Raw genomic sequence first — 107,888 nt, 5'->3', positions numbered from 1 at the left:
CTCAATCACCTGACGCTCCCGCACGTCCAACCGCCTACCCGGCATCACTACCTCCAGTCACCACACAAAGATCATGTGCAACAACCGGTTGAGGCCAAGGCGCTCGTCGTACGGATCCCATGCACAAAGTGGAGTCGACGCCAGCAAAGCGGCGCCGCCGGCGCGGTCAGGGGCGCGGAGTGTTCTTCGGCGCGCACGCCCAAGTCCCCGGCCCGCCGGTGAGCACCTCGTCCCCGAGTTGCACGGTCAACTCACCGGCCGGCACGTAGAACCCTTCGGCGTGCGTGGGATGCAGGTGCAGCGGCGGCCCGGACGATGATGCCGCGGTCGAACGTCACGCCGATTCAGGCACCCGATCGGTACAGCAGCCACGCATCGGCCATCCGCTGCGACTGGCCGGGCGTGAACTCGGTGTAGCAGGAGTCGTACGAGTAGTCCATGTAGTTGTGGATCGGGTCGAGGCCGGGTGCCTTACAAGTGTCCTTGCCGGCCGGGCAACCGCTGGTCGGCGTCTTCTCCGCCGGAGTGTCGTCGACGAAGTCGCCCTTCGCGTTGCACCCACCGAAGAACGTGTGCTCGAGGTTCAGCCAGTGCCCGACCTCGTGGGTGGACGTCTCGCCCTGGTCGAAGCGGCCCGCGTACGTGGTCGACGTACCGAGGAAGGACTCCCAGTCGATCACCACGCCGTCGAGGTACGCCTGGCCCGGCTTGGTGACGATGTCCGGCAGGTAGGCCCAGCCGAGGTAGTCGCCCGCTGTCGTCGAGTACAGGTTCAGGTCGCCCGGCCCACCGGTGTGCAGTGCCTGCTTCATGCTGTGCTCGTTGGTGCCGCCCGGGTTCGCGTAGAACCAGGCTGCATTGTCGGTGTGCGTCACGCCGGCCAGCTTGAAGCTGAAGCCGGTCTGGTCGCCGCCCTCACCACCGGCGTACGTGTTGTTCAGTACGTCGATCTGGGCCGCGATCTGCGCCGACGTGAGCGAGCCGATCGAACCGTCCGTGACCACGTGGAAGTACACCGGCACGGTCGCCCTGAACCCCGGCTTCGCCTGACCCTTCGCCGAGGCCGGGAGATCCTGCGCGACCTGCCCGAGATCCGGTTCGCGCGGTCCACCTCGCGCCTGCACGACGCTGTCCTCCGAGACGCACGGACCTACCCACTCGTTCCCCGGCGGCGCCGCCTGACTCTGTGCGCCGGTCAGTCCCGCACACACCAGCACAAAAACGCCGGTAACCCCAGCCGCCCTGCTCCACCTCATGACTGCCCCCTGCCATGACTCGACTCCCAGGCAGTACGACTCTAAGCAGGCCGACAGTGCGACGGAAGGGCCTACTCGTCCTGCTCGTCGGCGCCGGGGCGTTCGGCCCAGGGGGTTTCCTTGGCGGGGCGAACGACGATCAGCTTGTCGCCGGCGGCCAGCACCGAGACGTTGGAATCGTAGTACCGGTGCACCTTGCCGTCGCGCACGACCGAGACCACCCGGTCCGGCACCGCGGACGGGGGCTTGCCGACCTCGCGGCCGAGCACCGGGCGTTCGGCGACCTCGAGGCCCTCGCCGTACGTGAGCAGGTCCTCCATCACCTCGCCCAGGTTCGGACTGACCGCGGACAAGCCGAGCAACCGGCCGACCGCCTCGGACGAAGTGACGACCGCATCGGCCCCGCTCTGCCGCAGTAGCGGGACGTTGTCCTCCTCGCGGACCGCGACCACGATGTGCGCGGTCGGGTTCAACTGCCGGACGGCCAGTGTGACCAGGACCGCCGCATCGTCACGGTCGGTCGTCACGATCACCTCGCGTGCCGTCATCACCTCGGCCCGGCGCAGGACGTTCCGGTTCGTCGCGTCGCCGTGGAATGCGGCCATCTGGTCGTTGCCGGCGTCGCCGATCGCCTGCGCCCGCGGGTCGATCACCACGATGCTGTCGCGCTTCACCCCGTTGCTGATCAGCGTCTGGACGGCGGACCGGCCTTTGGTGCCGTAGCCGACGACGACGGTGTGATCCTTCATGCGCTTCCTCCATCGGGTGTCGCGCATGACGCGGCGACCCTCGTTGGCCAGGACTTCCAGTGTCGTGCCGACCAGCACCACCAGGAACCCGATCCGCAGTGGCGTGACGATGAACGCGTTCACGAGCCGCGCGCTCGGGGTCACCGGCGTGATGTCGCCGTACCCGGTGGTGGTGAGGGTGACGGTCGCGTAGTAGATCGCGTCGATCAGCCCGACGTCACCGTCGTAGTTGTCCTTGTAGCCGTCACGGTCGACCACCACGATCAGCACCATCACCGTCAGCAGACCCAGCGCGACCAGGAATCGGCTGAACAGCTGAAAGAGCGGCGAGCGCGTGCTCGCGGGCAGATTGACCAGCAGCCCGTGCGGGTTGCGACCAGTGGGAAGGGGTGGCACGACTCCGACGATATTGCACCGGCGGCCGATCCACCGCATGCGACAGGCTCTGGTCGGACAGCGCGACAGTGACCATCAGATTGTCGCTGTCCTGGACCACTCTGGTCCGCATCCGCAGACCTTCGATCGTGCGGAGCATCGCGACGTTCTCCGGTTGCACTACACAGACCGCGCGGTCCGCGCCGAGGTTGCGTGCCGCACCGATCACCCTGCGGAGCAGTTGCGCGCCGAGACCACGTCCCTGCCATCCGTCCTCGACCAGTACGGCGACTTCCATCGTCGTACGCCCGAGCTCCTCCCAGGGCGCGGCGGTCGCCATCCCGATGACGGCATCGTCGACAATCGCCACGATCGAGACGCCGCCGGCCGGTGCGGACAGGTGGCGGGCGGTGCGGGCGGTCAACTTCGGCATTGGTACGTGGTAGCGCCGGGTGCGGCTCTCGAACGAGCACCGCTCATGCATCGCGACGACCGCCTCAGCGTCGTCGACGGTCGCCGTACGCAGCTCAGGTTCGCCGCTGCCTGGTCGGGGACCTTCGGTCTCCTGCAGGCGCTCGGCCAGCCGACCGGCGATCTCGACCAGGACATCAGCCCGCGCCCACTCTGCCGGCGTGTACTCGTCGAACCCTTGCAGGTTGCCCAACTCGTCATCCACCGACACCGGGTCATCAATCAACCGCAGCACGGCACGCAGGTACCGCGTCGGCCCATCACTCAGTACGTCGGCCTGACACGGCCGAACCGTCGTACTTCGACAACCCGCCTCAGCCGCCAGCGCCGTCAACGCCTCCGCCGTCCACCCAACGCCCGTCGAAACCACCAACTCATCAACAGCCCCACCCTCAGCCGTGAACACCTCGAGACTCAGGATGTTGATCTCATCCGCCCCACACCGCGCAGCGAGCTCAGCCAACGCACCTGGCCGATCGGCAAGTTCAGTCCTGATCTTCCAAAGCATGCAGACGCCTCCCTCGTAGACGTCCCACCCTCCACCCCCTCTGTTGCCCCACCGAGTCCCCCGCGTTACACCCACATCAACCTTCCTCGACGCAGCCCGTCGCCTGCTGGGCGATGTGCAGATCGACAGGTAGTGCACCCGCGATACGCCGTACACAGAACGAGCGCACGCTCAGGTGCACCACACATCCGCCGCCACTACCTGTCCATCTGCGCGCCGCCTGCGCATACGAGCAGCACACAGCGCGGCCTCGAACACCATGCGGAGACTGCCGACAGGTCCTGCGGTGTGCAAGGTCCTCAGGATCCTGTGCACCGCTGCGGCCAACGGCCCACGGGGTGGCTGAGGGGCGCCGGGGGGAAGGGTCAGCGGCGGCGGAGGTGTGGGAGGTGGGGGGTGAACTTGGGTTTGCGGGCGGCCAGGAGGGCGGCGGGTTCGCGTTTGTCGAGGTCGGCGTGGCGGAGGAGGTCGGGGTAGGTGTTCTGCGGGACGGCCGGGTACGTCGTGACGATGGCATCACCGGAGAACACGAAGAAGATCGCCTGCCCCTCGCGAATCACCTTCAGCAGCGACCCGTCCCGCACCGTCAGCGCGTGCTCGATCGCCTTCTTCCGCGCGGACCGCTTCGCCAGCGCCGCCTGCATCGCCTGCTGAGCCGGCTCCCGCCCATGCCGGAACGCCTCAACCGCCAACGGCCCATACCGCACGCCGTACTTGACCAGGTTCTTGGCCAGCTTCCCCTGCCCACCCTTAGCACCTGCCATACCCTCGACTGTAGCGACCCCTCAGACCCCCACTCCCGAGTTCGTGAGCCGCGAACCTCAACGACCGCCGTCCCTCCAGCAAATACTCAACCCTCGCGGTCAGGGGTGACCGATGACGGGAAAGAGGGCCCCGACCTCGTCCAGCGCCTCGATGATCTTGGGTAAGTCCGACTGGTCGAGATCGTCGATCTGGAACAGAAGCTCGTTCGCCCTGCCGAGCCTGTCGCGTGCCTTCCCAGTGACTTCCACGGCCCCGGACGACGTCACGGAGACGACGAGGTGCAGCCACTCCTCCATTGAGTCGAGCACCGCTGCACCGGTGAGGGATTGATGGAGAACGCCGAGTTGGTCGCGAAAGGTGGTCAGCTCCTCGGCTCGCAAGGAAGCAGGAACGGTCCCATCGAATGGACCGATCACGAGATCGATCGAGCTCATCAGCCAGTTGCCGTCCCAGTAGTCATCTGCACGTGCGTGAAGCCGACCTAGGACCCGAATGGCACAGTGATCGCCGGCTTCGCGGCCGATGAGGACGCGCGGTTGCAAGTCATCGCGCACGCCTCAGGCCTCCACTCCGAATTCGCGGGCGGCTGCGGTGATTGTCCCGAGCTCGCCATCGTCAGCAGGGTGTGCAGGTCATCGCTGTCCGTCCGTGGCCGATTGGTGTAGCCGGCGATCGTCAGGAAGTAGCTGCCGTTGAGTCGCGGCCACCGCACCTCCACGTTCGACCCCGCGAACCGCTGCGCGAACTCCTGCAGCTCCGGAAGAAACTCCGCCTCCCGATCCAGTTCCTCGTCGTCATCGAAGCTGAACCACAGCCGGAACCACCCCTGCACCTCATACACCCGGATCACCGTACGTGACGCACGTCGCCCACCGCGGCGGGCCGGGTGGGTGTGCGGGGGTGGGCGGGGTCGGGGATCATGGGGGCGTGGCCAGTTCTGATCCGCGTCGTCCAATCATGCCGGGGAACAAGTTGTTCGAGTCGTTGCCGGGGGCTGCTGATCCGGCCACGGTGACTGAGGTGGCGCATCGGACGGCTGAGTTACTGGTGCGGGGTGTGCGGGACTCGGAGGACGCGGAGGTGCATGCCCGCGTGGTGAAACTGGCGGACGACTACGGGCTGGATGAGCTGGCCGAGCTGTGGTCGGATGCGCCGTCGGACTCGTTGCCGGGTGCGCTGTGGCGGTTGTACCTGCTGCGGTCGTGGGTGCACTCCAACGCTGAAGAGGTGTCGTACGAGTTCGCCGCCGGGCGGAAGTACGCCGAGGTGCACGCGGTGGTGGCAGGTGTCGCCGAGCCGCCGGGGCCGACCGAGGTGCGGGACATGGTCGACGCCGTACTGCGGGGTGTCGCGACCGGTGATTTCGCGACCACGCTGGACCGGGCGGCCGCGTTCGCGCGGATCGTGGCGACCGGGCGGGCGCACCTTGCCGACGACGGGCATGACCGGGTGCTGTCGGCCTCGAAGCTGGTCGAGACTGCGGACCAACTGCAGACCGCGGCCCGCGCCGAACGCGCCGGCCAACTCTGGTAACCGCACGCCGCGCAACCCGCAGCAACGCGCCGGCCAACTCTGGTAATCACCCCCCTCGGCAACCCATCGCAACGCGCCAGAACCAGGCTGTGGTTGCACAGTTGAGGTTCGGGTGGTATGGCGTCTTGAAGCCCGAGATGTCAACGGGACAAGGGGTTTGGCACCCGTTACACTGTTCGAGGTGTCGGGCCGGTGCAAGCCCCGGGTCCCAAAATAAGCCGCTGCGAGCGGCCACGCGCCGTGAGGCGCTTCCCGGTCCGATGCCACAAACTTCGCTACAGATGGAACGCCCCCGAGTCAAGGCAACGACCCGGGGGCGTTCCGCCGTTTCTAGCGGATTCCGTAGAAATGGTTCAGCGTCTGCGTGACCGACGTGCCGTTGGAGTCGGTCAGCTCGACCTTGAGCGTGACGAAGTCGGTCGCCTTCAGGTTGTTGACCAGGGCCACTGCCTTGCTCCCGAGGTTCACCACCGGGACCTGGACCCACGTCGCATCATCGTCGTACGACGCCGACACCTGAGCCGAGGTGAACCGTCCGGCCTTGTACCAGTACCCCGACTCCGCCGTGATCGTGATCGGGAAGATCGGCAGCTTAGGAGCCCGGTCGTTCAGGTCGACCGCCATGTCGTAGTCCGGGAACAGCAGCGGCAACGGCTTGCCGGCGTCAGCCGACGAGCTCTTCCACTTCCACCGGGTCTGGACGGTCGACGGCGACTCCCACTTGTAGTCGCCCCGCTGCCACCGGTTCAGGTCGTACACGAGCTCGAGGTTCGTCGCAGCAGCCGGCACGTCCCAGACGCCCTGACCGTAGAACCCGTACTTACCCAGCGACACCCCGTCCGCCAGCAGTTCCGTCCCGCCGAGATCCAGGAAGCCCTGTTGCGAGAAGTGACCCGGCTGCGTGTCCGCCCAGCTCGGGAAGTTGCTCCAGATCGTGTTCCCGTCGCGGGCCGCCGGCGCGTACTTCTGCCCGGTCGTCTGATCGGTCACCATGCTCGGCCGCAGCCCTGCCTTGTACCAACTCTCGCTGTGCCGGGTCCCCGGCCTGTACGCCGTCGCCGTCGACGTCATGAGCGTCGCGAACGGCCACGACATCGCATCCGCATGCCCCACCATCTGCGTCACCTTGGTGTCCGGGTCGGCGGTCACCAGATGCTGCACCTTTGTCGGCGCCGCCACAGTTCCCCGGGTCCCGGTCGGGATCAGGTTGATGCTCCACGGTCGCCACACGTCGGTGTACTCGGAGTAGCTGTACGGCTTCCCCGGCGTGTAGTACGTCGCATCGATCGTGGCCAGATCGCGATCGCGGAGCCGATGCTCCGGCTTCCCCTTGACCTGCTGCTCATGGGTGAACGCCAGGCTGTACAGGTACGGCGACTTGGCGCCGGCCGGTGATCCGTACTGCCACCCCTCGATCACCTCGAAGGTGCCCCGGCGCGCCTCCGGCGTCGTCCCGAGGTAGATCGCCGAGACCTGCGGGCCGAAGCTGCGGCTCGACGCGAGGATCCAGTTGTCGATCACCCGCCCGTACGTCAGGCTGCCGCCGCGGCGCTCGCTCGGGCGTTGCGTCGTCACCTTGGCCTCAGCGGCGGTCCGTACGTCGTATGTGATCGTGGTGTTCTCGGTCAGCGTGATCTCGGGGTCGCCGAGGAAGGCGTACGAGTCGACGAATCCGTCCGCGCCGTCGTGGGCGATCGTTGCGGCGAGCGAGTACGTGCCGGCCCGCAGGTGGAGCGTGCGGTCCGCGCCGTCGAACCCAACCCGCTGCGCCGCGATGCTGTCCAGGTCGAACACGTCCAGCGAACTGATCGACGAGGCGGGCTTCCCGTCGCGGTCGATCAGCTTGAAGGTGACGTCGACGTACTGCGGCTCGAGGTAGAACCCGAACGGCGTCACCACGGTCCGACCATCGTTGCCGGTAGCAACCACGCGGACGCTGATCGCGCCGTACAGCCCGTAGTCCAGAGCGGCTGCCGGGTCAACAGTCACCGGGAGGTCGGCAGTTCCACCGGCCGGCACCGTCAGCGACGTGGCATCGAAGTGGATCAGGGAGTCCGGCAACGGCTTTCCGTTGTTGCCGCGGGCATCGGTTGCAAACGTCAGCGTCACCGGCGAGGTCCCGCTGTTGCGATAAGTGAACTGCTTTGTGACCTTCTGCGCCGCAGTGTGCGGCCAGGCGAAGGTCCCGAGGTCGACCGTGCTCGGCCCAGTCACAGTCGAAGCGACCGCCCGAGCGACGTCGAGCTCCCCCGCGCCCTGCTCATAGATCCCGACCTTGCTCTCCGAGCGGACCGAGTTCTGCAAGGCAGCCTTCAAATCCTGACCGTTCCAGTCCGGATGCTGCTGCTTCAGGATCGCCGCGGCACCGGCCACGTGCGGCGTCGCCATCGACGTACCGCTCATGTCGACGTACGCCTGGTCGCCGCGTCCACCGGCCCGCGCCGCGGTGATGTCCACGCCCGGTCCCGCGATGTCGGGTTTGACCGCGTGGTTGCTCAGCACCGGTCCGCGGCTGGAGAAGTCGGCCGTGGTCTGGGTCAGGTCGGTCGCCGCGACCGTCATCGCCGACGCTGCGCATCCCGGGCTGGTGATGGCCTCGGCCGGTCCACCGAGGTTGCCGGCTGCAATCACGAACAGTACGCCGGACTCCGCGCTGATCCGGTCGACCGCGGCCGCCATCGGATCGGTGCAGTCGACCGGCTCCGACGTACCGATGCTCATGCTGATCACATCGGCGCCCTCGGCAACGGCCCACTCCATCCCGGCGATGATCCAGGACAGCTCGCCGCTGCCGAAGTCGTTCAGGACCTTGCCCGACAGAAGTTGCGTGCCCGGGGCAACACCCTTGTTCTTGCCGTTGGACGCCACGCCGCGACCGGCCACGGTCGACGAGGTGTGGGTGCCGTGACCGTCGTGGTCGGCGACGTCCGGGCTGTCGGTGAAGTTCTGCTGCGCCTTGACCGCGCCGACCAGGTCCGGGTGCTCCGCGTCGACGCCTGAGTCGAGCACGGCCACCGTCGTACCGGTGCCGTCGTACCCGGCCGCCCAGGCCTGCGGGGCGCCGACGTACGGGACGCTCTGGTCGAGGGTCTTGCGCACCTTCGCGTCGAGCCAGAGCTTCTGGACGTCCCGGCCGGTCGAGAGGGACTGCCAGGTGTCGTGAGCCTGTGTCTTGTCGGTCCGCAGCGCGGCGGCACCGACCGACGGCAGGGTGCGCGTGCGGGTGGACCCGGCCGGGACCGCCTGCTGAGCGGCCCGTGCCGTCGGCTTGTATGTCGCGATGACCGGGATCTGGTTGGTGGACGCGTCGTCGTACCCCTGCCGGATCAGGCCGCTGACGTTGAAAAGTGCCTGGTCGACCTTGCCGCTGTTCACCAGTCGGGCGGCGCTGTCGGGTACGACGTACAGGTCCTTGCCTACTGTGCGCGTCTCGTAGCCGGCATGAGAGGCGTCGGCGGGGACGAACCGGACGTTGCTGCGTCCGGAGCCGGCCGGGGACAACTGCACCTTGTCCCCCGTGATCAGGGTGACGACCTTGGCGGCGTCGACCTGCACCGGCAGGCTCGGCCGGGCAGTGGGACTAGACGGACTGGGCGGGGTGGCGGTGGCGGCGGGTACCGCGCCGGCCGCGAGCAACGCGATGGCCGCGGCACCGGTCAGAAAGCGACGGGCTGGGGTTTTACGCGCCAGGAAGCGGAAAAACATGGGGAGGACACCCTTCGGGACGGATTGTCGCCGGTCAGTCCATCGCAAAACCGCCAGCGAAGGAGGTGGCTGTGCTGGCAAGATTGCGACAATTCAGGTACCCGCCAGGGTCCAGCCGCCACATCGCCGTCTGCTGGGAGGCATCGTGCTCGACGTGCTCGGACTGGATGACTCCGAAGAATTCGCCTATCGGGCCCTCGTCGAGGTCCCGTCGTACGACGCTGTCGAGCTGGCGAGCCGGCTCACCTGCCACCCGGTCGAAGCGGCGCGGGCGCTGGCGTCGTTGGAGACACTCGGCCTGGCCGCGCGGTCGAGCAGCGGCACGGATCGGTACGTCGCCTCGCCGCCCTCGGTCGCGCTCGCGGCACTCGCGGTCCAGCGCGAGGAGGAGTTGCGGCGGGCGCAACGCGAGATCGAGTCGCTGGCCGAGGTCTACCGGGGCACGGACACAGAGCGGTCGATCAGCGATGTCGTGGACGTCGTACGCGGTGCCAACGCGGTCGGCCAGCGGTTCGCCCAGCTGCAGATGTCGGCGCGGGAAGAAGTCCTCGGGTTCGTGAAGGCGGACATCGCCGTGGTTCCGCCCGAGGACAACAAGGAGGAGGACGCCGCCGTCACCCGTGGGGTCCGCTACCGCGTGATGATCGAGCGGAGCGCGTTCGACCGCCCGGGGTTCTTCGCCGCCGCGTCCGACTCGCTGAACGCCGGTGAAGAGGTTCGCGTCGTCCAGGAACTGCCGCTTCGGTTGCTGATTGTGGATCGTCGCATCGCGCTCGTGCCCCTACTGTCCGGACCGGGCGGCGCCATCGGTGCGCTGATTGTGCACAGCAGCGGCATGCTCGACGCCTTGCTCGCCCTCTTCGACCGAGTCTGGCGCGACGGGCTGCCACTGGTGCTCGGCACGAACGGCATGGTCGAGGGCTCGTCGGACGGTCTCCCGGAGCTCGACGCCAAGATCCTCGGCCTGCTCCTGGCCGGCCTGACCGACCAGGCGGTGGCCAACCAGCTCAACCTGTCCATGCGCACGGTCCAGCGCCGGGTGCGTGCCCTGATGGACCTGGTTTCGGCCGACACCCGCCTCCAGCTCGGCTTCCACGCCGCCCGGCGGGGCTGGATCTGACCGCCGGAAGAGGGCAGACTCGGGACCGGGGACCGATTCGATCGGCTGGGGGCCGCTGATCCGTCGGGAGGGGCGATGATCGGCACGGAGGGGACAGCAGCACGCACGAACACCGGGGTTGTGCACGCCGAGGACGTCGTCCGCGTGTACGGCGAAGGCGACACGGAGGTCCGTGCCCTGCGCGGCGTGGGCGTGCAGATCGATCCAGGACAGCTGACTGCGGTGATGGGGCCGTCCGGCTCGGGCAAGTCCACGCTGATGCACATCCTGGCCGGGCTGGACCGGCCGACCTCCGGCTCGGTGCAGATCGACGGGATCGAGATCACGACCCTCGGTGACGACGCGCTGACCAAGCTGCGCCGTCAGCACATCGGCTTCATCTTCCAGTTCTTCAACCTGCTGCCGATGCTCAGTGCCCGCGACAACATCGTGCTGCCGCTGACGATCGCCGGCACGAAGCCGGATCCGCAGTACTTCGAGGATCTGGTCGAGCGGGTCGGACTCGCCGACCGCCTCGAGCACCGGCCGGCCGAACTGTCCGGCGGCCAGCAGCAGCGGGTCGCGATCGCGCGGGCCCTGGTGTCACGGCCGACGGTCGTGTTCGCCGACGAGCCGACCGGCAACCTGGACTCGCGGACCAGCGGCGAGATCCTGGCGCTGATGCGCGGCTCGGTCGACGAATACGGCCAGACCACGGTCATGGTCACGCACGACGCCCGGGCGGCCGCGATGGCCGACCGGGTCCTGTATCTGGCCGACGGCGAGATCGTGAAGGAGACCGGTCGATCCAGCCAGCACGAGATCCTGCAGATCATCGACACGCTGGACCTGCAGTGATCCGGTTCGCGGTCCAGGGGTTGCTGGCCCGCAAGCTCCGCTCGGCGCTGACCGCGATCGGCGTCGTGCTCGGCGTCGCGCTGATCTCGGGAACGTACGTGCTGACCGATTCGATCACGTCCGCGTTCGACTCGATCTTCACCGAGAACTACAAGAACACGGATGCCGCGATCACCGGGAAGACGGCGTTCGAGGCGGAGGAGGACGGGACCGTCACCGCACCGCCGTTCGACGCCGGTCTGCTCACGCAGGTCCGGGAACTGCCGGAGGTCGGGGCGGCCGGCGGCTCGGTGGCCGGCGAGGCGCAACTCATCGGCAAGGACGGCAAGGCGATCGTCTTCGGCGGCGCGCCGAACCTCGCCTTCAGCGTGGATCCCGCGCTGCCGCAGTTCAACTCGCTGACCCTCGTCTCCGGCTCCTGGCCCGCGCCGGGCGAGGTCGTGATCGACACGCACAGCGCACAGGAGAAGGGATTCGCGGCCGGCGACTCGATCGGCGTACAGGCGCGTGGGCCGGCCGAACAGATGCGGATCGCCGGGCTGGTCGAGTTCGGCGCGGTGTCGTCGATCGGCGGCGCGACGCTGGCCGGGTTCGAGCTCGGCACCGCGCAGCGTCTGTTCGACAAGTCCGGCAAGCTGGACCAGATCCTGATCGCGAAGAAGGACGGAACCACCGAGCAGCAACTGCTCGACGCGGTGCGGCCCATCCTGCCCGAGGCGACGCAGGTCCGGTCCGCCGAGGACCAGGCCGCCGAGGACGCGGCCGGGACCAGCGGCTTCCTCAGCTTCCTGCAGACCTTCCTGCTGGTGTTCGGCGGGATCGCGTTGTTCGTCGGCTCGTTCGTGATCGCCAACTCCCTGTCGATCACGATCGCCCAACGGACCCGCGAGTTCGCCACCCTGCGCACTCTCGGCGCCTCGCGTCGCCAGATCCTCGGCACCGTCGTCCTGGAAGCGCTGGTGACCGGACTCGTCTCGGCGGTGGTCGGGCTGTTCCTCGGGCTCGCGATCGCGACCGGGCTGTTCAGGCTGTTCGACGCGGTCGGTTTCACGCTGCCGAACAACGGCCTGGTCTTCCGGACCCGGACGATCATCGTCGCGCTGGTGGTCGGCGTACTGGTCACCGTTCTGGCCAGCCTTCGACCTGCTTGGCGGGCGACCCGGGTGCCTCCGATCGCCGCGGTCCGGGAGGGCGCAACGCTCGCGCCCGGCCGGTTGCATCGCTTCCGCCCACTGGGAGCGGCCCTGCTCGCCGTGGCTGGGATCGCTCTCGTGTTGGTCGGATTGTTCGTCGACGGATTGTCGACCAGCACACTGCTGTCGTTGCTCGGTGCCGGCGTACTGCTGCTGTTCATCGGCATCGCCCTGTTCTCCGCCCGACTCGTCCGGCCGCTCGCCGCCGTGTCCGATCCCGTCGCCCGCTGGGCGGTCGTCGTACTGACCGCGATCGCCTGGCCGTTCTTCTTGTTCCCGCTCTGGGTGGTACGACGGCTCCGAGGGCGGCCCGCCGAGTTCCCGCGAGTACTCCCTGACGGACCCGCGGTCGCGATCGGCGGCCAGAACAGCCGGCGCGATCCGCACCGGACGGCGTCGACCGCCGCCGCGCTGATGATCGGACTCGCACTGGTGACACTGGTTGCCACCCTGGGGGCGGGCATCATCAAGCCGTTCGAGCAGGCCGTGGACGGGATCTTCAGCGCCGACTACGCCATCACCGCGCAGAACAACTTCAGTCCGTTGCCACCGACGGTCGCGGCCGCGGTGGCCGAGGTACCGGGCGTCGAGTCCCAGACCAGCGTGCGCGGCGGTCAGGCAAAGGCGTTCGACAAGACGATCACCATCACCGCCGTCGATGCCGAGGCGCCTGGCCTGCTCACGTTCGACTGGCGGTCCGGTTCGCAGGCGTCGCTCGGCGAGCTCGGTGCCGACGGCGCGATCGTCGATGCCGAGTACGCCGACAACCACGCGCTCTCGCAGGGCTCACGCTTCGCGATGGAGACGGCGACCGGGAAGATCCTGCAACTCCAGGTCCGTGGCGTCTTCCGGCCGCCGGCCGGCGGATCGCCGTTCGGCAACGTGACGATCTCGACCGAGACGTTCGACTCGACCACGTCGCAACCGCTCAACATCTACACGTTCGTCAACATGCGCGGCGGTGTGACCGCGGAGAACACGGCAGCCCTGGACAGCGCGCTGAGCACCTTCCCGAACGCCAAGGCGATGACGCGGGAGGCGTTCAAGAAGGCGCAGACCGACAACGTGAAGAGCATCCTGAACGTGCTGTACGTCCTGCTCGCGCTCTCGGTCCTGGTGAGTCTGTTCGGCATCGTCAACACCTTGGTACTGACCGTCTTCGAGCGGACGCGGGAGCTCGGCATGTTGCGCGCGATCGGGCTGACGCGCTTGCAGGTGAAGCGGATGATCCGGCAGGAGAGCGTGATCACCGCCCTGATCGGCGCGGTGATCGGGATCGTGCTGGGTCTCGTTCTCGCGTCGCTGCTGGCATCCCGGCTGGACGAGATCACCTTCACGATTCCGACCGGTCAACTCGTGATCTTCGCAATCGTGTCGGTGGTGGTCGGCATCTTCGCCGCCATCTGGCCGGCGCGGCGCGCGGCCCGCCTGAACCCACTCGAAGCGCTCCAGTACGAGTAGCCGTACTCACGAGCGCGCTCCGTAGTCGGGCGGCGACACGCGGCGGTCACCCGTCGGCCTTTTCTCGGCTACCTTCACGAAGGGACAGGTATCCCTGCGGCAGCCAGCCTCGGGGACGTCCGCCCACCCCTCCGGAAGGAAACCCCTCATGCGCCGCCTCCCCCGCGCGCTGCTTCCGCTTGCCCTCGCTGCCGGTCTGGTCGCCCAGGGACTGGTCGCCGTACCGGCCTCCGCCCACCGTGGCGACTTCGACGTCCAGGCTCACCGCGGCGGGCTCGGACTCACCGTGGAGAGCACCATCGCGTCCTTCTCGCACGGTCTCGAACTCGGCGTCAGCACGCTCGAGCTCGACGTCCAGATCACCCAGGACGGGTACGCCGTGGTCACCCACGACCGCAAGGTCACCGGGTCCAAGTGCCGCGACACCGCGCCGTACACGCCGAACGACGCGGAGTACCCGTACGTCGGCAAGTTCATCAACACGCTGACGCTGAAGCAGGTCAAGCAACTCGACTGCGGTTCGCTGCCGCAGGCCGGCTTCCCCGGTCAGCAGCCCGATCCGGGCGCCCGGATGCCCGAACTGCGCGACATCTTCGCGCTCGTGCACCGCTACCACGCGAACGACGTGAAGCTGAACATCGAGACCAAGGTCGAGGCGGGTGCACCGTCCGAGACCGCGCCGCGCGAGCAGTTCGTCCAGGTCGTCGCGCGCGAGGTCCGCAAGGCGAAGATCGGCCGGCAGGTGACGATCCAGAGCTTCGACTGGGGCTCGCTGATGCGGATGCGCCAGGTCGCGCCGGAGCTGCCGCTGGTCGCGCTGACCAACTTCGACTTCCTGCAGGTCGGTCAGCCGGGCAAGTCGCCGTGGCTGGGCGGCCTGGACATCGACGACTTCGGTGGCGACCTGGTCAAGGCGACGAAATCGTTCGGCGCGTCAGCCATCTCGCCGGTGCACGGCTTCCCGCAGGACGGCAAGGTCACCGACCCGGATTACCGGCCGTACGTCACCGCGGACATGGTGAAGTCGGCGCACAAGGCCGGGATGAAGGTGATCCCGTGGACCGTCGACGACCCGCCGACCATGCAGTCGCTGATCGACGACGGTGTCGACGGGATCATCACCGACTACCCCGACCGGCTGCGTTCCGTCGTCCAGGAGAACGGCTTCAGGCTTCCCAAGGCGTACGACGCTCCGGCGTTCCGTGCACTGCCGTCGGCGCATGCGCACAACGACTACGACCACCGGCGTCCGCTGCAGGATGCACTGGATCGTGGGTTCAACAGCGTCGAGGCGGACGTATGGCTGGTCGACGGTGAGTTGCGGGTCGCGCACGACCTGGATGACGTCGTACCTGGTCGCACGCTGGAGAGCCTGTATCTGAAGCCGTTGGCCGATCGGGTGTGGGAGAACCACGGGCAGGTGTACAAGCATGGCCGAGACTTCCAGTTGCTCATCGACATCAAGAGCGACGGGCCGTCGACGTACGCCGCGGTGGACGAGGCGCTGCAGAAGTTTCGCGGCATCAGCACGGTGTTCATCAACGGGCGCGTACTCAAGGGCGCGGTGACCTCGGTGATCAGTGGCAACCGGCCGCTCGACGTACTGAAGGCACAGAAGGTCCGGTACGCCGGGTACGACGGCCGGCTCGGCGACCTGCAATCGGGGATGCCCGCTTGGCTGATGCCGCTGGTGAGTGACAACTGGTCGAACGTGTTCACCTGGAAGGGCGTCGGTCCGATGCCGGCCGACGAGCAGGTCAAGCTGCACGACATCGTGGTGACCGCTCACCACGCCGGCTACCGGGTGCGCTTCTGGGAGACGCCGGACGTGCCGGGCGCGGCCCGCGAAGCAGTCTGGACAGAGCTCAAGGCCGCCGGCGTCGACCACATCAACACCGACGACCTCCACGGCCTCGAGGACTTCCTGAGGCACTAGGCCGGAGAACTCCCGGTAGAGCGATGCTCTACCGGGAGTCGCCCGTCAGTAAAGAGCGCGCAGTCCCAGCACGTCCCCCTTGCCGAGGGTCCTTTCCTTGGTGTCACAGGTGCCTGACGACGTGTACATGGTCAGATTCGTGTGGCCGGAACCGACGTGCCCCAGACCGAAGACGTGACCGGCCTCGTGCGTTCCGACCTCGCGGACGTCGTACTGCGACGTGCAGGTGCTCGGGCTGTCCGTGAAGTTGTAGTCGGTCGTGTTGTAGCGCACGTCGGCTTCCACGGTGAGGTTGGTGGCCTGGCCGGAGGGCTGGTACCACCAGCAGGTGGCCGCCAGGACGCCGGTCGACAGGTTGCCCGCATCCCAGGTGCTCTCGCCATCCCGTTCCGTACAGGTGGTGCTGGACGAGATGTCGGACTCGTACGTCGTTGTTCCCATGTACTGGCTGAGGGCGCTCACCTGGTCGGTGTACCCGCAGTCGTTGTAGCTGCCGGTGATGTTGTTGATGACATCGGCGAAGGCCGCCTGCGCCTTCGACTGGGACAACGCTCCCGGCATTCCACCGTCACCGATGTACCACTTGTATTTCGTGCCGAACCATTCCGTGCCGGTCAGCGAATAGGCGCCGTCACTGCAGGCCGACGGAGACGCCGTGATGCCGGCGCCGTCGGCGTTGTGCTCGGTGAATTGTGGGTACGAAATCCGGCCGTCGTCGGAGACCGAGACCTGGAAGACCTGCTCGGCTCCCGTCGCGGAAACGGCCGCGACCCCCACTCCGTGCCCGGGAGCCGGGATCTCCACGCCTGCGTTGCCGACCCGCAGGACACGCCCCGTGGCCTGACAGTCGACGACGGAGGTCCCGGCCGGAAGATCCGCACGCGTCAGCGTCCCCAGACTCGGGACCGAACACGTCGATGCCTGCGCCGTGGTGCCGATCGGCAGCACGGCGGCGGACAACAGAACAGCCGGAAGGAGTACCCTCACGGCTCCTCGAAAACTCATCATTGATGTCCCCTTCAGCGGAAAATGACCACCGGACCGTACTTCGGCAACAGGTCGCCAACAACGGAATTTCCGCCGGATCAGGGGCTGAATCTGCTCTCGGCATAACGACATACTGCAGGGATTGTGAAAGCGTGATGTCAATTCTTCGAAGCCGGAGTGATCTCGGTGACGTCTGTGACATCGCCGCCGGCGCGGAAGGCCTGCCGTTGCTTCACGGCGCCGTTGCCGTCGGTCAGGATTCGCTGGATGCCGTCGGTCACCAGGTCGAGCGCGCCGAGCTCTTGTAAGGCCGGCTCCACGTGCCGCCGCAATCGCCCAACCACCTCCGCCATCGGCAGCGACTCGGCGGTGCGAACATCCAAACCTTTGCCAGTCATCCCGTCGCGTGCGGCCAGCCAGTACGCCGCCCGCAGTACCTCCGGCTCCAGCGTCGGACCGTTCGTGCCGTCGTCCAAGGCAGTCATCACCAGCGCACGAATGAGGGTGGCCAGCAGCACGGTCTCATCGATAGTCAGCGGTACGTCGCTGACCCGAACCTCCACCGTCGGCAGATGCGAGGACGGCCGGATATCCCAATAGACCATCCGCTCGTCGATCAGTGTGCCCGCCGCCAGATGCATTGCCACCAAGGCGTCGTAGTGCTCGACCGACTCCAGGTACGGCGGCGGACCGGCGCACGGCCACCGAGTCGTCATCAACCACCGCCAGCTCGCGAAGCCGGTGTCCTGGCCGAGATAGATCGGTGAGTTCGTGGTGAGAGCGAGAAGCACCGGCAGCCACGGCCGCAGGTGATTGCTGACCCGGACCGCTGTCTCCTTGCCGGATACGTCGACATGGACGTGACAACCGCACACGCCCTGCTCGCGCGCCAGCAGACCCCACTGCCCGGCCAACTCCTCATACCGCGGTTTCCGGGTGATCGACTGGGCCGCCTGTCCATGCGGAGGTACGGCGATCGCCAGCAGCCGGGCGCCCTCAGCTGCGGCCGCGTCGGCCAGCTTCGAACGCATGTCGGACAAGTGCGCACGCAACTCGGTCGACGTCTCGCAGACCGGCGTGTTGATCTCGACCATGGCCCGGGTCAGCTCGAGCTCGACATCGAGATCCTGCACGCCCGCCACGACGGCCTTGCTGCGAGGGAGCGGATGACCGGTGGCGGACACGAGCAGTAACTCTTCCTCCACCCCGAAGAACGGTAGCCTCACCCTCGGCCGGTACCCGACGGCAAACCGGTTAGGCTCTGCGGCGTGACTCTGCCGACCATCATCGCCACACGCTACGTGTTGCCGTTGCGCGAGGGCGGTTCGCTGCCCGGCGTTGTCGAAGGCAACGATCTCGGCACGTACGTGATCAAGTTCCACGGCGCCGGCCAGGGCCCGAAGGCACTGGTCGCGGAGATCATCGTCGGCGACTGTTCCGCCGCCTCGGCCTGCGCGTGCCGGAGCTCAAGCTGATCCAGCTCGACCCGGCAATCGGCAAGTCCGAGCCGGACTTCGAGATCCAGGAACTTCTGATCCGCAGCGCCGGGCTGAACCTGGCCGTCGACTTCCTGCCCGGCTCCTTCGGGTACGACGGTTCGGCCGGCAACCCCGGCGACCAGGCGATGGCCAGGATCCTGTGGCTGGACGCGTTCGTCGCCAACGTGGACCGGTCCTGGCGGAACACGAACCTGCTGGTCTGGCACAAGAACCTCTGGCTGATCGACCACGGCGCCGCGTTGTACTTCCACCACTCCTGGATGCCGGCCGAGAAGTTCGCGACCCTCCCGTATGACGCCTCCGACCACGTGTTCTCGGTCGCGACGCCCGACGTACCAGGGGTGGACGCGGAACTGGCGAGTGCAATCACGCCGGAGTTGCTGACCGAGGTGATCGGGCTGGTGCCGGACGAGTGGCTGGAGGACGGCGATCGGGAGCGGTACCTCGATTACCTGACCGCACGGCTGGACGAGCGGTCCGCCTGGATTCCGGGTGGTGCGCGATGAGCGAACTCGTGCCTTTCGACTACGTCATTCTGCGGGCGGCGCCGCGGATCCAGCGTGGTGAGTTCATCAATGTGGGTGCGGTGCTTTACTGCCGGGGGTTGGACTTCCTGGGCGCCGCGTGGGATGTCGATCCGGATCGGCTGAAGGCGCTCGATCCGGCCGTCGACGTGGACGTGGTGTGTGCGTCGCTCGAGCACATCCGGGCGATCTGCGCCGGCGATCCTGCCGTCGGTCCGGCCGCGTCGACCGGGATCGGCGAGCGCTTCCGGTGGCTTGCGGCGCCCCGCAGTACCGTCGTACACCCCGGTCCGATCCACAGCGGGCTCACCAACGATCCCGCCGCGGATCTGGACCGGTTGCTCGACTCCTTCGTGCGTTAGCCGAGGGCTTTGGAGACCACCTCGCGGGCCTGCTCGAAGACCAGCTCGAGGTGGTCGGCGCCCTTGAAGGACTCGCCGTAGATCTTGTAGAGGTCCTCGGTCCCGGACGGCCGGGCCGCGAACCACGCGGACTCGGTGGTCACCTTCAGCCCACCGATCGCGGCGCCGTTGCCGGGAGCACTCGTCATCCGGTCCAGGATCGGCTCACCGGCCAGCTCCGTCGCGGTGACCGCGTCCGCGGACAGGGCCGACAGCTTGGCCTTCTGCTCGCGCGTAGCCGGAGCGTCCACCCGCGAGTACGCCGAGGCGCCGAACCGCTCGACCAGCTTCGCGTGGGCCTGCGACGGCGTCTCTCCGGTGACCGCGGTGATCTCGCTGGCCAGCAATGCGAGCAGGATGCCGTCCTTGTCGGTGGTCCACACCGTGCCGTCGAAGCGCAGGAAGCTCGCGCCCGCCGATTCCTCGCCACCGAAACCGACCGAGCCGTCGATCAGTCCCGGCACGAACCACTTGAAGCCGACCGGGACCTCCCACAGCCGGCGGCCCAGGTCGGCGACCACACGGTCGATCAGCGACGACGACACGAGGGTCTTGCCGACCGCGACGTCCGTACCCCACTGGCGGTTGGCGAACAGGTACGAGATCGCGACGGCGAGGTAGTGGTTCGGGTTCATCAGTCCGGCGTCCGGGGTGACGATGCCGTGCCGGTCCGCGTCCGCGTCGTTCCCGGTCGCCACGTCGTACCGGTCCCGCTGGGCAACCAGCGAGGCCATCGCGTACGGCGAGGAGCAGTCCATCCGGATCTTGCCGTCGTGGTCCAGCGTCATGAACGACCAGGCCGGGTCGACCCGCGGGTTCACCACGGTCAGGTCGAGGCCGTGCCGTTCAGCGATCGCTGCCCAATAGTCCACACTCGCGCCACCGAGCGGGTCGGCGCCGATCTTCACCCCGGCCGTGCGGATCGCGTCCAGGTTCAGCACCGAGGGCAGGTCGTCGACGTAGTGGCCGACATAGTCGTACTCCCCCGCCTGCGACCTGGCCTGGTCGAAGGGCGTACGTCGTACCTCGCGGTTGCCGCCGGCGATCAACTCATTCGCCCGGGCCGCGATCCAACCGGTCGCGTCCGAGTCCGCCGGGCCGCCGTGCGGTGGGTTGTACTTGATCCCGCCGTCCCGCGGCGGGTTGTGCGACGGCGTGATGACGATGCCGTCCGCACCGGCCCCGGCACCGCGGTTGAGCCGCAGGATCGCGTGCGACACCGCGGGCGTCGGCGTGAGTCGGTCCGAACTGTCGACGAGCGTCTGTACGTCGTTGCCCGCGAGCACCTCGAGCACGGTCCGCCACGCCGGCTCCGACAGGCCGTGGCTGTCCCGGCCGACCAGGAGCGGCCCTGCTGTCCCCTCACCGGCCCGGTACTCGCAGATCGCCTGCGTGATGGCCAGGATGTGCGCCTCGTTGAAGGCACCGTCCAAGCTCGAGCCACGGTGGCCCGAGGTCCCGAAGACGACCTTCTGGGCGGGGTTGTCCACATCCGGCGTGATCTCGTCGTACGCCGTCAGCATCGCCTCGACATCGACGAGGTCCTCGGGCTGAGCTGGCTGGCCTGCGCGTGGGTGCATGACCTCATGCAACAAGCCCGCGCCCCGGAGCACAACTCCGGCAGCCCGTGTCTCAGCTGACGTACGGCGTGAGCAGCTGATCGACCGGCGCGTAGTCGTCGGTGAGCACCGGCGCGTTGCCGACGAATCCGGTCAGGTCCTGCTGCACCTGCATCGCCGGCTCGACCTTGGCCGCGATCGCCGCCAGCTCGATCGGCCGGTCCGAAGCGACCAGCACGAAGTTGCCGCCGCTCTGCCCGGCGAGCTCGTCCTTGCGCGCGACCACCGCGACCTGCGGTAACTCGGCAGCGACCGTCGCGATCTCCGCCTTCAGGAATGCGGCCTCGCCGAAGTCGATCACATTGATCAGATACACCCCGTCCGGACGCAGCACCCGGCGTACGTCGGCGATCAGCTCTCGCGTCGTCAGGTGCCATGGCACCGACAGACCACTGAACGCGTCCATGATCACCAGGTCGCGGCTGTCCGTCGCCTCGTCGCGCACGCCGAGCCGGCCGTCGCGGACGACGACCTCGAGATCCGGTCCGGTCCGCACACCCATTTCTTTCTTGTCGAGCTCGACGACCGCGGAGTCGATCTCGTAGACCTTGTTGTGGGTGCCCGGCCGGGTCGCGGTCAGGTACCGCGGCATGGTGAGACCGCCGCCGCCGACGTGCAGGACGTCGAGCGACTTGGTGGCCGGCCAGCTGCCGTCGATCGCGGCCGCGAAGTTCTTGATGTACTCGAACTCCAGATGCGTCGGGTCGTCCAGGTCGACGTACGAGTGCCGCAGCTGGTCCAGGTACAGCGTCCGCCCGCCCTCTCGATTCGGATCCGCCACCACGCGAGCACAGTGGTACGCCGTCTCCACCTCACACGGCCGCGGCGCGACGATCGTCAGCGTGGCACCGATCAGCGCCAGCGCCACCGGCTTCACAGCCGCCTGACGACCTCGCAGTACGACGGTCAGCGCGCCTCCGGCGACGACCAGCAGACCGCCAAGGGTGAGCACGATCGTGCTGATCGGAGTCTTCGCCACGAACACGAACCCGGTCAGCACCGTGCCCGCGATCCCGCCGACAGTCGCGTACGCCGACAGACGGCCGACCACCGTGCCGGTCTCGGCCAGCGACTCCAGCCGCAACTTGGTCACCATCGGCGTCACCGCCGCCAGCAGCGACGCCGGCACGAACAGTGCGATCGCCAGCACGAGGAACACCAGGTCGGTTCCACCGCCGCGCAACGCCTCACCGGTCCAGCGCACGACCGGAAGGACCAGCATCACCAGCGCACCGGCGAAGATCATCAGCGGACCGAGCGTCCGGACCGGCGGGACCGCGTCCGCGAAGCGACCACCCAGCGCGGCACCGGTCGCGATCGCTGCGAGCGCGACGCCGATGACCGCCGTGTTCGTCTCCAGCGTCAGCCCGATGTACGGCGCCACGAGCCGCAAGGAGACGAGCTCCAGCACCATGACGGCGCCCGAACTCCCGAACGCCAACGCAATGGCCAGTCGCGGCCCGACCCCACCCTTCACCATCGCGTCACCCTATCCGGCGAAGTTGTCGATCCGGAGCGCGTTCGTTCGTCATCATGAGCAAAGGAGGTAGTGATGGACTCGACGACCAGCGCAGAGCTGTACCGCGCGACCCGGGAACGGGTGACCGCTGCCGTCCGTGATCTCGACGCGACCGACCTGGACCGCATGGTGCCGGCCTGCCCGGAGTGGACCGTGCACAACCTGGTGTCCCACCTCGCCGGCGTGGCCGCCGATTTCGCCGCGGGCAACGTCGAGGGTGCGCCTCGGCCGCCCTGGACCGCGGTGCAAGTGGACGCACGACGTTCGATGCCGATCGACGCCATCCTCGACGAGTGGGCCGAGAGCGGGCCGGCGCTTGAGCGGGTGATCCTCGACGAGACGACCTCGAATCCGCTCGTGTGCAACCCGTGGGTCGACTCCGGGACGCACGAGGCCGACCTGCACGGAGCGCTCGGGACCGGGCAGCGACCACCGTCGGAGCTGTGGATCGGCACGCTGGAGTGGCTGCTGTCGGATCCACCGTCGGAGGGCGTGCAGGGGTCGCTCTCGATCGTCACACCGGATGGGACCTATCAGCTCGGGTCGGGCGATCCCGCCGCTGAGGCGCGGACTTCGTCGTACGAGCTGTTCCGGGCGGTCTTCGGCCGTCGGAGCGACGCCCAGGTCCGGTTGTGGGCATGGTCGTCGCCTGAGCACGCCGACCTGTGGAGCCCGGAGATCCCGCACCTGCAGCAAACCGACGTGGCGCTGACGGACTAGGTCTCGTCCAGCCGGGCGATCAGGATCTTCGGCGCGATCTGGCGATAGGCGTTCTCGACGATGTCCTCGAGGTGCCCCCAGTCGATCGTTTCGACGTCCAGGTACACGCCGAGCCAGCCGCGGTGACCGACGTACGGCGGCCGGTAGAAGTGCTCCGGATCCTCCTCGACCAGCGACTGCTGGACGCCGGGCGGCGCCGCGCACCAGAAGCCAACCCGATCGTCGTGGTGCTGGTTGGCGTACATGACGAACACCTTCTTGTCCCGGACGAACCAGGTCGGTTCGCCGTGACTCGGCCGCTCGGTCACCTCCGGTAGTGCGAGGCAGAGCGCCCGTACCCGCTCCAGGACGTCCATCCACACGTTCCTTTCACCGTCGTGGGCCCGGCACCACGACACCGGCTTCGTAGGCGTACACCACTACCTGTGCACGATCCCGCAGGTCCAGCTTGGTCAGGATGTTGCTCACATGCGACTTCACCGTCTGTTCGGCCAGCACCAGCTTGTCCGCAATCTGCCGGTTGGTCAGTCCGCGCGCGACAAGCCGCAGTACGTCGGTCTCCCGCGGCGTGAGGTGGACCGGGGTGATCGGGACGACCGGCTGGACCTTGGCGAAATCCTCCACCAGGCGGCGAGTGACGGACGGAGCCAGCAGCGCGTCGCCGGCCGCGACCACGCGGACTGCCGCGGCCAGCTCATCGGGCGATGAGTGCTTGAGGAGAAAGCCGCTCGCACCGGCTCGGAGCGCGGCGTACACGTAGTCATCGAGGTCGAAGGTCGTCAGCATGATGATGCGCGGCGGCTGGCCCGGTGTCGCATCCGCGAGGATCCGGCGGGTGGCGGCCAGTCCGTCGAGCACGGGCATCCTGACGTCCATCAGGATCACGTCCGGCTCGAGGGACTTGGTCAGCTCGATCGCCTCGGCGCCGTCACCGGCCTGCCCGACGACCTCGAGATCCGGCTGGGCGGCCAGCAACGCGCTGAACCCGGCGCGCACGACCTCCTGGTCATCGACCACCAGCACCTTGATCGCCACTCGCCACCACCTCCCCGACCGGTAAGGCCACCTCGACCAGATAACCGCCTTCGGGGGTCGCACCGGTGCTCACGACACCGTCGACCAGCGCGACCCGCTCCCGCATCCCGACCAGTCCGTGCCCGCTCCCGGGCGTCGCCTCAGCCGTTCCGGGACTGTTCCAGACTCTGATGGCCAGGTCGCCGCCTGACCGCCGTACTTTCACCCTGATCGCGGCCTCCGGCGCATGGCGTACGGCGTTGCTCAGCGCCTCCTGGATCACCCGGTACGCCGTCAGCTCGACGGCCGGATCGAGTCCGTCAGGGATCGCGGACTCGAGTTGGACGTCAGCACCTGCTCGCCGGGTGCTGGCGACGAGCTCGTCCAGCTGTTCCAGTCCGGGCTGCGGTCCGAGTTCGCCGATGGGTGGTTGCTCCAGCGGCTGGTCTCGGAGCAACCGGAGTACGCGACGCATCTCGGTCAACGAGGAGCGCGCGTCCTCAGCGATGGCCGCGAACTCCTGCTGTACGTCGTCCGGCAGATCCTGCAACCGGTGTGGCGCGCTGTCGGCGCGCACGACCACGACGGACAGGTGGTGGGCGACGACATCGTGCAGTTCGCGTGCGATCCGGGCTCGCTCCTGCAGCCGCGCCCGCTCTGCGCGCTCGGCCTTGCTGATGCCTTCCTGCTCGACCAGACGGCGGCTGGTCTCCGCGCGTGAGCGGAGGAGGTCGGCAACCACGACGGCAATCGCCGTCAGCACGGCTGCGGTCAGCAGCCCGGGCCAGCGAGCGCGGTCCGGCGACAGCAGCGCGGCAACCACACCAACGACCTGGCCGACCGCCCACCAGCCAACCAGCTCTCGACGCCCGATGGCGCGCGCACCGGTGATCGCGAGGACGAACGAGTAACCGAACACCGCGGTCACCGCCCACGGCCAAGGCTCGTCCGCGCTGACCGGTGTGGTCACGGCGGCCGTGATCGCCGTGACCAGCAGGGACACGACCAGCCCGGCCCGCGGCTGCGGCCACGCCAGCGCAAGTCCAAGCCCACGCGCCAGACTGAGCGCCAGCACAGCTCCGAGAGGTACGTCGTAGTGCTGGCCGAGGTCCATCACCGTGAGCACCACCAGTGCGGCGACACCGAAACCCGCTACCCAGGCCCAGCGTCCACGCGGCCAGGGGCCGAGGACCTGCTGCTCACCGGTCACGATCGGACTCTTTCACAGTTGCTCGATCCAGGCCCAGAAGAACAGCAGCCCGCCGGCGCACACGGTGATAGTTGCCGGAAGCACCCACCGGCCGGTGCGCAGGCCGTAGAGCCGCCGGATCAACGTCAGGTGCAGCATCGCGATCCCGTGGAGCACGAACGGCAGCGCGAGGATGATCGGCACGGCGACCGCCGCATGCACAGCCCAGGCCCCGGCCTTCGTCGGGCCACCCCAGGTGCCTGGTCCGAACGGCCCGTCCTCCACGAACCCGTAGAACGGGCCTCTGACGACCGACATCACCCAGAGCAGGCCGAGGAACCAGCCGAGCAGACCCAGGACCGAACTCATGAACCCGTGCCCAAAGATCGAGACAGTCCCCGGCCGCCGTTCTTGCTGCTGGAGCCTGGCCAGCTTCGACCATCGGCCGTACGCCTTGTCCTTCTCCCCCATCACCGCGTCGGCCATGGTCAGCACGCCGGTCGGCACGAGCAGAGCGTCGTACCCGATCGAGCGCAGCAGCCGGCGAGATCGGTGCCCGGATAGCGGTCTGTTTGCGGGCAGCCCGCCGGTGGTCTGTGTGTCCGTCATCGTCGCTCCCTCGGTCTCAGGTCCTGAGATCGAGGCTAGGAATCAGCGGTCGCCGGCACATCCGGCCAGGGAGCCAACTCGCATCCAGTACCGCGGTAGGGGCACCGTGTGATCCAGGTCACAGTGACCACGGTCCGTGCGGCGGCGTTACACGGTCAGTGCCGAACGGCGTCAACGACTTCAGTACACATCCTGAGCGTCCGATGGTGCGAGCGGCCACGCCGCGCCCGACTGGAGGTTCGGACACCATGCGCATTCGGAACCTGGCGGTGACCGCCACGCTGATCCCGGTTCTGCTGCTCGCCGGCTGTGGCACCGACAGCAGCGCCGACGTCGCCGCCTCGGCATCCGGCGCCAAGAAGGCGTCCAAGCACGGGCTGACCGAGGAGGGCCTGGCCGGACAGGTCGCGGGAGCCGGCGACCCGGTGGTGAACGCCTACTACGACTACCGCTCGGCGCTGGACCAGATGATGCGCAGCGGCGGCCGCACGATCACCCAGCTCCAGCCGGTGATGACACCGAAGGTCTTCCAGGCGATCAGCGCGCAGGCCAGGTACTTCCGGACGAAGAAGCTGCACAACACCGGCACCACCAAGGTGCTGTGGGCGAAGCGCACGCTCGCAGCGAACGGCGTCATCATCTCCGCCTGCTACGACACCACCGCGGCGCGCACCGTCGACGCCAAGGGCCGCTCGGTCATTCCTGCCAAGACGCCCACGCGCTGGCTCGACCAGATGCGCGTCCAGCAACTCGAAGGCCGCTGGGTCGTGGACGGCGGCACCACCACTCCCAACGCCTGCTGACTCATACCCCGGGCCTCCCGGGCACCGTCTCCGTTCGCTGCCACCCGGCACACCTCGCGACCGGAGCGCAGCAGCGCGGAGAGGCACCCTCTCCGCGCTGCTGCGTTGTCAGCTACGGGTGGCGGACCATCTGTTGCAGCAGACCCTCCACGGCACCCTTGAGGTCGGCGTCATGTTCAGGACCGGACCACACGACCACGCAGCCCTTGTCCCCGAGCTTCGCGGCGATCAACTCGCGCGCCGGCGTCGGATCTCCCTGATTCAGTACGACGACCAGCCGCCGACCATCGCGCTGCAATCGGTCCAGCAACGGCGGCAACGTCGACCCGCGGAACAAGCCGGGGTCGCTCTTCACCTTGGTCTCCACCATCACGCCGCGGCCGCGCACCACCAGCAGGAAGTCGGCCCGGTCCCGGGTGAACTCGCGATCGTGATAGATCCGCGCCTTCGGCCACAACCGTTGCAGCGCCTCGTCGACCTCCGCGTCGTAGCGCGCTGCCAGCCGGCTCACCCGTGAGCTCGTCCCGCGCGGCCGGAACGACTCCGGCGTACGGCGACCGGCCCGCCGCCGCCCGAACAGCGGCAGCAACCACCGCTTCCATCGCGTGTCGATCATCGGCGGACCCCTCGACCCAGGGCGTGTCTCCCAGTCCCACGCCGTAGCGAGCAGGTGCTCGGCGGAGTGCCTCGGTGAGCTGGAGCGGAGGGTTCGATGTGGTTCCATCGTGCCCTTCGCTCCAGCTCAGCGAGGTGGCCGCCGAGTGCCGCGCAGTAGGCGTGGGATTGGGAGACACGCCCTCGCCGGCACTCACCTCCAGTCTCCCCACCGGCCGGCCGGACCCAACCGCGCCCGCCCCGATCGTGACCGCACCTCAACACAGCGGAGATCCCGCGGAGGGGTGTCGCGGGACCTCTGCTGTTCTCGTGCTGTGCGCGGTCAGGTGTTCTTGATCGCCGAGACCTCGATCTCCAGCGTGACCTTCTCGCTGACCAGCACGCCGCCACCCTCGAGCGCCGCGTTCCAGCTGACGCCGAAGTCCTTGCGGTTGATCACGACCGAGCCCTCCAGGCCGACCCGCTCGTTGCCCATCGGGTCGGTCGCCGAGCCGGTGAACTCGAACGCGATCTCGACCGGCTTGCTCACCCCACGGATCGACAGGTCGCCGGCGACCGTGAACGTCTCGTCCCCGGTCTGCTTGATCGAGGTCGACACGAACGTGATCTCCGGGTGCTCGTCCATGTTGAGGAAGTCGTTGCTGCGCAGGTGTTCGTCGCGCTGGCTGTTGCGCGTGTCGATGCTCTTGGCCTGGATCGTCACCCGCCCGGACGAGTTCGCCGGGTTGTCTCCGTCGAGGTGCGCCGAGCCCTCGAATTCGTTGAACGACCCCCGTACTTTCGTCACCATCGCGTGCCGGGCGACGAACCCGATCCGCGAGTGCGCCGTGTCGAACGTGTAGTCGCCGGTCAGTGCGGCGTACTGGTTGGCCATCGAGGCTCCTCCAGAGAACTAATTGAAGTTTGCACAGTCCACTTTTCACCTAATGCGCCCAGATGTCTACCCTCAGTTCGAGGCGTGTCCGGGCCCGGCAGAGAATTGGTCGTCAGTCGAGGAGGGATGGGTCTTGGCCCACTGGAAGGTGCACTTCAGGTCGGGTCCGAGCGACGTCTTCCGCGCGCTCAGTACGCCGGCGGGCCGGTCGCGGTTCTGGGCGGTGGAGGCCGGCGAGGCGGACGGGGTGATCCGGTTCGTCCTGCCCGACGGGCGCACCGACGACGGGCGGGTCGAGGAGGCGGTCCAGGACCGGTTCTACCGACTGCGGTACTTCGGCAGCACCTGGACATTCACGCTGGTTCCGGACGAGTCCGGCGGCACCGACCTGACGCTCAGCTGCGGCGACGCCCAGGATGGCAGTGACCACGTCTCGCTGCTGCTCCGGCTCAAGGCGTCGGTCGATTTCGGCGTCGATCTGCGCAACCACGACGACGGCCGGACCGCGGCGTACGTCGACAGCTGACCGTTGCCGCCAGCAACCGTATGGGTAGATATTCGGTTGCGGGATCAGGGGCCGGGCGGGTCTCATGGCAGGTCGAAGGATCGGAGAACTGTGATGGAACCGCTCAGCGTCGAGGAGATCAGACGCTCGTTCGTCAACTCGACCAAGAGCCTGGTCAAGGCGATGAGGCCGCCGCCCGGCTTCACCGCGCTCCCCTGGGAGTCGCTGGACTTCCTGGGCTGGCGCGACCCGAAGGCGCCGAACCGCGGCTATCTGGTGGTACGGCGCGACGGCGGCGTGACCGGGATCGCGGTGAACACCCAAGCGACTGGCAAGCCGCGGCGCGGCACCGGCCTGTGCGACCTGTGCAACACCGCGCACCACGTGACCGACGTGGCGCTGTTCGCCGCGCGGCGGGCGGGTACGGCGGGCCGGGAGGGCAACACGGTCGGGACGTACATCTGCGCGGATCTGGCCTGCTCGCTGTACGTCCGCGGTCTGCGCGAAGTCGACGTACCGCAGGGCGAAACCGCGTCACCGGAGGTCCGGGCGGAGCGGCTTGCCACGCGGCTTGAAACTTTCGTAAATCGAGTGCTCGTCTGAGCTTCCCCAGCGGGTCCGGCCCACTACGCTTGTGTCGGGTAGACCGGCCCGCGGGCGAAAGGGAGAGCGAGTCGCGATGACTGAGTTCAGAATCACGCACGAGATCCACGAGGTTCACCCGGACATCCGCGAGAAGCTCACCCAGACAACGATCGAGGCGATCAACGAGTCGAGTTCGCGCTCCGCCGAGGACGCCGCGCTGGTGCTGCGCCACAAGCTCGGCGAGATCGGCGTTCACATGAGTGAGGACGCCTGCCTGGCCGCGATCGAACGCATCCGCTCCGGCAAGCAACTCCGCTTCGAAGTCGAGCGCGAAACCGCCGAAGCCGAGGACTGACCTCGCGGCCGCTCCTGGCACTGTCGAATCAGTTGGTGCCTGGAGTCAGGTCGTCCGAGGTCAGCAGAGCGTGCAGCGTCAGCCCGGCCTCGGTGAGTGGGGCCGGGGTCGTCGGGTTGCGGTTGATGACGCAGAGGGCATCGGTGATCTCGGCGCCCAGCGCGCGGAGGTCATGCGTGGACAGCACGATCTGACCACCGGTCGTGACAACGTCCTCGACGATCGTCACCCGCTTGCCGGCGGTCTCGGCGCCCTCGGCCAGCCGTCGGGTCCCGTACGCCTTGGCCTCCTTCCGCACGAACGCACACGGCAGCCCGGTGTGCCGGCCGAGCGCCGTGACCACCGGAATGCCACCCATCTCGAGCCCGGCCAGCACCTCGGTCCCCGCCGGCACGAGCGGCACCATCGCCTCGGCCACCGCATCCAGCAGCACCGGATCAGCCTCGAACCTGTACTTGTCGAAGTACTCCCCCGTGACCTGCCCCGACCGCAGCACGAACTCCCCGGTCAGATGAGCAGTCGCGTAGATCCGCCGGCCCAGCTCGCTCGATTCCACGCCGGAACCCTAACCCGCATCCGCCGGTCGCTGCCGGTCAGCCGGCCCGGCGCTGGGGCTCGGGCGGGATGAGCCGGCGGAAGTCCTCGGTGGAGATGATCGGGATGTTGAGGTCGCGAGCAGCCCGGGCCTTCACCGACAGGCTGTCCACGTCCGCTGCCACGACGAACGTCGTATCGGGCCGGACGAACTCCTGCGGCAAGAAGCCGGCCGCGACCGCGCGGTCCCACCAGACCTCCCGCGGCTCGACCATGTCGCCGGTGAACACCAGCGTGCTCCCCAGGGGAAACCCGTTCGCCCCAGGACGAGGAGGTACGACGTACCGCCCGGCGCTGGCTCGTAGGAGCGCGTCGTCCACGTCGGATGCCCGATGCCCGAGCATCACGGCCACCCGGTCCAGGTCGCTGCGCTGCTCCGGCGTGATCTGACCGCCGTCCCACGATGCCCCCGCGAGCGCGGAGACGTAGTACCGATGGAGTTCGTCGACCTGGGATCGGGTCAGACCGAGGTCCGTCGCGGCCTGGACGAGTTGGTCGGCGTCGGCCGCGGTGATCTCGCGGTTGGCGAGGATCATGTCGAGCAGCGCCAGATACGAGTCGGCCTGCGGCGGCTCGGGGACGCGGGGCAACTGATCGACGAGTCGACTCATCCACCCGTGCCGTCCACCGGCGTGCACTGGCCGCACGGTCGGCGGGACGTCGGAGCCAGGCAACGCCGGCCACCGCAGTCCACGGATCTCCTCGTACGCCCATTGCCACGGCGGCGGCGCCGGAAACGACTGCAGGTATTGGCCGAACAGCTCCGCCGTCGCCCGCGTGTCCGCCAGCGCCGAGTGCCATCCCTCGATCGAGATCCCGGCCGCCGCACAACACGCGCCGAGCGTCCGCTTCGCGCCCGGATACAGATACCCGGCCAGCGCCATCGTGCACATCGACCGCTCGGTGATCAGCGGCACCGCGAATCCCAGCCGCGCAAACTCGGCCCGCAGGAAGCCCAGATCGAACTCAACGTTGTGCCCGACAACCATCCGACCCGCAAGCAACTGGCCGAGCTGACGCGCGATGTCCCCGAACTCCGGCGCGGCCAGCACGTCGGCGGTCAGGATCCCGTGAATGTGTTGCGGTCCGAGATCGCGCTGCGGATTCAGCAACGTCACCCACTCGTGCTCGACCCGGCCGCGCGCATCCAGCAGCACCACGGCGATCTCGATCACCCGATGCCGATGACTCGGCAGCAAGCCGGTCGTCTCGGTGTCGATGACGGCGTACATCCGTGGGGCCCTCCTCCGGCTCGGTTACCGACCCAGAACAACCCAATCACACGCCACGGACAGTTTCGGCCGCATCACTCCGCCGGGATGTCGACCGCGATCTCGTCCCCGAGCCGCGCACCCTGCGCCAGCTCGAGCTCGTCGCCACTCCAGAACCGTCCCGGGTCGTACCAGTTCGCCGGCAGCCCGCGCAGCAATCCCATCTCCTCGTACGTCACTGCGACTACCTCAGCGCAGTACGCCGACTCGAGCTCCAACTCCCGCGACCCGCGGCGGAACGCGGGCACCCGCCCACGGACCCATCGGGATGCCAGCCGCGCCGTCGACGGGAACGGCGTACCGTCCAATCGCGCGACAGTCCGCAGTACGGCGTCCTCCATCGACCGCGTGACGGGATGGTCGAGCTGCCGCATCCACGCCTGCTGACCGTACTTGCGCACCCATACGAGTACGGCGTCCCGCAGGTCGTGCAACTGCACTCCGCGATGGTGGGTCCCGCTCCACATGTCCGGCAGCGAACGGCCCAGTTCGGCGTGCCACATCAGCGGCGGCAGGTCCTCGATCACGATCGCCATGCCGACGTGGTTCACCGGGCTGTTGGTGGTCAGCTGGATGGCGCGATCAGCCGTGCTCGCACCGCGGAACAGCCAAATGTCACCTGTTCGTGTCAGTTCCGTAGCGTCATCCAGTGAAATCCGGCTCTCCACGCAGCTAGGTTAGTCCGCATGAAGGTATGGAAGGTGGTAGGACTTGCGGGGCTCGTCGGCGTGGCAGCGACGGGCGTGGTGATCGCGCGGGGCGAGCGGAAGCGCCGCGCCTACACGCCGGAAGAGGTGCGCGACCGCCTCAAGACCCGGGTCAAGGAAGCAGCCAACGCCTGAACCATCGGCCGGGTGTGAGAAGTTCGCCGTAACTCGGTGGTACGGCGGAAACTTTCTCACGCCCGGCCGAAGTCGTTGTTCACCGCAACAACCGCTAAAGGTTGTGCAGGGCAACCTTTTCCAGCCGGCCGGCGGTGATCGTCGCGGTCTGGTAGGTGCAGTACGGCTGCGAGCGCCGATCCGTCGGCGATCCGGGGTTGAGCAAGCGCAGACCGCCCGGGCTGGTCGTGTCCCACGGGATGTGGCTGTGCCCGAACACCAGCAGGTCCACGCCCGGGTACGCCTTCTCGCAGCGCTCCTCGCGGCCCTTGGCCGATCCGGTCTCGTGCACGACCGCGACCGACAGCCCGTCGAGCGTCACCCGCGCAACCTCGGGGAGCCGCGCTCGCAGCTCCGGCCCGTCGTTGTTGCCCCAGCACCCGATCAGTCGCTCGGCACGACTCTCCAACTCGTCCAGCAGGGCGACGTTCACCCAGTCGCCGGCGTGGATGACCACGTCGGCACTCTCAACCGCGTCCCAGACCGGCGCGGGCAGCTTCTTGGCCCGCATCGGCAGATGAGTGTCCGAGATCAGCACCAAGCGCATGCGCCCACTCTCTACTCCGGCAGCGACTCGATCAACTCCTGCTCCTTGGCCGGGCTGAGCCCAGCACGACGCTCGCGATCCAGCCCCAGCTCACGCTCGAAGGCCAGCACGTCGGTGAGGAACTCGCGTCGCGACCGATGTGTCAGCCCAGCGTTGAGCGCCGCTTCACCGCTCCGGCTCGACCACCCTTCATACCCGGGCTCTACGATCCACATCGCCAGCGAGTCCGGCCCCATGTACTGCTCGACCTTCTGCTCCACCAGCCAGTCCCGCGGCGCGAGCACGACCGGTCCGGTATGACCACCGACCTCACGCACCAGCTCGATCCACTCCCCGAAGGGCACGATCGGGCCGCGGACATCGAACGTCCCGGTCCGGCCCTCCGTCGCACAGTCCAGCAACCACGACGCCAGGTCGCGGACGTCGATGACCGAGGTCGCGAGGTCAGGCGTGTCCGGCACCAGCATCGGCTCCTCCGGCGCACGAGCCGCACGCGCCGGCCAGGCACCGGCCCGGTCGCTCTTGTCCCCCGGCCCACCGATGAGTCCGGCCCGGGCGATCACCAACCGGTCCCCGACCGTCTCGACCGACGCCAGTTCGCAGGCGACCTTCGCTTCGCCGTACAGCTCCCGGCCTGGCGTGTCCTCCCCCGTCGGCTGCCGCAGTACGGCCGACTCGTCGGCGCCTGGCGTGTCGTACTTCTCGTACGCGTTGACCGACGAGACGTACGTCCAATGCTTCGTCCGCGCCCCGAACGCCGCCAACGCACCACGGACGAACCTGGGCTGCCACGACACCTCGAAGACCGCGTCCCACTCTTGATCGGGCACAGCGTCGTACGCGTCCGGGCTGCTGCGGTCGGCGGCGATCAGCGTCGCGCCATCGGCGACCTCACCACTCTCCCCGCGTGCCAGACAGGTGACCGCGTGCCCGCGCGCCACCGCCTGCGTCGCGATCTCACGACCCAGCCAGGCAGTCCCACCGAGAATCAGAATCTCCACGCGGACAAGCCAATCAGGCGCCGCCGACAAATCCCACTTCCTCTGCCGAGGGCAGAAGCGAACCCTTCGTGATCCGTCGCGGGCGTCAGGTCACCGTAAGCCGTGACCTCTTGCGGAGCAGACGATCCAGGCGCAGTGTCGGCCTTGAAGGCACCTGGGGTGGGTGCCCAGGGCAAGGGGGAGACATGGCAGGGTTCGTACAGATCATCGAGTACCGGACGTCGAAACCGGACGAGGTCGCGGCACTCAACGAGCAGTACCGCAAGGAACGCGAAGCACAGGGTGACGGCCCCGCCCCCACGCGTGGCATCACCTGCGCCGACCGGGACGACCCCGGGCGCTACTTCGCGATCGTCGAGTTCGCCTCGTACGAGGAGGCGATGGAGAACTCCGGCCGCGCCGACACCGGCGACTACGCGGCCAAGATGATGGAGCTGTGCGACGGGCCGGCCACGTTCTACAACCTCGACGTGGCCCAGTCCTTCGAGATGAGCTGACCTCCGGGGGGGACTCAGCCCCAGCCGTATCGCGAGTCCGGCTGGGTCCCAGGGAATGGGTGGCCGGTGCCGAAGGGAGGCTCGGCACCGGCCCGCCCGTTTCAGACCGGGTCCGCGGCGCCGGACCCGGTCCGGCTCATCGGAACACCCGGTACGACGACCCACCGGCCGGCGGGGCACCGCCGTGCGCACCGAGGTCGCGGTCGCTGTGCAGCGGGTCGGGGTCCTGTGGCTCGGGGGCGGAGTGCAGATCCGGCCACGGTCGGGGCGGGAGAGTCTCGCGGGGTGGCAGCTTCAGGTCAGGATCGGGGCCTTGCTCGGGGTCGATCCACTCGACCACGGTGGCCCCGCCGTGGCCGTGGATGGCGACGACGGACTCGATGCCGTCCCACACGGTCGTGGTCGGATAGTCGCCGTACCAGCGCAGCGCCACGGCGCCGTCGGTGAACTGGACACCTTCGGCGACGGGGCCGGTGCCACTGACACCGGAGACGTCGTGATGGCGGATCAGCCGGAAGCGACGGGTCGTCATTTCGGGGCTACCTCCCAGAGCCGTTCGCCCGGCAGCACGCGGCCCGGGCCTTGATCGGTGTCGGGGATCGGTTCGCTGGTCACGCGCAGTCCGGCGAACCGGCGCGACATGGCTTCGGCGTAGCGTTCGGCCAGTTCGGCCTCCGCCCGGTAGTCCGCGACGACGTGGTCCCCGAACCACACTCGTACGCGGCAACGTTGCGGTACTGGATCGCCGGCGGACATCTCAACGCACCCGGCGCGTCGGACGAACCACTGCGGTGCTTCCCACCAGCGCCATCGATCTGCGGTTCACATCGATCACTTCCACTTCCCTGTGGGGATGGCTTCACAGGTAGTGACGTCCCCACCAACCCTTCATGACGCAACTTCCCAAGAACTTTTCAAACCCCACCCGCCGCCCACCCGGTCGACCGCCACCCCTACCCAACAACCCACGCCCGCCACACCGCGTCGTCGGGCGGATCCGGGGTGATCTAGCCACTCGGCAACCTCCTCCGGCAGACCAGAGGTCGCCACAAACAGACAGTCCACAGCGGACATCAGCTCACGACCCAGTCCCGCCAGGTCTCGATGTCTGGAGCGTCGAGGGTTGTGCCGGGCGGGAATGTCTGGACTCCGGCACCGGGGAGGTACGCCGCGGCCAGGTGAGACATGTTGTGGCTCAGAACGATCGCCACATCGGGCTGTCCGGCAGCCACCTCGTCGAAGACCGCGCGTGCTTCCGCCACCTGCGCCTCCTCGTCCTTCGCGCCCACAAGACGAACCTCCACCGCCGCCGTGTAGCGGTCGATCGCCGACACATCCTCGGGCTCAGGATCCACGGAACCGTACGCGTTCGGCTCGACGACGAAGACGACCGCCCCCTCGGCGGTCCGCGCACCCGCGGAGAACAGGTACTCGTCAGCTTTCAGGGCAGGATCCTCGAGACTCCGCAATCGGAGCACAGTCGACAGCCAGGCAACCGTGCTCTCGAGTGATCCACTCGAGGCGAGAAAGATGTCGTCAGTCGTAGACATCACTGCTCCTTCGTGAAGGTGACCAACTGCCCGTCACCGAGAATGACATGAACGATGTCAGCCACTGCCTTCTGCGGTTGTTTGCACGCCCTCCGGAACGATCTCCAGGCGACCTCCCGGGTCAGTCCGACCCGTCGGCCATCGATGACGACCTCGCCTCGTTCCCCGGCCTGTCCGCTGGCTTTGAGCATGCTTCGCGTCACTGCGTTCGACGAACCGCTGTCCTGGGTCTTGAACTCGATGATCACGCCGACATCGTCAGCGCTCTTGCGCGCCATCACATCCGGGCTGCTGATCTTGTGCCTGGTGTGATTCTCCTTGCGGGGGCACGAACTCGGGACCTTTCGGACCGGGATCGAAGGCTGGGTCGAAGTCGGGGGCGTCTCCGAGGAGCGGGGGGAGGTTGATGTCTACGACGATGGGCTGGGGACGGTCTTCCTCGGGGTAGGCGAAGGTGGCTTCTACCCGGTCGGGGTGGATGGTGAGGGTGGCTTGTTGCCATTGGTGGTCGGCGGACTCGGCCATGGCGGCGAGGAGTTGTTCGACGGCCTTGGTGAGGTCTACGGCGATCTCGAAGTCCTGGAGCAGGTGGTCGTTGCGTTTCTTGTCTTCGTCCTCGTTGCGTTCCTCGATGATCAGTTCGCCGGTTTCGGCGACGGTGATTTCCACTTCGAGGGGCTCGTCGGGTTGAGGGTCTTCGTCGTCCTTCTCGCGCTGTTTGCGGAACTTCTCGAACGCCTTGCGGGCGACGGTGATGAGCGGTGGCTCGTTGTCCTCCGGCGTTTCGAGGTCGTCGAAGGTGGCGGTGAGACGTTTGGTGCGGCCCTTCGAGTCGCGTTCGGCCAGGTCGCCGGTGCCGCCGGTCAGCTTGTTGCGGTCGGCGGAGTCGGACGACGGCCGGTTGGTCCCACGGCCGCCACCGACGAGCCGGTCCGCCCAGGCCCGGGCCTTCGGCGGCGCCATCGACAAGTAGTGCGCAGCGGCTTCGCAGGCCCGAGCGGCCGCGTCCAACTGCTGCGCAGCGACAGTCGCGCGGCCCTGGGACGCCGCGATCGCCAGGGCGGCGTTCTCGCGGCAGCGGTCGGCGGTGCGCTGCAGGTGGCTGACCACCTGCGGCACCTCATCGAGGCATTCGACCAAGCCCCGCGCGACCCGCTGCAGGTCCGACGCCATGGGTCAGATCTGGTCGGCGTAGCTCTTGCATCCGGCCGAGGCGATCTCCAGCGCCTCGGCGGCCTGCTCGACGGCCTTGCCGGCCGCCTCCAGGATCTCGGTGATGTCGCGGTCGACGCCGGTCGCCGTACCCGCGATCAGGCTCTCCACCTGCTGGCTGTGCTGGGTGAAGCGCAGCTTGAATCCGGCCAGGCCGCCCGCCGCCTGCTTGGCCTCCATCGAGACCTGGTGCAGCTGTTCCTTGAGCCGCTGTACATCGGACACCTGAACCCACTCCTGAACTAGTTGCGCTTCTTCGGCAGCACGATCGCCGTACCGGACACCACCACCGGCACCAGGATCGCGATCCACCAGGGCAGCCCGGCGGCCATCAGTACGACGACCGCCACCGCGCCGCCCCAACCCCACCACCGGGCACCGGGCAGTCGCGGCAACCCGAGCACCCGGGACGCGGCCAGCATCGTGACGGCGGCGATGGCCGCAGCCTCGACCCCGGCCAGGAACGATCCGGTGACCACCCACACCACCAGGAACCCGACCAGCGTCAGAGCCGCGCTGATGGTACGGCGCTTGCGTCGCTCCTGCAGTTCCCGGGCCTGGGCGCGGACCTCCTCGAGCGTGTCGACCGCCTCACCCAGCTGCTTGGTGAGGCGCGCGGCCACGGTCTCGATGTCGTTGAGCGCACGGATCTCCGGCAGTGCGACGTTCGCCCGCTTCCCGTCCGCGGGCAGTCCGGCGCGCTGCAGGCTGGCCGCGGCCTTCTCGGCCAGTGTGTTCAGCCGAGCCTCCAGCTGCCTCCCGCGCTCGGCCATGGCTTCGGCCTCGGCCATCGCAGCGGCCTCGGCCTTCGTCTTGTGCGCGGTCAACCGGTCCTGCGCCTGCTGCGCGTCCGCACGGGCCCCTGCGACCGTCCGCAACGCCCGTGCGTACTCGGACCACACCTGCTGTTCCGTCTTCATCGCCGTACCTGCTCCACTGCACGGTCCACCTCGTCGGACCGCAGTGCGGCAAACGGTACGACGATCTGCGCCTCAGGATGCAGCCCGTCCCACAGCAACCCGCGGTGCGGTTCGGAAGCCCACCGCACCAGCGGACCGCACACCGCACGTACGCCGTCCTGCGGGTGCCGGAGGAAGAGGTGGGTCGCCACATTGGCACGCCCGTACCCGAGCTGCTCGGTGCAGACGTGCAGCCGGTTCCACCACCCGAAGGTGACGAGCCCCTGCGCCGGTCCGTCCCGCACGATGTCCTGCAGCGCGTTCGCCGGGCTCTCGAAGTACCCGTCGGCGTGCAGCTGCATCCGCGGTACGCCGTGGAAGCCGAACCCGAGCAGATAGGTCTCACCGACCTGCCCGTTGCGGACCGCGTCCCGCAGGGAGAACAGCCGCGGTACGACGTCGTCGTGCTTGTCGACCGTCTCGACCTCGCACCCGAGCTGCCGCAACGCCTGCACCAGCGCGTCCTTGCCCTCGGCAACAGCAGGCGCGGAGTTCGTACCGTCCATGAAGATGAACCGCGGCGGATCCACCGCGGCAGCCGCAGTCGACAACGCCAGACCGCTCAGGACTCCGAGCGCGTCAGCCGGACCATCACCCAGCACGAGTACGCCGGCACCCGGCTCAGCCCGCACCTCAACCTGCACAGGCTCCTCGGTCACCGCAATCGGCAAACCAGTCCAAGGCCGCCCCAGCTCGGGCTTCACCGCCGCAGCCGTCTCCGCCAACCGAGCCGGCTCCGCGAGATGGAAGACCCGGGGCGGACGCGCCGCCTCACCCGCCCGCAGCCACAGCTCACGCCGCAGATCGTCCAGCACAAACTTGTCCGCAAAGCTGACCAGCACATGCTGGTTGTCATCCGGCGACCCGAAGTTCGCGTTCAGCACCGCTTCACCACGGAACTGCAACTCGGCCGCAGCCGTGTTCCCGCTCCGCAAGATCGCCTGCGAGTCGGCCGGCGTGGTCTTCAGCGCGATCCGGTACGGCACCTGGCCGAAGATCGAGTCCCGCCGCGTCGACAGCCGCTTCACACCCTCGATCGTCTGCGTCGCCAGCACCACATGGACGCCGTACGCACGCCCCAACCGCACCAACCGCTCCAACAGCTTGGCCGCCTCGTCGGCAAGTTCGTCGTCGTCCTCCAGCAGCACCTGGAACTCATCCAGTACGACGAGGATCCGCGGCGGCCGGTCCGGTCCCGGCTCGAGCTCTGCGATGTCGGCGACGTTCCCGTGCGACTTGAAGATCTCGCTGCGCCGCGCCAGTTCGTCGGACAGGTGCCGCAGTACGGCGAGACCGAACTCCCGATCGCTGTGGATCCCCAGCACGCGCACATGCGGAAGCCAGTGCTCCCGCTCCCCCGCCGGACCCAGCGCGGAGAACTCGACACCGTGCTTGAAGTCGAGCAGGTACATCTCCAGATCCACCGGATCGTGCCGCGCGGCCAGACCGTGGATCATCACGAGTAACAGGTTCGACTTGCCCTGACCGACCGCACCGCCGACGAGGACGTGCGGCAGCGCCGGGTTGCCGCTGCGCAACCGCACCAGCGCCGGCGTGCGGTCGTCGTACCCGATGACCGTGTTCAGCTCGTCGGTCACCGGCTGCCACCAGGCGGAGCGGTCCGGCAGGGTCCGGTCGAAGTCGATCGTCGGCAGTACGGCGATCTCCGCCAGCTCCGCGATCACGTCACAGATGCCGGCGGCAACGTTCGCGTCGAACGCCGGATCGAGCTTCGCCGGTACGCCGGGCAGTTGCGCGACCTCGACCTTGTTGTTGGCAATGGCAACGGAGGTGAGGTGATCGAGCAACTGCTTGGTGTCGACGTCGGACTCCGCCGAGGTCGATGGGTCGTGGTGGACCAGAAAGCAGATGCCGCGTTCGCCGGCCGTCGCGGCCAACCGGAGCAGGTCGCGCTGGGCGAGCGTGTCGATGCCGGCCGGGTAGTCGAACAGGATGACCAGCCGGTACGGATCGGTCACCCGGCCGGTCTCCCGAATCAGGTCCTCGAACCGCTTGTGCCCGAGCTGCGCCTGCCGGCTGGCCCGCAGCGACGACACATCGACCAGTCCGGACAGCACACCGTGCAGCTGCTCTGCGGTGTGCGTTGCCCTGGGCACCAATTGCGGGTACTTCGTGGTCAGGTGGCCGAGCAGCCCCATCATGCCGGTGAGATGCGGGTCGTACGCGTCCACCCTGATCCGGAACGGTTCGGCGGCCGCGACCAGTCGCATCGCAACGCTCTGCAGGAGCCGGCGGGCGGACTCGTTGCGGTCGGCGGTCACCTTCCAGCCGTTCGTCCGCAGCAGTGGCGCGACGACCGGCGTACCGGCGTCCAGCTCACCCACCCGGATGTACGACGGGACGCCTGCGCCGACCAATTGGCGCGAGCGCCAGCGGGCGTCGTTCGGGGGGACTGCCGCGAGACCGGGTGCGAGTCGGTCCGCGAGTAGGCGTGCAGCCGGCTCGGCCTCGGCCAGTGCCTCGGCTGTCTTGGCATCGACCAGCCCGCGGGACTCACGACGGGCGATTGTGGTCTGCTCCTGTAACTGACGATGCAGCTGCACGGCCCGCTGGTGCTCGCCGTACGTCAGCCGGTGGGCGTTGTCCAGCAACTGCCCGAGAGCGTGTTGGAGACCGCGGATCCGCGCTTCCAGGAGCTCCGGCGAAACCGGTCCGGGCGGACTTCCCCCGTCAGGCTTCTCCGTCACGAGCACCGTCCTTCCACACTTGCCCCGCGACCGTACTGATTGCCTGGTGTAACCATGTCACACCAACAGTCCCTGGTGTCACTCCAGGCATCAGTAGTCTCACCCTCCGGCCCAGTTACTCGGGGGCGACGATCTCGAGCTCGTAACCGTCCTCGTTGTGCAGGAAGGCGGCGTAATGCTGCGGGCCGCCGGCGTACGGGTGCCGGTCGGCGAACATCAGCGTCCAGCCGTTCCGGGTGGCTTCGCCGACGATCGAGTCGACCTCGGCGCGACCGGCCGCGTTCAGCGCGAGATGGTTCATGCCAGGGCGCATCCGGTCGTGCTCTTCGGCGGACATCGCTGGGCTCTGCTCGACCACGACATAGCTGCCGTCGGGTGCGGTCCAGGTCATCCCGCCGGGCCAGCCGTCACCGTCCTTCCAGCCCAGCCGGTTGAGGATCCAGCCCCAACTCCTCAGTGCCCGGGACAGGTCCGGGACCCAGATCTCGACATGATGCACAGCGGCTGCCATCGGAGCATTATCTGTGCTCGTCGAACCGGTTCGACACCGCCATCGCGACCAGTCCCGACACGACCAGCCAGATCAGTGCGGCGACCAGCCACGGCCACCACTCGCGGCCCTGCGCGGCGTCGGCGACGGCCTTGCCGAACAGCCCGCCGGCGGGCGCGAAGACCAGCACGAGCAGCGCCCGCGCGATCGTCGTCTCCCTGGTCATTCCTTCATTGTGCGAGCCGGTCGCGAACCCTGCAGAAACCTTGGCGTTTCGCGCCCCGTCATCTTTCTGTCCGTGCCAGGGTTTACCGTCTGCGGTGACAGTCAACGCATCGGGGGTTTCGGTGAGCAGCACCCGGATCGAGAGCACGGCCTACGGTGCGGCCGCGCTGGAGTGCCTGCAGGCCGTGGTCGCGCGGCTGAAGGCCGACGATCCGATGAAGCCCGTCACGCTGCTGCTGCCCAACAACCTGTCCGGGGTCATCGCCCGCCGCCGGCTCGCGCTGTCCGGCATCGCAGGCCTCTATCTGGCGACCTTGGAGCGATTGGCCGAGCAGCTCGCGGCCGGTGTGCTGTCGCCGCGTCGGCCGGCCACGCGTCCGATCGTGGCCGCGACCTGGCGGACCGCGCTCTCGAAGGCGCCCGGGATCTTCCAGGACGTCGCCGAGCATCCATCGACGATCCAAGCGCTTGCGTCAGCCCACCGCGAGCTCCGCGACCTGACCGATGCGGCGCTCGACAACGTCGCCGGTGCATCCGTGCTCGGCCCCGACCTGGTCCGGCTCCACCGCCACGTCACCACAGAGCTCGGCGCGGATTGGTACGACGAGACCGATCTACTCCGCGCCGCGGCTGCACGCGTCGCCGCAGACCCCGCGATCGTCGGTGAGCTGGGGGCTCTGGTTCTGTATCTGCCCCAGGAGCTCACCCAGTCCGAGGCCGCCTTCGTCGAGGAGCTCGGCGCCGCGGCTGCAGACCTCACGGTCATCATCGGTCTGACCGACGTACGGCGGGCGGACCGTGCGGTGCGGCGTTCGCTGGAACGCATCGGCATCGATCTGCCAACGTCGATCTCGAAGAACTACCCGGTCGCGACCGAGATCCTGAATGCGTCCGATGCCGACGACGAGGTGCGTTGTGTGGTTCGCGATGTGGTCGCGTCCCTGGAGCGCACTCCGGCCCATCGCATCGCGGTGCTGTACACGGCCGCGGCGCCGTACGCACGGCTCCTGCACGAGCATCTCGCCGCGGCGCAGATCGAGGTCAACGGTCCCGGCACGCGGCCGGTGCACGAGCGGGCGATCGCACGGACTCTGCTCGAGGTGCTGGCGCTCGTCGACCACGACCTGCCACGGGCCGATGTGTTCCGTGCGCTCGCCAACGCGCCGACGCGCGACTTCACCGGAGAGCGGATCCCGGTGCCGCAGTGGGAGCGCATGTCTCGGGCCGCTGGTGTGGTTCGCGGCGACGACTGGGATACGCGTCTGGCTCGGTACGCCGAGGCCGAGCGTCGTACGGCGAATCAGGAAGAGGCCGCCGAGGATTCACGGCCGGCCGCGATCCGGCGCGCGCGGTACAACGCGGAGCGGGCCGAGCGGTTGCATGCCTTCGCTTCAGAGCTTCGGCGTCGCCTGGGTGCTCTCACGCTGTTGGAGACGTGGGCCGAGCTGGCCGACGGCGTCCTGCAACTCTTCCACGATCTGCTCGGCGACTACTCGTCCCTCCCGATCGAGGAGCAGTACGCCGCTGCGGCGGTCGAGGGATCGCTGAAAGGCCTGTCCACGTTGGACGAGCTCGGTACGCCGGCCAGCCTCGCGGTGCTGCGCGACGTACTGGATCTGGAGTTGCAGCAGTCGCTCCCCCGCGTCGGCACATTCGGCACCGGCGTACTGGTGGCGCCGATGTCCGCGAGCATCGGATTGTCGGCCGACATCGTCTACGTCGTCGGCCTGTCGGAGGATCTGTATCCGGGTCGGGTGCACGAGGACGCGTTGCTTCCGCATCGGGTTCGCGAGGCCGCGGCGCCGGAGTTGGCGTCGTTCCGGGATCGGCTGGACGAGAAGCAGCGGCACCTGTTGGCTGCGTTCTCTGCCGGGTCTCGGAAGGTGGTGGCGTCGTTCCCACGTGGCGATCTGCGCCGATCCTCACGGCGATTGCCGACGCGCTGGTTGCTCGGGTCGTTGCGATCGCTGACCGGCGATCACGCACTCGCGGCGACACAGTGGGACCAGGGCGAGTACGGCGACCGACTGCGGACGTCGGCGTCGTACGCGGGATCGTTGACGACGGCAACCATCCCTGCGACGGAGCAGGAGTGGCAGGTCCGGTCGGCGGCGGCTGGGTTGTGGCTGAACGACGCGGTGTTGGTACGTGCGCGCGAGCTGCTGCGAGGGCGTGGCAGCAACGCGTTCACTCGGTTCGACGGCGACCTGTCCGGGGTGCCGGGCTTGCCGGAGTACGCGGTGGAGGACCGGATCGCGTCGCCGACGTCCCTGGAGGCGTACGCGACCTGCCCGCATGCGTACTTCGTCGAGCGGTTGCTTCAGGTGGAGCCGCTCGAGGCGCCGGAGGACCTGCTCGTCATCTCGCCACTGCAGATCGGCAACCTGATCCACAACAGTCTCGATGCGTTCGTCTCGCGGCTGGCCGGTTCGTTGCCCGGGTACGGCGAGCCGTGGTCGGCCGAGCAGCGGAGCTTGCTGCTGGCAATCGGTGCGGACCTGGCCGATCAGTTCGAGGCGGAAGGGCTGACCGGGCATCCGCGCTTGTGGCAGCGCGAGCGGCTGCGGATCCTGCACGACCTGATGGAGCTGCTCGCCGACGACGAGCGATGGCGTTCGCTGCGGGATGCGTCGGTGGTGGCGAGCGAGCTGCGGTTCGGGTTCGAGGGCGAGCCGCCGGTCGAGATCCTGGTGCCATCGGGACGCGTGCTGCTCCGCGGTTCGGCCGACATGGTCGACCTCGGTCAGGACGGGACGATCTACGTCACGGATGTGAAGACCGGAGGGTTCTCGCGGTACGAGGCGATCGAGTCCGACCCGGTCGCGGGCGGGACGAAGCTGCAGCTGCCGGTGTACGCCTATGCGGCCCGCGCTCGCCTGGGAGAGCAGTCGACCCCGGTCGAGGCGTCGTACTGGTTCGTCCGGCGCGGCGGGAAGCGGATCCCGGTGCCGCTGACCCCGGAGGTCGAGGCGCGGTACGTCGACACCCTCGACGTGATCGTGTCGTCGATCGCGGCCGGGTTCTTCCCGCCGAAGGCACCGGAGATCCCGGACTTCCTCTGGGTGCAGTGTCCGTATTGCAACCCCGACGGCCTCGGCCACAGCGAGGTGCGGGCGCGGTGGGACCGCAAGCGCCACGATCCGGCGTTGGAGCGTCTGGTCCGGTTGATCGACCCGGTCGTGTACGAGGAGGCCGGCGATGAGTGAGCAACTGCTGGACGAGCCGGCCCGCGAGCGGATCCGGTCGGACACGTGGTCGACACTGTTCGTCGAGGCGGGCGCCGGGTCGGGGAAGACGCACGCGCTGGTCGATCGGGTCACCACGCTGGTACTCCGGGACGGCGTACCGCTACGGACGATCGCGGCCGTCACCTTCACCGAGAAGGCCGGGGCGGAGCTGCGCGACCGGCTGCGGGTCGAGTTCGAGAAGGCGCGGAAGGGACCGGCCAGGGCGCAGGCGGACGAGGCGTTGGACGACCTCGACTCCGCGTCGATCGGGACGTTGCACGCGTTCGCGCAGCAACTTCTGCTGGCGCATCCGATCGAGGCCGGCCTGCCGCCGCTGATCGACGTACTGGACGAGGTCGGGTCGTCGGTCGCCTTCGAGGAACGCTGGGCGGAGTTGCAGCAGCAGTTGCTGGACGACGACTCGATCGCCGAGCCGTTGCTGCTGGCGATGGCGGTCGGCGTCGAGCTGAAGCATCTGCGATCGCTGGCGCGGCTGTTCGGCAACGACTGGGACCTCATTGCCGAGCGCGTACTGGTGGAGCCGCCCGAGTTGGTGGCGATGCCGGATCTCAGCGGTCTGATCGCGGCCGCCGCGCAGATCGGCGGGGTGGCCGAGGCGTGCATGGATCCCGAGGACCGGCTGCTGCCGAAGGTGCACTACCTCCGCGAGCTCGGGGTGATGCTGGACGCCGCGACCGACCAGGAGCGGCAGCTGGCGATCCTGCAGTCGTTGCGGGGGCTGAAGATCGGCCGGATCGGGCGCAAGGAGAACTGGCCGGACATCACCAAGGTGCGCGACGACTGCTCCGCGGTCGTCGACGTGGCCAACTCCCTGGTCGACCTGCTGCTGGATGCTTGCCTTCGGCACCTTTCGCACTGGATCGCGGAGCGGGTGCTGGAGTCGGCGGAGCTGCGACGGGCCGAGGGGCGGCTCGAGTTCCACGACCTGCTGGTGCTGGCGCGCGATCTGCTCCGGCGAGAGCCGTCGGTGCGGTCGGCGCTGCAGGAGCGGTACGAGCGGCTGCTGCTGGACGAGTTCCAGGACACCGATCCGATTCAGATCGAGCTGGCGGTCCGGATCGCGGGCGGCGCGGAGGCGGACGCCGAGGACTGGCGTGACGTCGAGGTACCGGAGGGCCGGCTGTTCGTGGTCGGCGACCCGAAACAGTCGATCTACCGCTTCCGTCGGGCGAACATCGCGACGTACCTGACGGCGCAGGACCTGCTGGGTGAGACGGTCGCGCTGACGACGAACTTCCGTACGGTGCCGCCGATCCTGACCTGGATCAACACGGTCTTCGAGACGCTGATCCAGCCGCAGGAGGCTGCTCAGCCGTCGTACCAGTCGCTGTCGCCGCATCGGAGCGGTCCGACCGGGAAACCGTCCATACCTAAGACCGAACAACCATCCAGTGTCAGCGGCGATCAGCTGTCGCTCCTCGGCTTTGGTGATGAGGATGACGATCAGGTCACTGATCTCGCGGCCGTTCTTCCCTTCCGGCGGCCCGGTGACGTCGTGTCTGAGGCTGCGGCACCGGTGGAGTACGACGAGTCCGTCTCGGGTCCTGCCGTCACCATCCTCGGGTCCGAGCCACATGCCGACCTTCCCCGCGCACAGGCGTCCGTCCTGCGCGAGCGGGAAGCCATCGACGTTGCCGCCGTCATCGAGCAGGCGCTCCGTGACGGCTGGCAGGTGTACGACGAGCGCGCCGGGGTCTGGCGGGCGGCCGAGGCCGGCGACATCGCCGTACTGGTTCCAGCCCGTACGTCGCTGCCGTTCCTCGAGGATGCCCTTGATCGCGCGGACATCCCGTATCGCGCCGAGGCAAGTTCGCTTGTCTACCAGACCGCCGAGGTGCGCGACCTGCTTGCCTGTGCTCGGGCGCTGGGTGATCCGAGCGACCAACTTGCGCTTGTCACCACCTTGCGTTCCCCGCTGTTCGGGTGCGGCGACGACGACCTCTTCGTGTGGAAGCGCTCTGGTGGCTCCTTCACCTTGACCGCGCCGATCCCGGACCAGTTGCTCACGCATCCGGTGGGCGAGGCGATCGAGTGGCTCCGCCGGACGTACTACGCCTCGCGTTGGCTCACCCCGAGCGAGGTCCTGGCCAAGATCGTGGCCGATCGCCGCATGCTCGAGGTGGCCGCGATCGGCCCGCGAGCGCGCGATGCCTGGCGCCGGATCCGTTTCGTCGTCGACCAGGCTCGCGCGTGGTCCGAGGTTGAGCATGGCGGCCTGCGTTCGTACCTCGCCTGGGCCGCGCACCAAGGTGAGGAGACGTCACGAGTCGCCGAGGCGGTCCTGCCCGAGACCGACGCGGACGCGGTGCGGGTGATGACGATCCATGCTGCGAAGGGCCTGGAGTTCCCGATCGTCATCCTGTCCGGCATGACCGCGGCGCCGAACCGGCAGCGCGGCGTGCAGGTGCTGTGGCCGCAGGATGGCGGTTATGCGGTCAAGCTGAAGTCGTCGGTGCAGACCGAGGACTTCGACCTCGTCCAGCCGGTTGACGAGCAGATGGACGGGTTCGAACGCCGCCGGCTGCTGTACGTCGCGGCCACCCGCGCCCGCGACCATCTCGTCGTCTCGCTGCATCGCTCCGGCAACCGCAAGCACTCCAGCAACGCGGAGCTCCTCGCTTCCGCCGGCGGGGTTGAGGCTCCGCACGGGACGCTGTTCGAGAGCCCGGCGCCGGTCGTGCGCGATCCGCGGACTACGGCCGACGTCACTCCGCCAATCGCCCGTACCGAGTGGGACACGCGCGTGTCCGCGGCCCGCGCCGCGAGTCGCGCCCGCTCTGCACAGAGCGCCTCCGGTTTGGAGGGCACCGGGCCTGATGTCGCGTTGGCCGAGGTGGATCCTGGGACGGCGAAGGCGCCTCGCGATCTCGAGCTGCCGCCGTGGTCGAAGGGCCGCTACGGCACCGCGATCGGTCGCGCGGTTCACGGCGTACTCCAGGTGGTTGACCTGAGCAACGGCGCCGGGCTCGAGGCCGCGGTGTCGGCGCAGTGCCTTGCCGAAGGTGTCCTCGAGTACGCCGATGTCGTCACGGCGCTCGCGCGTTCGGCGCTGGCATCCGAGGTGGTTCAACGCGCCGCCGCTCGGGAGCACTGGCGCGAGTCGTACGTCGGCACCGTCCAGCCCGACGGCACGATCCTCGAGGGTTTCGTCGACCTCATCTACCGCGAGGACGACGGCCGCCTCACGATCGTCGACTACAAGACCGACGCCATCCCCGCCGCAGCGCTGGACAGCCGGGTCGCCTACTACGCACCCCAACTCCAGGCGTACGCAGCCATCCTCCCCAACACCGCCACGCCCATCCTCCTGTTCCTCAACCCCACCACAGCCACCGAACGCCGCCTCTAACCTCCCCGAAGAACCCCGACCCAAGCCCACACCACCCTCCCAGGCGGCACCCGGCGACGGGGCGGACCCGGGCACAGGACGGGACCCGAGGACAAGGCGGGGACCCGAGGACAGGGCGGGGACCCGAGGACAGGGCGGGGACCCGAGGACAGAACAGGACCCGGGCACCGGGCGCGGACCCGAGGACAGAACAGGACCCGGGCACCGGGCGCGGACCCGAGGACAGAACAGGACCCGGGCACGGTTGGCGGGACCCCGGCACAGGACGGGACCCGAGGACAAGGCGGGGACCCGGGGACAGGACGGTACCCGGGGCACGGGCGCGGACCCGGGCACGGGGCGCGGAACCGGGGACAGGACGGGGACCGGGGACAAGGCGGGACCCGGAGGTAGGGCGAGATCCGCGAATCTGGCTTGACCCTCACGTAGCGTGAGGCTGGAGGGTGGGGTGCATGAGCGACTACTACGACGCGTTCGAGATGAGTCCTGTGCCCGACGCCGGCCCGGATGCGGTTCCGCCGGAGCCGTTCCGTGGCATCTATGCCATGCCCGCATTCGTCACGATCCCCACAAGCGACCTGGCGGCATCGACGGATTTCTGGGTTCGTGGGCTCGGGTTCATCGAGCTGTTCAGCATCCCCGGAAGCATCGTGCACCTGCGTCGCTGGGCCTTCCAGGACGTTCTCCTCGTCCCAGCGGAGAGCATGCAGCCGCAGGCGCCGGACAGCGTGCCAGGTCAGGCTCGAGCGGACAGCGCGCCCGCGCCGGCACTAACGGACAGCGGGCCGGAGCTGGCGTCGGCGGACAGCGGGCCGGGGTGGGGGCCGGTGATGAGCGTTAGTTTCTCGTGCGTGCTCAGTCAGGTTGATTCCGTTGTTGAGGCCTGTCGGGTGTTGCGGCCGGACTCTGTCGATGGGCCACGGGATACGCCCTGGAACACGCGCGACATCACGGTGATCACGCCCGAGAACGCACGGGTTGTTTTCACCGCGGCGAAGCCCTTCGATCCGGCCAGTCAGGAGGCGCGGGACCTTGCAGCCGTCGGAATCACCCCGCCGGGCACCGGCGGCGGCGACAATGAGGGGCATGCCTGATGCGACTGACGCCGACCTCAGCCGTGCCCCGGACGCGGCCGACCTCAGCTGTGCCCTGGACGCGGCCAACCTCAGCCGTGCCCCGGACGCGGCCGACCTCAGCTGTGCCCCGGACGCGGCCGACCTCAGCTGTGCCCTGGACGCGGCCAACCTCAGCCGTGCCTCGGACGCGGCCGGCCTCAGTCGTGTCTCGAATGCGGCCAACCTCAGCCGGGTCTCGGACGCGGCTGGTCTGACCGTTGGTGAGGTCTCGACTCGGCTGGGCGTGACGGTCCGCGCGCTGCACCACTGGGACGAGATCGGTCTGGCGCGACCGTCGCTGCGTACGGCCGGCGGCTACCGGCTCTACACCGCTGGTGATCTGGAACGTCTGCAGCGCATCGTCGTCTACCGCGAGCTCGGCCTCGGCCTGGACCGGATCCGAACCATCTTGGACGACTCGACCGCAGACGTACCCGGCGCCCTGCGCGCGCAGCGCGACCAGATCGAAGAACGGATCGCCCGCCTCCAACAGCTCAGCGCCGGACTGGATCGGATGATCGACGCCCACGAGCGCGGCCTGCTGCTGACCATCGAGCAGCAGGCCGCGATCCTCGGCCCCCACTGGAACCCGGACTGGCCAGCCCAGGCCCGTGAGCGCTACGGAGACACGAGGCAGTGGCAGCAGTACGCCGAACGCTCAGCCTCCCGCACACCGGAGGAATGGCAGGCCATCGCCAACGCCGTCGCCGACCTCGATCGCGCCCTCGCGGAAGCGATCGACGCCGGCGTCACCCCCGGCAGCCCAGAAGCGAACCACCTGGTCGAGCGCCACCGCGAAGTCTTCGCGTCGTACTTCCCGCTCACCCGGCAGATGCAGGTCTGCCTAGGCCGCATGTTCGAGTCCGACCCGGCCTACGCCGCCCACTACAACGCGATCCATCCCGGCCTAGCCACCTGGTTCCGCCAGTCCATCGACGCCAACGCCCGCACCCACAACATCAACCCCGACGCCGCCACCTGGCAGTAGACCGGACCTCTACGCGACCAGGCGGATGGCTAGGGCGGCTATGAGGGTCGTGGAGGCTAGGGCGGTTAGTAGGCGGCCGAGGTGCCCGGTGAGGGCGCGGCCTAGTAGGGCTCCGCCGGAGGCGAGTAGGAGTTGCCAGGAAGCGGAGGCGATGAACGCGGCCAGTACGAAGATGACGCGTTCGACCACGGTTGGATCGGACGAACCGGATCCGCCGAGGACCAAGGCTGCGAAGTAGATCACCGTCATCGGACTGAGCAGCGTCATACCGAGCAGCCCGAAGTACGCCGTACGTCCGGCCACTGGCATCTCCTGGGTGATCCCGGTCAGCCGGTGCGCGCGGTACCGGCGTACCGCCCTGATGGCTCCCATCGCGGCGAGACCCAGCAGGACCACGAGAGAGACCCAGCGCAACGGCATCACGATCGGCACGAGTAGCGGCGCCAACGCGGACCCTGCGACCGCGGCGACCAGCGCGTAGATGCCGTCAGCCGACGCGATCCCCAACGCAGCACAGGCCCCGACTCGCAACGAACTCCGCGCACTCAGCGCGACAAGATAGGTCCCCACAGGCCCGACCGGCATGGCGATGCCATACCCGGCCAACAGCCCGGCGACCAACGCCGCGGTCACGACTGACCGAAGCTGGATCCTTCCCAACGACCGGCCTGCTGCTGGACCCGAGCGCCCGATCCGGCCCCCAAGTTCAACAGCAACACACCCACAGTCGTCGTAGTCATGCGCCCATCATGGGCACCCCCGCCCCCGCCCTCAACCCATTTACAACCCGTTGCCCACCACAACAACCCTCAAGTCCATAGGATCTGCAGTCAGGTACCGCCAGATCCGCGCGCTCTACGACGACACCACCATCGCCGTCTACCAGGCCTACCCACCCGAAATCGCCGACCCCGCCCTAGCCGCCGGCACCTTCGTCCCACCCTTCAGCCGCACCCGCATGACCTGGATCAAGCCGTCCTTCCTGTGGATGGCGTACCGCTAGGCGCACAACCCTCGCCACCTCTCCCGTCCGGATCCAGTGGGACCCGGAGCAGACCCTCGACCTAAGGCCCCAACCCACCATCCGCTCCATCCAGATCGGTCTGTCCCATGACGCCGTACAGCACTACGTGCATGACTGGATCACAGCCATCGAGGACGTCACCCCAGTCATGCACCGCATCCATCAGCAGACGTCGAGCGAAGCCCAATCCGAGCTCCCTGAGGAACGTCCGTACCCCCTGGAGCCAGCGCTCGCCACTCGGATCGCGGCGTCAATTGACAGTTAAGTCTATATAGGTAGACATTGGGAAGGTGGGGCGGATTCGGCGGCCTTCGGGGCAGACGTTGGCGGTGTTGTGGGTGCTGGCGGAAGAGCCGGCGGCGTGGGTGCATGGGTATGAGTTGTGCCGGGCGACCGGACTGAAGGCGGGCACGGTGTATCCGATCCTGATCCGGCTCGCCGCTCGTGGGCACCTTGATGCGCGCTGGGAAGACGACCCGCCACTCGGACGCCCGGCGCGTCACCTGTATCGGCTGTCAGCGGACGGCGCGCAGTACGTCGCGGCCCTCCGACGCGAAGCCGCAAAGCCCGGCCGCACACCAAAGCCGCAAGCAGCAGGTGCCTGACGATGTTTGGCGGCTGTGGCGGTCCTGCTAACCCCGTGGCCTCTAGCTGCAGCCGCGATCGCCTACCACTCATTCCGAGCGGCGACCGGCCCAGATCTGCCCGCCCGCCTCACCTCCTGGTCGACGGGCCGGACGGCACGGCGCGAGCGCAGACTGGGCAGTGCCATGCGCGCCGAGCTCGCCAGCATCGATGATCCAGGAGAACGCCGCCACTTCGCCTTCGGCTGCGCCTAGGCCGCCGTACGCACCGGCTGGGGTCGCGGACCGCTGCTGGTCGGTGCCGCGTCAGCAATCCTCTTCGCACTCATCACGTTCGCCGCATCAAGACTGATGCTCGCCGGCGACCGCACCGGCCTCCTCGCCGCCGTACTCCTGGCCTCCCTCCTGGCCATCCTCACCGTCGCCATCCCCGAATCCATCCGCTGGTACGACGAAGCCGGCGTCTGGATCCTGGACGGCGACTCCCCCGCCTCCGGCATCCCCAACGCCCAAGCCGCAGTACAGGACGCACTGGGCGGCCTCACCTTCTTCTTCCTCCTCTTCACCACCCCCTGGCCCGTCCTCGGCGCCTACCTCGGCAGCCACGTCCCACAAGGCATTCCCGCCACGCGCAGTTGAGCTTTTGCGACTGAGAGTCGATGGAGACGGAGCCTCCGGCGAGCCGATGATTACCGGCTGTGGATCACGGGAAGTGACCCTGGGGTGTGGGTGAGCGCGGGGTCGCCTACGATCTGCGGAAACGGAGTGAGGATTCGTTCGGATGATGGTCCGCCCGCTGGCGGGTCTGCCACCAAGAGTGTGAGGGTGTGGCTCATGAACATCGGTACTCGGAAGATCGTCGTCGACGAGGCGATCGCCCAGTTACGGCTGTACGCCGAAACGAACGGCGCCGTACTGCGGTACTACGACGGTCTGCCGGGAATGACGCTGGTCGGTGGCGCCGAACCGAACCAGGTGACGCTGTCGGACCTGGGGCGGACGATGGTGATCGGCGCGGACCTGCGGGCGCAGGACATCCCGTGGCTGCTGGAGGTCGAGGCGGAGAAGGAGTTCGCCGCGATCCCGGTCGACGCGCGGCTCGAGGACGCGGCGCCGGGCAGTGACCTGTTCGAGGCGGCGATGGCGCTGGACGAGAAGTTCTCCGGCCACCGTGGTTTCGGCCAGGCGAAGAAGTCGAAGCTGCTGCACCTGAAACGGCCGTTCCTCTACCCCGTCAGCGACAGCTTCATCCGGATGACGTACACGAACGCCGCCGCCGGCGCCGAGTTCCTGTCGGCCGTCCACCGCGACCTGGTCAACCCGGCCAACATCCGCGACTTCAAGCTCCTCCAGGTCCGGCTGATCGCCGAGCCCGCCACCTCGGCCGCGCGCCTGCTCGGCGAAGCCCCGACCCTCCGCCTGCTCGACATCCTCGCCTCACTGCTCGGCGAGGCGAAGTAACGACCTCACATCACGCCGAGCCGTGCCAGCGGCTCGACCAGCTCACGCTCTTCGTAGGACAAGTGTGAGAGCAGCGTGTCGTCCAGGAGATCGACTGCCGCCCGCAGACCGTCGAGGTCGCCGGAGCCGTCGACCAGAGCGACGAGCGCCTTGTCGACGCCCTCGAGGACGTCGTGGATGATGCGGTGTTCCTCCTGCAAGCGATCCACGACCGGCGCGAGCTCCGGGTCGGCCCGGCGCAGGTGCGGGAACAAAGAAGCGTCCTCGATCGAGTGATGCGTGGTGACGAGCCGGCAGTAGGACTCGCAGTACGTGCCGAGCGTCCAGTTGTTCTGCCGCATCGTCATCGTGTTGATGTGCGACCGCGCCTGCCCGACGCCGAGCGACCCGGCCGCGACCTGCTCGACCAGGTCGCGAATCTGCTCCAGCTCAGCCCGCAGATGATCGTGCACCTCGATCAGATGCTGACCGGACGAGAGCTGATACGGCGTATACGTCCGTGACGGATCAAGCGCCGGACCGGTCGGTCGCTCCGACTCGTCCAGCAGTTGTACGGCGCTCCGTCGTACGGCGGGAGGTGGAGTCGGTACGACACTGAACCCGTCGGTCCGCACCGGAGTAGCAACAGCCTCAACGCGCTGGCCGGTTGAGCGTGCGGCTTCGACGGACTCGCGGACGCCGGCGGCCACCTCGGCGAACCGGCGGATGTCATCGGGGTCGTCGGAGCCGAGGATGTAAGTGCTCATCCCCTCGCCAAGTGTCAGGTCGGTGAGCTGGTCGATCCACAGCTCCTCCGGTCCCTGCAGGAATCCACCGTTGCCCTCGAACCGACCGGACAGGTTGTACAGACGCCGTACCGCAGCAGGATCGCGACCGGCATCCACGGCGGCCTCGTCGATGATCTTGTTCATCGCGGCCAGTTCGTCGGGCCCGGCGTACGCACTGGTTGGCAGCCAGCCATCGGCGAGCCGGCCGGTGACGGCGAGCATGCGCGGCTTGTACGCACCCAGCCAGATCTCCACGTCGTGCGCGGGCTGCGGGCCGCGCTTGGCGCCGGCGACCGGGTAGTGCTTGCCGGGCAACCGGATGCCGCCGCCGGTCGGAGTCCACACCTCGCGCATGATCGCGATGGCCTCCTCCAGCGCGGCGATGCTCTGGCCGGTGGTCAGGCGCGGGCCGGCGTTCGCGGCCACGGCGTCAAGGAAACCGCCGGCGCCGAGACCCAGCTCGACGCGGCCGCCGGTGATCAGGTCGAGGGTGGCGACGCTGCGGGCCAGGACGACCGGGTGGCGCAGCGGCAGGTTGGCGACGTTCGTCGTGACCTTCACGCGCTGGGTCTGCGCGGCGACCACGGACAGCAGGGTCCATGCGTCCATCAGACGCGGCTGGTACGGGTGGTCCTGGAAGCTGACCAGATCGAGGCCGACCTGCTCGGTCAGCTGGGCGAGCGCGATCACGCGCCCGGGATTGTCGACCGTCGGGGTCAGGAACGTGCCGAAGACCAGCTCGTGGCCGTAGTCCATGGTTCACCTTGCCTGTCGGGATGGTTCGTCGACAGCAAAACTACTTCGCTGGGCAAATAATCTCAACCACAGAACATCTGGTGGCCAACTGGATTAGAGGAGGTGGAACGCGTCCTGGGGTGTGAAGGCGGCACCGGCCGCGTAGGCCTCTGCGTAGGCGGCGTCGCCCAAGGCAGAGCGGACGGTTTCGATGGCCCGTTCCAGGTCCGTGAGGTCGACCGTGGCCGCCAGTTGCGGATCGGTGGCCCGGGTCGCGGCGGCGGAACCGAGCAGCTTGGCAGCGACTGTCCGGTCGGGGAGACAGGCAGCGATGCCCTCCAACGCCCAGCACATGCTGCGGAGCGAGTCGTACTCCTCGGAGATCCGGAAGGCCTCCTTGTGCGACTCCAGCGCCTCGGCGTACTCGCCGCGGAGCTCGAGGAGAAAGCCCAGCTCCTCGAGGACCATCGACAGGTAGAGCACCGGCTCGTTCTGCCCGCGGGCCGCGTCGACCAGCGACCGCAGCCACCGCTCGGCCTCGTCGAGGTCGCCACTGCGCCGGGCGGCGAAGCCGAGCACGATCTCGGCCAGTGCCTGCGCTGCCCGCTGTCCTTGCTCTGTGGCGAGCCGCAACGCGCGCTCACCTTGCGACCGCGCGTCGTCGTAGCGAGCTTGTCGTATCGACGTCCAGCCGAGACCACCCAAGGCCGAGGCGACCTCGGGCCAGAGCCCGAGTTCCTCGGCCAACTGGAGGCCCTCGAGTTGCAGGCGTTCCGCCTCAGCGAAGTCTCCCGCGCGCTCCGCACGCGCACCGAGCCAACTCAACGCCTGCAGCATGCCCCACCGATCCCCCAATGACCGGAAGATGCGAGCACTCTCTGAAGCATCCGCGTGCATTGCCGCCAGATCGGACCGCACGTGTGAGTGCTTGGACCGGGACGCCAGCGCGGCCGCCACACCCCACTGGTCGCCGTCCGCTTCAAAACTCTTCAAAGACCGTTCCAGCAACGCCAGAGGGGTCGCCAGATCACCCACATCGCTTCCAGTGTGGGCGATCCACCACTGCCCACGTGCGTCGGCCGTCTCCAGCCACCGGTCTCGCTCGCCCGGCGCTCGCGGGTCACCCTGCAGATACAGGAACCCGACCCGCCACGCCTCGACCCGAGGAGATCCCGGGACCGCCTCCAGCGACCGCTGCGCCTCGGCCAGCCGCCCACGCAGGAACCAGTACCAGGCCAGCGCATCCACCAACCGCTCACCCAGATCCAGCCGCCCGATAGCCACTGCCCGGTCCAGTGCGGTCCGCAGATTGGCAGTGTCCTCGTCCAGCAACTGCAACCACCGGCTCTGCTCCCCGCCGTACAGATGCGGACGAGCCGACTCCGCCAGCTCGACGTAGTAGTCCAGGTGTCGCTGCTGTACCGCCTCCAGCTCACCCGCGGCACGCAGCTTCTCCACGCAGTACTCCGCCACCGACTCCAGCAACCGGTACCGCGGCCCCTCCACCCCATGGACCGGTACGACGAGCGACCGGTCCACGAGACGGATCAACACATCCAGTACGTCGGCCTCTCCGCACACCGCCGCCGCAGCCTCCGCCGTACATCCATCAGCGTGTACGGCGAGCTGCCGCAGGACGGACTGTTCCTCCGGATCGAGCAGCTCCCAACTCCAGTCGATCATCGCGAGCAGCGTCTGCTGACGCGGCGCAGCACCGCGGTGCCCGGTCGCAAGCAGCCGGAAGCGGTCGTCGAGCCGCGCCACCAGTCCACGAACGCCGAGCGCGCGGACCCGGGTCGCTGCGAGCTCCAGCGCCAGCGGGATCCCGTCCAGCCGCCGGCACAGCACGGACACGTCGGCAACGGTCTCTGCGGACAACGTGAAGTCACGAGACGCTGCAGCCGCGCGAGTGACGAACAACTGCACCGCACTGCACTCACCCACCGCCTCGAACCCGAGCGCAGGCGAAGGCACCTCCAGCGGCGGCACAGTCCAAACCACCTCACCGGCCAGACCGAGTGGCTCACGACTGGTCGCCAGCACGCGCAGACCGGGCGCGGCCGCCAACAGGCGATCAGTCAGGTCGGCAACCTCAGCAACGACCTGCTCGCAGTTGTCCAGCACCAGAAGCCGCGTCCCCATCACAGCCGCCAGCCGCTCAACCACAGCGTCAGCAGGACCGGCGCTGTCCCGCAGATCCAGAGCCGCCTGCACGGCGTCCGTCAGTGCGTTCCGCACCGAGCGAGCTGCAGGCGTCACAGCCGCCAGCTCAACCAGTACGACGCCATCTGGGAACCGGTCCGCCACCGATGCGGCAGCCGCCAGCGCCAGCCGCGTCTTGCCGACTCCCCCGGGCCCAGTCAGCGTCACCAGCCGCGAAGACTGCAGGCCCGAGCTCACCTCCGCCAGCGCCTCCGAACGTCCGACCAGCTCGGTCAGCTGCGCCGGCAGGTTGGTCCGCGCGTTCGGCAGGTCCTGCGTCAGGATCGACTGCTGCAGAGCAACCAACTCAGGACTCGGGTCCAATCCCAGCTCGTCCAACAGCAGTTGTCGCAAGTGCTCGTAGCTCTCCAGTGCCTCACTCTGGCGCCCGGCTCGATACAGCGCCCGCATGTGCGCGGCCCGTAAGCCCTCACGCAGCGGATGCTCCGCAACCAGCACGGACAGCTCGCTCACCGGCACGTCAGCCCGCTCGAGCGCTGCCAACCGCTGCTCGGTCAGCCGCGCGACAGCCGTCTCCACGAAGGCCTCGTCGGCAAAGTCGGCGTACGCCGGACCGCGCCACAGTGACAGCGCCTCGTCGAGCCGGCCAGCGTCGACTCGCTCAGCGAACGTCAAGGCGTCGTACGTCGAGCTGTCGACGGTGATCGAGTAGCCGGCCGGACCGGACTTGACCAGGACCCGGCTGCCGGGCTCCGCGTCCTCGAAGGCGCGGCGGAGCTGCGACACCTTGGCGGACAGCGTGCCGGACGGGTTGCCGGGCAGATCCGAACCCCACAGGTCGTCGATCAGCCGGTCGGCCGGGACCGGGCGGCCGTCGTGGACGAGCAGGTCGGCCAGCAGGGCGCGCACCTTCAGACCTGGGATGGTGACGGGCTCCCCCGCGTCCGTCCAGGCGGTGACCGGTCCGAGCACCCCGAAGCGCATGGCCGCACCCTATCTTTCCGACCCGGCCGGCAGTGACCGGAAAGAAACCGTAAACGCGATCCGGCAGAGTCTGAAGCACCGGAAAGGAGGCAGAACAATGCGACTGGCAGTGATCATCGGCAGCACCCGCAACGGCCGCTTCGGACCGACCGTCGCCCACTGGCTGGCCCGGCAGGCAGCCAAGCAGTTCGAGGTCGACCTGGTCGACCTGGCCACCGCCGCTCTGCCGGCGACACTGCCCGACACCGACGACGAGACGCCGTCCGAGGTCGCCGTACTCGCACCAAGGCTGGCCGCCGCGGACGCGTTCGCGGTGGTGACTCCGGAGATCAACTGCAGCTTTCCGGCACCGCTGAAGACCGCACTGGACTGGTACTACGAAGAGTGGCACGCCAAACCGGTCGCGATCGTCAGCTACGGCCGGGAGTCCGGCGGCCGGTGCGCCACCGCGCAACTGCGGCAGGTCTTCACCGAGCTCCAGGCCGTCACCATCCGCAACACCGTTGCCCTGCCCTGCTACTGGGAGCAGTTCACCGCCGACGGTGACTGGCCCCGGCCTACCGCCGGCTACGAAGCCGGCGCCAAGATCATGCTCGACCAGCTCGTCTGGTGGGCCGAAGCGCTCCGGGACGCGCGCTTGAAGCGTCCTTACCAACAGTAAGAAAGGGAAAGACCCATGAGGAAGCTGATCGAATCCACCTTCATGACCCTGAACGGCGCGATCGACAACCCGCAGAACTGGAGTACGCCGTACTGGGACGACGAGCACTCCGCCTACTCCGTGGCCCTGATGGACGGCGTCGACGCTCAAGTGCTCGGCCGCGCCACCTACGAGGCGTTCGCCGAGGCCTGGTCGCAGCGCAGCGGTGACCCGTACACCGACGCGTTCAACGCGATGCCGAAGTACGTCGCCAGCCGCACGCTGAAGGAGACGACCTGGAACGCCCAGCTACTCGAGGGGGACGCCGCCGAGGCGGTGGCCCGGCTCAAGCAGACCGAGGGCGGGAACCTGATCAAGTTCGGCACCGGCTCCTTCTCGAAGACGCTGCTGGAGCACAAGCTGGTCGACGAGTACCACTTCTGGATCTTCCCGGTGGTGGCCGACGGCGAGACCATGTTCCAGGGTCAGGGCGTGGACGTCACCCACCTCGACCTGCTCGGCACCACCACCTTCAAGTCCGGCATCGTCGTGCACAAGCTGGCGCCGAAGGCCTGACCGCTCCACTCGCATCCAGCCGGCCACCCGCACACGGTGGGCCGGCTGGATGCTTGTGTGCGCACTTCATGGGTACCGGTTCGGCCTCGGGGATGTGAGGCGGCGCTGGGGACCGCCTGCTGCAGGTCCTCGCGATCGGTCGCGCCAGATCGCAGGTCCGCACTGTCGAATCGGACTGGAGGTCTGATGGGTACCGTCCTGACAATCGTGGTGATAGTCGTCGTCGTACTCGCGGCGGCTGCGCTGTTGTTCGCCTACCAGCGCAGACGTTCCGGCCAACTGCGTGAGCGGTTCGGGCCGGAGTACGAGCGCAGTGTGGAGGAATCGGGTGACCGGCGCAGCGCCGAACGCGAACTGCGCGGGCGTGAACGCCGGGTCTCGCAGCTCGACATCACGCCGCTGAGCCACGAGTCCGCCGAGGCCTACCGGGTCGAGTGGACCCAGGTTCAGCACAGCTTCGTGGACCGGCCGGCGGCCGCGGTCGCCGACGCCGATCAGCTGGTACTGCGGATGATGCGCGAGTCCGGCTACCCGGTCGACGCGTTCGACCAGCGCGTGAACGACATCTCGGTGGAACATCCGGAGGTCGCGGCGCACTATCGCGACGCCCACCGGATCGCCGTCGCGCAGGAGCGCGGCGAGGCCGACACGGAACAACTCCGCCAGGCCGTCACCTCCTACCGCTCGCTGGTCGAGGCCCTGCTGGCCGACAGCGACGACGCGACCGCAGGCCGGCGCGTGCAACCGACCGACGCCAAGGAGCAAGCATGACCATGCACGACGACCGCCGCACGAACGACCCGACCGACGACGACCGCACCATGGGCGACCCGGCCAACGACCACCGCCTCATCGGCGAGCCGATCAGCGAGCGACGGATGGACGGGACCGATGACGATCGCCTGATCGGAGAGCCGACCGACGACCGCCGGATGAGCGAGCCGATGGACGACCGTCGCATGGACGCCACGGTCGATGACGATCGCCTGATGACCGGCACGACTGATGACGATCGCCTGATGACCGGCGACGACGCCCGTACGACGGCAAGCCGTGAACCGGCCGTGGACGCGCCGACGGCCGACGAGCCGTTGCTGGCCTCGGACCTGATGGTCGACTACCGGAGCCGGTGGGACGTCATCCAGCAGGGCTTCGTCGACGATCCGCGCAAGGCGGTGAGCGAGGCGGACAACCTCGTCGACGACGTACTCAAGCGCCTGTCGGAGTCCTTCGAACGCCAGCACCAGGGCCTGGAGAAGCAGTGGTCCGACGGCGAGCCGTCGACCGAGGACCTGCGCTCGGCGCTGCAGAAGTACCGCGCCTTCTTCCAGCGGCTGCTCACCCTCTGAGCGAACCAGGCCGGCGCCGTACGACGAACCGTCGTACGGCGCCGGCCGTTTGTTGCCTAGGGCACGATGTTCTGGTTGAGGTGGAACAGGTTGCCCGGGTCGTACTTGCGCTTGACCTCGACCAGGCGGTCGTAGTTCTGCTTGTAGTTGTCGCGGATCCGGCCCTGGTCGTCGTCGGCCATGAAGTTGATGTAGCCGCCCGGCTCGGAGTGCGGTGCGATGTCGTCGTAGTACGACTTCACCCAGTCGATGTTCGCCTCGTTGTCCGCCGCGTCCGGCCACATCCCCGCGATCACCGTCGCGAAGTTGGCGTCCCGGTAGGCGAACGCGGTGCCGTCCGGAGTCACCCGGTGTACGGCGCCGTCGATCGGATAGATGTGGACGGTCGAGTGCACCGACGGCAGTTTGGGTGCGTGGCGCAGGTGCGTCTGGATCGCCTCGTCGGTCAGCTCGCGGACGAAGCTCGCCTTCCAGTAGTGCTGCAGACCCATCGGGTAGAGCGCGTCGAAAGCGCTGTTGAGCGCCGGGTACGGCATCGCCCCGACGTGTTCGGCAACCACCGGCGCGAACTCGCGGAACCGCGAGATCTCCTCCTCGCCACGGTCCGGATCACCGGCCCAGCACCCCACGATCAGCGCGAAGTGGTCGCCGTGCCGGTCCTCTGGGATGAACGGCAGCGGCGGGGCGATCTGGAATCCCGGGAACCCGCCGAGCTGCTCGGGTGCGTCCCCGATCATGTCGCGGAAGCCCGACACGACCGCGGTCGCGTCCGACAGCTCGAAGAACATCGGGCCGCCGTAGACCGTCGTCACCGGCGCCAGCCGGTACTCGAGCGCGGTGACCACACCGAAGTTCCCGCCACCGCCGCGCAGCGCCCAGAAGAGGTCCTCGTGGTCCTTCTCGCTGGCGACCACGAACTGTCCGTCCGCCGTCACCACGTCGGCCGAGATCAGGTTGTCGCAGGACAACCCGAGTCCGCGGGCGAGGTACCCGATTCCACCGCCGAGGGTCAGTCCGCCGATACCGGTCGTGGACACGACACCGCCGGTGACCGCGAGCCCGAAGGCGTGCGTCGCGTCGTTGAGATCACCCCACGTGGCGCCGCCGCCTGCCCGGGCCGTCCGGGTCGCCGGATCCACCCGCACCCCGCGCATGACGCTGAGGTCGATGACCACGCCGTCCTCGACGGTGCCGAAGCCGGGGACGCTGTGCCCTCCGCCTCGGATCGCAAGGTCCAGCTCGTTCGTGCGTGCGAAGTCGATCGCGGCCATCACGTCGCCGGCGTTCTCACACCGCACGATGACCCTCGGATGCTTGTCGTGCATGCCGTTGCGCACCCGGCGCGCCTCGTCGTACCCCTCGTCACCTCCCGTGAGGACCTGCCCTCTGGTGCGTTCCCTCAAGTTGTCGATCGTGCCCATCTCGGCTCCCCGGCCCGTCGCTGTGTCGCGGAGCGGCGCGCGTGAACAGCACGGCGCCGCACAGACCGGTCGTCACCGTCGAGCGTTGCGCGAAACCTCACCCCAGAGAGCGTCTGAACCCCCGACGGGCAGCCGGCCCTCCCCCAGACCCGCCCGTTCGACCCGAGCCTGCCTGCCCGGCCGAAATTCGTCAATCCCTCGGGAACTTGCGGTCGCGCGCCAAGCTGCTCGTGCCCGGGATTGTCAAAGTCGCTCGGATGGGTCCGACCAGGGTTCGTAACAGCAATCAAACCTGGAGGACATCATGCGGAAGATCATGTACTACGTGCACCAGTCGCTGGACGGGTTCATCGAGGGGCCGAACGGCGAGTTCGACTGGGCCGAGCTCGGTCCGGAGCTGGGCGAGTACTCGATGGGGCTGACGGAGCGGTCCGATACCTTCCTGTACGGACGCAAGGTCTGGGAGCTGATGTCGTCGTACTGGCCGAACGCCGAGTCGATGAACCCGGACGAGCACGCGGTCGCGTTCGCGCCGGTTTGGCGTACGACGCCCAAGGTCGTGTTGTCGACCACGCTGGAGAGCGCGGACTGGGACACCCGGATCGTCCGGACCGCCGAGGAGATCAGGGCGATCAAGGACCAGCCGGGCAAGGACATCCTGATCACTGGTAGCTCGAGTGTCGCCGCCGCGTTGACCGAGCTTGGTCTCGTCGACGAGTACCACGTGATCGTGCACCCGGTGATCCTCGGCGGCGGCAAGCCCGTCTACCACCCGACCGACCGCCGTACCCTGCGCCTGGCCGAGACCCGCGCGTTCGACGGTCGCACCGTCCTACTGCGGCACGACCTCGTCTGACGCCTGCTGCAGGGTGGTGAGCAGCCGGCCCTGGGCCTGCTCGAGGTGGTACGCAAGGTGGTCGGCGGCAGCGTCGGGATTGCCATCCTCGATCGCCTTGAGGATGGCGGCATGCTCCTCGGCGACCGTGGTCGGCGCAGCCTTCCGGTGGGCCTGGTACTGGCCCATCGTCAGGTGCACCTCGCCGATGATCAGCTCGTGCATCCGGGACAACCGCCGGCTCCCGACCGCGGCGACCAAAGCGGTGTGGAACGCGATGTCCGCCTCGACCTGGTTCTCGAAGAGACGGTCGCGAGCGGCGTACTCGATCGCCACCTGCGCGCGGGCCGCGTCGGCCGGCACCTCACCGGTCACGGCCAGCGCGGACACCGCCGCCTTCTCGATCGTCATCCGGCTGAAGAACAGATCCCGGATCTCGGCCTGGTCGAGCACCGGGACGACAGCCGTCTTGTGCGCCGTACGCCGGAGCAGGCCGAGTGCAGTGAGTCGCTCCAGCGCGGCCTTCGCGGTCGGCCGGGCCACGTTGTACTCGGTGGCCAGCCGGACCTCGGTGAGCTTCTCGCCCTGCGGGATCTCGCCGTTCACGATCCGCTTGCGAACCGACTCGTACAGCGCATCGGTCAGCGAGGACGGCCCGAGCTCCAGGCGCGCTTCGGTACTCACTGCACCCCCTGTGGAATCCAACTGGTCAGGCAAGTGTACGGGCGTGGCACTAATATCCGGCGGACTTGTCGACGATGTTGTGCAGCGGCTCGCCGGCCACGAAACGACGCAGATTCTCGGCCACGATCTCCTGGCTGCGGCGCCTCGTACCGGTGCTGGTGGCTCCGTTGTGTGGCGTGACGATGACGTTGGGCAACGACCAGAACGGGCTCTCCGGCGGCAACGGTTCGACGCCGTGTGCATCCAGCCCGGCCCCCGCGATCTGCCCGGTCCGCAACGCCTCCAGCAACGCGTCGTCGTCCGCGATCCCACCGCGCGAGATGCAGATGAAGTACGCGGACGGCTTCATCCGCGCGAACGCGTCCCGGTCGAACACCCCTGCCGTCGAGGGCGTCCGGGGTGCGGTGACCACGACGAAGTCCGATTCGGCCAGCAACCGGTCGAGTGAGCACAACTCGTCGACGTTCGGCGATGGTTGCTCAGGGCGCCGACGTACGCCGAGAACTCGCATGTGGAAGGCCTTCGCCTTCAGCGCGAGGTCGATCCCGGAGTTGCCGAGGCCGTAGATCCCGACCGTCAGACCGGCCAACTCACTGTGCAGGAAGTGGTCCCAGCGGTGCTCCGCCTGGGCGCGCATCCAGCGCGGCACGTCGCGGTTCAGCATGAGCATCAGCAGCAGCGAATGTTCGGCCAGCGAGATGCCGCCGTTGCCCGCACTCGACGTCAGCACCACCGGGGACGCCAGCATCTCCGGCGTCAGGTCGGCGTCGACACCGGCCGACGGACTGTGCACCCACCGCAGCTTCGGCGCCTTCGCCAGCACCGGCGGCGGCACCCGGCCGATCACGGCCTCCATCTCACCGAACAGGTCCGACGCATCGTCGAGGGAGTCGACGAAACGCAACTCGGCGCCGGCGGCCGCCTCGACGTACACCGGCGACTCTTTGCCCACCACAACGATCCTCATCACTTCAGCCCCGTCGTGGCGATCCCGCGGATCAGGTACTTCTGCGCGACCACGAAGAAGATCAGGATCGGAACCAGCGACAGCAACGACATCGCGAACAGCATGCCCACCCCACTCTGGGTCTCGGAATCGACCATGGAGTTCAGCGCCACCGGCACGGTGAACACCTGCGTCCTGGTCAGGTAGATCAACGGTACGAAGAAATCGTTCCACGTCCAGATGAACGTGAAGATCGTGGTGGTCACCAGCGCCGGCCGCATCAGCGGCAGGACGACGTACCAGAAGGTCAGGAACGGGCCGGCGCCGTCGATCCAGGCGGCCCGGTCGAGCTCGCGTGGCAGGGTCCGGATGAACTGCACCATCAGGAAGACGAAGAAGGCGTCGGTGGCCAGGAACTTCGGGATCAGCAGCGGCCAGTAGGTGTTCACCAGGTCGAGCTGGGAGAAGAAGATGTACTGCGGGATCACCAGCACGTGGAACGGCAGCATCACCGAGGCCAGTGTGATCGCGAAGTACACCTTCCGCATCCGGAACTGCAGCCGGGCCAGCGCGTACGCCGTCAACGAGCAGGAGAACAGATTGCCGGCAATCGAGCCGAGGGTGACGATCAGCGAGTTGACGAAGAACACCGAGAACGGCCGGTTCAGCGCATGCCAGCCTGCCTTGAAGTTCTCGAACGTCAGGTCGGACGGGATGATGCCCGGCTCGGTCAGGATCTGCTCGGGCGGTTTGAACGCGCTCACCACCATCCACACCAGCGGATAGATCATGAACGCCACGAAGACCAGCAGCCCGGTGTGCTTGAGGACGGACCGGAACCGGCCCTGCCGGACCGGTGCCGGGCTGCTGATCACCTCACCTGCGGTCAGAGTCGCCATCAGCTGTCTCCGTAGAAGACCCAGTACTTCGAGACCAGGAAGTGCAGTGCGGTGACCACGGCGATCGCCACCATCAGCACCCACGCGAGCGCGGACGCGTAGCCCATGTCGAAGGCAACGAATCCCTGCTGGTACACGTACAGCGTGTAGAACAGCGTCGAGTTGGCCGGACCGCCGGTGCCACCGCTGATGATGTGCGCCTGGGTGAAGGTCTGGAATGCGCCGATTGTCTGCAATATCAGATTGAAGAAGATGATCGGTGTGAGCAGCGGGACAGTCACGTGGGTGAACTGCCGCCACACTCCAGCACCGTCGACCTTCGCCGCCTCGTACAGCTCGTCCGGGATCTGCCGCAGGCCGGCCAGGAAGATCACCATCGGCGAACCGAACGTCCAGACGTTGAGCACGATCAACGTGGCCAGGGCGGTCCTTGGATTCTGCAGCCAGCTCTCGCCGTGGATCCCGATCAGCGCCAGACCCTTGTTGATCAGTCCGTCGTCGCCGAAGATCTCCCGCCACAGGATCGCGATCGCGACGCTCGAGCCCAGCAGCGAGGGCAGGTAGAACGCGCTGCGGTAGAACGCGAGTCCGCTCAGCCCGCGGTCGAGGATCAGTGCCAGCAGCAACGCGAAGCCGAGTTGCAGCGGCACCGACACCACGACGTAGATCAGGGTCACCTTCACCGACGCCCAGAACTGGTCGTCGTGGATCATCCGCTGGAAGTTCTCCAGCCCGGTCCACTCCGGCGGGTTCAGGATGTCGTAGTTCGTGAACGCCAGATAGAGCGACGCGAACAACGGCACCGCGGTGATCAGCAGGAAACCCAGCTGCCACGGGATCAGGAAGACATGCGCCGCCCTCCCCTGGCGGTTGAGGTGGAACGCCGACCGCGACCTCATGCGGCCCGCTTGATCCCGGCGTTCACGTCATCGAGCAACTTCTTCGCGCCGTCCGGGACGCTCGTCTTGCCGAGCGCGATCTCCTCGCAGATCCGCGTCATCGTCGTCCGCCAGGTGCTCGATCCGGGCGGTGCCTCGTACCGCGGCTTGCGCTCGGCGGCTCGCTCCTTCTCGACGACCGCGAGCATCTCCTTCTCGTCCGGGCTGGCGAACGCCTTCGCCTGCTCGGCCACCTTCGGGTTCGTCGGCGCGCCCATCGTCAGCCGGACGGTCTTCAGCATCTCCGGATTGTTGACGTTGTAGTCGAGGACCTTGCCGGCCGCCTCGAGGTTGCCGTCGTCGATCCGCTGGTAGATCGCCATCCGCGGGAAGTACAGGTACTTGTGCCCGGCCTCCGCGGTCGGTGCGATCGGGGCCGCCCCGCAACCGGAACTTCTCCTTCGGGAACATCTTCGCGTCGTCGATGATGTGGTTGGAGTTGCCGAAGTTCACCAGGACCTTCTTCCCCACCTGCGCCCAGTCCGGGCCCATCCCCTCCTGCTCGCTGAGCGAGAGCGCGCCGCCGGCCTTGCGCAGCTTCTCCCACCAATCGAGCCAGCTCGCCAGTCCGTCGACGGTGAACCCGGCCTGCCCGTCCTGGGTCCACAGCTGCTCACCCCGCTGCCGCAGCCACGCCTCGAAGGTCAGGTCGTGGTCCGGTGCGTACGGCGTACCCTTCCGCTTGCCGGGGTTGTTCTTGCTGTAGGCAACCAGGAGCTCGGCCAGGCGGTCCCAGGTCCAGCCCGGTCCCTCGGCCGGGATCGTGACCCCGTCGGCCTTGGTGACGGTCTCGTTGTAGCGGATCACCGGCGTGAAGATTGCGAACGGCAACGTGTTCAGCTCGCCGGCGAGCTTGAACGTCTCCTGGTCCTCCTTGCTGTAGTCATCCCACTTCAGCGTCGGGATGTCGTCCAGCTTCCGGTACAGCTTGCTCTTGTGGTACGTCATCACCTGCGGCGACGCGATCCAGAAGATGTCCGGTACGTCGCGCGCCGCGATCTGGGTCGTCATCCGCTCCTGGAACGCGGTGTACTCCGCGAACTCCGGCTCGATCGCGATCGACGGGTTCGCCGTACTGAACTGCTTCAGCGCCTTGGTGTAGTTCTGCTGCCGGATGTTGTTGCCCCACCACGCATAGCGCAGCGTCACGTTCCCGCCGTCACCCGACGGCCCACCACTACCACCACTACACCCGGCCACCGCGGCCGCCGAGAGTCCTGTGGCCAGTGACAGCTTGAGAAATCCTCGACGATCCATCTCGCTCTCCTCACACCCAGATCAGTACTTCGAACAAGCCGATCTCTGGTAGCTGCACCCAGCCGTCGGTCACCGGCAGGTGCTCACGGGATCGCAGCGCTTCGACTTCCCGCACGCCGTCCGGCAGCCGTAGCCGCGCCGGACCGACGGGGACGGGCGGAGCGAACCGCTGGTCGGTATCCCCCGATCTGTTCAGCAGATGCACGACCGTCCCGGCCGCGGACCGGCCCAGCACGATCTCGATCTGCTCCGGCAGGTCCGTCTCCATTGACGTCCCTCCGGCCGTGATCACCTCGTCGACAAAGAGATCCCGATGCACACCCAGCCCGACCTCGCGGTACGAGCGCCCGATGGTCCACGGAAACAACACTGTGTTTCCCAGCCTGACGACCCCCGGATGCTCGAGCTGCGCGTGCCCGTGACATTTCTCCGGCGGCCCGTACGGCGCCCTCGACAACGCGCGCAATCCTGTTGCTGCATCAGTTGGCGGCTCCACGACCTGAAACGCGCCGAATACCGGCACCCCGCCCTCGAGATGCAGCGAGCGTGTGTCCTCTTCCGTCTCGTAACCAGCCAGCCGTCGTACGGGCAGTCGCGCCACCTCGGTGGCACCCGTGGCCACGATCCCGCCGGCATAGCTCCCGAGATCAACCGGTCCGAGATCGGGAAGCACGACCATCCGATAGCGGCCCAGGTCGACATCGTGGAGCCGCTCCTGCGGCAGCACATCGAACGGGACATGCCGCTGGAGCAAGGACAGATAGAGACCCTGGAACTCCGGCAACGAGCCTTCCTTCGGCCTGACCAGCACGGCTTCGGCCGCCGGCACCAGATCGCGATAGACCTCCTGATGATCGCGATGGAACCTGGTCAAGTCCCCCGCGACCTGCAGGCACGCGTACGGATTGTCCGACGGCGTCCCCATGATGTACGTCGACGGGTTCGCGCCGCGAGCGATTGCCTGAAGCAAGTACTGCGCGAAGTGCTGCGGGTCCTCGCTCGCCATCCGGTACGGCATGTCCACGAACCCGACCGAGTTCGTCAGCACCGGGACCGTCGGCCGGTAGGTCTTTGCGGCACTGACGGCCTCGCTGGTGCGGTGGTGCCACAGCGGACGGCCGACGGCGTTGTTCGCCTCGTGGAACACGATGTCGGCCTGGTCGCCGAGCACGAGCGGCGCCTCGGGCCGGCGTGCCGCGAGGTGATCCCGGATCCGCTGCGTCAGGTCGGCGAGAACTGTCTTCGAGAACAGTCGCCATTCCTCATAGCCCGGTGAATTCCGCCCGTCCGGCAGCGGACCGTCGTACCGCTCCTGGCAGGAGACGCAGTGGCAGACGCCGTGGTCCACGCGGCTGTAGTCGACCTCGTTGAACGACATCCAGTTGCAGAAGAAGCCGTCGAGCGGGTAGCGATCGAGGACCTCGTCGAGGACCTCGAACAGCTTCACCTGGTAGTAGTCGCCGCTCGGGCAGACGCTGGTCAGGCCGTTGTAGACCTGGCGCGCGCCGTGCGGTCCGACGAAGCACCAGTCCGGGTGAGCCTCGGCCCGGCGGTGGTCGATCTTGGAGAAGTCCATCCGGCCCATCACCCGGATCCCGCGCCGCGCAGCCGCCTTCACCGCGTCGCCGACCAGGTCGCCGGACGGACGTTCGGCCAGGTGCGGGTTGCGGGTCTGGAAGTCGAGGTCGGTCGGGTAGTTCGACAGGATCCCGCCGACGCTCAGCAACCACGTATCGGCGCCGAACTCCTCCAGGTAGTCGAGCACCTTCTCGACGTCGAGCCCGGCGTCGATCTCGCGCAGGTTGGTCTGGAACATCCGGAACGGGTCCTGCCACCAGAGCCTCATGCCGGCCCCCGGCGCAGCGTGCGGTACAGCGCGGAGTGGTCGAGATCGCCGTCGCCGTCAGCGATCGCGGCGTTCATCAACTGCTGGGTCGCGGCGGTGTTGGGCAGGGCCAGATCGAGCTCGGCGGCGGTCTGGACGGCGAGCCCGAGATCCTTGCGGTGCAAACGGATCCGGAACCCGGGCTCGAAGGTCTCCTGCACCATCCGCTCGCCATGGAGCTCGAGGATCCGTGAACTCGCGAACCCACCCATCAACGCCTGCCGGACCACGGCCGGATCCGCTCCGGCCCGCTGGGCGAAGAGTAGGCCCTCGGCCACCGCTTCGATGGTGAGGCCAACGATGATCTGGTTGGCGACCTTCGCCGTCTGCCCGGCGCCGGCTCCGCCGATCAACGTGATGTTCTTCCCGAGCACGTCGAAGATCGGCCGGGCCCGCTCGAACACCTCCGGGCGTCCGCCGGCCATGATCGTGAGCGTCCCGCCCCGAGCTCCGACCTCACCGCCGGAGACCGGCGCGTCCAGGTAGTCGCAGCCCAACCGCTCGATCAGCTGCGCGAACCCGATGGTCGCGGTCGGCGAGATCGAACTCATGTCGATCACCAGCGAGCCGGCCTGCAGCCCTTCGGCGACGCCGCCCGGCGCGAACAGCGCCGACTCGACATCCGGTGTGTCCGGGACCATCAGGATCACGACCTCGGACCGCTTCGCGACCTCCTTGCCCGACGCGCACACGTGCGCCTCGACATCGGTCCGGCCGCGGTAAACGGACAGTTCGTGCCCGGCAACAATCAGATTGTCGACCATCGGACGACCCATCACGCCGAGACCGATGAAGCCGATCCTCATGCGTCGCCCCAATCCACATGCACGACCTCGAGCAGACCTGCGGTCGGGATCACGATCTCCGCGCGTCCGTCCACGACCGTCGGCTCGACATCCACTCCGGCGACCAGCAACCACGCCTTCACCGGCCGATCGGGTACGGCGATCGACACGCGCTGGGGTGGCAGCGGGAGGGTCTCGCGGATCGGGCCACGCATCGCCATCGGGTTGGTCAGGTTGACCAAGGCAACGGCCACGCCGGTGTCACCGCGATGGACCGCGACGTCGACCAGGCCGGCGCCGTCGACGGTCACCTCCGGTGCTTTGCCGAGAGCCCAACTGGCCGCGTTCGCAATCAGCCGGCCGTGGTCGGACTGGAGTGCCTCCCAGAAGATCGCGCCGAGGTTGAACGGGAAGTAGACCGTCCGGCCGCCGTTCGCGTTCTCGGTGCAGATCACCGCGGGCCGGTCCGGCGCCTCCCGCGGATACACCTCCTCCATCGGCAGGTCGGGGAAGTCGGGGATGAACCTCCACGGAACGACCCCGGTCGCCTCGACACCGTCGGCTCGAACTGCGGATTCGGCCCGGAGTTCGACGCGGAGTTCGACGCCCAGGATGTTGGTGCCGCCAATGATGCGGGTTGTTCCCTCGAAGCCCGCGTTCAGCGGATGCTCGTCCATCAGCGCGATGTAGTTGTTCTTCACCGCACGACTCGACTCGCTCAACCGAACCCCGAGCACGTCACCGAGCCCGAAGTCCGCCCGCGCGTGCCCATGTTCGTCGTACAAAGAACTCTGGTACGACGCCACGAGTGAACCGCCCTGGGCGACGTACTCACGCAGGACTGCGCACTGATCGTCGCTGAGTTGCTCCGCGTTCGCGAGTACGACGAGCTTGAACGGGCTGAGTCGTTCAGCGGACAGGAGTTGGTCCGAGACGAACTCGAACGGGATCCGTGCCTCGACCAGTGCGTGGTAGAAGCCGTCCTCGTGATCGTGATCGCCGGCGTGGAGTTGGCCCGTGCGGGTCGGGTCGAGCAGGGCCACCTCGGCGGTGATGCGCAGGTCGCGCAGTACCGGCTCGACGGTCGCGTGCAGATTGAACGCGTCGACAATCGGCTGCACCCAGCGGTGGTCCGGCACGCTCGCGTTGAACTTGGTGAACCAGGGCAGCGCGCCGTGGGCGAATCCGTCAACAATCCACGTCTTCACCTCTTCGCCCGGCGCGACCGAGTCCTTCCAGCGGTACTGGTGCTCCGGGCCGACCGAGGTGATCAGGCGAACCGGCCGATCCGGGAAGACGCCGCGGTTGCGCTTGCCGTTGCGGCCCGCGGCCCAGGGCGCCTCGATCCCATGCCGGCCTTGTTTGTCGATGATGAACAGCGGTGCGAGTGGCTCGGCCAGATCTTGGGCCAGGTCGCGCGCGGCGAGTGCACCCAGGTTCGGGACGAAGCGAGCGTGCGGACGGAGATCGCGGACCGCCTGGTCCCAGATGCCCACGAGTTCGCCGAGTCGACGGTGGCGCCAGGCCACGTACTCCGGCCAGCCCTCGGCGTACTCGGCGGCGGGCAACTCGAGGCCGGTCTCGTCGCGGAACGACTTGCGCGCGGCCTCGCTGTAGGAGATGCCGTAGTACCCCTCCCACCGGTTCGCGAAGACCGCGTCGACGCCGTAGTCGCGGACGATCTCGCGGATCACCTGGGTGATGAACTCCCGGTGGTACGACGTGAACCCGCAGGTCAGCCAGATGCCGGGGTACGCCCAGTGCTCGATCGGGTTCCCGTCACGGTCGCGAGCGAGCCACTCCGGATGCGCCTCGGCCGCGTCGGCGTGGATCGCGTGCGGGTCGACGCGGGCCATCACGCTCATGCCGAGGCTGCGCGCGCCCTCGACCAACGTGCCGAACGGGTCGGTGTCGCCGAGGTACTTGCTGCGGTGGTGGTACTCGAGCCGGGTCGGGTAGTAGGCGACGTACCCGCCGGCGCTGATGCAGGTCGCGTTCGACTTGCTGTCGCGCATCAACTGCAACCAGAAGTCCGCGTCGAAGTGCGCGGGATCGTCCTCGGCCAACGTGATCTGGGCCCACCGCGTGGCCGCCAACGGCCAGTCCGGATCGGAATCGGCGGCTGGGGCCTGCTGCTCGGGCTCGGTGTGCATCGCGCCTCCGGAGTCGTCGGGTTCTAAGATTGTCAGACAAGAGTGCACGACTGGCAAGAGCTGGTGTTAGCCTTTTCGTCATGGACTACCGGGGTCACGAGCTGAGCGCGAACGTCTCGATGCTCTTCACCGAGCTGCCCTATCCGGACCGGTACGCCGCCGCCGCGCAAGCCGGATTCCGCGTCGTCGAGTCGTGGTGGCCGTTCGCCGCACCCGATCCGTCCGTGGCCGAGATCGACTCCTTCGTGCGGACCGTTGAGGTGGCAGGAGTGTCGCTGGGCGCGCTGAACTTCTACGGCGGCGACATCCCTGGCGGGGAGCGCGGCGTTGCCTCACACCCTGATCGGCAGGATCAACTCGCGGCCAACGTCCGGGCTGTGGTGGCCATCGCCGAACGGACCGGGTGCCGGTTGTTCAACCTGCTCTACGGCCAGCTCGACGATCGCTGGTCACCTTCGGAGCAGGCCTTGTGCGCGACGGATGCGATCCGGTCGGCGGCGTCTGGGGTAGCCGCGATCGGCGGCACGGTGTTGATCGACCCGCTCACCAAGGGGTTGAACGGCCGCTATCCGTTGTGCACCGCGGACGACGTACTCGCGGTGCTCGGTCGATTGCAGGATGTCGACAATCTGTCGATGCTGTTCGACACGTTCCATCTGGGCAGCAACGGGGTCGATCTGGTCGCGACGGCGTCGACGGTTGACGTCGCGCACGTACAGCTGGCGGACAGTCCGGGGCGCGGCGAGCCGGGCTCAGGTTCGCTGCCGATCGACGAGACGCTGGATGCGTTGAAGGCCGCGGGCTATCAGGGCGTCGCGGCCTGCGAGTACAAGCCGACGACCGACACGATCGCAAGCCTGGCTTGGATCTAAAGGCTTTCGCCGGCAGCTTTGCGGAGGGCGTCCGCGACGGCGGCGACCGCGGGGGTCTGGGTACGGCGCGTCAGCAGGAAGACCTCACGGCCGACGGAACCCTCAGCCGGAAGCTTGACGGCGACTCCTGACGGCTTGCCGTGGCCCAGGACCAGGTCCGGGAGGAGCGCGCCGGCACCCGTCGTACGAACCAGCTCGAGCAGGATCAGGAAGTCGTCGGAGCTGTAGCGCAGATCTGGTTCGAATCCGCCGAGCTCCCGACACACCCGCACCTGCATCTCGCGATGGCCGGTGCCGGGTTGACAAGACGCCCACGGAACGTCGGCCAGCCGTGCGATCGACACCCGGTCGGCTGCAGCCTCGGGATGATCCTTGGGCAGCACGACGCGGATCTCTTCGCGCAGCAACTGCTCGCGGACCAGGTCGGCATGTATGGCCCGCGGCTGACCGTCGTACTCGTCGCCGATCACCACGTCCAACTGCTGCAGCCTGAGTGCCGGGGCGGCCTGCTCTACTTCGGCCTCGGCCGCCTCGATGCGGATCTCGGGATGACTGGCGGCCAGGGCCTGCACGGCCGGGGCGACGATGCGCAGGAACGCGGACTGGAAGGACGCAACGCGAACCACCCCAGCCACCCGCCCCGCGGCGACCGCGGCAAGCTCCGCCTCTGCCGCCTCCACGCCCTCGAGCAGCGCGGCGGCATGCCGGACCAGAACCTGACCGGCTGGAGTCAGCCGGACGTTGCGCCCGATGCGTTCGAGCAGCGGCGTCCCGGCCTCCCGCTCCAGCACGGACAACTGCTGCGAGATCGCGCTCGGCGTGTAGCCGAGGGCGCGGGCCGCGCCGTGCACGGTGCCGCGGCCGTGGACTTCGCGCAGGAGTCTGAGGCGATGCAGATCCAGCATCTGTTCAGAATAGCTACACGATGCTGTCCATGAAGCCGCGATGGACGTGAACAATCGGTTGGCCTGACCATCGATGCCGTGGGCGCCCTCTTCTGTCTTCTGTCCGCCGCCGGGTTCGGGGCGATGGCCGTGTTCGGCAAGCTGTCGTACGACGCTGGTGTGTCGGTCGATGCGCTGTTGCTCGTCCGCTTCGGCCTCGCCGGTGCGGTGCTGCTTGCGATCGCGCTGGCCCGCGGCGCGCTTCGCAATCTCCCCCGCCGGGCTGTGCTCGCCGGTCTGGGCATGGGTGTCTTTGGCTATGCGGCGCAGGCCGGTCTGTACTTCTCCGCTTTGGCCAGGATCGACGCGTCGCTGGTGGCGCTGATCCTGTACGTCTACCCCGTGCTGGTCATGGCTGGCGCCGTCGTACTGCGACGAGAGCGGGCATCGCGGCGGCGGGTCTGGGCGCTGGGCTTGGCGCTGGCCGGAATCGGGTTGGTGCTCAGTGGGGCGGCGGCTGGTCGGTTCGACATCGTTGGCGCGCTGCTGGCGTTGGGTGCGGCGATTGTCTACACCGGCTACATCCTGGTTGGTGATCGGGTCGACATCTCCCCGCTCGCGCTTGCCGCGCTGGTCTGCTGCGGGGCGTTCGGCACGTTCCTGCTGACCGGGCTCATGCGCGGCGGCACCGCTCTCGGCTTCGCGCCGGCCGGGTGGTTGTGGCTGGGCGCGCTGGCATTCGTCAGTACGGTCGCTGCGATCCTGTTGTTCTTCGCTGGAATGGGCCGGGTCGGCCCGTCGGTCGCCTCGATCCTGTCGATCCTCGAACCGGTCGTAACGGTGATCGCGGCGGCCGTGGTCTTCGGCGAGGTCCTTACACCGATCCAGTGGCTCGGCGGCGCGCTGGTCCTGTCCGCCGTACTAATCGTCCAGTGGCCCAGCCGGTCGGCTGATCAGGCTGGGCGCCAATCCTCCGCTCAGTCCGGGCGAGGGTCGCGTGCTCAGGCTGGGCGGCAGACTGGGGCCGTGGCGAGGTCGGCGTTGGCTCGGGTCGCTGCGTTGAGGTTCTTCGGAGCGGAGGACCAGGCGGCGACCCACAGCTCCTGCGCGTGCTCCGAACCGAAGTCGCCTGCCGCGTGAGCAGCCATCATCGACAGATGGTGAGCCCAGTCGGCGGCAGCCGCCCGATCGGCAGTCGCGACCCGGCTGAGGACCACCATCCGCTGCTTGCAGGCCGCAGCCGTACTCCCGGTAAGTTTCGCGCACCCACCCGCAGCCCTGGCCTGCGCGGTCACGGCAGCATTCAGCGCCGCGATATCTCCTGGTCCGGCCAGCCGAGTCCGCTTCCAGATCGCTTTAGTCACCTCTTCGGAATTCCTGCCACTCAGTAAATCGGTCCGAGCCTGAACGTGTTCGCGCCAATGCCCAGCCGCCTTCCGCGCGGCAGCAACGACCGCCTCAGTCGTCCGGATCTCCGCAGTACAAGCATCTGCGGGCGCTCCGCCGGTGACATTCCGCACCGGCTTCGACACGCTCACTGTCGGCGCCGGATGGCTCGCATTGTGTGCGGAATGGTCAGCAGTGGGCGGAGGCTGAACCGTCGGCTCGTCACCCGACCCGAGTTGCGCAATGGCCACGCCTGCTGCGATGACGACGGCAGCGATGACCCCCACGACGACCAGCAGCATCGGCCGCCGTTCCCGGTGTAGTGCCCGTCTGGCTCGCGACATATTTCAAGTCCCCCAACTTGAACAATCGACCGTCCGGCCCAAAATGCTGCCACGGCGCGCGGAAAAGCGCGAACGATTCACGGTACGCGGCAGTAATCGTGCATTCTGTACTTCGCCTTGAATTACGGCTGATCACAGGCCGGATCGGGCCGGACACACCCCGCCGACAATCGTTGCCGGATCTTTCGCCGGATTCGCGGCGGACGACGGCAGACTGGATGACATGAACCGGCGGATGGCGTGGGCGGGAGTCGCCGCACTCGTGACGACGGCCGCGGTCGCGTGTACCAGCGACGACAACGCGGCACCCCCTGCGTCCACTCCGAGCACGGCCACCTCGACCTCGGCCACGCCATCCGCTGTTCCGTCGTCCACTCGCTCCACCCCAGCGCCAACGCCTCCGCCGACGACCGCGCCGCATCCCGTCTCACTGCAGTCGCTCATCGCGAAGAAGTACGACGGAGGCAACCTCCGCCTCGTCCGCGTACTGGCGCGCAATCCCGCCTACACGCGCTACCACGTGACGTACTCCAGCGGCCGGCTGACGATCTCCGGGATCATGAACGTGCCGACGACGCCCGGCCCACACCCTGCCCTCGTCCTGAACCACGGCTACATCGACCCGGCCGTCTACACCAACGGCCGCGGCCTGATGCGTGAGCAGGACTACCTCGCGCGCCGCGGGTACGTCGTACTGCACACCGACTACCGCAACCACGCCCAGTCGACGGATGACCCACGTGCCGAACTCAACCTGCGCCTGGGCTACACCGAGGATGTGATCAACGCGGTCCTCGCGCTCCGGACCTCGCAGTACGTCGATCCGGAGCGAATCGGACTGCTCGGCCGGTCGATGGGCGGCGGGATCACCTACAACGTGCTCGTCGCACAACCCGGGCTGGTCAAGGCAGGCGTTGTCTTCGCGCCGGTCAGTTCCGACACTGTCGACAATTTCAATCGCTGGACCCGGGATGAGCGGCCGGTCGCCACGGCCATCGTGCGCACGTACGGCGAGCCGGCCCGGAATCCGACGTTCTGGCGCAACGTGTCACCGGTGAACTTCTTCGGCCGGGTCACCGAACCCGTCCTGATCCACCACGGCACATCGGACTCGACCTGCCCGATCTCTTGGTCGCGTGAGACTCTCGCCGCGCTGAAGGCCGCCGGCAAGGACGCCACGATGTACACCTACCCCGGCGAGGAACACGCCTTCGGCCCGGCCTGGCCGACCTCGATGGCCCGGACGGTCGCTTTCCTCAAACAGCACGGGGTTTGAGTGCGCTGACGGCGTACATCGTCAGGGACATGTGGAAGGCTCCTCGGTCGGCTGCCTCGGCTAGGCCCTGGGCGAAGTTATCTGCCTCGGCGGGCGTGATGACGCCGGCCTGGGCGGCGGTCAGATGCATCATCGCGATGAAGCCTTGGCGTGCGCCTTCCTGCGCTTCGATCCAGGTGGACGCGGTCTCGCCGGTGATCTCGAGGCCGGCTTCGGCCAGCAGGCCGCGGAGTTGCCTTCCGGAGAACGGGTTCGCGGACTCGGACAGGAAGTAGCCGACCATTCGCTGCAGTACGTCGGGATCGGCCGGGTGGATGATCGCGGTCGCCCAGTCCGTGTCGATGAGCGCGATCCGGCCGCCGGGACGGAGTACTCGCGTCATCTCTTTTACCACTGCAGTCGGATTGTCGACGTGCTGCAGGACGCGCTCACACCGGAGAACATCCACAGACTCGTCCCCGAACGGCAGCGCCTCCGCATGACCGTCGACGTACTCCACCTGCACACCGGCCGACCGCCGGGTTGCCTCGGTGCGGAGGCCGGGGCTTGGCTCGACGCCGATCGCGTGACCGTCCGGTCCGACCAACTCCGCGAAGGCGACCACATCCTCACCCGTGCCCGAACCAACGTCGACCGCCGTCTCCCCCACCGCCGGCGCCAACTTCCGGAGCGCCCACGTCTTCAGCGTCTTCACGGCCGGCCGCGACGCCATCACGTCGAGGATGAACGCCTGCCGCTCGATGTTCTGCTCGGCGACGTGCGTCAGCTTGAAGCTCCCCCGCGTCGCGTCGACCACGGGCTCGTCCGGCACCTGAGTCTCAGTCATCTGATCTCCCCCTTCAGTACGCCGAGAGTAGCGCCGGACGAGCCCGCCCCCGAAGCCCTTTCCCTGAAGGCCGTTGAGGACACGGCCCTTCAGGGCAACGGCTGCCATTCGTCGTTGGTCATCCGAAGGATCGCCCACCCCACCGCGGCGAACCCGGCTGCCTGCAGACCCCAGCCGAACAGATCCAGCGTGTGGTTGGGCACGATGATCGCCGCGATGAAGTGGATCGGCTGCGACACCATCACCGCCACCGCCGCCCACCGAGCCACGATCCGCGACCGCCACATCGCGATCCCCAGCACGACCGTCCCGACGACATGCCCCAAGACGAAGATCGCACCCGCCAGATTCATCGATCCGTGCGTGACGTCGACCGCCTTGGTGATCGACGCGACGTCCAGCCCCGCCGTCCCCGCCGACCAGGTGAACAGATCGCTCGACGCCGTCCACGGCAGCGACAGATACCCCGGTACGACCAGGAAGAGCGCGATCGCGGTCAGCCACGGAGCCCCCCGGCGAGTGAGCCGGCCGACAGCGTAGGCACCCGGCACCAGCGTCAGGATCCCGATGAATCCGAGCCAGATCACCATCGAACTACGATCAAGATTGTCGACAATCTTCGTGACGATCGTCGACACGTCGTCCACCGTGTCGTACGGCAGGAAGTACCGCAGCAGGGCGATCGCGGCCGGCCCGATCGGCAGGATCAGAGCCGCGACCCATCGCTGGACGGGGCGTACGTCGGTGCCCGTCGTACGTGTCATCGTCTGGCTCATCGCGCACCGACCAACTCACGCGACGGCAGGAGTACCGCGATCACACCGACGATCGTCAGTGCGACACCGATTCCCGCGGCGGCGACGGCCGGCGCCGGGACATCGGACGCGAAGAACGCCGGTACGGCGAACAGCGCCGACGCGATCCGCAGTGTGATCAGCGGAGCCAACGCCCACCGCTGTCCCTGCCAGGCGAAGCCGACCATCACCAGACTGACCAGCCCGACCACGGCCGCACCGACCGCGATCTCCATCGGCGGGTGCTCCCCATCGGTCAGCAGCGGCGTGAACAGATCCACCACCGACAGCAGCCCGAGCACAACCAGCCCGGCCTTGTTCGTTCCAGACATCTCGCTACCCCCTCAACAGGTTCTGACCGCTCCACCGTCACGCCCCGGCCTGGCGCTGCGCTTGGGGTTGCGCTCCCAGCGGTCCAGGCAGCTCCCCGGCCGATCCGGGATCGCGTTCCCGAGACGCCAGGACACCTCCGGGCGCACACTGCCGGTATGAACGCATCCAGCTCCACGTCGAGGCGCTTGCTCGCGGGCGGTCTGGGTGCGTTCGCCGTCGCCGAGGTTGTCGCCGGAGTGGCGATCGCCGTAGCGATCGGGTTGAGCTGGTCGGAGGCCGTGGACGCCTTCGTGGTGACGAACGGCCTGATGGGCCTGACCTTCGGACTCTGCGGCGCAGTCATCGCCTGGCACCGGCCGTCGAACCCGATCGGCTGGCTCTTCATCGCCGACGGCATTGGTCACGCCACCACCGCATTCGGCGGACCGCTCGCGGTGGCCCTCCCGGACGACAGCGCGATTCAGCGCGTGACCGTCACCGTCGCCCTGGCCGCGTGGCCGTGGTCGATCGGCCTGTTCCTCCCGCTTGCCCTGCTCCTGTTCCCCACCGGCCATCTGCTCTCGCCCCGGTGGCGTTGGGCCGCGATCGGCATCATTGTCACCGCACCCCTGTTCGTTCTCGAGATGGTCGGCAGCGGCGACACCCTCTCCCCCGGCGTATCGACCGGTTACCTGACCATCCCGTCGTACGACGCCCTCGGGCCGCTGTGGACGGCGACCGAACTGCGCAACCTGGTGGCAATACTGCTCGCCATCGTCTGTCTCTTCGTCCGCTACCGCCGCGCCGACGAAATGGGCCGCCGGCAACTCTTGTGGCTGCTGCTGGCCTCCGTCATCGCGCTCCTCTTCGTCACGCCGTGGTCCTTCGTCGCCGGAACGCCGATCTTCGTATTGTTGACAATCCCGCTCATCCCGATCTCCGTCGCGGTCGCGATCGTGCGGTACCAACTGCTCGACATCCGGCTCGTCGTCTCCCGCGCACTGACCTGGGCGCTGCTGTCCTTGGTTGCCATCGGCGCTTATTCCGCCCTGGCCGCGCTGCTCGGCACCTTGATCTCGTCCCACGTCGGCCGATCCGCCGCGATCACCGTGCTCCTCGCACTGATCCTCGCGCCGATCCTTCCCCGCCTCCAGCGTCTCGTCGACCGCGCCCTGTACGGCGACCGCCGCGATCCCGCCCGCGTCGCGTCCCGGGTCGGCGAACAACTGTCCGTCGGCCTCCCCGGCGTCGTCGCCGCCATTCGCTCCGCCCTCCGCTTCCCGTACGTCGGTCTGATTGTCGACAACACGACTGTTGCCACGGACGGCATACCACCGCAGACCGTCGTACCGCTGGAGCTCGAGTACGGCGGCCGTGTGGTCGCGACGCTCGAGGTCGGCCTGCGGTCCGGCGAATCCACGGTGTCGTCGACGGACCGCGACGTCCTCGCGCTGGTCGCCGTACCGCTCGCCGCGGCCGTGCATGCAACCCGATTGTCGACGGAACTGCAGTCCTCCCGGGAGAAACTGGTCTCCGCACGGGAAGAGGAGCGCCGGCGAATCCGCCGCGATCTGCATGACGGCCTCGGCCCTACGCTCACCGGTGTGGCGTTCACTGCCGACGCGGCCGCCAACCTGGTATCGGCTGATCCGGTCAAGGCGGCGGACCTCCTGGCCACCCTGCGCGCCGATACTCGTACCGCGATCGCTGACGTACGTAGGCTTGTTGACAATCTGCGACCACCCGCGCTGGACGAACTCGGCCTGGTCGGAGCACTACGGCAACGCGCCGACCAGTTGTCCTTCCGCGCAGACGGCGCGTTCGTCCACGTGGAGGTTTCGGCCGACGGCCTGCCCGCACTGCCCGCGGCTCTGGAGGTCGCCGCCTATCGGATCGCCACCGAAGCGCTGAACAACGTCGTCAAACACTCGCACGCGACCAGCGCCGTACTAGCTCTACGCTGCGGCCCCGACCTCGAAGTCGAAGTCACCGACAACGGCCCACCCAACGGCGCCTGGCGCCCAGGCGTAGGCCTCCAAGCCATGCACGACCGAGCCACCGAACTAGGAGGCCACGTAGCAGCCGGCCCCACCCCCACCGGCGGCAAAGTCCAAGCCCACTTCCCCCTAACCCCAACATGACGCCCCGCCTCGCCGTCACCTGCAGCGAACCCGCTCGGACATCCCGCGGCGGAGACCGGCTTCGCCCGGAGCCGACGCCATCCCGTTCCGCCACCCCGGTCTGACCTTCGTCTGGAGCTGATATGACGCCACCCGCCGACCAGCTTTCGCCTGGCGCCGAGATCATCCGCGTTGTGCTTGCTGACGACCATCCGGTTGTCCGCGCGGGGCTTGCCGCCTTGCTCACCTCCTTGCCGGGCATCGAGGTGGTAGGTGTCGCCAAGACCGGGCGGGAGGCAGTGCGCGAGGTCATCACCAGCCGACCGGACGTCGCCGTACTGGACCTGCAGATGCCCGACCTCGACGGATTCGCCGCCACCCGCGAGCTGGTCCGTTCCGCACCGGAAGTCGCCGTACTCGTGTTGACAATGTTCGAGGACGACGACTCCGTCTTCGCCGCGATGCGCGCCGGCGCCCGCGGCTACCTGGTCAAAGGCGCCGAACAGGAAGAGATCGCCCGCGCAATCCGAGCCGTCGCCGCCGGCGAGGCGATCTTCGGCCCCGGCATCGCCCGCCGAGTCCTCGGCTTCTTCTCCGCCCCACCACCCACGGCAGACCCGTTCCCCGAACTCACCACCCGCGAACGCGAGATCCTCAACCTCCTCGCCGCCGGCCTCTCCAACCCCGCCATCGCCACCCGCCTGGACCTCGCCCCCAAAACAGTCGCCAACAACGTCTCCGCCATCTTCACCAAACTAGGCATAGCCGACCGCTCCACCGCCATAATCCAAGCCCGCAACGCCGGCCTGGGCACAGACCACCCCTGAGCCCCTACCGAACAGCGTTCAGATAGCGATTGCCGATCGTTCGCAAGTGATCGATCAAGGCAGGCGGACCGTCGACGTGGAAGTCGAGGCCGAGCATTCCGATGTAGACGGCAACGATCTCCAGGGTCTCGGCGCCGGTGACGAGGACGCTGGTGTTGTCGTCCACTGACTCCACAATCCCAACGGCAGCATGGATCCGGGACAAGACCTCCTGCGCAGGAGCGAAGACAGTGATCCGCGCGTGCACCTTCCACCCGGTGGTGGCAACATCTCGCAGTACAAACTCGGTGTAGTCGTCACCCGGCATCGGCCGAGGCACATATCGCCGGCCTGTTGCCATCCGCAACGACATCCAGTCGACCCGGTAAGTCCGCCATACGTCGGCTTCATCCCGCGCGACGAGGTACCAGTACCGCTGCCAGCTGACCAAACGATAGGGCTCAACGAGAATCGGCAGCTCGCCCCCAACCCCCGACCCCGGACCACGAATCGGCACATCCACAGGGATCTCATAGTCGAAGCGCAGATAATGCTCATCCCGAATGCAGGCCGCAATAGCCGTCAGCACCCCAGGATCGATCTCCGGATCCGCCACGTTGGAGCCGGTGTTATCCGGACCCTTCTCCATCGTGCTGCTGATCGCGTTCACCTGCCGCCGGAGCCGATGCGGCAGCACCTGCTCGAGCTTCGTCAACGCCCGCGCACTGCTCTCCGCCATCCCGGCAACACCAGCCCCCGTCCGCAACCCGACAGCGACCGCGACCGCCTCCTCGTCATCCAGCAGCAACGGCGGCAGCTTGGCACCAACGCCCAATTGATAGTGCCCAGCGGCACCGCGCGTCGCATCGACCGGATACCCGAGCTCGCGAAGCCGGTCGATGTCGTTGCGGATCGTCCGCGTCGTCACCTCCAACCGCTCGGCCAACTCCGTGCCGGTCCACGCCGGCCGGGCCTGCAGCAACGCCAGCAGAGACAGCAACCGCGACGAGGTTTCGAGCATGCAGAAAATCATCGCACAAACAGGAACGTAATGTTCCTATATGGATTCTACGGTGAAGCCATGACCACGAACGAGAGCATCCGGCCCTTCACCGTCGACATCGCCCAGGCTGACCTGGACGATCTGCTCGCCCGCCTCGCGCGGACGCGGCTGCCCGAGCCGGCCCCCGGCGACAACTGGGACCTCGGCACCCCGAACCACTACCTTCGCGAGATGGTCGACCACTGGCAGCAAGGGTTCGACTGGCGCGAGCAGGAGGCGCGGATGAACGCCTTCCCGCACTACCTGACCGAGATCGACGGCCAGACCGTCCACTTCATCCACGTGCCGTCCAAGGTCGAGGGCGCAACGCCGCTGCTGTTGCTGCACACCTACCCGGGGTCGTTCGTCGACTTCCTCGACATGATCGGCCCGCTCACCGATCCGGTCGCGTACGGCGGATCCGCCGACGACGCCTTCTCCGTCGTCGTACCGTCGATGCCGGGCTTCGGCTTCAGTACGCCGCTGGTGGACCGCGGCTGGACGATGGCCCGGGTCGCTCGCACATACGACACCTTGATGCGCCGGCTCGGCTACTCGTCGTACGGCACTCATGGCTCCGACGGCGGCGCGATGGTCTCCCGCGAACTCGGCCTACTGAACCCCGAGGGCTTCCTGGGTCTGCACGTGCTGCAACTGTTCTCGTTCCCGTCCGGCGACCCGGCGGAGTTCGAGAAGTTCACGCCCGAGGACTACGCGGCGCTCGAGCACCTGAAGTGGTTCCAGTCGGTCGGCGGGTACAACGCGATCAACGCGACCCGGCCGCAGACCGTTGCCGTCGGCATCTCCGACTCACCGGTCGGGCAGCTCGCCTGGAACGAACTCTTCAACAACTTCGGCGACGGCACCAGCCTGGTCTCCCGCGACCAGATCCTGACCGAGGTCTCCCTGTACTGGTTCACCAACAGCTCTGCCGCAGCCGGCCGCTACCACTACGAAGAGGCGCACGCCGGTACCGAACCCCAGATCAACCACGCCCCCACCGGCGTCGCCGTCTTCACCGACGACTTCAAGACCATCCGCCCGCTGGCCGATCGCGACAACACCAACATCGTCCACTGGTCGAAGTTCGACAAAGGCGGCCACTACGCCACCCTCGAGTGCCCCGACGAGGTCACCAACGACCTCCGCACCTTCTTCCGCAACCTCTGACCCGACCCGAGCCGGCTCACCATCTGGTGGGCCGGCTCATCAGTTCAGTTCGATGGTGCCGACGTGCTTCGGTCCGACGGTGTCGAAGACGAGGATGCCGGGCCGGTACAGCCGGCTCACGTAGATGCGTTGACCGTCCCCACTGACCGCGAGCCAAACCGCCAGGTCCAGATCGGCCCGCACCGTCGAGACGACCTCCCGGTTGCCGACGTCGACGACTCGTAGGACATCCTCGTTGTTCTCGGATCCGAGCAAGTAGAGGTGTTCGCCGTCCGCACTCACCCCGGCAGTGCGCAACCTACCCTCCACAGGGAACGGCGTCGGCCGCGACATCTCCACGGCGGTATTGATCACGGAGTACGTCGAACCGCAGACGACGTACAGGGATCCGTTCGGGCCGGGCACGAGGTCGATGGGCTCTGCGCCCACCTTGATCGGGCTTCGTGCGGCCTGCCTCGTCTTGGTGTCGATCACCGCGACAGTCCCGGAGTCCTTCGCGGCGACATACAGACGGCCGCCGTTCTCGTCGACGGCAAGATCCGATGGGGCCGGGCCGCTCGCCAGCGGACCACCGATCGTCGCCATCGCCTCTGTGTCCACAACCGTGATCGTCTCGGCCTGCGGGCTGAGCACGTAGAGCCGATGGGTCGCGGCGTTCAGCGCGAGGCTGGTCGGGCCGGGAGCGACGAGGATCGGACTACCGATCAGCTTCCAGGCGGAGACATCGACCACGGAGATCGAGCCCGCTCCGGAGTTGCTGACGTACAACCTCGAGCCGTCGGGCGACAGCTCCAACCGGCTCGGCTGGTCCCCGACCGCGAGCGACTTGCCAACCTGCTTTCGGGTCGTCGTGTTGATCCGCACGATCCTGTCGTTGGCGATATCGGAGGCGTAGAGGTAGTCGTTGTCCGGACTGACCACGAGGCCGAGCGCCACCGGCGCTACCGGACCTGGCGGTACCGCGACCACAACCGCCCCACCCAGTACGACGGGGGCCAGCAAGGCGGCCGCGATCGCCCACGGGCGGATCGGCGTACCCTCCGACTTGTTTCGGTACGCCGCGATCCCGAGGATCAGCCAGACGACGAACAAGGCCCCGACGACGATCTCCGGGGAAGTGAACCTGCCGGGACGTTCGAGCAGTCCGATCCACGCAGCGAAGCCGCCGAGCACCCATGCGCCGACGAAGTCCTTCGACCGCGACCGGACCAGTGGACCGGCCATGGCGAGCACAGCCGCGAGGACGCTTAGAATCGCCGGGTACAGAGGCCGGATCCTCGAGTGGCGGTAGTCGTACAGCAGGATCACCAGGATCAGTACAGCCGCTACTGTTCCGAGACCCAGCAGAAGGATCTGCCGACGTGCGGTCAGGTCGCCGGTACGGCGGAGGAGGACCACGCCTTCGATGCCGGCTGTCAGCCAGGCGACGTGGGCGATGCCGATCATCGCGGCGGGCACAGGTTCGTGGGTGGGCGTTCCCGGGACCCAATGCACGAGCCAGCCGAGTGCAAGGACGACGCCGAAGAGAGCCGGAGCGGTCAGCCCTGCGGCGAAGGCCGGTTTGGCCGAGCGTGCCACCGCGCAACACATGACGATGCTGACGGCAACGAGATACCAGCTGAAGTCCACGGCTGCGGCCGCGATCGCGGTGCCGGCCGCGACCAAACTCGAGACGAACACCTGCCACGGCAGATCGGGTGGGCGGAGCCGGCTTCGCCACCGTCTGGCGGAAGCCTTGGCCGCGGCGCTGAACGTTGGCCCGGTCGGACGTCGTACTGGCATCGGCGACGCCGGCCTGCCCGTGCTCGCGGGTGCGTCCAGGACGGCTCGGGCAGTCTCCGAGACGGCCCGGCTGTCGTCGTCGAGAAGGTACTCGAGCCGGCCTCCGGCGATCCGGCGTACCTGGTCGTTGCTTGCCCTGAGCAACTGGCCGAGCGGCTCAATGGCGGTCTGCCGGATGGCAGGCAGTGGACTGTCGAGCGCCGTCGTGATCCGCTCGGGCAGGGTCCAGTGCGCATTGGCCGCGATCACCGTCCGACCCTCGACCTCGGCGAACTGCCTCGGCCGCTGGTTCGGCTGCTCGGCGACGACCGCGCGATAGACATAGTCGTACAACTCGTCGACCGTGATGTCGCCGTCTTCGTCGAGGTCAGCCGCCCCGCTCTGCAAACCCTGGACCAGGTGCCGTGTGAACACCGACTGCGATGCCTGGCCGTGAATCGTGCTGCCCTCGAAGGCGTACTGCGTCGAATCCGTTGCCGTCAGCACCGTCCTGCCTCGGCCGCCCAGTGCCTCGCCGGTGTGGATCGCCGCATCCGCCTTCGCGTACTGCTGAACGGCGTACGCACCGCTGTAGCAGGTGTCCAGGATCAGGATCTTCTGCCGGGACCGGCTCTCCTGCAACGCCTCGTCCACCAACTGCACCGAGAGCGCGCTGAACCGCAGGTTGTCGCGCCTGGTCGTGGACATCGCCAGGTAGAGCCGGCCGTTGTCGTCCTTCAGACCGTGGCCACTGAAGTACAGCAACGTCAGATCGTCGCGCTCACTGGCGGCATAGAACGCGGCGATCTCCTCACCCACCCGGTGCGTGGGTTCGTTGATCAACATCTGTACGTCGAACCCGGCGATCACCGGATCCGCGAGTACCTCAGCCAGCGCCTCCGCATCCTGGGCCGGCGCGGTCAGTCGTCTCAGCCCGGTATCCGCGTAGTCGTAGGTGGCCACCAACAACGCCCGCCGACGCCCCACGTCAGCTCGATTCGTGCTTGCGCAGGAACGCCTCGATCAACTGCTGTCGCTCCCCGGCCGTAGCCCGATCCAGCTCGATCGAGTCCTCACCGATGGTCAGCTTGATCGCCTGCGAGCCGCTCCGGCGCCCGAGCCAGTCCTTCAGAACCGCCATCAGCACCGACACCGCGCCGCCGGCACCGCCCAGCGCCACCGCGATCGTTCCGACCGTGGCCGGGTCTCCTTTGCTTCCCTCCGGCGCCGATTGCTGAACGGCCCGCGTCTCGAACTCGTGCTCGACCAACTCACGCCGCAACTGCCTGATCCCACGATCCGCCAACTCCGGATCGTCCTCCACTACCGCGACGACCACCCACACCCCCACGACCAACCCCTCCCATGACACCGACCACATGATCCCCGGCCCGCGCTCATCCGGCAACGGTCCGTAGCTATCCACTTGCGATCCGCTGGCCACGCAGATACGAAGGGGAGCCCGGAGCGCTCATCGCGCTCCGGGCTCCTTTGGGCTCCACCCTTCTGGAGGGAGGTCCGGGCAGAGCTTCCTATCACGGGCCCCGCCACGAACGGACCCCTCGAACCCCGAACCACCCCCGTACGTCATCCCCTCATTGACGCTACGCCGCACTACCCACGCCGACAACGACTCGCTCCAGTCGCGTCGGACGTTCAAACGATCGCTCGGCTAATGCCTGGTGAGAAACTCCGCGAGTTCCCGTTCGCGCTCCTCGAATGTCGGGCGGTCCACCTCGATCGAATCGCCTTCCAGCGTCAGGGTCACTGTCCACGGATGCTTCCGCCGACGGATCCAGTCCCCCAGCAAGGCGACCACGGTCTGCTCTGCGCCCGCGCCCATCAACGCCACCGCGATCGCTACCGAACCATCTGACGGCTCAACGACGTCCTGCGTCGGGAGCTCCTCCCCCGCGAGTTCCTTGCGCAACTGCTGGAGGGCTTTCACGCACTTCTTCTCATCTACCCCGTGATGAGTCGACACCCGCACCTCGACCCAGCGCCCTTCGCCCATCCCAGCTCCTCCAACGGTTGCGTCCGGCCCCATTCCCCGGCCTGTGGATAACTCCGGCGTCGCATCCTTCACGACTCCTATCCTGATCAAGACGTCCCCCAACCGGAAGGATTTCGATGCCTTTCAACGAAGCGCCCCACATCCTCCCCGACGGCGCGCACGTCTGGGTACAGCCCACCGCCGAGGCGTCGAAGTACCTCCCAGACCTCCTCAGCCTCTTCCGCGCCGGCAGCACCGAGCCCTTCGTCTTCGGCGACGAAGGCGAGCCGGAAGCAGCCATCATCCCCGTCGACATCTGGCGCGCTTTGGTCGCCGTGGCCACCGACGAAGACGGCTACGACCTCAGCCACCTCCTGGTCCAGGCTCGCCCCGAGCTCCACTGACGCGTCAGCCGAACGCCTGCGCCGCCCGGTGGTACCGATCGCCGACCGCGCGGACCGCCTCGGCCAACTCTGGCGCGTCCAGTACTTCGAAGTCCGCGTCCAGCAACCCCAACCACAACGCCAACTGATGCGGATCGTCCGAACCCATCTCGACAATGCATGTGTTGTCGTCAACCACTTCGGGCTCGATCGGGATCGGCATCCGGTTCCGCACGTACAGACTCGACGCCGCCACCCGGATCCGAGCCCGGTAATGCCACGACGCCTCCCCCACAGACCGCCGTACGAACTCCTCCACGTCTCCCTCGTCCAACTCGCGTGGCACAAACCGCGGCCCGTTAGGCGTCTTCAGGCGGAGCCGATCCACCCGAAACGTCCGCCACCCCTCCCGCCCGTTGTCCCAAGCAACCAAATACCACCGCCGCCCCCAAGCCACCAACCGATGCGGCTCCACCACCCGAGGCGACCGTACGTCGTTCTGCGTGTCCCCTTCCCCACCCCCAGCGCCGCGACGCGTCGCCCCACCGTCATGCCCAACGCCCGTCCCCGCACCATCCGCCGCCCTCGCATCCTGAAGCCCAGCCTCCCCCGTTCGCAGAACGCCAGCCGCACTCACGTCCTCAGGGTCAGCCGTCCCCACTCGCCGAACCCCGGCCGCACTCTCACCCCGAGCACCCGCGCTCCCACCGTCGTACCCAACGCTCGCCCCCGCACTCGCATCCTGAGGGCCAGCCTCTCCCGCTCGCCGAACGCCGGCCGCACTCACATCCCGAGCACCCGCGCTCCCACCGTCGTACCCAACGCTCGCCCCCGCACTCGCATCCCGAGCACCCGCGCTCCCACTGTCGTACCCAACGCTCGTCCCCGCACTCGCATCCTGAGGGCCAGCCGCTCCCGCTCGCCGAACGCCGGCCGCACTGTCGCCCCGAGCACCCGCGCTCCCGCCGTCGTGGGCATCGTCCGCGCGCGGAGTACCCCCTTCCTCCGCCGTCCCCCAGACCCCACCGCCCGCCCCGCCGGCACAGTCGAACCGCACCTGCTCCCGATCCCGGATCGCCGACGCGATCGCCGTCAACACCTCAGCATCAACCCGCGGCCCGCCTCCACCCACAGCAACCGTCGCCCCCGCAACCGCCCGCACCCGATGCCGCAACCGCGACGGCAACACCTGCTCCAACTTCACCAACGCCCTCACGGACGTCTCCTCAATCCCCGCCACACCCCCAGCCGCCGCGGTCCGCAACCCCACCGCAACAGCCACCGCCTCCTCGTCATCCAGCAACAACGGCGGTAACTCCCCACCAGCCCCCAGCCGATACCCACCCGCCACCCCCGGCCGCCCCTCAACCGGATACCCCAACCCCCGCAACCGCTCCACATCAGCCCGCAACGTCCGAGTAGAAACCCCCAACCGCCCCGCCAACTCCGCCCCAGCCCAATCCCGCCGAACCTGCAACAAAGACAACAACCGCAACAACCGAACCGACGTCTCCAACATCCCCCCACCATCCCACCAATCGCGGAAGATCAACTTCCGCAATAGCAAGGGAGACGTCCCGATGGATCTAGCCGTCAGCGACAGGCTCAGGGCCCGCCTGCTTCCGCAGCTTCGATAGCTGCCGCCGCAGTGGCGTCGGGGGTCTGCCAGCGAGATTGAGTGGTGGGTCCAGACGAGCGAGAACCTCTCTCTCGACCGCCATCAAGCGATCACCGTCGTCAACGGAAGCCGTGGCGACCTGGAGATGGTCCTCCATCCAAGTCGTCAGCGATGAGTCATCCAAGTGAGTCAGCCGCAGCGGCTCTCGCAGGATCGAAGCGAGAGTCAGCCTGAACGTCGAGAAGTCCGCGGATCCGTCGAGGTGCATCCCGACCAACCGGGACCACAGAGTGTTCATCGAGCGCCGGCCGCTGGGCCAGCGAGTAGCACCGGCCTGGCCCACGTAGATGAGACCTGGCGGCGCCGTCAGGCCCAACCCGTTCGACAGATCGTCGGCTCCGGCGTCATCGACCCACCAGCTGTACATACCGGGAGCGGAGAGCTCCGTTCGGCCGGCCGCACGGATGGCAGCTGGTCGTCGAGCCGATGCGGCATCCTTCAGCTTGGCCTCGAGCGCAGTCGCTAACGCCGACAACGACGGTTCGTCGAGGACAGCGTTCTCGGCCGTACGCCCGGTTGCGGCGCCGCGTGGTCGTCGTACCAGCTCAGACGCCGTCCCTGCGAGAGTCCTGTCAGTGGCGCGCTCACAAAGGCACCGAGTCGCGTCAGCTCAGGTGTGATGCAGGAGGTATACAGCGACGAGGCATGGATCTCGACCCGGGTTCCCCGAAGGCCGCCCATCAGAAGTTCGAGCCTCGCAGCCACCCAGGCCGCCCATGCACGCTGATAGTCAGACGAACAATCCGGCAGATAACGCTCGTACGGCGAGATCCAATCGTCGGGCCGAACCAGCCCGTATTCCGCCGAGAGGATGAACCAGGGCACAGCTGCCCGTTCGGCGTAGAGCCGTTGCCGTTTGAACAACGCCGAGATGTAGAGATCCCGGGCGGCCACAGGGACCGATCCCTTCTTCTTCACACAGGTCACCAATACGACGTCCGCGTGGGCGGGAACCGTAGGCGTTGCCGACGATGGGACAGGCTGTGCCGGCGCCTCACCGAGGCCCGCCCACCGATAGAGCCCATGCTCGACCCGAACGAACAGCTTGGGGAGACCTTCCGAGGCAGTCCCCACCGTCATCCGCTGCACGTGCGCCCGCAGTGTGCTCTCCTGGACAGCCGGATAGCGAGTCTGAAACCACGCGTTGACATCCCCCAGCCGGAAATTTCCGAGCGCTGTCGAGCGAATTCCTCCAGCAACTCCCAAACCGGACGCTCGTAGATAGCCATCGATCCCTGGCCCTCCCTCGCTCGGCAACGTACAGCGCCGCGATCATGGCAGCCCCCAGAACCTCCCTGTGGTTCAGGATGCATGCAGCGGCCGCGAGTGGCCACTGCCTAGACGATCATTGCCAGCTTCGCTCAGCAGGCCTCAGGCGGAGGCGATACGGAGTGAGCCTGATGGTGTGTGTTCGATGGTGCCGTGTTCGACGCATCGGGCGATTGATGCTTGGACGGCGGCGACGATGTCGGCACCGCTGCGGCGCCAACCGAACATGCGGCGTACGGCGTTGATCACCTCGGCCTCATCGACGCTGACGGCGTCCGCGACCGTGCCGACCACGGCCAGATCCAGCTCATCAGCCGGCACGTGCTGAACAGGGCGGATGTCGTCCTCGTTCCCAGGCACTCGAACGGTCACTGCGGACAGCTGCTCGAGCCGGTAGAAGCCATGAGCGTCGAGCGAGATGCGATTCCCGTCCACGTGGGATCGGCGAGCGACGAAGTCGATGTTGTCGCGGATCGCCGAACCGATCCGGCCGACGTTGAAGGCCGCTCTGATTCTCTTGTTGACCAGGTCGCGATGGATCGGAGCTTCATGCCTGAGTAGGCCGATGAGATAGGTCCGCAACGGTTCACGCGACTCGACACTCGAGAGCTCGTAGTACGTGTACGGCGCGGCCTCAGAGTAGGCGTCATAGGTCACAGTCCACTCGGGAGCCTGATCGAGGTCGATCTCCTCCATCTCAACCGGTTGGGCGGCGACCGACAGCACCTCATCACGCTGTACGCCTGCCAGGGCCTCGTTGATGGCCCTGCGCAATCGGGCAATCTGACCGTCACGATCCCTGTACCAGCTGAGGCCCCAGATCCTGTGTAGCTGCCAGCCGAGGCCTTCCAACACCGCGGCGCGCAACCGATCTCTGTCACGTGCGGCCTTCGCGGAGTGGTACGCCGCACCGTCGCTCTCAACGCCCAGAAGGTACTCCCCCGGCCGGTCGGGGTGCCGGACTCCGAGATCGATTCGGTAGCCAGCTGTCCCCACCTGCGGAACGACGTCATACCCCCACGACTGGATCACCTTCTGTACATCGGCCTCGAACGCGCTCTCGACATCCAGCTCATCCGGAGCCAGCTCCAGGGCAAGCGCCGGCAGTCCACGCTGCGCGAAGTCGAGGTATCCGCGCAGATGGCGAACCCCCTCGCTGGAGGTTTCGTGCATCTCGCCCGCCCGGAACGAACTCACCACCTCGACCCGCATCCGGGCACGGGTGATGGCGACGTTCAGTCTGCGCCAGCCGCCGTTCGTGTTGAGCGGCCCGAAGGACATCGTGAACTTGCCGTTCTCATCCGGGCCATAGCCGATGCTGAAGATGATGATGTCGCGCTCGTCACCTTGGACGTTCTCGAGGTTCTTGACGAAGAAGCCGGTCAACCGATCGTGACTATCGAGCAAGCCTTGGAGCAGCGGTTCGTCCGCGGAGCGCCGATCAATGGCGGCCGTGATCGTCTCCTCCTGCGCGCTGCTGAACGTCACGACGCCAATCGACAGCTCGGGGTGCAGCCGCCGGTGATGCAGGATTCTGTCGACCACGGCTTCGGCCTCGATGGGGTTGTCCCTCGACGATCCGCGTCGATACACGCCGTTCACGACAAACGACTCGACGCCGAGGTCGGGTGCCTCGAAACGCGCGCCAGGGAAGGTCTGCAGAGCACCTTGCCGAAGGTCCGACCCGTCCGTCGAATAGAACCGGTAGTTCGAGTAGGCGATGAGGTTCTCGTGCTGGCTGCGGTAGTGCCAGCTCAGCGGCAGTGACGCGAAGCTCGTCTTGCAGAGCTTGAGAACGGATTCGAAATCGTCGAGCCCCTCGTCGTCCTCGGACTCATCGATTGCCTGGGTGAAGAAGGCGGTCGGGGGAAGTTGCTTCTCATCGCCGGCAACGATCAGCTGCCTGGCACGGTAGATGCAGTTCACCGCGTCCGATGGAAGGACCTGCGATGCCTCATCGAAGATGACGACATCGAAGCTGAACGATCCTGGCAAGAACTGGGAGACCGACAGCGGACTCATCATGAAGCACGGCTTCAGCTCCTGAACGAGATCCTCGGCCTTCGACAGCAGCTCGCGGATCGGCAGGTGGCGGGTCTTCTTCTGCGCCTCTCGCTGAATCACACCTGCGGCTGTACCACCGATGGTCTTCGGACGCCTGCGATTGCACGCCTCGGCGACCGCCACATGGGTCGACCGAACCAGCTGCTGATCCAGATCCTTGAAGCGTCTCACCAGAGCATCCCGATCGGTCGACCGGAACTCGGCGAGGCGCGCATCCGACGACATGACCGATTCGACCCAAGCTTGCAGTACGGCGTACTCGATGCTCGTCACGATCGTTGACGCCGACGCTCGCCGCACATGGAGCGCACCGACGATCTCACCGAGCCCCGCGTCCTCGAGCGCTCGGACCTCGGTCGTGTAGGCAGTCCATTCGCCGATGTCGGTCAGCGCGGATCGGGTCATCTCGGACAGTAGGTCCGCCGCCGCAGCGAGATCCTCCTCGAGCTCTCGCTGCAGCTCCTTGCCGTAGCCATTACTGAACAATGAGGTCAATGCGGGGCTGGCCTCAGCCCAGCGCTCGATCGGCTCCGCGAGTTCAGCGGCCTCGATCGTCGGGCTGCTCATTCGATCCGCTGAGAGCTGACTGACGGCACCGCCTGCGAGGTCGCGAACTCGGTCGGCCCAGTCTAGCGCGCCGGCCAACTCGGCCCAGTCCGTTGCGGCACCGTCGTACAGCGCGCCGATGTCGATGCGGTCCTGCTCGAACGTATCGAGCAGCATGGCATCGCGATCGGCGACAATGCTCGCCCGCTCGAGCGCCGCAACCACCTGCCTCAGCGACAGGTTACGACCAGCAGTTCGTGTCACTTGCGCAGCTGCGGCGTAGCCCACTGCCGTGCCGTTCACAGCTGCCACAGCTGCTTCGGCGATGACGTGCAGCGGCAACTGCCCGAGCTGAGCTGCCGCGATGTCGCCTCGGCAGCCGCGCACCTCCTGGATCCAGTCGTTCCCAGCACGCATCAGTCGTTCGGCAACGATGAGAAGCTGAGGATCGGGCGTTCCGTCGGCAGTGAGCTGCCGCGCCATCGCATCATTGTTGAGATCGCCCGCCGCCAACTGAACTGCTCGATGCGCGGTCGCGATCGCGTCGGCCAAACGGTTGAAGTCCGTCTCGGTACGCCGGTAGTAGCTGCCCAGCCGAGATGCGTACGTCTCCTCGCTCTGGGCGAGGCGCAGCTCAGCCTGCTGCCAGTCGACGGCCTCATCCAGGCGCGCCAGAACGCCCTTGTCGACCTTGCCAGTGACGACGACACTGCGAAGGAGCTTGCGATCCGCGCGGGCCGCCTTGCTGAACTTCCGCAGTCCGGTGTGCACGCCAGAGAAACGCACGTTGAGTCCCGCCAGATCGAGCTCTAGCGCACTGGGACGAAACACCTTCTCGATCGCCGCTCGCCGCTGATTCACGAGCTCGACCAACTCAGCGAGGACGCGACTGGACTCATCCAGCGCGGCCTGCACGGCCGGGTTCAGCCACTCGCGCTCCGGGCGTGCCGGCCGACCGCCGAGCGCCGCGAGCTCAGCCAGCTCCATCGCCCGCTGGAAGGAGACGTCATCAGCTCGTACGCCGAGCAGGGCACTGAGCTGACGAGCGTCATTGGCAATGGTCTCGAGGATCTCCGGAGTTGCGGACTGCAGCCGCCGTACTTCACGAAGCTGTTCCACCGTGGTCGACGCATCGGGCCACCATGCGTCAAGTGGCGCCAGCTGGCGATCCAGCAGGCTGCGCGCACTCGCCAGCGAATCCGGATCCACGTCCTGCCAGGCAGCGCCGACGATCGCCGTCAGCGCATCCTTGGCCAATTTGTACTCGCCCGAGACTCGCTGTCGTTCGCCGATTCGATCTCGAAGCGATGCCAGATCCGCCAGGTGGAGCCAGGACGAAGGAGCCGACGGATTCGCCCCGAGAAGCTCGAGTAGTTCGACGCGGTCAGTCGCCGCCGTGACCGTCGGGGGCATCGACAAGGCAAGGCTCTCGTCGACGGCGCGCATCCGATCCGACAGTGCACGAGCCGCCGCACTCGCGCCGTCAGCCGCTCGGCGCGTCGACTCTGTCTGGGCCGGGGTCGGCGCATCGACCACGAGCTCTCGCCACAGGAAGTTGTCTCGCTGCGAGACCGGCCGCCAGGCCCGTGCGAGGCGACCGGCGCGCTCGAGGAGGTGATCGAGCTGCACCGCGGTCAGGCCTGCCCAGTCCTCTGACCTCGTCAGTGACCCGACCTGGTCTTCTCTGACCTCCATCAAGCGACCCAGAGCTTCGTAGACGCTTTGGTGGAGCAGGTCGCGCTCCTCGCTCATCGCGGAGGCGAAGTCCGTGAGTCGCTCCCGCACAGACCTCAACGACTGCCGATCAGCCTCGGGCATCTGGCCCTTGACCTTCGCCCGCTGTGTCAGAGCCCGGCCGAGCTGACTGACGACCTCTTTCCGAGTAGCGGCGTGGCTGTGCAACTCGAGAAGAAAGTCGCCGAGACCGACATTCGTCAACCGGTTGCGGACGACATCGAGTGCCGCAGCCTTCTCGCTGACGAACAACACCGTCTTATCGGTCGCGATCAGTTCGCAGATGATGTTGGCGATGGTCTGGCTCTTCCCGGTGCCGGGAGGGCCATCCACTACAAAGCTTCGACCGTCTCGGGCGGCGATGATGCATCGCCGCTGCGTGCTGTCGGCGTCGAGGATGCTCATCAGCTTCTCGGGTTCGACGACCCGGTCCAACTCGTCGTCCTCGATGACCTCGAACGAGTAGTCTCCTGCGCTCGGTGCGGAGTCGCCGAGCGCGACCATCTGCACCATCGGATGGGCGAGCAGGACGTCTTGATGGTCCATCAGATCGCGATAGATGGCCTCCTTGTGGAAGCTGAAAGTGGTCAGGACAACCCGATGGTGCACGGACCATCCGTCCTTGGCCGCGATCTTCGTGCGCACGTCGTCGATCACCTCGAAGACGTCGAACCAGTCTGGATCGAGCTCGCTCAGATGAATGCCGAAATCTTTCTCCAGCTTCAGGCGCAGCGCCGGGTTGACGACGATCTCGTCTTCGGTCCGCACAACCGTGTACGGCGCCTGGCTGCCACTCCGCTGAAGCTTGACCGGACAGAGCAGAAGGGGGCTATGCACCGGTGAGCCGGTGTCAGGATCGATCCACAGCAGCATGCCGATGCCTGCGTACAGCGTCCAGAATCCGCGGTCCGCGTAGACCTGGTTCGACACCTGATCCAATCGGCGACACGCCGCCCGCAGCTTGCTTGGCGTCTTGTCTTTGACCACCAGACCGCCGGACGCCAACGGGAGTGAGATGTGGTCGTCCACCTCCTCGTCCGACGACTCGCTCTCAGCCGCGTCCAAGCGGGTTCCATTGTCGAGCCGGTCGAGTACGTCGTCGAGCTCGGAGTCGATGATCTCGAGCGAGGCAGTGCGGGCATGGCTGAAGTAGACGAGTTTCTGGCGGCGGTCGAGGTTGAGAAGATCCTCCCGCCACCGGGTGATCTGCTTGAGCAGCTGCTGGCGTTGATTGTCGCTCAGACCCGTTTCGGCTTCTGTCGTCGTCATCGAGCTAACTCCTCATCCATCTCCACCGCACTCCCGCCGCGCACAACCAGGCGTCGTACTAGTGCTTCCACAAGCGCCTGATCCTGCTCGGTGAGCAGACTGAACAACTCACTGAGACTGGGCGTCTCGATCGCGCCAACCGGCTGATCGGCGGCGAGTTCCGCGAAACCCGCCGGCAGCGGCGCGCTGTGCACGATGTCGAGCTGCTGCGTGCAGCGGGTCATCGCGACGTACAGCTGCCGAGCCGCCTGGACGCTCTCGGCGGCAACGAGGGCAGGCTCGGCGAGAATCACGACATCGAACTCGAGGCCCTTGGACAGGCTCACCGGCACCAGCGTTGCTTCGAAGGCGAAATCGCCGTCGCGTCCATCGCCGAGCTTGTCACCGCGGCCGGCCGCAGCATCCAAGAACTGGTCGTACAGCGAGTCGGCCACGATGACAGCCGACGTCAGGCCCTCTGCTCGATATCGTCCTGCTAGGTCCAGGACGTCGTCGAACAGCTCATCGTCCGACGTCTGCCACATCTGTGGCTCACCTCGCCCGGCCCTGATCGACTGCGGCGGGGTCAGCTCCGTCGAGACCAACCGAAGCTGGCGAGCAGCGAGCTCCAACGCGAGTGCCGGCACCCGATAGCCGACCGAGAGCGTGTTGATCGAGGCCCGGGAGTCCGCCAGGTGACTCGTCAGCTCCTCCCAGCTGTCCCGAACCCACACTCCGGTGGCCTGAGCGAGGTCGCCGAGGACTGTGAACGAGCCGGATGGGCAGCGTCGCGCCAACGCACGCGCCTCCATCGGGGAGAGGTCCTGAGCCTCGTCAAGGACGATGTGCCCATACGTCATCACGTCGCCGTTCAGGAGGTACGACGCTTCGTCGAGGCAGAACAGGTCGGCGCGAGTCCAGGCCTCACCATCCAGCGTGGACCGGAAGAGTCGTGCACGTTCATCGCTCGTCAAGATGCCGTCGGCAGCCGCCGTCAGCCAGCTCTGCGTCGAGTACAGGCTTCGAAGGAACTCCTCAGGAGTGAACGTCGGCCACATCCGGTCAAGGGCGTTGTTAAAGGCCGACAATCTGCGGATCGTCGCCTCGGTTGCGCGGACAGGACGGTTCTGCAGGCGCTGATCCTCGGCGTGCCGTTTGGACGCAAGCGCCGACATCGCCTGACGAAGGACGTCTCTGGCCTCGGTGTGCGGCAAAGTCCGCGCCCGTACGTCATCCACCACTTGGCGAATATCGTCACCCGGGATCCGGATTCGGTCGGCGCCGAGCGGAAGCAGAAGTTCGTCCTCATCCCAACCGATGCGTTGCTGCAAGGCGCGTTGGAGCACCACGCTCATCTCGGCGCTGCCCTTGACCCGCGCAGCCTCAGCGGTCTCTATCGCGGTAGCCCGCGCCTCTCCGCCGTACAGGGACTCGAGGTCCATCTGATCGATATCGGAAACATCGAGCGACGGCAGAACACCGCTGAAGTAGGTCAGCAAGGCTGAGCTCGGAGCGACCACGAGCATGCCTTGCTGACGGATATCCGGGCGGTTGAACGCCAGCCAGGCAGCGCGATGCAATCCGACCACGGTCTTGCCGGTGCCAGGACCGCCCTGCACGACGACAACGCCATCGCTCTCGTGGCGGATCACGCGATACTGCTCGGCCTGGATCGTCGCGACGACCTCACGCATGGCTCCGTCGCGAGAGCGATCAAGCTCCTGGAGCAGGGCATCGCTGATGGTCGCGTCGCCCTCGCTGGTCGCGATCGACTCGGCCGACGCGCGGATGACCTCGTCGACGATGCGCTGGAGCCGACGGTCCTCCTCGATGAAGACCCGCTTCAGCGTCAGATCGCCAGGATCCTGAGGCGTCGCATCGTAGAAGGATGCGGCCGCTGGCGCGTGCCATCCGACGACGACCAGATCGCGTTCCTCGTCGTACACCCGCCGGCGCCCGATATAGAGCTGTTCACCCTCGCGATCCATCCGCCCGAATACCAGCTGCCCGGAGCCACGCGAGTTCCGCAGGATCGCGAGCGCCCGGTTCAGCGCATGCGCCGTTGACCGGTGCAGGGCGTCGAAGTTCACGATGTTCTGCTCTGCTTCGGCGAGCCCTCGATCGAGCAGATCGTAGGCATGCTCGACGTACTTCTGTTCCTGCTCGAACTCCGGATGCTGAACTGTCACGAGCCCCCCTCGGTCATCGACGTGATCAGCGTGAAACCGAGGCTAGGAGCCAGCACCGACAATCTGACGCAGAGCGTCGACCCCAGGCACGACAAACCGCAACTCCCCCACCCTCCCCAGCGCCTCCCGCACGACCGCACAGGAGGACCGCCACCCTCCCCGGGCGACGGCCACAACTATCAAGATCGTTCGCCGGCCGCCATCCGTTACATCGTGATCCGAACCGGCCGGATTCTGCTGATCCTCACTCAGGGAATCGGAGCTCGGAGATCTCCGCGAGATCGATCCCGTACCGGGCGTAGACCTTCACTGTGTTCTCCCCGGTGAGCTCGTCCGCGGAGATGCCCAGCGCCTCGCCGACCCGGACGACATGCTCCCGGGACTGCCCCTCGATCTCGAGGTACGGCGGAATCAGCGGCCACCAGTCGATCTCCAACTGAGCCCCCTCGAGCTCGAAGCTCATCCGCCGATTCTCCTGGTACGACTTCGGCTCGAACCCGATCCGGCCCAACAGCTCGTTCGTACCCTCGAAGTCCCCAACCTCGACCTCGGTCTCCGACGTCCCGTCGATCCCGTCATGCGCAATCTCCTTCACGCTCAACGTCACCGCCGCACCGCTATCCCGCAACCGAATCCACCGAGACACATCCCCCGCCACCACGTCATACACATACCGCCGCATCAGCCGATCGCCCACCTGCCGCCCACCCAGCCGAAGAATCCTCTCCGCAAGCTCATCCGGCTCGACATCGAGCACTTTCGCCTCAAACTCAATCGGCATTTCAGCCCCAGCCCTCTCCCTCGGCGCCATACTTCACCGCTAGCTTCCGAAGCTCGGTCTCACGCAACGACAGAATCTCCTGGCGGAGGTCACTCTCGATGAACTCTTGCACAGGTAGGCACAGGTCCATGCGCTGGATGCAGACACCCACCTGGTAGGTGCCATCACGATCGCGATAGAGCCGCACCCCGTAGTACCCCTCCTCACAGTCGGTGCCTGTGTTGAACTGACATCCCACACAGGTGTCAGGTAGTCGGACAGGCCGGATCTGCTTGGAGTAGACGACTCTCCCAGATGGCAGTCGGTACGCCGTCCGCCAGCCCGAAGCGCCAGCGGTCATGCTGATACCAATGGGAATTGCCCTCAGCTCGCTGAGTAGCTGGTGGATGGCTTCAACCGATTCCTCGCCATCATCCAGCGAGTTGAGCAGTCTGACTGAAATGGACGGCGAGTACTCGGTCAGAAGCCGGTGTACTCGAGGAACGTGGTTCGAGTTCGGCACGACAATATTCGCGCTGGCCGCGATGCCATGAGCGATGGCCACCTGGATGGCATCCTGCAACGCCCGGATCTTCCGCTCCGCGCGTTGCGGATTGGCATACCTTCCATGCTGCACTTGGGCGAGCTCTGCGGCAGTGGTTCCGAAGATCGAAAAGTTGACTCGCTCAAGGCCAGCCTCGCCGCAGGCGGGCAGCGCCCGAGCCCCGTTCTCGCCGTTAGACGTCGCACACACCCTGTACCCGGCGCGCGCTCCGACTGCTACGACCTCAGCTAGCTTCGGATGCAATGTCGGCTCTCCGCCGGTCAGGTGCAGCTCGTCGACGCGCAAGGCGTCACGCAGGAGCCTCAACGTTTCGAACAGACTGTCATCCGGTACGACGGTCGCGGGCAGAAACCTGGCACCGTTCGTTCCGAGATAGATGGAAACCCGACCTGATCGTCCTGCTCCAGTCATCTCAGCGGGCGGCCTGCCAAGATTGTCCGCAACGACCGGAGTGCCTTCGTTGTGGCAGAAGGTGCAGGTCATACCACAGGCATCGATTACCTTCAGTCGCAGCGTTCGATCCACCGACAATCTCACGGGCAGGCCAGACCTCGGGTGCGCGCCGTAGAGCAACGGCACCTGTCCCTCCCGCCGCACAGTGGACGGATTCATGGTCCTCATGTGTTCTGCTCCCCAGAGTCGGCGCGGATGATCACGACTCATGCTTGAGGCAGCGGCTACAGAGCGAAATCGACCGATACCGTGGGACCAGTCCACGGGATGGGATCATCCCGCTACCCTCGGTGTGTGAAGGTCGCGACAGGGAGGGTTGAGTGACCCGCCGAAAGGTGTTCGATCCGGACGCCGTGCCATCGTCCTTCTGGCGAGAGAACGACGTTCAGACCGCTCTGGCTCGGCGCGACATGGGCGCGCTGTTCCGAAGTTACCTAGCCGAGTTCGACGACTGCACGCAGACTCAACTGGCACTGCTTACCGAGCACGACCGATCGGATGTCTCCAACTGGGTACGCGGCACGCGTCATGGTCAGGTGTCCGACATCGGCGTTCTGACCCGGATCGCCGAAGGACTTCGGCTGCCTGACAGCGCTCGAGTGCTCATGGGACTGGCACCTGCGAACGCTCTGGTGTCTTCAGTACTCGACGAGCGTGAGATGTCTGCGTCGGAGGCCGGCTCAACCGGCCGCACCGATCGACGTCGACTCGATGACTCCGACATGACAAGCGTCCGCATCGCCATCTGCGGCAGCCGGCCCGACCACGTCAACAATGTGGCGATCGACGCTGCGGTGCGCGCATTGGCCAGACTTGTCATGGTCAGGCGTCTGCGCGTCAATCACGGCCCGGTCGGGGTCGGTATCGAGGTCATGACTCACATAGCGGATCACTACCAGCCGCCCGGCCTGCGCGGAGCCGTGGCGATATTCGGTCGCCGAAATGTAATCGCAGACGCAGAGTACGTCGTGATCGTCGGCGGCGGCGCAGGCACTCGCGCCGAGGCTGACCTGGCCGTGGCAGTGGGCAAGCGCGTTCTTCCCTACGGAGCCACCGGAGGTACGGCGCAAGCTGTCCTTCAACACATGCGACGCAATCCTGCACTGAGCACTTGGATGCCTCCGGACGCTCTTGCAACCCTGGACCAGTGTGCACAGCTGGGGCCAGGGGCCACCACAATTGAGATCGAGCGGATGACGGATGAGTTCGTCGACATGCTCGACACCATCATCCACGCCGACCAAGGAGAACCACGTGCCTGATCGTCCCTTTGTCCTACTGTCCGTCGCGGCATCGGTGGACGGCTACATTGACGACAACACAGACCAGCGACTCCTGCTGTCGAACGATGAGGACTTCGACCGAGTCGACGAGGTCCGTGCCGGGGTCGACGCGATCCTGGTGGGCGCCAACACCATTCGCCGGGACAATCCCCGCTTGCTCGTCCGTTCAGACGAGCGTCGCAAGCACCGTCTCGATGGCGGTCTCACCGAGTCCCCGATCAAGGTAACGATCAGCGGCAGTGGTGACCTCGAGCCGGCGTCGAAGTTCTTCGCTAGCGGCGACGTCGACAAGGTGGTCTACGTCCCATCGGCCGTCGCCGCCAAGGCGATAGAGGCTGTCGGCGGCGTAAGCACGGTTGTCGACGCGGGCGCAGCGGTGGATCTCGCATTCGTCCTCGACGATCTCGCCCAACGCGGTGTGAAGCGATTGATGGTCGAGGGCGGCGGCACCATGCACACCCAGTTCCTCGCTGCGGGTCTCGCGGACGAGGTTCAGCTGGTGATCGCCCCGTTCTTCGTCGGCGACAGCGGTGCGCCGCGCTTCGTTGGTGACGCCCGATTCCCCCAGAGCCCGTCCAATCGGATGAGCTTGGTCGAGGTCAAGCAGATCGGGGACGTCGTACTCCTCCGTTATCTCCCGAGGGAGCAGGCAAATGCCTAACCTCGACGATCGCAACTGGCTCCAGCAGGCGATCGATCTCTCACGGTCATGCCCACCGACCACGACCGCGTTCTGTGTAGGCGCCATCATCGTCAGCGCCGACGGCGAAGTACTGGCCACTGGGTACTCCCGCGAGACCGACACACACGACCACGCCGAGGAAGTTGCGCTCACCAAGGTCGCCGACGACGACCCGCGCCTCTCCACCGCCACCATCTACACAAGCCTCGAACCCTGCAGCAAACGAGCCTCACGTCCGCGGACCTGCACGGAGCTCATCCTCGCCGCAGGTATCCGCCGGGTAGTCCTGGCCTGGCGAGAACCATCAACGTTTGTGGACTGCGAAGGGGTCGAGCTTCTCGAAGCGGCCGGCGTCGAGGTTCTCGAGCTCCCAGACCTCGCACAAGAGGTCCAGGAGATCAACGCCGCTGTCTTGGGCTAAGGCTTGCGTAGGTTCGCGAGTAACTGCGGCAGGCACGGACTGACCCCGCTACATGCCGAAGCCTAGGTCACCTACTTAGTTGCCCCGGGACGCGCAGGACGCGGCCGCACCCACGACCGGCTCCGCGAGGCGTCGGATCTGGTCGAGCAGACGCCCGTACAGGATGTCCTTGCCTTCACCAACCACTGCCCTGACAACCTCTCCATGGCTGGATAGTTCGAGGTACCCGACCTCCTCGTTGACAGGTCAAGCACTTGGATCTCCGATCTGCGGTGGGCCTTCGGAGGTGGGACACGCTCGTTCGGCGGTGGAATGTCGTAGTCGTCTGGCAAGCTCCTCTCGGAGGGGTGATAGGGCGATGGAGCCAGGGATCTATGACGCGCTGGTAACTAATGGGCTGCTTGCGGCGATTGGGCAGGGGGATGGGCTGGTCGCGAGGCTGCACGATGTTGATGTGGCGGATCAGCCGGAGGTGCTGGCTCGGCATGTGCGGGACGCCGTACTGCGGGCGCTTGGGAACACTCGCGACGAGGAGAAGCGTGTTGCACTGGTCAACGACTTGTTGCAGCGCCTTGCCGTGGATGGCGAGGAGCTACCCGATGGGCAGCTTCGGCAACTGCATGCTCTGCATCCGCCGGTGCGGCCTGGTGCCACTACCTATAGCGAGGCGCGGCCGAGCACTCCGCTCTCCGATGCCGCCCTGCTCACCAACGCACACGGTGAGCCCTCGCTGGGCCCGGAGTTGCGAGCCGAGATCGATACCTCGGACGAGGTGGATCTGATCTGCGCGTTCGTGAAGTGGTACGGCCTTCGCCTGCTCGAGCCGGAGCTCCAACGTCTCCGGCTCCGCGGCGCGCCGTTTCGCGTCATCACCACCACCTATCTTGGGGCAACGGATCGCACTGCGCTTGACCGACTCGTCAACGAGTTCGGTGCCGAGGTCAAGATCCAGTACGACGTACTTCGCACTCGGCTGCATGCCAAGGCATGGCTGTTCCGCCGCAACACCCTGTTCGACACGGCGTACGTGGGGTCTTCCAACCTCTCGCGAGCGGCTCTGCTCGATGGCGTCGAGTGGAATGTCCGTCTCTCGCGGATTGCGACACCGGGTCTGCTGAATAAGTTCGGCGCGACCTTCGATACCTACTGGAACGATTCGACGTTCGAGTCCTACCAGCCAGAGCGCGACCGTGATCGCCTCGACGATGCGCTGGCCGAGGCAGGCAATCGCAAGTCCTCAGACCGAGTCACCATCTCGCTCGCCGGCCTCGAGGTACGACCGCGGCCGTACCAAGCCGAGATGCTCGAAGAGATCGAGGTCGAACGCGAGGTTCACGACCGCCATCGCAACCTGGTCGTCGCGGCAACCGGCACAGGTAAGACGGTGATCGCGGCGCTCGACTACCGCCGTCTTCGCGACGCTGCCGTTCGACGCGGCGAGCCGGCTCCGTCGCTCCTCTTCGTCGCACACCGGCGAGAGATCCTGCAACAATCACTCCGCACGTACCGCGAGGTCCTTGCCGATGCCACCTTCGGCGAGGAGTACTTCTCGGGAGCGCGGCCCGAGCGGTGGCGACACGTCTTTGCCTCGGTTCAGGCGCTCACCTCGTACGACGTCACGACGATGCCCGCGGACACTTTTGACATCGTCGTGGTGGACGAGTTCCATCACGCGGCCGCACCCACGTATCGCCGACTACTAGATCATCTTCAGCCTCGTGAACTACTCGGGCTGACAGCGACGCCTGAACGCACCGACGGCTTCAACTTGCTGACGTACTTCGGCGGACGAACGGCGGTCGAGCTTCGCCTCTGGGACGCGCTATCTGCAGATCTGCTGTGCCCGTTCCACTACTTCGGGATCTCCGACAACACGAGCCTTGCCGACCTGCAGTGGAAACGTGGCAGGTACGACGAGCAGCAACTCGAGAAGCTGTACACGGGCAACGACAGACGCGCGGCCATCGTCCTAGGCCAGGTGCGCGACAAGCTCACAGACCTACGCACCATGAGAGCGCTCGGCTTCTGCGTTTCGGTCGCTCATGCCGAGTACATGGCGGATGTCTTCAGCAAGGCGGGCATCCCCGCACGCGCCGTGTCTGGCCAGACCCTGACCGCCGAACGGGATCAGGCGCTGCGAGACCTCAAGGACCTCCGCGTCAATGCGCTCTTCGCCGCGGACCTCTTCAACGAGGGCCTCGATCTCCCGGAGGTCAACACCGTCCTCTTCCTGCGCCCGACCGAAAGCCCAACCGTCTTCCTCCAACAACTCGGCCGAGGTCTTCGCCAATCCGAAGGCAAGCCGGTGCTCACGGCTCTCGATTTTGTCGGACACCAACGCAAGGAGTTCCGCTTCGACCTGCGCTTCCGCGCACTGACTGGCGAGACGCGGAAAGGCCTCGAACGCCAGGTTGAGCAGGGGTTCCCGTTTCTGCCGTCCGGCTGCCAGATCGTGCTCGACAAGGTCGCGCAAGAGGTAGTCCTGTCCAACCTTCGCAGCCAGATTGCCGGCCGCTGGCAGGATATGGTCAAAGAGCTCCGTGCGCAGGGCGACCAGACCTTGCCGACGTTCCTCCAGGAGTCCGGTACGGAGCTCAGCGACGTACTGCGCCCCGGCCGTAGCTGGACCAGTCTGCGCCGCGACGCCGGACTCCAGACACGCTCCGGATCGAGTCGTGAGAAAGCTCTTCTCCGACGCGTACGCGCACTCGCCCATGTCGACGACCCGGACCGAGCCCGTGTCTACCGACGACTCTTGCAGGACGACGGACCGGCGTACGACGAACTGGACCCAGCCCACCGTGCGTTCGCCCGGATGTTGTTCTTCTCGCTCTGGCCCGACGGCGGCGGATTCGCGTCGTACGCGGAAGGCATCGATGCGCTGCGCCAAGAGCCTGCCCTGCGCGACGAGTTGCTGGAGATCACCGACTTCGCGATGGATCACGCGCGGCATCGGGCCTTCCAGCTCAGCGGTCGGCTCGGCCACCTGCCCCTCCGCGTGCATGCGCGGTACCAGCGGGAGGAAATCTTGGCCGCGCTCGATTACGCCAACCTGCAGCGCAAGCCGAGTACGTTCCAGTCTGGGGTGCTGTTCTCACACGAGCGAAATCTCGACGCGTTCCTCGTCACTCTGACCAAGTCCGAGGCGGACTACTCCCCCACGACGATGTATCAGGACTATGCGATCAGCCCGACGCTGTTCCACTGGGAGTCGCAGAGCAACACCGCGATCGACTCACCCACCGGACAGCGCTACCTGAATCACCGCGAGCGTGGCAGTGACATCTTCATCTTCGCCCGGCAACACAAACGCACCGACGGAGCCACAGACCCCTACCTCTTCCTCGGCCCGGCCACATACACAACCCACACCGGCGAGCGGCCCATCGCCATCACGTGGCACCTAACCCATCCCATGCCCACAGAGGTCTTCCAGGCCGCTTCCGTGGTTGCGTGATCCTGGTCGAGACGTGAGTCAGCGGTCGCGCCAGGCGAGTGGGGAGGTTTGGAGGGCGGCTTCGGCTAGGCGGCGGCCGAAGGGGGTTTGGATCCTGGCGCGGGATGACTCGATCCAGCCGTCGACGCGTTGGTAGCCGGCCTCGCCGTACTCGACGGCTTGCATGAGGCATTCGAGGCGATCGGCGTCTTTCGCGCAGCGGGCCTCGATGGTCTCGACTGCCTCGTACTCGATGACTGCTTCGCGGATGCTCTTGGCTGCACTGTCAGGCAGTACGGCGGTCTGGTCTTCGGTGATCCGCTCGTTGCTGGCTGCCTCGACGTAAGGCCGGGCGCTGTGCGGGATGTCGCCGATCCGTGTCTCTTGAGAGTCGTGGCAGTCATCGCCCTTCCTGCTGGAGGTCGCCCCCACTAGCACGACGTCTTAGCGGGTTAGGTCGGCGGTGAATTGGTAGGCGTCGCCTCTGTAGTGGTTGGTGCCGGAGAGGAGGGGGGTGGTGGTGTCTTGGGCGAAGGCTATTTCGGTGGCTACGAGGATGGCGCCGCCTGCGGGGAGGTTGAGGAGGGCGGCGAGGGGGGCGTCGGCGTTTTGGGCTTGGACTGTGTAGCGGGAGTAGGAGAACTCGATGCCGTGGGTGGAGAAGAGTTCGTAGAGGGACGCGTTGGTCAGGTCGGCGGTGGGTAGCCAGGGGGCGATGGCTACGGGGATGACCAGGTCCTCGACGGTGACGGGGCGGTCATCCATTCCGCGGAGGCGGCGGATGGCTACGACGGGGGCGGTGGGGGCGAGGTGGAGGCGGTGGGCCTCGTCGAGGGTGGCTGGGCGTTCGCGGTGGTCGAGGATTTCCGAGCTGGGGCGGAAGCCCAGTTCGTGAGCCATCTCCGTGAAGGACTGCAGCCGGCTCGGGGGCTCACGGAGTACGAGGTCGCGTACGTACCAGCCTCGTTGGGGTGACGGGACGATCAGGCCCTCGTCGGAGGCGGCTTGGAAGCCGGCCCGGACGGTCATGCGGCTGAGGCCGGTCTCGAGCGCGAACTGCCGTTCGCTCGGCAGTCGGCTGCCGCTCGGGTAGCGCCCGCGGACGATCCCGTCTTGGATCCGTTTCTTGACCCGTTCGACCGC

103 protein-coding genes and 1 pseudogene (1 of these 104 cut by a window edge) are annotated in these 107,888 nt (G+C 67.3%); 40 read left to right on the top strand and 64 right to left on the bottom strand.

What is annotated here, in order from left to right:
• Positions 1–166 precede the first annotated feature (166 nt).
• The 7 genes from E0H73_RS48480 to E0H73_RS37005 all read right to left on the bottom strand — a co-directional run bounded on the left by E0H73_RS48480 (position 167) and on the right by E0H73_RS37005 (position 4,965).
• On the bottom strand, positions 167–301 hold the full coding sequence (locus tag E0H73_RS48480; protein WP_131364471.1) for a cupin domain-containing protein: 135 nt from the start codon (positions 299–301) through the stop codon (positions 167–169).
• A 43-nt stretch (positions 302–344) separates the two neighbouring features.
• Entirely contained in the window at positions 345–1,256 is a 912-nt protein-coding gene (locus tag E0H73_RS37030; RefSeq protein ID WP_131364445.1) for a zinc metalloprotease, read from the bottom strand.
• Between the two features lie 71 nt (positions 1,257–1,327).
• Entirely contained in the window at positions 1,328–2,278 is a 951-nt protein-coding gene (locus E0H73_RS37025; protein ID WP_131364443.1) for a potassium channel family protein, read from the bottom strand.
• Positions 2,250–3,359, bottom strand: a complete 1,110-nt coding sequence (locus E0H73_RS37020) for a GNAT family N-acetyltransferase (RefSeq protein WP_131364442.1) — start codon at positions 3,357–3,359, stop codon at positions 2,250–2,252. The genes E0H73_RS37025 and E0H73_RS37020 overlap by 29 nt, the downstream gene beginning before the upstream one ends.
• Positions 3,360–3,724: 365 nt before the next feature.
• The gene (locus E0H73_RS37015) at positions 3,725–4,123 is read right to left on the bottom strand and encodes a hypothetical protein (protein ID WP_238164514.1); all 399 of its coding nucleotides are present in this window, start codon (positions 4,121–4,123) and stop codon (positions 3,725–3,727) included.
• 99 nt (positions 4,124–4,222) lie between these two features.
• A complete protein-coding gene (locus tag E0H73_RS37010; protein ID WP_131364440.1) occupies positions 4,223–4,678 on the bottom strand; it encodes a WapI family immunity protein in 456 nt (151 codons plus the stop codon).
• The gene (locus tag E0H73_RS37005; protein WP_131364438.1) at positions 4,606–4,965 is read right to left on the bottom strand and encodes an Imm7 family immunity protein; all 360 of its coding nucleotides are present in this window, start codon (positions 4,963–4,965) and stop codon (positions 4,606–4,608) included. Before E0H73_RS37005 ends, E0H73_RS37010 begins: the two co-directional genes overlap by 73 nt.
• A 116-nt stretch (positions 4,966–5,081) precedes the next feature.
• On the opposite strand from E0H73_RS37005, the gene E0H73_RS37000 reads away from it, so the two are divergent.
• Entirely contained in the window at positions 5,082–5,657 is a 576-nt protein-coding gene (locus E0H73_RS37000; RefSeq protein WP_131364436.1) for a hypothetical protein, read from the top strand.
• 330 nt (positions 5,658–5,987) lie between these two features.
• Here E0H73_RS37000 and E0H73_RS36995 read toward each other — a convergent pair whose 3' ends face one another.
• Positions 5,988–9,362, bottom strand: a complete 3,375-nt coding sequence (locus tag E0H73_RS36995; RefSeq protein ID WP_131364434.1) for a S8 family serine peptidase — start codon at positions 9,360–9,362, stop codon at positions 5,988–5,990.
• 145 nt (positions 9,363–9,507) lie between these two features.
• On the opposite strand from E0H73_RS36995, the gene E0H73_RS36990 reads away from it, so the two are divergent.
• The 4 genes from E0H73_RS36990 to E0H73_RS36975 all read left to right on the top strand — a co-directional run bounded on the left by E0H73_RS36990 (position 9,508) and on the right by E0H73_RS36975 (position 15,909).
• Positions 9,508–10,482 (top strand): helix-turn-helix transcriptional regulator, encoded by a 975-nt coding sequence (locus E0H73_RS36990; RefSeq protein WP_202867737.1) that lies wholly within the window; start codon positions 9,508–9,510, stop codon positions 10,480–10,482.
• Between the two features lie 75 nt (positions 10,483–10,557).
• Entirely contained in the window at positions 10,558–11,319 is a 762-nt protein-coding gene (locus E0H73_RS36985; protein WP_131364432.1) for an ABC transporter ATP-binding protein, read from the top strand.
• The gene (locus E0H73_RS36980) at positions 11,316–13,973 is read left to right on the top strand and encodes an ABC transporter permease (RefSeq protein WP_131364430.1); all 2,658 of its coding nucleotides are present in this window, start codon (positions 11,316–11,318) and stop codon (positions 13,971–13,973) included. The genes E0H73_RS36985 and E0H73_RS36980 overlap by 4 nt, the downstream gene beginning before the upstream one ends.
• Before the next feature lie 148 nt (positions 13,974–14,121).
• The gene (locus tag E0H73_RS36975) at positions 14,122–15,909 is read left to right on the top strand and encodes a glycerophosphodiester phosphodiesterase family protein (RefSeq protein WP_131364428.1); all 1,788 of its coding nucleotides are present in this window, start codon (positions 14,122–14,124) and stop codon (positions 15,907–15,909) included.
• Positions 15,910–15,954: 45 nt separating this feature from the next.
• On the opposite strand, the gene E0H73_RS36970 is transcribed toward E0H73_RS36975, so the two are convergent.
• Both E0H73_RS36970 and E0H73_RS36965 read right to left on the bottom strand, forming a co-directional pair.
• The gene (locus E0H73_RS36970) at positions 15,955–16,896 is read right to left on the bottom strand and encodes a matrixin family metalloprotease (RefSeq protein ID WP_238164513.1); all 942 of its coding nucleotides are present in this window, start codon (positions 16,894–16,896) and stop codon (positions 15,955–15,957) included.
• 158 nt (positions 16,897–17,054) lie between these two features.
• Positions 17,055–18,122 (bottom strand): carboxylate-amine ligase, encoded by a 1,068-nt coding sequence (locus E0H73_RS36965; RefSeq protein WP_131364424.1) that lies wholly within the window; start codon positions 18,120–18,122, stop codon positions 17,055–17,057.
• Positions 18,123–18,164: 42 nt separating this feature from the next.
• On the opposite strand from E0H73_RS36965, the gene E0H73_RS47585 reads away from it, so the two are divergent.
• Genes E0H73_RS47585 through E0H73_RS36955 form a run of 3 tightly spaced genes read left to right on the top strand, consistent with a single transcriptional unit; the run spans position 18,165 to position 19,281 of the window.
• Positions 18,165–18,371: a hypothetical protein gene (locus E0H73_RS47585; RefSeq protein WP_238164511.1), complete on the top strand. Its 207-nt coding sequence runs from the start codon at positions 18,165–18,167 to the stop codon at positions 18,369–18,371.
• A complete protein-coding gene (locus E0H73_RS36960; protein WP_238164510.1) occupies positions 18,353–18,901 on the top strand; it encodes an aminotransferase class I and II in 549 nt (182 codons plus the stop codon). Before E0H73_RS47585 ends, E0H73_RS36960 begins: the two co-directional genes overlap by 19 nt.
• The gene (locus E0H73_RS36955; protein ID WP_131364422.1) at positions 18,898–19,281 is read left to right on the top strand and encodes a DUF3037 domain-containing protein; all 384 of its coding nucleotides are present in this window, start codon (positions 18,898–18,900) and stop codon (positions 19,279–19,281) included. Before E0H73_RS36960 ends, E0H73_RS36955 begins: the two co-directional genes overlap by 4 nt.
• Here E0H73_RS36955 and pgm read toward each other — a convergent pair.
• On the bottom strand, positions 19,278–20,900 hold the full coding sequence (pgm, locus tag E0H73_RS36950; protein ID WP_131364420.1) for a phosphoglucomutase (alpha-D-glucose-1,6-bisphosphate-dependent): 1,623 nt from the start codon (positions 20,898–20,900) through the stop codon (positions 19,278–19,280). The genes E0H73_RS36955 and pgm overlap by 4 nt on opposite strands.
• Positions 20,901–20,952: 52 nt before the next feature.
• Positions 20,953–22,419: a fused MFS/spermidine synthase gene (locus E0H73_RS36945; RefSeq protein WP_131364418.1), complete on the bottom strand. Its 1,467-nt coding sequence runs from the start codon at positions 22,417–22,419 to the stop codon at positions 20,953–20,955.
• Positions 22,420–22,491: 72 nt separating this feature from the next.
• On the opposite strand from E0H73_RS36945, the gene E0H73_RS36940 reads away from it, so the two are divergent.
• Positions 22,492–23,178: a maleylpyruvate isomerase family mycothiol-dependent enzyme gene (locus tag E0H73_RS36940; RefSeq protein WP_131364416.1), complete on the top strand. Its 687-nt coding sequence runs from the start codon at positions 22,492–22,494 to the stop codon at positions 23,176–23,178.
• On the opposite strand, the gene E0H73_RS36935 is transcribed toward E0H73_RS36940, so the two are convergent.
• From E0H73_RS36935 to E0H73_RS36920, 4 genes are read right to left on the bottom strand one after another with little or no spacing between them, the layout of a single operon-like run.
• Complete coding sequence (locus E0H73_RS36935) at positions 23,175–23,534, bottom strand: MmcQ/YjbR family DNA-binding protein (RefSeq protein WP_131364414.1); 360 nt, start codon at positions 23,532–23,534, stop codon at positions 23,175–23,177. The two genes, E0H73_RS36940 and E0H73_RS36935, sit on opposite strands and share 4 nt — an antisense overlap.
• Positions 23,535–23,547: 13 nt before the next feature.
• Positions 23,548–24,213: a response regulator gene (locus E0H73_RS36930; protein WP_131364412.1), complete on the bottom strand. Its 666-nt coding sequence runs from the start codon at positions 24,211–24,213 to the stop codon at positions 23,548–23,550.
• Complete coding sequence (locus E0H73_RS36925) at positions 24,185–25,402, bottom strand: sensor histidine kinase (RefSeq protein ID WP_131364410.1); 1,218 nt, start codon at positions 25,400–25,402, stop codon at positions 24,185–24,187. Before E0H73_RS36925 ends, E0H73_RS36930 begins: the two co-directional genes overlap by 29 nt.
• 12 nt (positions 25,403–25,414) lie before the next feature.
• Positions 25,415–25,990 (bottom strand): hypothetical protein, encoded by a 576-nt coding sequence (locus E0H73_RS36920; RefSeq protein WP_131364408.1) that lies wholly within the window; start codon positions 25,988–25,990, stop codon positions 25,415–25,417.
• Positions 25,991–26,238: 248 nt separating this feature from the next.
• On the opposite strand from E0H73_RS36920, the gene E0H73_RS36915 reads away from it, so the two are divergent.
• A complete protein-coding gene (locus E0H73_RS36915; RefSeq protein ID WP_131364406.1) occupies positions 26,239–26,793 on the top strand; it encodes a hypothetical protein in 555 nt (184 codons plus the stop codon).
• Positions 26,794–26,905: 112 nt separating this feature from the next.
• Here E0H73_RS36915 and E0H73_RS36910 read toward each other — a convergent pair whose 3' ends face one another.
• Both E0H73_RS36910 and E0H73_RS36905 read right to left on the bottom strand, forming a co-directional pair.
• Entirely contained in the window at positions 26,906–27,409 is a 504-nt protein-coding gene (locus E0H73_RS36910; RefSeq protein WP_131364404.1) for a hypothetical protein, read from the bottom strand.
• A 321-nt stretch (positions 27,410–27,730) separates the two neighbouring features.
• Positions 27,731–28,282: a YceI family protein gene (locus tag E0H73_RS36905; RefSeq protein WP_131364402.1), complete on the bottom strand. Its 552-nt coding sequence runs from the start codon at positions 28,280–28,282 to the stop codon at positions 27,731–27,733.
• A 133-nt stretch (positions 28,283–28,415) separates the two neighbouring features.
• Between E0H73_RS36905 and E0H73_RS46185 the strand changes: the two genes are divergently transcribed.
• The 3 genes from E0H73_RS46185 (at position 28,416) to E0H73_RS36890 (ending at position 29,727) form a co-directional block, all read left to right on the top strand.
• Positions 28,416–28,808, top strand: coding sequence for an SRPBCC family protein (locus E0H73_RS46185; protein ID WP_165555964.1), 393 nt, complete (start codon positions 28,416–28,418; stop codon positions 28,806–28,808).
• 93 nt (positions 28,809–28,901) lie between these two features.
• Positions 28,902–29,390 carry an FBP domain-containing protein gene (locus E0H73_RS36895; RefSeq protein WP_131364400.1) on the top strand — a complete coding sequence of 163 codons (489 nt, stop codon included), beginning with the start codon at positions 28,902–28,904 and terminating at the stop codon, positions 29,388–29,390.
• A gap of 76 nt (positions 29,391–29,466) precedes the next feature.
• Positions 29,467–29,727 (top strand): hypothetical protein, encoded by a 261-nt coding sequence (locus E0H73_RS36890; RefSeq protein ID WP_131364398.1) that lies wholly within the window; start codon positions 29,467–29,469, stop codon positions 29,725–29,727.
• Positions 29,728–29,755: 28 nt separating this feature from the next.
• Here E0H73_RS36890 and E0H73_RS36885 read toward each other — a convergent pair whose 3' ends face one another.
• The 3 genes from E0H73_RS36885 to E0H73_RS36875 form a co-directional block, all read right to left on the bottom strand.
• Positions 29,756–30,283, bottom strand: coding sequence for an orotate phosphoribosyltransferase (locus E0H73_RS36885; protein ID WP_131364396.1), 528 nt, complete (start codon positions 30,281–30,283; stop codon positions 29,756–29,758).
• A 37-nt stretch (positions 30,284–30,320) separates the two neighbouring features.
• Positions 30,321–31,553, bottom strand: a complete 1,233-nt coding sequence (locus E0H73_RS36880; RefSeq protein ID WP_131364394.1) for an exonuclease domain-containing protein — start codon at positions 31,551–31,553, stop codon at positions 30,321–30,323.
• 74 nt (positions 31,554–31,627) lie between these two features.
• A complete protein-coding gene (locus tag E0H73_RS36875) occupies positions 31,628–32,260 on the bottom strand; it encodes a hypothetical protein (protein ID WP_131364392.1) in 633 nt (210 codons plus the stop codon).
• Between the two features lie 18 nt (positions 32,261–32,278).
• Between E0H73_RS36875 and E0H73_RS46180 the strand changes: the two genes are divergently transcribed.
• On the top strand, positions 32,279–32,434 hold the full coding sequence (locus E0H73_RS46180; protein ID WP_165546543.1) for a hypothetical protein: 156 nt from the start codon (positions 32,279–32,281) through the stop codon (positions 32,432–32,434).
• Positions 32,435–32,528: 94 nt separating this feature from the next.
• Here the strand turns inward: E0H73_RS46180 and E0H73_RS36870 are convergent, their stop codons facing one another.
• Both E0H73_RS36870 and E0H73_RS36865 read right to left on the bottom strand, forming a co-directional pair.
• On the bottom strand, positions 32,529–33,020 hold the full coding sequence (locus E0H73_RS36870; protein ID WP_131364390.1) for a metallophosphoesterase family protein: 492 nt from the start codon (positions 33,018–33,020) through the stop codon (positions 32,529–32,531).
• Positions 33,021–33,031: 11 nt separating this feature from the next.
• Positions 33,032–34,021: a Rossmann-fold NAD(P)-binding domain-containing protein gene (locus E0H73_RS36865; RefSeq protein ID WP_131364388.1), complete on the bottom strand. Its 990-nt coding sequence runs from the start codon at positions 34,019–34,021 to the stop codon at positions 33,032–33,034.
• A 185-nt stretch (positions 34,022–34,206) separates the two neighbouring features.
• Here E0H73_RS36865 and E0H73_RS36860 point away from each other — a divergent pair, with 185 nt between their 5' ends.
• Entirely contained in the window at positions 34,207–34,518 is a 312-nt protein-coding gene (locus E0H73_RS36860; RefSeq protein WP_131364386.1) for a hypothetical protein, read from the top strand.
• Positions 34,519–34,654: 136 nt separating this feature from the next.
• Here the strand turns inward: E0H73_RS36860 and E0H73_RS36855 are convergent, their stop codons facing one another.
• The 10 genes from E0H73_RS36855 to E0H73_RS36810 form a co-directional block, all read right to left on the bottom strand.
• Complete coding sequence (locus tag E0H73_RS36855; RefSeq protein WP_238164509.1) at positions 34,655–35,050, bottom strand: hypothetical protein; 396 nt, start codon at positions 35,048–35,050, stop codon at positions 34,655–34,657.
• Positions 35,047–35,232: a hypothetical protein gene (locus E0H73_RS36850; RefSeq protein WP_420323446.1), complete on the bottom strand. Its 186-nt coding sequence runs from the start codon at positions 35,230–35,232 to the stop codon at positions 35,047–35,049. Before E0H73_RS36850 ends, E0H73_RS36855 begins: the two co-directional genes overlap by 4 nt.
• Before the next feature lie 359 nt (positions 35,233–35,591).
• The gene (locus tag E0H73_RS36845) at positions 35,592–36,068 is read right to left on the bottom strand and encodes a hypothetical protein (protein WP_131364382.1); all 477 of its coding nucleotides are present in this window, start codon (positions 36,066–36,068) and stop codon (positions 35,592–35,594) included.
• Positions 36,068–36,316, bottom strand: coding sequence for a hypothetical protein (locus tag E0H73_RS36840; protein ID WP_131364380.1), 249 nt, complete (start codon positions 36,314–36,316; stop codon positions 36,068–36,070). Before E0H73_RS36840 ends, E0H73_RS36845 begins: the two co-directional genes overlap by 1 nt.
• Before the next feature lie 10 nt (positions 36,317–36,326).
• Complete coding sequence (locus tag E0H73_RS36835; RefSeq protein WP_131364378.1) at positions 36,327–37,241, bottom strand: hypothetical protein; 915 nt, start codon at positions 37,239–37,241, stop codon at positions 36,327–36,329.
• Positions 37,242–37,244: 3 nt separating this feature from the next.
• On the bottom strand, positions 37,245–37,505 hold the full coding sequence (locus E0H73_RS36830; RefSeq protein ID WP_131364376.1) for a hypothetical protein: 261 nt from the start codon (positions 37,503–37,505) through the stop codon (positions 37,245–37,247).
• Positions 37,506–37,522: 17 nt separating this feature from the next.
• Positions 37,523–38,200, bottom strand: a complete 678-nt coding sequence (locus tag E0H73_RS36825; RefSeq protein ID WP_131364374.1) for a hypothetical protein — start codon at positions 38,198–38,200, stop codon at positions 37,523–37,525.
• A complete protein-coding gene (locus tag E0H73_RS36820) occupies positions 38,197–40,947 on the bottom strand; it encodes an FtsK/SpoIIIE domain-containing protein (protein WP_131364372.1) in 2,751 nt (916 codons plus the stop codon). The genes E0H73_RS36825 and E0H73_RS36820 overlap by 4 nt, the downstream gene beginning before the upstream one ends.
• A gap of 115 nt (positions 40,948–41,062) precedes the next feature.
• Positions 41,063–41,458 (bottom strand): VOC family protein, encoded by a 396-nt coding sequence (locus E0H73_RS36815; protein ID WP_131364370.1) that lies wholly within the window; start codon positions 41,456–41,458, stop codon positions 41,063–41,065.
• 7 nt (positions 41,459–41,465) lie between these two features.
• Positions 41,466–41,663 (bottom strand): hypothetical protein, encoded by a 198-nt coding sequence (locus tag E0H73_RS36810; RefSeq protein ID WP_131364368.1) that lies wholly within the window; start codon positions 41,661–41,663, stop codon positions 41,466–41,468.
• Positions 41,664–41,784: 121 nt separating this feature from the next.
• Here E0H73_RS36810 and E0H73_RS36805 point away from each other — a divergent pair, with 121 nt between their 5' ends.
• The 4 genes from E0H73_RS36805 to E0H73_RS36790 all read left to right on the top strand — a co-directional run bounded on the left by E0H73_RS36805 (position 41,785) and on the right by E0H73_RS36790 (position 50,362).
• Positions 41,785–44,868: a PD-(D/E)XK nuclease family protein gene (locus E0H73_RS36805; protein WP_131364366.1), complete on the top strand. Its 3,084-nt coding sequence runs from the start codon at positions 41,785–41,787 to the stop codon at positions 44,866–44,868.
• A complete protein-coding gene (locus E0H73_RS36800) occupies positions 44,861–48,259 on the top strand; it encodes a UvrD-helicase domain-containing protein (protein WP_131364364.1) in 3,399 nt (1,132 codons plus the stop codon). The genes E0H73_RS36805 and E0H73_RS36800 overlap by 8 nt, the downstream gene beginning before the upstream one ends.
• A gap of 452 nt (positions 48,260–48,711) precedes the next feature.
• Entirely contained in the window at positions 48,712–49,353 is a 642-nt protein-coding gene (locus tag E0H73_RS36795; protein ID WP_131364362.1) for a VOC family protein, read from the top strand.
• Positions 49,346–50,362 carry a MerR family transcriptional regulator gene (locus E0H73_RS36790; protein WP_202867735.1) on the top strand — a complete coding sequence of 339 codons (1,017 nt, stop codon included), beginning with the start codon at positions 49,346–49,348 and terminating at the stop codon, positions 50,360–50,362. Before E0H73_RS36795 ends, E0H73_RS36790 begins: the two co-directional genes overlap by 8 nt.
• 9 nt (positions 50,363–50,371) lie before the next feature.
• Here the strand turns inward: E0H73_RS36790 and E0H73_RS36785 are convergent, their stop codons facing one another.
• Positions 50,372–50,995, bottom strand: a complete 624-nt coding sequence (locus tag E0H73_RS36785; RefSeq protein WP_238164508.1) for a LysE family transporter — start codon at positions 50,993–50,995, stop codon at positions 50,372–50,374.
• Between the two features lie 157 nt (positions 50,996–51,152).
• Here E0H73_RS36785 and E0H73_RS48670 point away from each other — a divergent pair, with 157 nt between their 5' ends.
• The 5 genes from E0H73_RS48670 to E0H73_RS36765 all read left to right on the top strand — a co-directional run bounded on the left by E0H73_RS48670 (position 51,153) and on the right by E0H73_RS36765 (position 53,431).
• The gene (locus tag E0H73_RS48670) at positions 51,153–51,365 is read left to right on the top strand and encodes a DUF4291 family protein (RefSeq protein WP_475009308.1); all 213 of its coding nucleotides are present in this window, start codon (positions 51,153–51,155) and stop codon (positions 51,363–51,365) included.
• A 31-nt stretch (positions 51,366–51,396) separates the two neighbouring features.
• On the top strand, positions 51,397–51,651 hold the full coding sequence (locus E0H73_RS48665; RefSeq protein WP_475009310.1) for a DUF4291 family protein: 255 nt from the start codon (positions 51,397–51,399) through the stop codon (positions 51,649–51,651).
• A gap of 25 nt (positions 51,652–51,676) precedes the next feature.
• Entirely contained in the window at positions 51,677–51,991 is a 315-nt protein-coding gene (locus E0H73_RS36775; RefSeq protein ID WP_131364360.1) for a PadR family transcriptional regulator, read from the top strand.
• A 330-nt stretch (positions 51,992–52,321) separates the two neighbouring features.
• Positions 52,322–52,609, top strand: a complete 288-nt coding sequence (locus E0H73_RS36770; RefSeq protein ID WP_131364358.1) for a hypothetical protein — start codon at positions 52,322–52,324, stop codon at positions 52,607–52,609.
• A gap of 195 nt (positions 52,610–52,804) precedes the next feature.
• A complete protein-coding gene (locus E0H73_RS36765; RefSeq protein WP_131364356.1) occupies positions 52,805–53,431 on the top strand; it encodes a DUF6308 family protein in 627 nt (208 codons plus the stop codon).
• Positions 53,432–53,436: 5 nt separating this feature from the next.
• Here E0H73_RS36765 and E0H73_RS36760 read toward each other — a convergent pair whose 3' ends face one another.
• The gene (locus tag E0H73_RS36760) at positions 53,437–54,954 is read right to left on the bottom strand and encodes an LLM class flavin-dependent oxidoreductase (protein ID WP_131364354.1); all 1,518 of its coding nucleotides are present in this window, start codon (positions 54,952–54,954) and stop codon (positions 53,437–53,439) included.
• A 93-nt stretch (positions 54,955–55,047) separates the two neighbouring features.
• Positions 55,048–58,080, bottom strand: a complete 3,033-nt coding sequence (locus E0H73_RS36755) for an AfsR/SARP family transcriptional regulator (protein WP_131364352.1) — start codon at positions 58,078–58,080, stop codon at positions 55,048–55,050.
• Between the two features lie 97 nt (positions 58,081–58,177).
• Here E0H73_RS36755 and E0H73_RS36750 point away from each other — a divergent pair, with 97 nt between their 5' ends.
• From E0H73_RS36750 to E0H73_RS46700, 4 genes are all read left to right on the top strand, one after another.
• Positions 58,178–58,741 carry an NADPH-dependent FMN reductase gene (locus E0H73_RS36750; protein ID WP_131364350.1) on the top strand — a complete coding sequence of 188 codons (564 nt, stop codon included), beginning with the start codon at positions 58,178–58,180 and terminating at the stop codon, positions 58,739–58,741.
• Positions 58,742–58,756: 15 nt separating this feature from the next.
• Positions 58,757–59,296 carry a dihydrofolate reductase family protein gene (locus tag E0H73_RS36745; protein WP_131364348.1) on the top strand — a complete coding sequence of 180 codons (540 nt, stop codon included), beginning with the start codon at positions 58,757–58,759 and terminating at the stop codon, positions 59,294–59,296.
• Positions 59,297–59,482: 186 nt separating this feature from the next.
• Positions 59,483–60,067 carry a hypothetical protein gene (locus tag E0H73_RS36740; protein WP_131364347.1) on the top strand — a complete coding sequence of 195 codons (585 nt, stop codon included), beginning with the start codon at positions 59,483–59,485 and terminating at the stop codon, positions 60,065–60,067.
• Positions 60,064–60,645, top strand: a complete 582-nt coding sequence (locus E0H73_RS46700; protein WP_202867734.1) for a hypothetical protein — start codon at positions 60,064–60,066, stop codon at positions 60,643–60,645. Before E0H73_RS36740 ends, E0H73_RS46700 begins: the two co-directional genes overlap by 4 nt.
• Positions 60,646–60,701: 56 nt before the next feature.
• Here E0H73_RS46700 and E0H73_RS36730 read toward each other — a convergent pair whose 3' ends face one another.
• A complete protein-coding gene (locus E0H73_RS36730; RefSeq protein ID WP_131364345.1) occupies positions 60,702–62,066 on the bottom strand; it encodes an FAD-binding oxidoreductase in 1,365 nt (454 codons plus the stop codon).
• Between the two features lie 304 nt (positions 62,067–62,370).
• On the opposite strand from E0H73_RS36730, the gene E0H73_RS36725 reads away from it, so the two are divergent.
• A complete protein-coding gene (locus E0H73_RS36725) occupies positions 62,371–62,922 on the top strand; it encodes a dihydrofolate reductase family protein (protein ID WP_131364343.1) in 552 nt (183 codons plus the stop codon).
• Here E0H73_RS36725 and E0H73_RS36720 read toward each other — a convergent pair.
• Genes E0H73_RS36720 through E0H73_RS36685 form a run of 8 tightly spaced genes read right to left on the bottom strand, consistent with a single transcriptional unit; the run spans position 62,899 to position 72,448 of the window.
• A complete protein-coding gene (locus E0H73_RS36720; RefSeq protein WP_131364341.1) occupies positions 62,899–63,585 on the bottom strand; it encodes a GntR family transcriptional regulator in 687 nt (228 codons plus the stop codon). The two genes, E0H73_RS36725 and E0H73_RS36720, sit on opposite strands and share 24 nt — an antisense overlap.
• 49 nt (positions 63,586–63,634) lie before the next feature.
• On the bottom strand, positions 63,635–64,552 hold the full coding sequence (locus tag E0H73_RS36715; RefSeq protein ID WP_131364339.1) for a D-2-hydroxyacid dehydrogenase: 918 nt from the start codon (positions 64,550–64,552) through the stop codon (positions 63,635–63,637).
• Positions 64,552–65,430 (bottom strand): carbohydrate ABC transporter permease, encoded by an 879-nt coding sequence (locus E0H73_RS36710; protein WP_131364337.1) that lies wholly within the window; start codon positions 65,428–65,430, stop codon positions 64,552–64,554. Before E0H73_RS36710 ends, E0H73_RS36715 begins: the two co-directional genes overlap by 1 nt.
• On the bottom strand, positions 65,430–66,329 hold the full coding sequence (locus tag E0H73_RS36705) for a carbohydrate ABC transporter permease (RefSeq protein WP_131364335.1): 900 nt from the start codon (positions 66,327–66,329) through the stop codon (positions 65,430–65,432). Before E0H73_RS36705 ends, E0H73_RS36710 begins: the two co-directional genes overlap by 1 nt.
• A gap of 27 nt (positions 66,330–66,356) precedes the next feature.
• A complete protein-coding gene (locus E0H73_RS36700; protein ID WP_202867733.1) occupies positions 66,357–67,625 on the bottom strand; it encodes an ABC transporter substrate-binding protein in 1,269 nt (422 codons plus the stop codon).
• Positions 67,626–67,635: 10 nt separating this feature from the next.
• The gene (locus tag E0H73_RS36695) at positions 67,636–69,471 is read right to left on the bottom strand and encodes an alpha-amylase family protein (protein WP_131364332.1); all 1,836 of its coding nucleotides are present in this window, start codon (positions 69,469–69,471) and stop codon (positions 67,636–67,638) included.
• Positions 69,468–70,316, bottom strand: a complete 849-nt coding sequence (locus E0H73_RS36690; protein ID WP_131364330.1) for a 2-hydroxy-3-oxopropionate reductase — start codon at positions 70,314–70,316, stop codon at positions 69,468–69,470. The genes E0H73_RS36695 and E0H73_RS36690 overlap by 4 nt, the downstream gene beginning before the upstream one ends.
• A complete protein-coding gene (locus tag E0H73_RS36685) occupies positions 70,313–72,448 on the bottom strand; it encodes an alpha-amylase family protein (RefSeq protein WP_131364328.1) in 2,136 nt (711 codons plus the stop codon). Before E0H73_RS36685 ends, E0H73_RS36690 begins: the two co-directional genes overlap by 4 nt.
• Before the next feature lie 80 nt (positions 72,449–72,528).
• Between E0H73_RS36685 and E0H73_RS36680 the strand changes: the two genes are divergently transcribed.
• Positions 72,529–73,320 (top strand): hydroxypyruvate isomerase family protein, encoded by a 792-nt coding sequence (locus E0H73_RS36680; RefSeq protein WP_131364326.1) that lies wholly within the window; start codon positions 72,529–72,531, stop codon positions 73,318–73,320.
• Here E0H73_RS36680 and E0H73_RS36675 read toward each other — a convergent pair.
• Positions 73,317–74,225 carry a LysR family transcriptional regulator gene (locus E0H73_RS36675; RefSeq protein WP_131364324.1) on the bottom strand — a complete coding sequence of 303 codons (909 nt, stop codon included), beginning with the start codon at positions 74,223–74,225 and terminating at the stop codon, positions 73,317–73,319. The two genes, E0H73_RS36680 and E0H73_RS36675, sit on opposite strands and share 4 nt — an antisense overlap.
• A gap of 78 nt (positions 74,226–74,303) precedes the next feature.
• On the opposite strand from E0H73_RS36675, the gene E0H73_RS36670 reads away from it, so the two are divergent.
• Together E0H73_RS36670 and E0H73_RS36665 are read left to right on the top strand one after the other, a co-directional pair.
• Positions 74,304–75,344 (top strand): DMT family transporter, encoded by a 1,041-nt coding sequence (locus tag E0H73_RS36670; RefSeq protein ID WP_131364322.1) that lies wholly within the window; start codon positions 74,304–74,306, stop codon positions 75,342–75,344.
• A gap of 813 nt (positions 75,345–76,157) precedes the next feature.
• Positions 76,158–77,210: an alpha/beta hydrolase family protein gene (locus tag E0H73_RS36665; protein ID WP_238164507.1), complete on the top strand. Its 1,053-nt coding sequence runs from the start codon at positions 76,158–76,160 to the stop codon at positions 77,208–77,210.
• Here the strand turns inward: E0H73_RS36665 and E0H73_RS36660 are convergent.
• From E0H73_RS36660 to E0H73_RS36650, 3 genes are all read right to left on the bottom strand, one after another.
• Entirely contained in the window at positions 77,191–78,036 is an 846-nt protein-coding gene (locus E0H73_RS36660; RefSeq protein WP_165555962.1) for a methyltransferase domain-containing protein, read from the bottom strand. The two genes, E0H73_RS36665 and E0H73_RS36660, sit on opposite strands and share 20 nt — an antisense overlap.
• An 89-nt stretch (positions 78,037–78,125) precedes the next feature.
• Positions 78,126–78,800, bottom strand: a complete 675-nt coding sequence (locus E0H73_RS36655; protein WP_131364318.1) for a hypothetical protein — start codon at positions 78,798–78,800, stop codon at positions 78,126–78,128.
• An 8-nt stretch (positions 78,801–78,808) separates the two neighbouring features.
• Positions 78,809–79,162 (bottom strand): hypothetical protein, encoded by a 354-nt coding sequence (locus tag E0H73_RS36650; protein WP_131364316.1) that lies wholly within the window; start codon positions 79,160–79,162, stop codon positions 78,809–78,811.
• Between the two features lie 156 nt (positions 79,163–79,318).
• Here E0H73_RS36650 and E0H73_RS36645 point away from each other — a divergent pair, with 156 nt between their 5' ends.
• Positions 79,319–81,283, top strand: coding sequence for a sensor histidine kinase (locus tag E0H73_RS36645; protein WP_131364314.1), 1,965 nt, complete (start codon positions 79,319–79,321; stop codon positions 81,281–81,283).
• A gap of 122 nt (positions 81,284–81,405) precedes the next feature.
• Positions 81,406–82,089 carry a response regulator transcription factor gene (locus tag E0H73_RS36640; RefSeq protein WP_131364312.1) on the top strand — a complete coding sequence of 228 codons (684 nt, stop codon included), beginning with the start codon at positions 81,406–81,408 and terminating at the stop codon, positions 82,087–82,089.
• A gap of 4 nt (positions 82,090–82,093) precedes the next feature.
• Here E0H73_RS36640 and E0H73_RS36635 read toward each other — a convergent pair whose 3' ends face one another.
• Entirely contained in the window at positions 82,094–83,089 is a 996-nt protein-coding gene (locus E0H73_RS36635; protein WP_131364310.1) for a helix-turn-helix transcriptional regulator, read from the bottom strand.
• Between the two features lie 60 nt (positions 83,090–83,149).
• Between E0H73_RS36635 and E0H73_RS36630 the strand changes: the two genes are divergently transcribed.
• Positions 83,150–84,280, top strand: a complete 1,131-nt coding sequence (locus E0H73_RS36630) for an epoxide hydrolase family protein (protein ID WP_131364308.1) — start codon at positions 83,150–83,152, stop codon at positions 84,278–84,280.
• Between the two features lie 39 nt (positions 84,281–84,319).
• Here E0H73_RS36630 and E0H73_RS36625 read toward each other — a convergent pair whose 3' ends face one another.
• From E0H73_RS36625 to E0H73_RS36615, 3 genes are all read right to left on the bottom strand, one after another.
• A complete protein-coding gene (locus E0H73_RS36625) occupies positions 84,320–87,028 on the bottom strand; it encodes a caspase, EACC1-associated type (protein ID WP_131364306.1) in 2,709 nt (902 codons plus the stop codon).
• 1 nt (position 87,029) lies between these two features.
• Positions 87,030–87,467: an effector-associated constant component EACC1 gene (locus E0H73_RS36620; RefSeq protein ID WP_165555961.1), complete on the bottom strand. Its 438-nt coding sequence runs from the start codon at positions 87,465–87,467 to the stop codon at positions 87,030–87,032.
• 246 nt (positions 87,468–87,713) lie between these two features.
• Positions 87,714–88,055, bottom strand: coding sequence for an effector-associated constant component EACC1 (locus E0H73_RS36615; protein WP_131364303.1), 342 nt, complete (start codon positions 88,053–88,055; stop codon positions 87,714–87,716).
• 116 nt (positions 88,056–88,171) lie between these two features.
• On the opposite strand from E0H73_RS36615, the gene E0H73_RS36610 reads away from it, so the two are divergent.
• Entirely contained in the window at positions 88,172–88,438 is a 267-nt protein-coding gene (locus E0H73_RS36610) for a hypothetical protein (protein ID WP_131364301.1), read from the top strand.
• Positions 88,439–88,442: 4 nt separating this feature from the next.
• On the opposite strand, the gene E0H73_RS47580 is transcribed toward E0H73_RS36610, so the two are convergent.
• From E0H73_RS47580 to E0H73_RS36575, 9 genes and pseudogenes are all read right to left on the bottom strand, one after another.
• A complete protein-coding gene (locus E0H73_RS47580) occupies positions 88,443–88,736 on the bottom strand; it encodes a WCX domain-containing protein (RefSeq protein WP_475009309.1) in 294 nt (97 codons plus the stop codon).
• A 464-nt stretch (positions 88,737–89,200) separates the two neighbouring features.
• Entirely contained in the window at positions 89,201–89,395 is a 195-nt protein-coding gene (locus E0H73_RS46175) for a hypothetical protein (RefSeq protein WP_165555958.1), read from the bottom strand.
• A gap of 67 nt (positions 89,396–89,462) precedes the next feature.
• Positions 89,463–89,936 (bottom strand): annotated as a pseudogene (locus E0H73_RS36600) (helix-turn-helix transcriptional regulator); the annotation flags it as partial.
• A gap of 67 nt (positions 89,937–90,003) precedes the next feature.
• Positions 90,004–90,462, bottom strand: coding sequence for a GIY-YIG nuclease family protein (locus tag E0H73_RS48475; RefSeq protein WP_420323445.1), 459 nt, complete (start codon positions 90,460–90,462; stop codon positions 90,004–90,006).
• A gap of 95 nt (positions 90,463–90,557) precedes the next feature.
• Positions 90,558–91,301 carry a DUF6884 domain-containing protein gene (locus tag E0H73_RS46695; protein ID WP_420323444.1) on the bottom strand — a complete coding sequence of 248 codons (744 nt, stop codon included), beginning with the start codon at positions 91,299–91,301 and terminating at the stop codon, positions 90,558–90,560.
• Between the two features lie 165 nt (positions 91,302–91,466).
• Positions 91,467–96,977 carry a DUF3320 domain-containing protein gene (locus E0H73_RS36590; RefSeq protein WP_131364299.1) on the bottom strand — a complete coding sequence of 1,837 codons (5,511 nt, stop codon included), beginning with the start codon at positions 96,975–96,977 and terminating at the stop codon, positions 91,467–91,469.
• On the bottom strand, positions 96,974–99,145 hold the full coding sequence (locus E0H73_RS36585; RefSeq protein ID WP_131364297.1) for a HelD family protein: 2,172 nt from the start codon (positions 99,143–99,145) through the stop codon (positions 96,974–96,976). The genes E0H73_RS36590 and E0H73_RS36585 overlap by 4 nt, the downstream gene beginning before the upstream one ends.
• A 244-nt stretch (positions 99,146–99,389) precedes the next feature.
• Positions 99,390–99,926 carry a class IV adenylate cyclase gene (locus E0H73_RS36580; RefSeq protein ID WP_131364296.1) on the bottom strand — a complete coding sequence of 179 codons (537 nt, stop codon included), beginning with the start codon at positions 99,924–99,926 and terminating at the stop codon, positions 99,390–99,392.
• Position 99,927: 1 nt separating this feature from the next.
• Entirely contained in the window at positions 99,928–101,049 is a 1,122-nt protein-coding gene (locus E0H73_RS36575) for a radical SAM protein (protein ID WP_202867731.1), read from the bottom strand.
• Between the two features lie 194 nt (positions 101,050–101,243).
• Here E0H73_RS36575 and E0H73_RS36570 point away from each other — a divergent pair, with 194 nt between their 5' ends.
• The 4 genes from E0H73_RS36570 (at position 101,244) to E0H73_RS36555 (ending at position 106,766) form a co-directional block, all read left to right on the top strand.
• Positions 101,244–102,185, top strand: coding sequence for a hypothetical protein (locus E0H73_RS36570; RefSeq protein ID WP_131364294.1), 942 nt, complete (start codon positions 101,244–101,246; stop codon positions 102,183–102,185).
• Positions 102,178–102,867, top strand: coding sequence for a RibD family protein (locus tag E0H73_RS47575; protein ID WP_131364293.1), 690 nt, complete (start codon positions 102,178–102,180; stop codon positions 102,865–102,867). The genes E0H73_RS36570 and E0H73_RS47575 overlap by 8 nt, the downstream gene beginning before the upstream one ends.
• Positions 102,860–103,309, top strand: coding sequence for a deaminase (locus E0H73_RS47570; RefSeq protein WP_131364291.1), 450 nt, complete (start codon positions 102,860–102,862; stop codon positions 103,307–103,309). Before E0H73_RS47575 ends, E0H73_RS47570 begins: the two co-directional genes overlap by 8 nt.
• A 358-nt stretch (positions 103,310–103,667) precedes the next feature.
• On the top strand, positions 103,668–106,766 hold the full coding sequence (locus E0H73_RS36555) for a DEAD/DEAH box helicase (protein ID WP_131364290.1): 3,099 nt from the start codon (positions 103,668–103,670) through the stop codon (positions 106,764–106,766).
• A gap of 18 nt (positions 106,767–106,784) precedes the next feature.
• Here E0H73_RS36555 and E0H73_RS36550 read toward each other — a convergent pair whose 3' ends face one another.
• A complete protein-coding gene (locus E0H73_RS36550) occupies positions 106,785–107,183 on the bottom strand; it encodes an HD domain-containing protein (protein WP_238164506.1) in 399 nt (132 codons plus the stop codon).
• Positions 107,184–107,189: 6 nt separating this feature from the next.
• On the bottom strand, positions 107,190–107,888 hold the 3' portion of the coding sequence (locus E0H73_RS36545) for a GntR family transcriptional regulator (protein ID WP_202867730.1). It continues 18 nt past the right edge of the window; 699 of the gene's 717 nt are visible here — the last part of the coding sequence; its start codon lies beyond the right edge, outside the window; the stop codon is at positions 107,190–107,192.

The organism is Kribbella pittospori, from assembly GCF_004331465.1.
In the GTDB taxonomy this organism is placed as follows: Bacteria; Actinomycetota; Actinomycetes; order Propionibacteriales; family Kribbellaceae; genus Kribbella; species Kribbella pittospori.
The sequence above is the reverse complement of the archived record's forward strand: the minus strand, read 5'-3'. Positions and strand labels throughout refer to the sequence as shown.

Bases quoted from the DNA above. Each gene is read 5' to 3' on its own strand.
- E0H73_RS37030 (WP_131364445.1), bottom strand. From the start codon at position 1,256: ATGAGGTGGAGCAGGGCGGCTGGGGTTACCGGCGTTTTTGTGCTGGTG.
- E0H73_RS37025 (WP_131364443.1), bottom strand. From the start codon at position 2,278: ATGGTGCTGATCGTGGTGGTCGACCGTGACGGCTACAAGGACAACTAC.
- E0H73_RS37020 (WP_131364442.1), bottom strand. From the start codon at position 3,359: ATGCTTTGGAAGATCAGGACTGAACTTGCCGATCGGCCAGGTGCGTTG.
- E0H73_RS37015 (WP_238164514.1), bottom strand. From the start codon at position 4,123: ATGGCAGGTGCTAAGGGTGGGCAGGGGAAGCTGGCCAAGAACCTGGTC.
- E0H73_RS37000 (WP_131364436.1), top strand. From the start codon at position 5,082: ATGCCGGGGAACAAGTTGTTCGAGTCGTTGCCGGGGGCTGCTGATCCG.
- E0H73_RS36995 (WP_131364434.1), bottom strand. From the start codon at position 9,362: ATGTTTTTCCGCTTCCTGGCGCGTAAAACCCCAGCCCGTCGCTTTCTG.
- E0H73_RS36985 (WP_131364432.1), top strand. From the start codon at position 10,558: ATGATCGGCACGGAGGGGACAGCAGCACGCACGAACACCGGGGTTGTG.
- E0H73_RS36975 (WP_131364428.1), top strand. From the start codon at position 14,122: ATGCGCCGCCTCCCCCGCGCGCTGCTTCCGCTTGCCCTCGCTGCCGGT.
- E0H73_RS36955 (WP_131364422.1), top strand. From the start codon at position 18,898: ATGAGCGAACTCGTGCCTTTCGACTACGTCATTCTGCGGGCGGCGCCG.
- pgm (WP_131364420.1), bottom strand. From the start codon at position 20,900: ATGCACCCACGCGCAGGCCAGCCAGCTCAGCCCGAGGACCTCGTCGAT.
- E0H73_RS36945 (WP_131364418.1), bottom strand. From the start codon at position 22,419: ATGGTGAAGGGTGGGGTCGGGCCGCGACTGGCCATTGCGTTGGCGTTC.
- E0H73_RS36940 (WP_131364416.1), top strand. From the start codon at position 22,492: ATGGACTCGACGACCAGCGCAGAGCTGTACCGCGCGACCCGGGAACGG.
- E0H73_RS36935 (WP_131364414.1), bottom strand. From the start codon at position 23,534: ATGGACGTCCTGGAGCGGGTACGGGCGCTCTGCCTCGCACTACCGGAG.
- E0H73_RS36920 (WP_131364408.1), bottom strand. From the start codon at position 25,990: ATGACGGACACACAGACCACCGGCGGGCTGCCCGCAAACAGACCGCTA.
- E0H73_RS36915 (WP_131364406.1), top strand. From the start codon at position 26,239: ATGCGCATTCGGAACCTGGCGGTGACCGCCACGCTGATCCCGGTTCTG.
- E0H73_RS36910 (WP_131364404.1), bottom strand. From the start codon at position 27,409: ATGATCGACACGCGATGGAAGCGGTGGTTGCTGCCGCTGTTCGGGCGG.
- E0H73_RS36905 (WP_131364402.1), bottom strand. From the start codon at position 28,282: ATGGCCAACCAGTACGCCGCACTGACCGGCGACTACACGTTCGACACG.
- E0H73_RS36895 (WP_131364400.1), top strand. From the start codon at position 28,902: ATGGAACCGCTCAGCGTCGAGGAGATCAGACGCTCGTTCGTCAACTCG.
- E0H73_RS36890 (WP_131364398.1), top strand. From the start codon at position 29,467: ATGACTGAGTTCAGAATCACGCACGAGATCCACGAGGTTCACCCGGAC.
- E0H73_RS36880 (WP_131364394.1), bottom strand. From the start codon at position 31,553: ATGTACGCCGTCATCGACACCGAGACGACCGGCTTGCTGCCGAGTCAT.
- E0H73_RS46180 (WP_165546543.1), top strand. From the start codon at position 32,279: ATGAAGGTATGGAAGGTGGTAGGACTTGCGGGGCTCGTCGGCGTGGCA.
- E0H73_RS36870 (WP_131364390.1), bottom strand. From the start codon at position 33,020: ATGCGCTTGGTGCTGATCTCGGACACTCATCTGCCGATGCGGGCCAAG.
- E0H73_RS36860 (WP_131364386.1), top strand. From the start codon at position 34,207: ATGGCAGGGTTCGTACAGATCATCGAGTACCGGACGTCGAAACCGGAC.
- E0H73_RS36855 (WP_238164509.1), bottom strand. From the start codon at position 35,050: ATGACGACCCGTCGCTTCCGGCTGATCCGCCATCACGACGTCTCCGGT.
- E0H73_RS36845 (WP_131364382.1), bottom strand. From the start codon at position 36,068: ATGTCTACGACTGACGACATCTTTCTCGCCTCGAGTGGATCACTCGAG.
- E0H73_RS36835 (WP_131364378.1), bottom strand. From the start codon at position 37,241: ATGGCGTCGGACCTGCAGCGGGTCGCGCGGGGCTTGGTCGAATGCCTC.
- E0H73_RS36825 (WP_131364374.1), bottom strand. From the start codon at position 38,200: ATGAAGACGGAACAGCAGGTGTGGTCCGAGTACGCACGGGCGTTGCGG.
- E0H73_RS36815 (WP_131364370.1), bottom strand. From the start codon at position 41,458: ATGGCAGCCGCTGTGCATCATGTCGAGATCTGGGTCCCGGACCTGTCC.
- E0H73_RS36810 (WP_131364368.1), bottom strand. From the start codon at position 41,663: ATGACCAGGGAGACGACGATCGCGCGGGCGCTGCTCGTGCTGGTCTTC.
- E0H73_RS36800 (WP_131364364.1), top strand. From the start codon at position 44,861: ATGAGTGAGCAACTGCTGGACGAGCCGGCCCGCGAGCGGATCCGGTCG.
- E0H73_RS36795 (WP_131364362.1), top strand. From the start codon at position 48,712: ATGAGCGACTACTACGACGCGTTCGAGATGAGTCCTGTGCCCGACGCC.
- E0H73_RS36790 (WP_202867735.1), top strand. From the start codon at position 49,346: ATGCCTGATGCGACTGACGCCGACCTCAGCCGTGCCCCGGACGCGGCC.
- E0H73_RS36770 (WP_131364358.1), top strand. From the start codon at position 52,322: ATGCTCGCCGGCGACCGCACCGGCCTCCTCGCCGCCGTACTCCTGGCC.
- E0H73_RS36765 (WP_131364356.1), top strand. From the start codon at position 52,805: ATGAACATCGGTACTCGGAAGATCGTCGTCGACGAGGCGATCGCCCAG.
- E0H73_RS36760 (WP_131364354.1), bottom strand. From the start codon at position 54,954: ATGGACTACGGCCACGAGCTGGTCTTCGGCACGTTCCTGACCCCGACG.
- E0H73_RS36755 (WP_131364352.1), bottom strand. From the start codon at position 58,080: ATGCGCTTCGGGGTGCTCGGACCGGTCACCGCCTGGACGGACGCGGGG.
- E0H73_RS36750 (WP_131364350.1), top strand. From the start codon at position 58,178: ATGCGACTGGCAGTGATCATCGGCAGCACCCGCAACGGCCGCTTCGGA.
- E0H73_RS36745 (WP_131364348.1), top strand. From the start codon at position 58,757: ATGAGGAAGCTGATCGAATCCACCTTCATGACCCTGAACGGCGCGATC.
- E0H73_RS36740 (WP_131364347.1), top strand. From the start codon at position 59,483: ATGGGTACCGTCCTGACAATCGTGGTGATAGTCGTCGTCGTACTCGCG.
- E0H73_RS46700 (WP_202867734.1), top strand. From the start codon at position 60,064: ATGACCATGCACGACGACCGCCGCACGAACGACCCGACCGACGACGAC.
- E0H73_RS36730 (WP_131364345.1), bottom strand. From the start codon at position 62,066: ATGGGCACGATCGACAACTTGAGGGAACGCACCAGAGGGCAGGTCCTC.
- E0H73_RS36725 (WP_131364343.1), top strand. From the start codon at position 62,371: ATGCGGAAGATCATGTACTACGTGCACCAGTCGCTGGACGGGTTCATC.
- E0H73_RS36715 (WP_131364339.1), bottom strand. From the start codon at position 64,552: ATGAGGATCGTTGTGGTGGGCAAAGAGTCGCCGGTGTACGTCGAGGCG.
- E0H73_RS36710 (WP_131364337.1), bottom strand. From the start codon at position 65,430: ATGGCGACTCTGACCGCAGGTGAGGTGATCAGCAGCCCGGCACCGGTC.
- E0H73_RS36705 (WP_131364335.1), bottom strand. From the start codon at position 66,329: ATGAGGTCGCGGTCGGCGTTCCACCTCAACCGCCAGGGGAGGGCGGCG.
- E0H73_RS36700 (WP_202867733.1), bottom strand. From the start codon at position 67,625: ATGGATCGTCGAGGATTTCTCAAGCTGTCACTGGCCACAGGACTCTCG.
- E0H73_RS36695 (WP_131364332.1), bottom strand. From the start codon at position 69,471: ATGAGGCTCTGGTGGCAGGACCCGTTCCGGATGTTCCAGACCAACCTG.
- E0H73_RS36690 (WP_131364330.1), bottom strand. From the start codon at position 70,316: ATGAGGATCGGCTTCATCGGTCTCGGCGTGATGGGTCGTCCGATGGTC.
- E0H73_RS36685 (WP_131364328.1), bottom strand. From the start codon at position 72,448: ATGCACACCGAGCCCGAGCAGCAGGCCCCAGCCGCCGATTCCGATCCG.
- E0H73_RS36680 (WP_131364326.1), top strand. From the start codon at position 72,529: ATGGACTACCGGGGTCACGAGCTGAGCGCGAACGTCTCGATGCTCTTC.
- E0H73_RS36675 (WP_131364324.1), bottom strand. From the start codon at position 74,225: ATGCTGGATCTGCATCGCCTCAGACTCCTGCGCGAAGTCCACGGCCGC.
- E0H73_RS36665 (WP_238164507.1), top strand. From the start codon at position 76,158: ATGAACCGGCGGATGGCGTGGGCGGGAGTCGCCGCACTCGTGACGACG.
- E0H73_RS36660 (WP_165555962.1), bottom strand. From the start codon at position 78,036: ATGACTGAGACTCAGGTGCCGGACGAGCCCGTGGTCGACGCGACGCGG.
- E0H73_RS36655 (WP_131364318.1), bottom strand. From the start codon at position 78,800: ATGACACGTACGACGGGCACCGACGTACGCCCCGTCCAGCGATGGGTC.
- E0H73_RS36650 (WP_131364316.1), bottom strand. From the start codon at position 79,162: ATGTCTGGAACGAACAAGGCCGGGCTGGTTGTGCTCGGGCTGCTGTCG.
- E0H73_RS36645 (WP_131364314.1), top strand. From the start codon at position 79,319: ATGAACGCATCCAGCTCCACGTCGAGGCGCTTGCTCGCGGGCGGTCTG.
- E0H73_RS36640 (WP_131364312.1), top strand. From the start codon at position 81,406: ATGACGCCACCCGCCGACCAGCTTTCGCCTGGCGCCGAGATCATCCGC.
- E0H73_RS36635 (WP_131364310.1), bottom strand. From the start codon at position 83,089: ATGCTCGAAACCTCGTCGCGGTTGCTGTCTCTGCTGGCGTTGCTGCAG.
- E0H73_RS36630 (WP_131364308.1), top strand. From the start codon at position 83,150: ATGACCACGAACGAGAGCATCCGGCCCTTCACCGTCGACATCGCCCAG.
- E0H73_RS36615 (WP_131364303.1), bottom strand. From the start codon at position 88,055: ATGGGCGAAGGGCGCTGGGTCGAGGTGCGGGTGTCGACTCATCACGGG.
- E0H73_RS36610 (WP_131364301.1), top strand. From the start codon at position 88,172: ATGCCTTTCAACGAAGCGCCCCACATCCTCCCCGACGGCGCGCACGTC.
- E0H73_RS46175 (WP_165555958.1), bottom strand. From the start codon at position 89,395: ATGCCCACGACGGCGGGAGCGCGGGTGCTCGGGGCGACAGTGCGGCCG.
- E0H73_RS48475 (WP_420323445.1), bottom strand. From the start codon at position 90,462: ATGTACAGCTGGTGGGTCGATGACGCCGGAGCCGACGATCTGTCGAAC.
- E0H73_RS36590 (WP_131364299.1), bottom strand. From the start codon at position 96,977: ATGACGACGACAGAAGCCGAAACGGGTCTGAGCGACAATCAACGCCAG.
- E0H73_RS36580 (WP_131364296.1), bottom strand. From the start codon at position 99,926: ATGCCGATTGAGTTTGAGGCGAAAGTGCTCGATGTCGAGCCGGATGAG.
- E0H73_RS47570 (WP_131364291.1), top strand. From the start codon at position 102,860: ATGCCTAACCTCGACGATCGCAACTGGCTCCAGCAGGCGATCGATCTC.
- E0H73_RS36555 (WP_131364290.1), top strand. From the start codon at position 103,668: ATGGAGCCAGGGATCTATGACGCGCTGGTAACTAATGGGCTGCTTGCG.